Source organism: Streptomyces sp. NPDC059679, assembly GCF_042734105.1.
In the GTDB taxonomy this organism is placed as follows: domain Bacteria; phylum Actinomycetota; class Actinomycetes; order Streptomycetales; family Streptomycetaceae; genus Streptomyces.
Genome location: NZ_JBHWES010000004.1, coordinates 115344 through 230686 on the forward strand (window position 1 = coordinate 115344; position 115343 = coordinate 230686).

The window sequence follows — 115343 nt, forward strand, 5'->3', positions numbered from 1 at the left end:
GGCCTCCGGGGCGCGCCGCAGATCCCAGGTGATCCTGGGCAGCAGCTCCAGCACTCCCCGCTCGAACAGGTCCACGATCTCGGCCAGGATCTCCCCGATCCGCTGTGGCCCGGCGTCGACCACGTCGAACGCCCGGTAGCGGACCCCGAAGTGGCGGGTGGCGATCTGCTGGGCGTCGCGGATGTCGGTCTTGCCCATCTCCACGAACCGGCCGCCGCGCGGCAGCAGCCGCAGCGAGGCGTCGACGAACTCGCGCGCGAGCGAGTCCAGTACGACATCCACCCCGCGGCCCTCGGTGACGGCCCGGAACTCGGCCTCGAAGCCCAGGTCACGGGAGGAGGCGAGGTGGTCGTCGGGCACTCCCAGCGCCCGTACGGTGTCCCACTTGCCCTCGCTCGCGGTGGCGAACACCTCCGCGCCCACGTGCCGGGCCAGTTGTACGGCGGCCATGCCCACCCCGCCCGCGGCGGCGTGGACCAGCACCGACTCACCGGCGCTCAGTGCGCCCATGTCGAACAGGCCGTAGTACGCGGTGACGAAGGCGACCGGGACCGTCGCGGCCTCCTCGAAGGACCACCCGGCGGGCATCTGGGCCATCGTGTGGGCGTCGGCCACGCAGACCGGGCCCAGGCCGCTCGGGAACACCCCCATCACCCGGTCCCCGACCGCCAGTCCGGTCACCCCGGGGCCGACCTCGAGGACCAGGCCGGCGCCCTCCGCGCCGAGCGTCAGCTCCCCCGGGTACATGCCGAGCGCGCCCAGCACATCGCGGAAGTTCAGCCCGGCCGCGCGCACCTCGATCCGCACCTGCCCCGGGATCAGCGGCGCGTCGGCGGCGGGCCAGGGCAACAGCGCCAGGTTCTCCAGGGTGCCCGCGCCCGTGGTGTCCAGCCGCCACGCGCCGCCGCCCGGGGGCGGCACCAGCGTGCCGTCGGAGCCGACCGGGGCCAGCCGGGGCACCAGCGCCGCTCCCCCGCGCAGCGCGAGCTGCGACTCGCCGGCCGCCACCGCGGCCGCCACCGCCCCCGGCAGCGCGGCCACCGACGCCTCGTCACCGTCCAGGTCGACCAGCAGCAGCCGGTCCGGGTTCTCCGCCTGTGCCGTACGCAGCAGACCCCAGACCGGGGCGTGCACCAGGTCCGTGATGTCCTCGCCGACGCGGACGGCCACCGCTCCGCGGGTCACCACCACCAGCCGCGCCGCGGCCCGCTCCTCGTCCGCGAGCCGGCCCTGCACCAGGCCGAGGGCGCGCGCGGTGGCGGCCCGGATCCCGGCGGCGAGCTCCGCGGGCTGCTCCTCGGTGGCCCGTGACGCGGTGGCCAGCGACACCAGCGCCACCTCGCCCCCGTCGTCGGACACCGTGGCGCCCGCGCGGCGCAGGGCGGCGCCCAGCCCCAGGTCGTCCGGGCCCGGCAGGGACCAACGCGCCGTGTCCCGCCCGGCCCCGACGGTTTCCGCCAAAAGCGCCGTCCAGTCGAGGCGGAAGAGCGAGTCCGGCAGCGCGGCCGTCCCAGTGGTGGCGGCGGCGGTGGCGGCGGCAGCGGTGGCGGCGCCTGCGGTAGCCGCGCCCGGCCGTACGCCGGACACCGACTGCTCGCCCGACACCGGCCGTACGCCGGACACCGGCCGTTCGCCGGAGACCGGCCGCAGCACCAGCGAGTCCAGCGCGGCCACCGGCCGCCCCGTGGCGTCGGCGACCTCGGCCGACACCGCGTCGGTGCCGGCCCCCGTGAGCCGCACCCGCACCGCTGCGGCCCCCCGCCCGAACAGCCGCATCCCGGACCAGGAGAACGGCAGCAGCCCGCCGCCATCGCGTACGAAGCCGCCGAAGCCCATCGCGTGCAGGGCCGAGTCCAGCAGGGCGGGGTGCAGACCGTAGCGGGCGGCGTCCGGCGCGTCGTCGATCGTGGCCTCGGCGAACACCTCGTCGCCACGCTTCCAGACCGCGCGCAGCCCGCAGAACGCCGGGCCGTACGCGTATCCGGCGTCGGCCATCACCCGGTAGTAGTCGTCCACCGGCACCGCCTCCGCGCCGGCCGGCGGCCACGCGGTCAGTTCCGGCCCGTCCTCCAGCGCCCCGGAGCCGAGCAGCCCGGCGGCGTGCCGCGTCCACGGCTGCTCCGCCCCGGCCTGCGAATACACCTCCACCGGACGGCCGTTACCGCTGTCGGGCGCCCCGACGGCCACCTGCAGCCGTACGGCGCTCCGCTCCGACAGGATCAGCGGGGCCTGGAGGGTCAGCTCTTCCAGCCGGTCACAGCCCACGTCTCGCCCCGCGTGCAGCGCCATCTCGACAAAGGCCGTGCCCGGGAACAGCACCGTGCCGGACACCGCGTGGTCGGCGACCCAGGGGTGGGAGGCGAGGGACACCTCGCCGCTGAACACCACCCCACCATCGGCGAGCGGCACGGCCGACGTCAGCAGTGGATGGCCATCCGGCGCCTGCGCGGCCGGGTCGGCCGGGAGCGGGGTCGTGGTGGCCGGGGGCCCCGTCGCCGGGGCGGGCCCGGCCGGGGCGCCGACGGCCGTGGCGGCCGGAAGCGGAGCCCGGGCGGACTCGTCCACCCAGCAGACCTGGTGCTCGAACGGGTAGGTCGGCAGCCCCGGCACCCGGCGGGGTACGTCGTCGCCGTACAGCTCGCTCCAGTCGACCGTCGCCCCGCGCGCCCACAGCTCCGCCACCCGGCCCAGGTCGCGCTCGCGCAGCGCCCCGTCCATGTCCGCGCGCGCCACCCGGCCGGCGGTGGCCGTGACCAGCGCGCCGCCCGGGCGGCCACGGCGCCAGCGGGTGAGCTGCCCCAGCAGGTCCTCGGCGCCCTTGGCGACCACCGCCAGCCGGTGCGTCAGATCCGCCCGGCCGACCTGGAGGGTGTAGGCGATCCCCGCGAGATCGGTCCGGGGGCCGCCGCGCAGGAAGTCGATCCAATGGTCGACGTAGGCGCTCAGCCGCTCCTCGGTGTGCGCCGACAGCGTGAACACCACGGGACCGCGTACGGTCGGCAGCGGCTGCGCGGGCTCGGGCGCCTCCTCGAGGACGACATGGGCGTTCGTCCCGCCCCCGCCGATCGAGGTGATGCCCGCCCGGCGCGGCGCCGGGGTGCCGTCCACGACCACCGGCTCCCAGGGCACGGCGCTGCCGGAGAGCTCGAACGGGAGCCTGTCGAAGTCGATGGCGGGGTTGAACTCCTCCGGCAGCCGGGTCGGCGGCAGGGTGCGGTGCCGCAGGGCCAGGACGACCTTGAACAGCTGCGCCATGCCCGCGGATGCCTCGCCGTGGCCGATGTTGGGCTTGACCGACCCCACGCCGAACCGCCCGCTCGCGCCCGGCCGCTCGTCGAAGGCCTGGGTGAGGGCCGTCATCTCGACCGCGTCACCGATCTCCGAGCCGTTGGCATGGGCCTCCACATAGCCGACCGTCCGCGGGTCCACACCGCCGTCGCGCAGCGCCTCACGGATCACATCGGCCTGTCGCTGCGCGCTGGGGCTGGTGAACCCGATGGTCCGCCCGTTGTGGTTGACGGCCGTGCCGCGAATGACGGCCCGTATCGGGTCGCCGTCGCGCAGGGCCTGCCGCAGCGGCTTGAGCAACACCGCCGCGACGCCCTCGCCCGGGACGATCCCATTGGCCTCCGCGCCGAACGACCCGCACTCCGAACGGTCGGACAGCAGCCCCACGGTGCCCAGCTCGGCATACGTCGAGGGGTGCAGATAGAGGTTCACCGCTCCGGCGAGGGCCAGTTCGCACTGGCCGGCGCGCAGGCTCTGCACCGCCTCGTGCAGCGCCACCAGTGCGGAGGAGCAGGCGGTGTCCACGGCCTTGCTCGGTCCGCCGAGGTCGAACTGGAAGGAGACCCGGTTCACCATGTCGCCGAAGGAAGTGCGCGGCATCTCCAGCCGCCCCTCCGCACCGAGCCGGGTGAAACCGTGCTTCGCGCCGCCCGCGAAGACCCCGATGCGCCGGCGCACCGGGGCGGGCAGCTTCGACGGGGCGCAGCCCGCGTCCTCCAGCGCCTTCCAGCACTCCTGGAGGAACAGCCGCACCTGCGGGTCGGTGTTGCGTGCCTCATCATCGGTGAACTTGAACAGCGACGGATCGAACTCGTCGAACCCGTCGAGGAAGGCGCCCCACTTGGAGTGGCTCTTGCGCACCACGTCCGCGCCCTCGGGGCGGGGGTCGTAGTGCTCCCGCCAGTCCCAGCGGCGCGGCGGGATCTCGGTGACGACCGACCGGCCGTCCATGAGCAGCGACCAGTACCGGTCAAGGTCGGGGGCGCCCGGGAAGCGGCCGCTCATCCCGATGATCGCGACGGCGTCCGCCGCCGCGTCGTTCTCGTCGCCCTCGTCCTCCTCGCGGTCCTGGCCCTCCCGCGGGGTGAGCTCGGCGGCCGGGGCGGGTACGGGGGCGGGAGCGGCGGGTACGGGGGCGGGTACGGCGGCCGGGGCCGGTGCGGCGACCGGGGCGGGCTCGGCCGCGGGACTCCCCCCGATGTACGCCCGGCACTCGTCCGGGAACTGCTCGGCCAGGTGCTCGGCGACGCCCTCGACCTTCGCGAAGTCGAAGAACAGCGTCCGGGAGGCCGCCGGGAACGCCTCGCTCAGTGCGTGGTTCATCCTGGTCCGCGTGATGGAGTCGATTCCGTAGCGGTCCAGGTGGTCCTTGATGTCGAGGTCGGCCGCCGACGCGCCGATCATCTCCGCGGCCAGCAGCGCGAGCCGCTCCTCGACGGCAGCCTCCAGCCGCTCGGGGGCGTACGGCTCGGCCCCGGCCTCAGCCTCGGCGACGGCTCCGGCCAGCGGCTCGGCAACGGGCTCGGTCCGCGGCGCCGGGGCGGGCTCGGCGGCCGGTTGCGCGACGGGCCGCACCGCCGCCTGGGTGAACAGCTTGCCGTGCCGGTTCCTGGCGAACGGGTAGCCGGGCAGCGGCACCCGGCGCCCCGCCCCGTCCTGCCGCGCCCGGCGCCAGTCGATCGGCCCGCCGCGCACCCACAGCTCGGCGGCCTGGGCGAGCTTGCCCCGGTCCAGCCACCGGCCCACGGCCTCCCGCAGATCATCGTCGTCGTCGAAGAGCCGGACCACCTCGCCGCCGTCGTCCGCCCGCCCCAGCAGGCAGTTCTGGGGAAGCTCCTCCCCCGCCGCCACGGCCCGCAGCCCGGCAGCCAGTTCGGTCAGGTCGCGTACGACGAACGCGGCGCGCGCCGCCAGCTCCGTACGGCCGAGCTGGAAGGTGCGGGCCACATCGGCCAGCAGCGGTCGGCCGCCGGCGCCGGCGGCGCGGTCCTCGGTGCCGCTCCCTTGGAGCGCCCCGCCCGCCTCGGAGATCAGCCGGGCCAGTTCCCCGGCCGTCCGGCCCTCGTGCGGGACGTCGGCGTCCAGCCGCACCCCGAACCGGGCGTCCAGCGCCTCGCCGATCCGGGCGAACTGCCCCGGCTGCACCCCGTAGGAATCCAGCCGCTCGTCCGGGTCGATCTCGTCAGCCGCAACGCCCAGCACGTCCGCCACCACCGCACACACCTGCGCGGGCACCACCGCGGGCGCGGCGGTGGGCGAGGGTACGTCGGCCTCTTCCGCCGGGTCCAGGAACTCCGCCAGCTCCCCGGCGTACGCGCGCAGCCGCTCGGGGTCGCGCGCCGACAGCGGCACGATCCGCGGCCTGCCGTCGTCCATACGGGCCGCCCCGGGCGCCTCGGCGGCGGTCGGCGGATACTCCTCGACCACCGCGTGCACATTGGTTCCGCTGTGTCCGAAGGCGTTCACCGCGGCCATCAGCGGGGCGCCGGAAACGCTCTGCCAGGGCCGCGCCACGTCGTCCAGGACGAAGGCCGAGTCCTTCAGGTCGATCAGCGGGTTGAGCCGGCGCAGGGTCGGCATGCCGACCAGCCGCCCGTACCGCATGGACAGCAGCACCTTGATCAGCCCGACCAGCCCCGAGGTGGCGCCCGTGTGGCCGATGTGGGACTTCGCGCTGCCGACCGCGCAGAACGCCCGCTCGCCGGTCAGCCGCCGGAACGCCCGCACCAGCGCGTTGGCCTCCACGGGGTCGCCGAGCGGGGTCGCGGTGCCGTGGGCCTCGACGTATCCGACCCGCTCGGCCGGAATGCCGAAGCGCCGGTAGACGTCGAGGATCAGCTCTTCCTGGGCCGCCCCGTTCGGCGCGGTGATGCCGTTGCTGGCGCCGTCCTGGTTCATTCCGGTCGCCCGGACGACGCCGTAGACGTGGTCGCCGTCGGCCACCGCGTCGGCCAGCCGCTTGAGCACCACGACGGCCACGGCCTCGGAGTAGACGGTGCCGTCCGCGTCGGCGTCGAAGGTGCGGCACTGGCCGGTGGGCGACATCGCGCCGCTCTGCAGCAGCAGATCGAGACCGCGCCCGTCGAGACCGGCGTTCGCGCCGCCGACCAGCGCCAGGGACGACTCGCCCGACCGCAGGCTCTGGCAGGCCACGTGCAGGGCGGCAAGCGCCGACGAGCAGGCGGTGTTGACCACCAGCGCGGCCCCGCGCAGATCGAGGAAGTACGACAGCCGGGACGCCACCAGGGCGTCGGAGGCGCCGGTGAACGACTCGTGCGGATAGCTGGTGGGCTCGGCGCCGACGAACAGCCCGGTGCGCGAACCGGCCAGGGCCCTCGGGTCGAGCGCGGCGTCCTCCAGCGCGTGCCAGCTCTCCTGAAGCAGCAGCCGCTGGTGGTGGCTCATCAGATCCGCCTCGTACGGGCGGATGCCGAAGAACTCGGGGTCGAAGCTGTCGCGCTCGGCGAGCGCCCCGCCCCAGCTGTACGCGTTCCGCTCCTCCGGGGCGAGGTAGTGGTCGGGCAGCTCGCCGTACCCGACGCGGCCCTCGGCGAGGTTGCGCCAGAACTCGCGGACGTCCACCGCCCCCGGGAACTGCCCGGACATGCCGACCACCGCGATGTCCAGTGTCTCAGGGCGGCCGGCCGGCCCGGTGGTCGCGTCCTGCCCGGACGGCACCGGGGCCGTGGGTCGGCCCGGGGCCTGCGCCGGGCGCCGAGCTGCCAGCAGGTCGCGCGCCTGCTCCGCGCCGACAGTTCCCCTGGCGTACCGGTCGAGGATGTCCCGGAACTCTGCGGTGCTCATCGTCGCTCCCTCGTGGCCAACTCGGTGTCGAGCAGGTCCAGCACCTCCGCGGCGGAGAGCTCACCGGCCGCGAAACGTGCCTCCAACATCGCGATCAGTTCGTCCGGCGGCGCCGTATCGCCGGTGCCGTCGGCCGCCGGCCCCGCCGTCCCGTCGGCCGGCGGCTCGTCCGTACCGATCAGCTCGATCAGGTGGTCGGCCAGCCGCTCCACGGTCGAGTACTCGTACAGGGCCGCCGCGTTCAGCTCCACGTCCAGTTCCTCGGCGATCTGTGTGACGAACGTCGAGCCGGTGATCGAGTCGACACCCAGATCGGAGAAGGCCACCGAAGGCGACAGGTCTCCGGCCGGCACCCGCAGCGTCCTGGCGAGCCGTTCGATCAGCAGCCGCCGGATATCCCGGCGCCGCTCGCCACCGCCACCGCCGTCCGGATGGGCGGCGCCGGCGGCGCCGGCGTGCAGGGCGGCAGGGGTGGTCGGGGCCGCGCGGACCGCCGGGGCCCGCATGGCGACGACCTGGCGGTGCCGCCCCCCGCGCAGCAGGCGTACGGCGGTGTCGAAGCAGGCGGCGCCCTCGTCGTCGTCCAGGAAGCCCAGTGTCGGGTAGTCCCGCGCCGCCTCGCCGAACGAGGCGCGCCAGGCGCCCCAGTTGACGATGCCGACCGGGAACGCGGAGGTCCGGCCGACGGCTCGGGCGAACGCGTCGGCGAAGGTGATCCCGGCCGCGTACGCGGCGTGGGTGCCGGCCCCGCCGAAGGCGAAGGCCTGGGCGGAGGAGAAGTAGCACAGGAAGTCCAGCGGCTCCTCGGCCACGGCCTCGTACACATGGCGGCTGCCCCCGGCCTTGACGTCGAAGTGCTCGCGGAACTCCGCCTCGCCGAGCGCGGTCAGGTCGCCCGGGCCCTCGGTGATCCGGGTGGCGCCGGCGAACAGCACACCGTGGAGCCCGCCGAGCGTGGCCTTCGCCGCGGCGATCGCCCGCCGCGCCTGCCGCGGGTCGGTGACATCGGCCTGTACGTAGCCGATCCGCTCGTCCGCCAGTGCCTCGCGCACCGCCGGGTCGCTCTGTGGCCTGCGCCCGACGCAGACCACCTGGGCGCCGTGGCGTTCGATCAGATGGCGGCTGACGATCCGGCCGACGAAGCCGCTGCCGCCGACCACCACGTACTTGCCGCCCGGGCGTATCCCCGGCAGCCCGGCGTCCGCCGCCTCGGCCGGGTCGACCGGGCGGACCTCCTGCCGGTACCGGCGCCCGCCGCGCAGCGCGATCAGGTCGCCGCCGGGGGCCGGGGGTTCGGCGGCGACCGCCGCGGCCACCTCCGCCCGGGCGGCGGGAGTGGTCAGGTCGGCGCCCGCCACGTCCAGGTTGCGGACCGCGAACCGCCGGGAGTCGCGGGCCAGGAAGTAGACGAGACCGGCCAGGCCCGCGCCGCGCGCCCCGTTGGGCTCCCCGGCGACCGACTGGGTCTCCTGGGTGACGACGCTCAGGTCCATCGGCGTCGACCGGTCGGCCCCGAGTCTGCTCAGGGCCTTGACCAGCCGGAGCACGGCGAGTTCATGCTCGGCGGCGGCATCCCGGCCGACCGGGCCCGCGCCGACCACGATGTGCACACGGTCGGGCGCCGGGCCGTCCAGGGGCAGCGGCCCGCCGAGCGCGCACTCGGCCACCTCGGGGGCGACGTCGCCGCTCCGGTAGTGCTCGGCCAGGGCCAGCGCCAGCGGGGTGCCCGTCTCCTCCGCGACGATCAGCACCGCGCGCGGTGCACGCCCGGCGGCCGGTGCGGGGGCCGCCGACTCGACCCAACGCGGCGCGGTCAGCAGTCCCTGCGGCGGGACCACGGGGGCGGGGTCGGTGACGGCCACGGGGACGGGCACGGGGACGGGGACGGGGACGGGGACGGGCATCGGGACGGGCGTCGCGCTCGCGGCAGCCTGGGCCGTAACGCCCGGGGCGCCGGCGTGGGTGGCCGGGGCCGTGGCACCCGACGCGGCAGGTGTGGCGCCCGGCGCGGCCACAGGCGTGGCGCCCGGCGCGGCCACGGGCGTGGCGCCCGGCGCGGTCGGCCGGCGGCCCTCGGTGTCCTCGCCCTCGGCCGGGATCCAGTGCCGCTCGCCCGCGAACGGATACGTCGGCAGGCTCGTACGGCGCGGCCGGCCCGCCCCGTACAGCGCCGCCCAGTCCACCGCCCCGCCCTCGGCCCAGCGCCGGGCCGTCCCGCCGAGCTCCGTGCCCGGCAGCGCGGGACGGACGCCTGCGGCGGCGAACTCGCCCAGCTGCCCGGCAAGCTCAGTGAGGTCGCGCGCCACGAAGGCGGCCCGTACGGGCCATTCGACCCGGCCGACCTGGAGGGTGTAGGCGATATCGCGCAGCGACCGCCCGGGGGTACCTGCGGTCAGGGCGTCCCGCAGGCGCGCGGCCAGCTCCCGCAGCCGGTCCTCGGTGCGGGCCGACAGCGGCACCACCACCGGGCCTTCGGCGGCTTCTCCAGCCCCAGCGGGCTCGGCGGGCAGGTATTCCTCCAGCACGATGTGCGCGTTGGCCCCGGTGGCTCCGAAGGAGCTCAGGCCGGCGCGCCGCGGTCCCTCGGGCGGCGCGGGCCAGTCGCCGGTCTCGCGCTGCAGCCGGAACGGCGTGTCGGCCAGCTTCAGCAGCGGGTTCACGGGGTCCGCGTGCAGCGAGGGCACCAGCGTGCGGTGGTGCAGTTGCAGCACCGCCTTGGTCAGGCCCGCGATCCCGGCGGCGGACTCGGCGTGTCCGATGTTGGACTTCACCGAGCCCAGCGCGCAGAACCCGGTGTCCGAGGTGTCCCTGGCGAAGGCGGCGGTCAGCCCCCGCACCTCGATCGGGTCGCCGAGCGAGGTGCCGGTACCGTGCGCCTCGACATAGCCGATCGAGCGTGCGTCGATGTCCGCCGCCGCCAGCGCGGTGGAGATCACGGCGGCCTGGCCGACCGGGCTCGGCACGCTGAATCCGCTGGCGGCGCCGACGTGGCCCACGGCGGTGGCGGCGATGACGGCGTAGATGTGGTCGCCGTCGGCCTCGGCGGCGGCCAGTGGCTTGACCACCACCGCGCCGACGCCCTCCGCCGACACATAGCCGTCCCCGCCCTCCCCGAAGGAGCGGCAGCGGCCGTCCGAGGAGTGCATGCCGACCATGCCGTAGGTCCGGTACTTCCCGGGGTGCAGCGAGAGGTTGACCCCGCCCGCGACCGCGACCTCGCACTCTCCGCGGCGCAGGCTCTCCACCGCGAGGTGGAGCGCGGTCAGCGAGGAGGAGCAGAGCGTGTCCACGGTCATGCTCGGGCCGTGGAAGTCGCAGACGAAGGAGACCCGGTTGGCGATCTGCCCCTGGTTGAGGCTCAGCGGGACCGGGTGCGGCGCCTCCGCTGCCACCAGGGTGTAGTCCTTGTGCATCGCTCCGGCGAACACGCCGACCGCGCGGCGCCGGTCGGGCCCGGTGGCGGCGGCGAGGGTGGCCGGGGTGTATCCGGCGTCCTCGATGGCCTCCCAGCAGGTCCGCAGGAACCACCGCTCCTGCGGGTCGGTGATCTCCGCTTCGGGACGGGAGATCCGGAAGAAGTCGGCGTCGAACCGGTCGACGTCGTCGAGGAACCCACCCGAGCGGGACACGCGCTCGCCGTCCGGCGTACGCCAGCGTTCGGCGGGCACCTCACCGACGCTGTCCCGGCCCGCTTTGAGGTTGTCCCAGAAGGCCGCCAGGTCCGGCGCGCCGGGGTAGTGCCCGGCCATGCCGACGATCGCGAACCGCTCGGCGCGCGGCGCGGGCAGCCGACGCCGCGTGAGCCGGGGGCGCTCCAGCGGCCGCCGGGTGGCGCCGCTGCCACTCCAACCGGCCAGGATGGCATGGGCGTTGGTGCCGCCGTCCGCGAAGCTGGACACGGCGGCGACCGGCGGCGCGTCCGACGCGTCCGGCCACGGGATGAGCTCGCGCTCGAACCTGAGCGGTGTGGCGCCCATGTCGAAGTGGTCCAGCGGGTGCTGACCGCTCAGGAACGGCACGATCCGGCGGTTGCGCAGCATCAGCACGGTCTTGATGACCCCGGCGATGCCCTCCGCGCACTGTGGGTGGCCGATGTTCGGTTTGACCGACCCCAGGCTGCACGGTGTGCCGGAGCCGTTTCGGTAGACGGCCTGGATCGCCTTCAGCTCGATCAGGTCGGGGACGGCCGACCCGGCCGCGTTGGTCTCGATGTACGTCACGTCGTCGGCGTCGACCCCGGCGCGGGCCAGCGCGGTGGCCATGACCCGCTGCTGCGCTGCCGGGTTCGGGGTGGCCGGTCCGGCGGTGCGGCCGTCGTTGTTGACCGCCACCGCCTTGATCACGGCGTGCACCTGGTCGCCGTCCGCCTCGGCGGCGGCCAGTGGCTTCAGCAGCAGCACACCGACGCCCTCGGCGGGCGTGAAACCGCGGGCCCGCCGGTCGAAGACGTGGAACTCCGGCTCCTGGTTCAGCAGCCCGCGCTGGTCGAACAGCCGGTGTCCGCTCTCGTCCGGCAGCAGGCCGATCCCGGCCACCACGGCCGCCTCGGCGTCACCGGCCCGGATGGCCTGGACGGCTTGGTGCATCGCGACCAGCGCCGAGGAGCACGCGGTGTCCACGACGGTGCTCGGACCACGCAGGTCGAAGTAGTGGGACAGGTTGGCGGCCAGGTAGTTCTGGCCGATCGCGACCACCGGGTTGCGGCTGCGGGCCAGGGCGTGCTCGCCCGGGTCGTGCCGGGTGCGGCCGCCCACGTACACGCCGATGTCGCGCCCCTTGAGCTCCTCGGGGGCGTATCCGGCGTCGGCGAACGCGAACAGCGTCTCCTCCAGCAGCAGCAGCGCCTGTGGGTCCATGGCGGCGGCGTCGCTGTCGGAGAGGTGGAAGTAGCCGGGGTCGAACCCGTCGATGTCGATCAGGCCCGCGCGATACCCGGTCGCCCGTCCCCAGCGCCGGACAGGCACCGGGGCGATCGCGGAGCGGCCCTCGCTGAGCAGCCGCCAGTACGCGTCCAGGTCCCCGGCGCCGGGGAAGCGGCCGGACATCCCGACGATCGCGACGGCGGACTCACCTCCGGCCGTGCGCCCGGCCGTCGGCCGAGCCGCTGCCTGGGCCGCTGCCGGAGTCCCGGTGGGTACGGTCATGGTGGCGGCGGCGCGGGCGGGACGGACTGGGGCCGGTACGGCGGCTCGCCCGGATGCCGCCTCCCCTTCCGTTCCTTCCGTGCCGAAGGCCGCTGCCAGGGCCTGGCCGTGGCTTTCGGCCAGCCAGCCGACGAAGGACTCCACCGTGGGCTGTTCCGCCAGCACGGACGGATCGAGTTCGACGCCCAGTCGGTCGCCGACCTGCCGCAGGAGCTGCACCATCATGATCGAGTCGGTTCCGTAGTCGGCGATGGGCACATCGGCCGCGAGCCGCTCGCGGTCGAAGCCCAACTGCCCGGCCAGCAGGGCGAGCAGCCAGGACTCGGCCTCCCGCACGGCGGTCCCGGCCACCTCGCCGTGGGCGGACGGCCCGGTGAGGGGCGCGGGGGCGGCGGGCCGGGCCGGGGCCTTCGGCCTGCGGACCCGCAGGGCTTCCGGCGTCCAGTGCGAGGAGACGATCGCGGGCAGCACCACCGGGCCGGCCCCGGTGGACAGGATGTGGTCGAGCAGCCGCAGCCCCTCGGTCTCGGAGAGTTCGCCGAGACCGGTGGCCAGATAGCCGGGGCCGGGCCGCTCGGTGCCCATGCCGGTGTCCCGCCAGCTGGGCCAGGCCACGCTCACCAGGGGCAGCCCGTGCGGCTTTCGCCTGGCCACGGCGTCCAGGTGGGCGTTGGCCATCGCGTAGTCGCTCTGGCCGACCGCGGCGGCCGGGACCGACGAGGCGACCGACGAGAACAGCACGAAGAACCGCACCGGTTCAGCCGCCACCGCGTCCACCAGCGCGTCCAGACCGGCCGTCTTCGGCGCCAGCACCGCGCGCACCGCCTCGACCGGCTTGCCCACGAACGCCAGGTTCTCCCGGTCCACCAGACCGGCGGCGTGCAGCACCCCGCCGATCGGGCCCAGCTCACGCCGGACCCCGGCCACCGCCTCGCGCACGGCGGCCGGGTCCTCGCCCAGGGGCAGCGACAGCACCCGGAGCCGAACCCCGTCCCGCTCCAGCTCCCGCAGCCCGCGCAGCTTGCGGCCCAGCACCGTGTCCGGACCGTGGCGGTGCCACTCCTCACGCGGGGGCAGCTGCTCGCGGCCGGTGAGCACCAGGGTGCGGGCCCCCCACTGAGCCACGGCATGGCGGGCGAGCGCCTGGCCGATGCCCCGGGTGCCGCCGGTGATCAGCAGCGCCTCGTCGGCCGGGAAGCGGACCGGAGCGCCGGTGCCGGCCGGCAGCTCGGCGAGGCGGGCCCGGTGCCGCACCCCGTCGAGGTAGCTGACCTCGGCGTCCTCGCCCGCGTCGGCCAGCTCCCGGGCGACCAGGCCCGGCAGCTCGGGATCGGCGGGATCCGCCTCCAGATAGCGGGACCTGACGCGGCCGTACTCGCTCTGCAGCATCCGGTAGAGCCCGGACCGGGCGTCGCCCGAGCCCACGCCCAGCAGCAGGGCCTCGCGTCCGGCCATCCGCTGCACGGCCGGCAGCCATGCGTCCAGTGCCAGTCCGCCCAGGTCGACCAGTGCGTCGAAGCGGTCGTCCAGGTCCGCCGCCGAGGCGACCGGCGTCGCGTCAGGCAGGGCCTCGGCGAGCCGCCGGGCCGCGGGCCCTGCGCCGAGCACTGCCACCGCCGTGGGGCGCCGTCCGTCAGTGGCCCGTGCCGGCTCCCACTCCCGGGCCAGCAGCCGGGTACCGGCAGGCGCCGGGACCTCGACCGGCCGCTGCGCGGCGAACACCTCGCCGAACGCGTCCGGCGCCGCGACGGGCCGCCACACCGCCCCGAAGCCGCTGTCGCCCAGCACCTCCTCCCAGCGGGCGCCGGTGAGGATGGGCGCCCCGGGGGTGCGGACCTCCTCGTCGTCGTACAGCCACCAGCCGTCGAGCAGCCCGAACGTCAGCGTCAGAGCCGCGGACTTGCGGGTGATCTCGTTGATCACCAGGACCCCGCCCGGGCGCAGCGCGGCGGCCAGGTTGCGCAGGACCAGCCGGATGTCCCGGGTGGCGTGCAGCACGTTGGTCGCCACGATCACATCGCAGCCGCCGCCGGTCAGCCGCTCGCCCGCGTCCGGCTGCTCCACGTTCCACCGGCCGTAGCGCAGATACGGACGTCCGGCCCCGAAGCGGCGCTCGGCCTGGTCCAGGAAGGCCGGGGAGAGGTCGGTGTACCAGTACTCGAGCCGCTCGGCGTGTGCGTCGAGCCGGGGCAGCGCCACGGCGGTCGTGCCCCCGGTGCCCGCGCCCACCTCGGCCAACCGGACCGTCGCGGAGGGGTCTTCGGCCAAGCGGTCGCGCACCGCGGCCGCGGCCACCTCGGCCACCACCTCGTTGAGCCGGTCCGCGACCGGGTTGCCCTGGTACACCGCGGTCAGCTTGGCCATCGAGCCGCCGGGGAACAGCACGTCGGTGGCGGGCAGTCGGCCGGAAAGGATGTCGGGCAGCCGGTCCACGCACTCGCCCACCAGGGAGAGCTGCGCGTCCCAGTAGGGGTCGGCGGCGAAGCGCTCGCGCGCCTCCTCCCACGTGGGGTCGCCGGCCGCCGGCCCGGCGCTCGGCTCCAGGACGCCGTCGCGCAGCCGGGCCAGGCCCGCGGCGTCGAGCAGCCGGGCGGCCTCCTCCAGCCAGCGCCGGTACTTGTCCACGACGGACAGCCGGTCGGCCAGCCCGGTCAGCGACTCGCCGCGGCCCTCGGCGAACGCGCCGGACTCGCGCAGCCGCGCCAGTACCCGGGCGGCGATGAGGCGGTCGAGTCCGTCCGCGGTGAGGCCGGTCGGGGCGGGGGCGGGCGGGATGCGCGTGGCCGCCTCGATCCGGCTCAGCCCGCTCGGCAGACCGGGCCGGGCCGGTGCGGGGCCCTCGGCCGGTGCCGGTGCCGGTGCCGGTGCCGGTGCCGGTGCGTCGAGCGGTACGAACACGTCCGGATACCGCTCGGCGAGGTGGGCGGCCAACTCACGGATGGTGGTGTATTCGAAGAGGAGCGTCGGGTCCAGCTCCCGGTCCACCTCGCGGTGCAGCTCTTCGGCCAGTTCCAGCACCTGCACGGAGTCGATCCCGAGCTCGTAGTACCCGGCGTCGACCGGGATCGCCTCGGGCTCGCGGCCCAGGTGACGGGCCACCAGCCGGCGCAGCCGGTCCTGGACTCCGTCGGCCGCGCCGGGCCGGGGTCCCGGCGCGGCGGCAGGCCCGGTGGCGGGCTCGGCGGCCGGGGCGGTGGCGGGCTCGGGGGCCGGGGCGGTCCGTACGGCCTTGCTGGACAGCCCGGAAAGCTCGGCCACCTGCCGGCCGGTCTCGTCGAAGAAGTCCACGGAGAGCCGGACGAGTTCACCGCGCCGACCCACCGAGGAGCGGCGCACCCGGGCCGTCGAACTCCCGGTCAGCGGGCCCGTGGTACGGAACGAGGCCACGTGCAGCGGCAGGAACGCCTGGCCGCCGGTGTCCAGCAGGGAACCGGCCGCGACCGCGCCGCCGAGCAGCAGGGCCGGGTGCACCAGGTGGTCGCCGGGCGCCGCGGTGAGTTCGGCTACCAGCTGTTCCGGGTCGGTCCACAACAGGCCCTCGGCCCGTGCCGCGCCGCTGTACTGCTGGCCGTTGTCTCCGTCCCGCCGATAGATCTCGGCCAGCGTCCGCGGGGCGCCCTGCGGCCGGCTCAGGGACAGCCGGTCCGCGAAGGGGGCCGCGCCGGTCAGCTCGACCTCGGCCCTGGCGTACGGCTCGCCGTCGGCGACGGTGACCTGCCAGCGGCCGGGCCCCGAGACGGTGCCCCGGATCTCCACGGTCACCGGCCCGTCCGTCACATCCAGCGGTCGCAGCGCGGTCAGGTCACGGAACGTCAGCTCTCCGAGAGGGTGGCCGTGGTCGCGGAAGACGCCCGCGACGAGGTCGAAGTAGCCCAGCGCGGGCAGCAGGGACCGGCCCTGCACCCGGTGTCCGGCGATGACCGGCGTATCGGCCGAGAGCAGCACCTCGCCCCGCAGGTCGCGGTCCCGGGCGGGCGGGGGCGTGCGCACCGCGTCGGCGGCGGGCAGCCAGCAGCGCTCACGGGAGAACGGGTAGCCGGGCAGCGGGATCCGCGGGCCGCCGCCTGCCCACTCGACCTTCGCGCCGCGCACCCACGCCGCGGCCAGCTCATGCGCCGTACGATTCGCGGGCGGTGCGGCGGAGCGGGCGGCGGTGCCGGTCAGGACCCGGGGCGAGCCGCCGGACAGATGGCGTTCGAGTTCGCCAGCCAGGTCCTCGACGTCCTCGAAGACCACGGCCAGCCGGCGCGCCAGCGGCTCGCGGGTCTGCAGGGTCCGGGCGAGCGCCGCGGGGCGCGCGTGGCGCCCCTCGCCGCGCAGGTACTCGGCCGTCCGCGCGGTGTGCTCGGCCAGCCGCTCCTCGTCACGGGCGGAGAGCACGCACACATAGGGCAGCGGGGCTTCCTCGGGGCTCGGGCTGGACGACACGTACTCCTCCAGGATCACGTGGGCGTTGCTGCCGCCCGCCCCGAACGCGCTGATCCCGGCGGTGCGGGGCAGCGGCCGGCCGACCGGGTCGACCCGCGGGGTCCACTCGGTCAGCTCGCGCTGCACCCGGAACGGGGTGGCGTCCAGGTCGAGGTTGGGGTTGAGCCGTTCGGCGTGCAGCGAGGGCACCAGTTCCCCGTGGCGCAGTTGGAGCAGCACCTTGGTGAGCGCCGCGATGCCCGCCGCCGACTCGGCGTGGCCGATGTTCGACTTCACCGAGCCGAGCGGGATGCGCACCCCGTCCAGGTCGTGGCCCTGGAAGCCGCGCAGCAGCCCGGTGATCTCGACCGGGTCGCCGAGCGAGGTTCCGGTACCGTGCGCCTCCAGGTAGTCCAGGTCCGCGGGGGCGAGACCGGCCCGGTCCAGGGCCTGGCCGATCAGCACCCCTTGGGCCCTGGGGTTGGGCACGCTGAAGCCCTTGCCGGCCCCGCCGTGGTTGACCGCGGTGGACCTGATCACGGCCAGGATGCGGTCGCCGTCCGCCTCGGCCGCCGAGCGGCGCTTGAGCAGCACCGCGCCGACCCCCTCGGCGGGCACGTAGCCGTCGCCGCCCGCGCCGAAGCTGCGGCACCTGCCGTCGCTGGACAGGAAGCCGCCCTTGGCGAGCTGGAGGTACTTCACCGGGTGGCTGGAGACGTTGACGCCGCCGGCCACCGCCGCCTCGCAGTCCCCGTCCCGGATCGCCTGGCAGGCGAGGTGGAGGGCGGTGAGCGAGGACGAGCACATGGTGTCCAGGGCGATGCTCGGCCCGTCGAAGTCGAAGAAGTACGACACCCGGTTGGCCACCGAGGCGTACGAGGACGAGGTGGCCGTGCCGACCCCGCGCAGCGCCTCGTCGACCCCGTACAGCTGGTAGTGGCCGTACATCAGGCCGACGAAGACCCCGGTGCGGACCCGGGACAGCGCGGCCCGGGAGGTGCCGGCGTCCTCCAGCAGATGCCACACGGTCTGCAGGAAGAGCCGCTCCTGCGGGTCGATGTGCTCTGCCTCCACCTGGGACATGCGGAAGAACATCGGGTCGAAGGAGGTGACGTCGGACAGCCAGCCGCCCCACTTGGCGTAGGTCTTGCCCGGGGCGTCGCGGTCCGGGTCATGGAACCGGTCGTGGTCCCAGCGGTCCTCGGGGACCTCCTCGACGCAGTCCCGGCCCTCCCGCAGATTGCGCCAGAACTGCCCGAGGTCGTCGGCCTGCGGATAGCGTCCGGCCACCCCGACGATCACGATCTCGTCCTCGGCGGGGGTGGGCGCGGGCACGGGCGCGGGCACGGGCGCCGGGGCGGGCTCGACCCGGGCGGTCGCGGTGGCCACGGGCACGGCGTTTGCGGGCACGGCGCTCGCGGGCACGGCCGCGTTGGCGACGGCCGACGGCTGGTGTTCGTCCTGGCGCCTCGGGCCGACGAGTTCCCGCAGCGTCTCACCGTGCTGCTCGACCAGGAACCCGGCGAGCTCGGCGACGGTCAGGTACTCGAAGAACAGCGTCTTGGACAGCGGGCCGAAGTGCCGCTCCAGCTCGCGGGTGAGGCTGAGCACCAGCAGCGAGTCGATGCCGTAGTGCTCGAAGGACTCGTCCGCGGCGATGTCGTCGGCCGCCATCTTCAGCTCGGCGGCCAGCAGCCCGCGCAGGAACTCCTCGGCGGGGCCGCGCGGATCGCCGGCCGGGTCCCCGTCCGCCGGTGCGGTCTCGCCGGCCGGCCGCGGCGCCGGGTCCGGGGCGCCGGCGGGCACGGCGGGGCGCCGCAGCAGCGCCTCCTCGATGCGGCCGCGGTCGCCCGCGGTCAGCAGGACGTGGGAGGCCCCGCTCGCCAGCGCGCCTTCCAGCGCGTCGAGGGCGGCCTCGGTCGGCAGCGGTTCCATGCCGAACGCGCGCCGCATCGCCTGCCGCGCCTCGGCGTCGATGGTCATCCCGCCGTCGCGCCACAGCGACCAGTCGACCGCAAGGCCCCGGCCGGGCTGCCGCCGCTCCAGGTAGTGGGCGAGGAAGCTGTTGGCGAAGGCGTAGTCGGTCTGCCCGACGTTGCCGAACACCGCGGCGGTCGAGCCGAACGCGACGAAGTAGTCGAGCTGGTCCCGCCTGGTCGCCTCGTCCAGCAGGACCAAGCCGCGCACCTTGGGCGCGAGCACTGCGTCGGCGTCCGCCCCGCTCTTGTGCAGCGCCAGCGAGTCCCGCAGCGCCCCGGCCGCGTGCACGATGCCCGCGATGCGTCCGAACCTGTGCCGGGCCTCGCGCACCACCCGCTCGACGTCGTCCCGCACACCGACGTCGGCCTGGAGGTACAGCCAGCCCTCCGGCGTGTCCTCGGGCGGCTCCGAGCGGCCGACCAGCACGACACCCGCGCCGGGGTGCCGGGCGATCCGGTGGGCGACCAGACGGGCCAGCTTCCCCGAGCCCCCGGTGATGATGTGCGCCCCGTCCCGGGCCAGCGGTGACGCCCCGGCCGCGGGCAGCGTCAGCGCCCGCCAGCCGCGGACCGTACGCCCTGCCCCGTCGACCCGCAGCTCCGGCTCGCCGCCGCGGAGTTCGGCGAGCACCAGGCGGGCCAGGTCGGCGGCGGACGCGGACGCGGCGCCGGTGTGGGCGAGCACGGTCATCCGGATCCCGGGGTGCTCCTGCCCGATCGAGCGCGCGAAGCCGTCCAGCGCGGCGTGTGCCGCCCCGGCCGCCCCGGGCTCGTCGCCGTGGACGTACAGATAGCGCAGCGGCCCGCGGCGTCCGGCGATCCGGGCCCGGCACACCTCCAGCGCGGTGTGGAAGCCGCCGCGGAGGGCTTCGTCGAGCCCGCCCCGGGGGGCGAGGTGGACGAGGTGCGAGGCCGCGCCCGGGTCGCCGACGCGGACGTTCAGCCCGGGTACCAGCCGCAGGAGTTCACCGCGCAGCTCCGCCGCCCGCCCGTCGCCGGTGTCCACGACGGCCAGCAGCTCCACCTCGGCGCCGGTGTCATCCTTCTTGTCGTCAGGTTCTCGCCACACCGGCTCGAAGGCATGCACACCCGACTCGGGCCGGGACACCGCGCGCAGGGTGAACCGCTCGATCCGGGCGACCACGGTGCCGTCCTCGGCGGTCAGCGCGATGTCGAAGACCTGCCCGTCGGCGCGCCGCTGCACCACCGTGACATGCGCGTAGCAGACCTCCGGCAGCTCGGCGCGCAGCGTCACGGACCCGATCGAGTACGGCAGGTGCGACACCGAGCCGGACACCAGCCAGCCCGCGGTCTGCAACGCGCCGTCCAGCAGCGACGGGTGGAAACGGTGGTCGCCGACGTCGGGGCGGCGCAGCCGGGCCAGGGCCTCGGCGTCGTCGAGCGCCAGTTCCTCGATCACGCGGAAGCCCGGCCCGTACCGGAAGCCCAGGCTCTCGAAGTAGTCGTAGGCCTCCTGCCGGCTCCTGGTGCGCGAGCACCGGCTCCGTACGGCGGCCAGGTCGATCCGCTCCGCCACCGCGCCCGCCTCACCCGCCCGCTCGAACACGAGCGTTCCGCGGGCGTGCGGTTGTTCCCCGGTGATGTCGAACGCGCCGGAAGGGGCCACCGCGACGCGCAGGTCGTGGCACTGCCCGGGGGCGAGGGCGACGGGTGCGGCCCAGACGACGTCGTCGATGCGCCGGACCCGGGCGGCGCCGTGTGCCCGCTCGCCCGCCAGCCGGGCCATCTCCAGATACACCACGCCGGGCAGGACGCGCTCCTCGCCGACCACGTGATCGGCGAGGAAGAACTCGGCCCCGGTCAGCCGCTTGGCGAAGGCGGACTCGCCGAAGGTCGACACGTTCTCGTCCAGCAGCGCGGTCCGACCGCTCCCGGCCGTGGATTCGACCCAGTGCCGGGTCCGTTCGAACGGGTAGGCCGGCAGCCCGATCCGGCGGGCGGGCGGCAGCCCGGGCCAGCTCACGTCCGCGCCCTCGGCCCACAGCTGGGCCAACGCCTCCAGGTCGCGCTCGGCGCACAGCGCCCGCACGTACTCCCGCCAGGCGGCGCCGCGCGAGGTCGCGTCGCGCCGCGGCCCGGCGGGCACCCGGCCGGTCAGCGCCCCGGGCTCGGTCCGGCCCTCGGCGTGGGCGTCCAGGTGGTCCAGCAGTTCGGCGCGGCCACGGGCGACGAAGGCGAGCCGGTGTTCCATCGGCTCGCGGCCCATGCGCAGGGTGTGGGCGACGTCGGCCGGGGCGGGCCGCTCGGCGCGGACGAACGCGGCCAGCCGCCGCGCCTGCTCCCGCAGCGCGCGTCCGGTCCTGGCGGACAGCACGAACAGCTCCCCGTCAGGACCGGACGCACGATGCCCATGGTCCGTCCCGGTGAGGGCGGGCGCCGCCTCCTCGATCACCACGTGCGCGTTGGCGCCACCGAAGCCGAAGGAGCTCACCCCCGCCCGACGGGGCAGTGCGGTGCCGTCCGCGGCCACGGGGGCCGGCCAGGACCGGGTGGAGTCCACGATCTCGAACGGGCTGCCGGACAGCTCCAGATAGGGGTTGGGCTCGTGGAAGTGCAGGCTGGCCGGGAGGGTGCGGTGGCGCAGCGCGAGGACGACCTTCAGCAGCCCGGCGATGCCCGCGGCGGCCTCCAGGTGGCCGATGTTGGTCTTCACCGAGCCGATCCCGCAGCGCGGCCCGCCGGCCTCCGCGCCCGGCTCCGCGTCCCCGTACAACTCGGCGAACGCCTGCTTCAGGGCACCGAACTCGATCGGGTCACCCAGGGCCGTCCCGGTGCCGTGCGCCTCGATGTAGCCGACCGTCCGGGGGTCGATGCCCGCCGCCCGGTACGCCTCGACCAGCAGCTCGGTCTGCGCGTTCGGATTCGGGGAGGTGAGCGAGGTGGTGCGGCCCCCGTGGCCGACGGCGGTCGCCTTGATCACGGCGGCCACCGGGTCGCCGTCCCGGCGGGCCGCCGCGTGGTCGCGCAGCACCACGACGCCCACGCCCTCACCGCGCACATAGCCGTTGGCCGCGGCGTCGAACGCCTTGCAGCGCCCGTCCTCGCTGAGCATCTCGCCCTGGCTGAGCGCCGCGTAGAGACCGGGGTCCAGGATCAGGCTGACCCCACCCGCGATCGCCAGGTCGCAGCTGCCGTCGCGCAGCGCGGCGACCGCCTGGTGCACGGCGGTCAGCGAGCTCGAGCAGGCGGTGTCCACCGCCACGCTGGGGCCGCGCAGGTCGAGGAGATAGGAGATCCGGTTCGGGATGATCGACTGCGCGGCGCCGGTCAGGGTGTGCGCGTCGACCGCTCGCCCGGCGGCCCGCTGGACCTCGGGATAGTCGGAGTTGGTGGTGCCGATGTACACCCCGACCCGCTTGCCCGCGAGGTCCGAGGCCCGGTAGCCCGCGTCCTCGATCGCCGACCACACCACCTCCAGCAGCAGCCGCTGCTGAGGGTCCATCAGCTCGGCCTCACGGGGCGAGATGGAGAAGAAGGCCGCGTCGAAGCGGTCCACGTCGGTGAGGAATCCGCCCCAGCGCGAGCGGGACTCGCCCGCGTGCGCCCGCCAGTCCCACCGGTCGGCGGGGATCTCGCCGACCAGGTCCCGGCCCTGCTCCAGGTGGTCCCAGAACTCCGCCAGGTCGGCCGAGCCGGGCAGCCGGCCGGCCATGCCGACGATCGCGATGTCCCCGGCCCCGCTGGGACGCCCGGGAGCCGGCCGCTCGGGCGCCGGCCGTACGGTCGACTCGGCAGCCCCGGCCCGGCCCGCGTCCGCGCGGACGTCCGCGCCCGTGTCGTACGCGCCCGTGTCGTACGCGGCAGGGTCCGCGGCCCCGCCGCCGGCCAGGTGGGCGGCCACCGCGGCGAGCGTCGGGAAGCGGTAGAACAGCGTCGGCAGCACCTCGATCCCGTACCGCTCGCCGATCCGGGTGCTGAGCGCGGTGAAGCTGACGGAGTTCATCCCCAGCTCGCCGAGCGGGGCGTCGTGGCGCACCTGCGAGACGTCGATGCCGAGGATGTCGGCGATCATCCCGGCCAGCTCGCCGGTGCCGACCGCCACCGCCGGACGCTCCGGCGCGGACGCCCCGCGCAGCTCGTCCAGGGGCGCGTCGGTCAGCCGGGCCCGGTCCACCTTCCCGTTGAGGGTCTGCGGCAGCGCCGCCAGCGCCACGAGGGCGTCCGGCACCAGGTGCGCGGGCAGGTGTTCGGCGAGCGCGTCCCTGGTCGGCACGTTGGCGCCGTCCTCCAGCACCAGGAACGCGTACAGCACGTTCTCGCCGCCGACCCGGCGCGCCACCACGACGGCCTCGCGCACCCCCGGCCGGCCGCGCAGCACCGACTCGACCTCGCCCGGCTCCACCCGGAAGCCGCGCACCTTCACCTGGGCGTCGAGCCTGCCCAGATACTCGACGCGGCCGTCGGGGAGGGTCCGCACCAGGTCACCGGTGCGGTAGCGGCGGTCGCCCGCCATGGTGACGAACCGCTGCGCGGTCAGCTCCGGGCGGCCCGGATAGCCGGTGGCCAGGCCCGTGCCCCCGATGTACAGCTCGCCGGGGACACCGGCCGGCACCGGCCTGCCGTGGGTGTCGAGGACGTGCAGCTGGGTGTTGTCGATCGGGTGGCCGATGGTGACCCGGTCACCCGGTGCCAGCCGGCAGACGGTGGACCAGATGGTGGTCTCGGTCGGCCCGAACATGTTCCACACCTGGCCGGCGCGGGCGAGCAGCTCCTGGGCGGTGTCCTGGTCGAGCGCCTCGCCACCGCACAGGACCTTCAGCCGGCTGTTTCCCCGCCATCCGGCGGCGAGCAGCATCTTCCAGGTGGCGGGGGTGGCCTGGACGACGGTGGCCCGGCCGGCCTCCAGCAGACGGCGCAGCAGGACGCCGTCCCGGGCGATGTGGGTGGGCACGATCTCCACCCGGCCGCCGGTGATCAGCGGCAGGAACAGCTCCAGTCCGGCGATGTCGAAGCAGACCGTGGTGAGCGCGAGCAGATGGTCGTCGGCCGTGAGCCCCGGCTCCTCTGCCATCGACAGCAGGAGGTTGGTCAGGGCCCGGTGCGGGACCTGGACGCCCTTGGGGCGGCCGGTGGAGCCCGAGGTGTAGATGACGTACGCGGGGTCGTCGGGGGTCGCGGCGGACTGTGCCGGCCGACCGTCCACGGCCGGGGAGGGGTCGTCCCCCGGCGCGTCGAGCAGCAGGACTTCGGTGCCGAGGCCGGCCCGCGCCGAGGACTGGGTGACCAGCAGGCGCAGCCCGGCGTCCTCGGCCATGTAACGCAGCCGCTCGGCGGGGTAGTCCGGGTCGAGCGGTACGTACGCGCCGCCGGCCGCGAGCACGCCGAGCAGGGCCACCAGCATGTCGTGGGAGCGGTGGACCAGCACGCCGACGGTGCGGCCGGGGGCGACTCCGCGCCGCCTGAGCCGGCCGGCCAGCCGTTCGACGCGCTCCATGAGCTGCCGGTAGGTCAGCTCGGTGTCCGGGTCGGACACCGCGATGGCGTCGGGGGTCCGGCGGGCCTGCTCGGCGAGCAGCTGGGGCAGGGTGCGGCCGTCGTGCACGGCCCGGCGGCCGGCCAGGGGCGCCTGGTGGGCCGTGGCCTGCTCGCCGCCGGCCCGCCGGGTCAGCCGGTCGAGGGGGGCGTCCGGCTCGGCCAGCGCCGCGTCGAGCAGCCGGGCGAACCGCTCACCGAGCCGGCGCACGGTGTCCTCGTCGAACAGGTCCGGGTTGTACTTGAGGCAGTACCGGGCGCCCTCGGGCTCCTCGACCACCTCCAGGGTGATGTCGAACTCGCCTTCCTGGTGCACCCCGGGGAACACGCCGGCCACCGGGGCGGTGTCGCCGCCGTCCTTGACCCAGTTCTGGAAGTAGAACGCGGTGTCGAACAGGCGGCCCGGAGCGCGGAGCTCCTGCGCCAGCGTCAGCAGCGGGTAGTCGCTGTGCTCCAGGGCCTCGAGGACGGTGTCCCGCACGCCGCGCAGCAGGGTCCTGAAGTCCCGCTCGGGGTCGAGGTCGTGCTTGAGCACGACCATGTTCATGAAGTAGCCGAGGACATCGGCGTACTGGGGCGACGGGCGCCCGGCGACGGGCGTGCCGACCAGGACCCGGTCCCCGGGGGCGTAGCCGTGCAGCAGCGTGACGTAGGCGGCGAGCAGCACACAGAACAGCGAGGTGCCCTCGTCGTCGGCCAGCCGCCCGGCCGCCTCGATCGGGCCCGCCTCCAGGCGGCCTTCGAGGGAGGCCCCCCGGTAGCCGGGCACGACGGGGCGCGGGCGGTCCAGCGGGAGGCGCAGCGCGGGCAGCTCTCCGGCCAGTTGCCGCAGCCAGTACGCGCGCAGCCGCTCGCCGCGCTCCGAGGCCAGCAGGTCCTGTTGTTCGCGTACGAAGTCGGCGAAGGTGGCCTTGGGCGCGCCGGCCGGCGGGGACTGCCGGTAGAACGCGGACAGCTCGCGCAGGAAGACCGGGATGGACACGCCGTCGAAGACGATGTGGTGGAAGGTGAGCAGCAGGACGTGGCGGCCGTCGGCCAGGCCGAACAGCGTGGCCCGCAGCAGCGGCCCGGCGGCGAGGTCGAAGGGCTCGCGCAGGCAGGCCCGGGCCGCCTCGCGCACCGCGTCCAGGTCCCCGGTGGAGCTGGTGTCCAGCCGCCGCTCGGTGAACGCGAGCTCCCGGCCCGGGTCGACCACCTGCCGTTCGCCGACCACGCGGGCCCGCAGCTGGGGGTGGCGGTCGACCATGGACCGCAGCGCCGCGCGCAGGGCGGCCACGTCGACGTCCGGGTCCAGCCAGAAGGCGAGGGGCAGGTTGTAGGCGTAGTTGCCCGGTGCGGTCCGTTCGATGACGCTCAGCGCCCGCTGGCCCACCGAGAGCGGGAAGGACACCGGTTCCACCGGTTCCTGTCGGTGGGCCGACTCCTCGGGCGCGGGGGGCGCCGCGGCCGGACCGGCTCCGTTCACACCCTTCTCCGCGAGATGGCCGGCCAGGCCGCGCAGGGTGGGATGCTGGAGGAGGTCGCCCAGCCGTACTCGGACGCCCAGATCCTCCTCGATCACTCCGGCGATCCGCGTGCCGCTCAGGGAGTCGAAGCCGTACTCGGACAGCGGCCGGTCCGGGTCGAGCGGCTGATCCAGCTTCAGTGCCGCCTCGAAGATCGCGGCGAGCCGGGGCAGCAGCGGGGCGGCGGCGGTGTCGGGGTCCGCGCCGGTGGCGCCGGCGGACACCGGTCGTACGGCCGCGGCAGCCGCAGCGGACACGGCCGGGGCGGTGGCGGGCGCGGGGCGGGCGGCGTTCTCCCCGATGATCACGTGCTGGCCCAGCCGGGGGCCGCGGTCCAGCACCAGCGTGTCCGTGAAGCCCTCTTCGACCAGCAGCCGCTGCCAGGTGCCCGCGTGGGCCAGGGGCGCGTCCTTGATGCGCAGCTCGCCGTCGGCGAAGGCCCACCAGCCGTCCAGCACCCCGCCGGTGACGGTGATGCCGGCGCGGATCGCGGTCAGCTCGTTGAGCACCAGCCAGCCGCCCGGGCGCAGCAGCTCACGCGCCTTGCGGAGGGTCGCGCGGAGGTCGGAGGTGGCGTGCACCACGTTGGTGGCCAGCACGACATCCACACTGCCCGGCTCGAACCCCTGCCCGGCCAGGCTCGGTTCCAGGTTCAGGGTGCGGAAGCGGGTGAACGGATAGCGCGCGCCGAACCGGCGCTCCGCGCTGTCCAGGAACTCCGGAGAGATGTCGGTGAAGACGTACTCGACCCGGTCGGCGTGTGCGGACAGCACCGGCAGCACCCGATCGGTGGTCGCCCCGGTGCCGGCCCCGAACTCGACCAGGCGCAGCCGCTGCCCGGCGCCGAGCGCGGGCAGGGCCGCGCGCGCGTACTCGGCCACCGCCCGGGCGACCAGCTCGTTGAAGGAGTCGGTGAGCGGATTGCCCCGGTAGAAGTCCTGGACCAGCTCCATCGAGCCGCCTGGGAACATGATCTCGGTGGCGACGACCTCGCCGCGCAGCACCTCCGGGTAGCTGCGCAGGAACAGCCGGGTCAGCGTCACGGTGGCCGCGATGTCCGGGTGGTCGGCGGCGATCCGGTCGAATTCGCCGTCCCAGCGGTGCGGGTCGCTCTCGTCCGGGGTGGACGCCACCTCGACCTCGTCGCCCCGGACGGTGAGGTGTCCGGCGTCGGCGAGGATGTTCAGCAGGGCCGAGTGCAGCCGGTGGTACTTGGGCACGATGCCGAGCCGGTCGGCGAGGCCGGACACGGTGTGCCGCTCGCCCGGCCGGAGCAGGGCGCCCATCCGCTGGTAGACGCCGAGCAGCACGGACTCGCACAGCGCGGTCAGCCGCTCGTAGCCGGCCACCACCGCGTCGGCGCCCGCGCCGGCCGTGGCCGGCCGGCCGATCCGCTCGGCCAGCGCCGACCTGCGCAGCCCCATCGCCTCCAGGGCCCGCCGGTCCGCGCGGATGGGCATGACCTGTACGAGGGAGCCGGCCAGCACCCGCTCCAGGGCGTCGAGCCCTTCCGTTACGGAGAACTCGGCGACGCCGGTCTTCTGGAAGATCTGCCGCAGGCCGGGCTGGGCGCCGGATCCGGTCCGGCCCCAGTAGCCCCAGTTGATCACCCGTACGGGATAGGGGCGCTCGGTGGCGAGCAGCCGCCCGTAGGCGTCCTGGAAGGTGCTGGCAGCCACGTAGGCGGCGTTGCCCGCGGCGCTGACGTATGAGCCCACGGAGCTGAAGAACGCCAGGAAGTCCAGGGGTTCCCCGGCCACGGCGGCGGCCAGCGCGAGCGAGCCGTCGACCTTGGCGGCGATCGCGGCCCGCAGCTCGGGCTCGGTGAGTTCGGCGATGGTGCTGGTGTTGAACGTCATCGCGGCGTGGAACACGCCGTGCAGCGCGCCGAACCGCTGCTTGGTCTCCGCCACGGCCTCGCGCAGCGCGGCCGGGTCCGCGACGTCCGCCCGCAGGTGCAGCAGCCGGCCGCCGGCCTCCCGCACCCGCCGTGCGGTCTCCTGCTGTTCGGGGCCCGGCTCTCCGCGGCTGAGCCACACCAGGTTGGCGCCGTGCCGCGACGCGAGGTCCAAGGACAGGGCCTGGCCGATGCCCCCGGTCCCGCCGACCACCAGATAGGTCCCGCCGGTGCGGTAGGGGGAGCGCTCGGGCGCGGGCAGGGGGGTCGCGAGCAGCCGCCGTACGTGCCGGCGGCCGGCGCGTACCAGCACGGCCCGGCCGGCCGGGTGCGGGGGCTCGGCGAGCACCGCGGCGATCGCCTGCTCGGGGTCGGTGTCCGAGACGTCCACGCAGGTGATGTCGAGGCCGGGGCACTCGGCGGCCATCACCTGGGCGAAGCCCAGGATCCCGGCCGCGTGCGGGTTGTCCTCGTGCGCGCCCGCGGTGACGACGGTGAGCCGACCCTGGGTGACGCGCGTCCGGAACAGCGCGAGCACGCCGTCCCGCAGCCCGCCGTCGGAGGTGTCGGGGAGTCGCGTGCCGCCGAGGTGGTAGAGGTGACCGACCGGCTCGGCGAGCAGGGCGGCGGGGTCGTCCCGGTCCAGGCGGAACAGCCGGGCCCCGGGGTGGTGGCGCAGCAGCGCCCGCGCCAGGGCGTCGGGCTCGCCGGGGGTCAGCACCGCCACCCGGTGCGGCTCGGCGGCGGGGGGTGCGGGGGCCGCCTGGTCCTCGGGGCACCAGATCGGCTCGTAGTAGCCCAGTTCGGGGCCGTTCGGCGGTACGGGCGGCCGGTCGGTGGGCGCGGGCTCCGGGTGGCGTAATGCTTCGGTGGTGGTCCGGCTGGTGGCGTGCGCCAGGACCGGGGCGGGTGCGGGGGCCGGTCCGACGTGGCCGGCCGGGGACGGGATCCAGTAGCGCTTGCGGGCGAAGGGATAGGTGGGCAGGCCGATCCGGCGGGCGCCGGTGTCGGGCCAGTCGGCGGGAGCGCCCTCGGTCCACAGCCGGGCCGCGGCGCGCAGGTCGCCCTCGGCCAGGGCGCGCGCCAGCCGGTTCCCGGCGTCCCCGTCCTGCAATCGGCGGGTGCGGCTCGCGTCGTTCAGCTCGACGTCGGCCGCCTCGCCCGCCGCGACTGCCCGCAGCAGTTCGCGTAACCGGTCCAGATCGGTCGCGGGGAACGCCAGCCGGACGTCCAGCTCTTCCCGGCCGACCCGCAGCGTGTGGGCGACGTCGGCCAGTGCGGGGGCCGGCCCGTCGCCCGCCTCGCCCGCCAGGTCGCGCAGCGACATCTCCCCGGAGACGGTGTGGTCGAGCCCCAGTCGCTCGCTCAGCGCGACCAGTTCGGCCGCGCCGAACCCGTGGTCCACGAGGTCCAGGTCGGGGTCCAGGTCCTCCGGGCGCACCCGAAGCACCTCGGCGGCCGTCCGGGCGCACTCCGTGAGGGACGTGCCCGTGGTCGACCGCCGGCCGAGGAAGTCGGCCAGCTCGCCCGCGTAGGCCCGCAGCCGCTCCTCCGTGAGCGCGGAGAGCACGATCAGTTCGGCGTCCCCGCCGTCCCGGGTGCGGGGTCTGCTGTCCCGGTACTCCTCCACGACGAGATGCGCGTTCGCCCCGCCGCCGCCGAAGGAGCTGATTCCGGCGCGGCGCGGGAACTCCACCTCCCGACCGTCGCGGTCGCGCAGTACGGGACGGGCCCAGGGCCCGGCCTCCTGCTGCACCCTGAACGGCGTCTTTGACAGGTCGATGTCCGGATTCAGCTCGGCCGAGTGCAGTGAGGGCGGAAGGACGCCGTGCTTCAGCTGCATCAGCACCTTGGCCAGGGCGGCGATGCCCGCGGCGGATTCCAAATGGCCGATATTCGACTTGAGCGAACCAATGGCGCAGCCTCCACCGCCCGCACCGGATACGGCACCGCTTTCGTCGCGGAAGGCCTCGCGCAGCCCGGCGATCTCGATCGGATCGCCGAGCGGAGTTCCCGTACCGTGCGCCTCCACATAGGTGACGGTCCGGGGGTCGACCTGACCCCGCCGCATCGCCGCGCGGATCACCTCGGCCTGGGCCGTCGGGTTGGGCACGGTGTAACCGCTGGTTCTTCCGCCGGCGTTGATCGCCGAGCCCTTCAAAACCGCGTAGATTCGGTCACCGTCAGCCTCCGCCGCGCTCAGCGGCTTGAGCAGAACGGCACCCACACCCTCGCCGTCCACGAATCCGTCGGCGTCCGCGCCGAAGCTACGGCATTGGTCACCGTGCGAAATCATCTGGCGGTCGGCCAGCATCCGCAGATGCGCCGGGTGCAGGATCAGGTTCACCCCGCCGGCCACCGCCACCCGGCACTCTCCGTGTCGCAGGCTTTCGCACGCCAGATGCACGGCGGTGAGCGAGGCCGAGCAGGCGCTGTCCACCGTGAGGCTCGGCCCGCGCAGATCGAGCACATACGACACCCGGTTGGCGATCGACCAGTGGGCGGAGCGCGCGTTGGTGTGCACCCCGAAGGCGCTGCTCTCCCCGGCCAGCCATTCGTAGTCGTTGTTCATGACGCCGGCGAAGACGCCCACCGGATTGCCCGCGCCGAGCCCGCGGGGCCGATATCCCGCGTCCTCGATGGTCGCCCACACCGTCTCCAGGAACAGCCGCTCCTGGGGGTCCATCTCCTCGGCGTCCGACGGCGAGATCTGGAAGAGCAGCGGGTCGAACTTGTCGACGTCCTCCAGCCAGCCGCCCCACTTGCTGTAGCTGCGCCCGCCCTGGCCGTCGGGGTGGTAGTGCTCGTCGATCCGCCATCGGTCGGCGGGCACCTCACTGACGCAGTTGCGGCCTTCGACGACGTTGCTCCACAGCTCGTCCGGGGTCCTCGCCGAGGGATACCGCCCGGCCAGGCCGATGACCGCGATATCCTCGCGCTCCGCCGTGGCCCCGGGCGCCGCGCGTTCCTGTACGGATGCCAGCAGTTTCAGAAGAAGAGCACGCTTGTCGTCCATAGGCCTTTGTCTCGTGGTCACAGTGACTCATGGCTCGAACGTTTATGACGGCACACTCAAAGCGCCGCACCGCACGGCGGCACAGCAAAAGAAGAAGAATTGGTTAAACGCGCAATAAAAGTCGAATGACTTCAGCCTTGCCCCCGTCGGCATCACTGTCCGCGAACTACTCTCGGTAGTCGCTCCCCGTCAGCTTGAATCGCCGTTGCAACGTAACATCAGACATCAAGTCGCGGCAACCATCTTTGGATCAGCGGTTTCTGATGCTCATTCAGAGCGAAACACCCCATGTTCACCCCTACCTCCTATCCACCCCAATCGCTATCCGATTCGCCCTCGCCGTGAGGAGAAACAAACAGGTTGTCAGGGATCCCAGTAGCACAGCAGCCCACCGGCATTCGCCCCAAAATGCCGCCTGGCGCCCCCCAGAAGGCACGTGATAGGGTCCACGCCGACGCGCCGATATGAGAAAATGGCGCCGTATTTGTGAGTCATCTCGCACGGGGGCAGGTGGCGATTTCCGGAATGGCGTGCTTACGATCCGTCTGCCGCTGGGCATCGAGTCTTTCCGGCCCCTTCCCTCATGCCGACGACGAGACCCGCCCGGGTTGCTGTCCGTTCGATCCACTGTTGAACCGCACTGGCGGAGGTATGTGGTGAGCAAGGAAGAGCCGACCCCTCGGCTGGCCGTACTGGGGGCCGGTGTCATGGGCACCAGCATCACGACCCTGGCCCTGATCCACGGTGTCCCCGTCGTCCTGGTCGAGACCGACCCCGAGAAGCGCGCGGGGGCCCGTGCCAGGGTCGAGCGCGAGCTGCGGACGGCCCAGCTCCTCGGCGCCCGGCCCGGCATACCCCAGGGAGAGCTGTTGATCCGCGCCTCGGCAGCCGACTGCCGAGGCGCGGATGTGGTGATCGAGGCGATCACCGAGGAGCCCGGCCTGAAGGTCAAGGCGCTCACCGAGGTCGGCGCGGACGTCGGCGCGGACACCGCGTTGGTCACCAACACCTCATCCATCCCGGTGGACGAGCTCGCGCAGCAACTGCCGCGCCCCGAGAACCTGCTCGGGGTGCACTTCATGAACCCCTCGTACCTGATCCGCACGGTCGAGGTGATCCGCGGCTCCCGCACCGGCGAGCGGGCCCTGGCCTCGGTCGAGCGGCTGCTCGCCGCGCTCGACCGGCGCGGCGTCCGGGTCGGCGACGGCCCCGGATTCGTCACCAGCCGGGTCCTGCACCGCATGATCAACGACGCGGCGCGGGTGGTCCAGGAGGGACGGGCCACCGCCGAGGACGTCGACACGCTGATGCAGGACTGCCTCGGACACCGCACCGGCCCGCTGCGCACCGCCGACCTGATCGGCATCGACAACCTGGTGGACTCGCTGGAGGTGCTGTACGAGCGCACCGGCGACGACGGTTGCCGCCCCTGCGAGCTGCTGCGGCGGAAGGTGGCCGACGGCGAACTGGGCCGCAAGAGCGGGCGCGGCTTCTACACCTACGCGGTCGGCCTCTGATGGCGGGTCAGCTCGGCCTCACCGACGAACTCCAGGACTATGTCCGGCACATGTCGCTGCGCGACGACGACATCCTGCGCGACCTGCGCGAGGAGACGGCCGGAATGCCGATGCTCCAGGCGATGCTGGTCCTGCCGGAGGAGGCGCAGCTACTCGCTCTGCTGGTGCGGCTGACCGGTGCGTACCGGGTACTGGAGGTCGGCACCTTCACCGGCTACAGCAGTCTGTGCATGGCACGCGCCCTGCCCCCCGGCGGCACCGTGGTCACCTGCGACATCAGCGAGCGCTGGACCGCCATCGCGGCCCGCTACTGGGAGCGGGCCGGCGTCGCCGACCGGATCGACCAGCGACTCGGGGACGCGGCCGACACCCTCGACCAGCTGAAGTCCCAGTCGGGCGAGGACAGTTTCGACCTGGCCTTCGTCGACGCGGACAAGACCAACTACCTCCGGTACTACGAGCAGTCCCTGGAGCTGGTGCGCCCAGGCGGGCTGCTGGTGCTGGACAACACGCTGTTCTTCGGCAGGGTCGTCGATCCGAACCACCAGGATCCGGACACCGTGGCCATTCGCGAACTCAACACCCGGTTGCGCGACGACGAGCGCGTGGAGATCTCCATGCTGCCCGTCGCCGACGGCCTCACTCTCGTCCACAAGAAGCCTGAGAGGAAGCAGAGATGAGCAACCCCACCGCCGACCGTCAGCTCACGGCGGAAGGAGTCGCGGCCGCGTTGCAGCAGTTCCTGCGGGAGCGCACCAAGACCGACTGGGAGCCGGACACCGATCTGTTCGCCTCCGGGACCGTCTCCTCCATGTTCGCGATGGAACTGGTGGTCCACGTCGAGCAGACCTTCGGTGTCGCCATCGCCGGACCGGACCTGAAGATCGACAACTTTCGCACGGTGAACGCCATGACCGCGCTCGTCCTGCGTCTGGCCCAGACAGATGACGCCGCGTGAGGAACTGGCCGCGCTGCTGAGCGAGGAGGTCGGGGACCGGGCCGGCGACTGGGATCTGGCGGGTGCCATCCCGCTGGAGACCCTCCGCCGGCTCGGCGGCGAGGGCGTGCTGTGCGCGGAGGTCCCCACCGAGTTCGGCGGGCGGGGCCTGTCCGGCCTGGACAACGGGGAACTCACCGCCCACGCCGGGACGTTGTGCAGCTCGCTGCGGTCCGTGATGACCTCACAGGGCATGGCGGCCTGGACCATCCAGCGGTTCGGCACCCGGGAGCAGCGCTCGAAGGAGCTCGCCGCCCTCACCCGCGGCGACCTCGCCGCGGTGGCGTTCAGCGAACCGCAGGCCGGCAGTGACCTCTCGGCGATCGCCACCACGGTCGTGGACGACGGCGACTCGGTGGTCCTCAACGGGCACAAGGTGTGGTCGACCGCGTCCGCCTACGCCGATGTGCTGGTGGTGTTCGGCCGCTACCAGGACGGCGCGGCCGCGGTGCTGGTGCCCACTCGGGCGCCCGGAGTCACCGTACGGCCCATCCCGCAGCCGCTCGGCTGTCGCGCGGCCGGCCACGCCGACGTACTCCTGGAAGATGTGCGCCTGCCCGCGACGCGGGTGCTCTCGGGAGCGAGCGTGTCGCTCGGCCTGCTCACCACCATCGCGCTCACCTATGGCCGGCTGTCGGTGGCCTGGGGCTGCGTCGGCATCATCCGCGCCTGTCTTTCAGCCGCCGCCACCCACGCCCGCGCTCGCGAGCAGTTCGGCAAGCCCCTGGCCGAACACCAACTCGTCGCCCGCCACCTGGCCGAGATGTACGTGGCGGAGCAGACCGCGACCCGGCTGTGCGAGCACGCCTCCGGCTGCTGGGACAGCCGTTCCGCCGAGCTGAGCAGCGCATCGGTGCTCGCCAAGCACGCCGCCGCGGGCCACGCGGCGCACGCCGCCTCCGCCGCGGTGCAGATCCTGGCCTCGGCGGGGTCGGTGGACGGCGGGACGGTGGCCCGGGCGTACCGGGACGCCAAGCTGATGCAGATCATCGAGGGCAGCGAGGAGATCTGTCAGCTCATCCTCGCGGAGCGCGCTCTGGAGAGGGTGACATGACCATCGGAACCGAAACCGCGGGAACCGTCGGCCTGGGGGCGGTGTACTGCCTGCTGCCGGAAGAGCGGGTGGCCGTCGAGGACCTGCCGGAGCTGGACCTGCTCAGCGACGAGGAGCTGAAGTTCGCCGAGCAGGCGGGTATCCGGACGGTCGGGGTGTTCCCCGACACCGAACCCACCGAACTCGCCGCCCGTGCCTGCCGGGAGCTCATCGCCGCGCATCCGACCACCCCCGACCTCGTCCTGCACATCGGCTCGCGGGCGCCGGACGTCCTGATCGGCTCGGACGCCGGGAAGATCTCCCACCTGGCCGGGGTGACCGACACCTTTCCGTTCACCATCGACGGTCTGGGCTGCGCCGGCTCCTCGGCCGCCTGGGGACTGGGCCGCGATCTGATCCTCGGCGACCCCGCCCGGCAGAGCGTGCTGATCACCTACGGCAGCCGGCCCACCGCCGCCGCCCGGGTCCGCCGCCCGGTCACGGTGATCGGGGACGGGGCCTTCGCCATGACCCTGGTCCGGGGCGGCCGCCCGGTGCTCAAGGCCCACCGGATGGAGGCCGACAGCTCCTTCCACGACCTGTTCAGGGTCGAGTACAAGGACCAGCCCTGGTCCCAGTGGCGCGAGGAGTGCGCCGACAACGACCGCTACTCCTTCGAGCTCGCCATGCAGAGCCGTACCCGCCTCGGCCCGCTGGTCGACCGGGTCCTCGCCGACGCGGGCGTCGGCAAGGGCGATGTGGCCACCATGCTGATGCAGAACGTCACCGCCAGCGCGTTCGACTTCTGGCACGCCACGCTGGGCGTGCCGATCCACCCGGTCTGCGCGGCGCACCTGGCCGAACTGGGCCACCTCGGCCCGATGGATGTCGTGCTCAACCTCGACCGCCTGCTGGCCACCGGGGAGCTGACTCACGGCGACCACGTCCTGGTGATCAGCAACAGCCCGGTCGCCGCCTGGACCGTAACCCTGTGGGAAGTGTGAACCGGGAGGGATGGACCACGTGACCGAGCAGCACCCCACCGTCAAGTGCCTGATCTGGGACCTGGACAACACCCTGTGGCGCGGCACCCTGCTGGAGGGCGACGAGGTCGAGATCCCCTCCGCGATCAGGGACGTCGTGGTCGAACTCGACTCACGCGGCATCCTCCAGTCGGTCGCCAGCCGCAACGACCACACCCACGCCTGGGAGCGACTGGAGAAGCTCGGGCTCGCCGAGTACTTCGTCCTGCCGCGCATCGGCTGGGGCGCGAAGTCCGTCTCCGTCCGGGCCATCGCCGACGAGCTCAACTTCGCGCTGTCGGCCGTCGCCTTCATCGACGACCAGCCGACCGAGCGGGCGGAGGTCGAGTTCCACCTCCCCGACGTGCGCTGCTACCCGGCCGAGGACGCGCTGTCCCTCCCTGCCCGCCCGGAGTTCAGCCCGACCGTGGTCACCCACGACGCGCGCCGCCGCAGGGAGATGTACCAGGCGGGCTTCCGCCGGGAATCCGAGCGCTCCGAGCACAGCGGCACCGACGAGGAGTTCCTGCGCTCCCTGTCCCTGGAACTGCGCATCGAGCACGCGGGCGACGAGGAGATCTCCCGCGTCGAGGAACTCACCCTGCGCACCAGCCAGATGAACGCCACCGGCGTCCACTACTCCGACCAGGACCTGCGCTCCCTCATCGTGGACGAGCGGCACGAGGTGCTGGTCGCCTCCCTCACCGACCGCTTCGGTCCGCACGGCGCCATCGGCGTCATCCTCCTCGAACGGCGCCCCGACGCCCACCACATCAAGCTCCTCGCCACCTCCTGCCGCGTGGTGTCCTTCGGTGTGGGAGCGGCCCTGCTGCGCTGGCTCACCGACGAGGCCGCCCGCGCGGGCACCACCCTCACCGCGGCCTTCCGCCGCACCGAACGCAACCGGATGATGGAGGTCGCCTACCGCTTCGCAGGCTTCGAGGACGCCCCCGGCCAGCCGGACCCGGCGGAGGACGGCGTCCAGACCCTCCTCCTCAAACCCTCCCGCCAGTCCGCACCGCCTCACCTCAAGGTGCTCGCCCCGCGCCTGTTCGGCCCCGGGCGCGAGCTGATCGAGTGGGGCACGGCGGACGGCTGACCCGATCGCCGCGGCTGAAGGGTGCCGGCAGGACCCCGAGTACCTGGTCCGGCTGAAGGCTGCCGAGAGCCCGTACCGAACCAGAGCCACCACCTGCCCGTCCGGATCGGAACGGGCGTACGAAGAGGAGAGACAGGGCCAGTGAGCAGCCAAGAGGTCCAGGCAGCCGAGACGGATGTCGCGATCATCGGCATGGCCGGGCGTTTCCCCGGCGCCGATGACCTGGACTCCTTCTGGCGCCTGCTGAGCGAGGGCCGCGAGGGCATCACCCGCTTCAGCCGCGAGGAACTGGCGGCGGCGGGGGTGCCCGCCCGGCTGCTGGACGACCCGGAGTACGTCCCCGCCCACGGGATCATCCCGGACGTCGACCTGTTCGACACCGGGTACTTCGAGTTCACCCCGGCCGAGGCCGCGATCACCGACCCGCAGCACCGCATCCTGCTGACCGCCGGCCACGCCGCCCTGGAGCACGCCGGCTACGACCCCGCCCGCTACGACGGGCTGATCAGCGTCTATGCCGGCGCGGCCATCAACACCTACCTCCAGCAGCAGGTGCTGCCCCACGTCGACCAGACCACCACCTCCCAGCACTTCGCGGTGATGGTCGGCAACGACAAGGACTTCCTGGCCACCCGGCTGTCGTACAAACTCGACCTCAAAGGCCCCAGCTACGCCGTCCAGACCGCCTGCTCCACCTCCCTCGTCGCTCTCCACCTGGCCTGCCAGGGCCTGATCAACGGCGAGTGCGACATGGCGCTGGCCGGCGGTGTCACCGTGAAACTGCCGCAGGCCAAGGGGTATCTGTACGAGGAGGGCGCGATCCTGTCCCGGGACGGGCACGTGCGCACCTTCGACGCGGACGCCAGCGGCACCGTCGTCGGCAACGGCGTCGGTGTCCTGGTCCTCAAGCTCCTGCGGGACGCCATCGCGGACCGGGACACCATCCACGCCGTCATCAAGGGCACGGCCACCAACAACGACGGCTCCGGCAAGGTGAGCTTCGCCGCGCCCGGCGCCGCCGGCCAAACCGCCGTCGTCCGTGAGGCGCACACCGTCTCCGGCGTCGACCCCCGCTCCATCGGATACGTGGAGGCACACGGCACCGCCACCCGCCTCGGCGACCCGGTCGAGGTCTCGGCGCTCACCCGGGCGTTCAGGGAGTCCACCGCCGACACCGGGTTCTGCGCCATCGGCTCGGTGAAGTCCAACATCGGCCACCTGGACGCGGCGGCCGGTGTCGCGGGCGTGATCAAGACGGTGCTGATGATGAAGCACCGGACGCTGGTGCCGACCGTCAACCACACCACCCCCAACCCGGCCATCGACTTCGCGGCCGGCCCCTTCAAGGTGAGCACCGACACCGCCCCCTGGACCGGGGAGGGCCCCCTGCGCGCGGGCGTCAGCTCCTTCGGCATCGGCGGCACCAACGCGCACGCGATCCTCCAGGAGGCCCCGCCCGCCCCCGTCACCGGCGACGCACACCGCGCGCAGCAGCTGCTGGTGGTGTCAGCCCGTACCGCGACCGCGCTGGCCACGGCCGCCCAGAAGCTGGCCGCCCACCTCGACGGCGACGACCCGGCCGCGCTCGCCGACGTCGCCTACACGCTGGCCGTGGGCCGCCGCGCGCACGAGTACCGGCTCGCCGTCACCGGCTCCGACCGCGCCGACCTCGCCCGGGCGCTGCGACAGGCCCCGGTCCCCGAGCGGCCCGGGACCGGCGAGGTCTCCTTCGTCTTCGCCGAGGACGTCCCGGACGCGGCGGGCCTGGCCGGCCGGTGGGCCGCCGCCGAGCCCGCCTTCGCCGGGCACCACGAGGCCGCACTCGCCGCGGGCGCCGACCGGCTCGGCGAGCGGGGGCGGGCGTTCGCCGTGCAGTACGCGCTCGGCAAGCTGTGGCTCGGCTGGGGACTCACCCCGGTCGCGGTGCACGGCGACGGGCTCGCGGCCCGGGCCGCCGCCTGCGTGACCGGGGCGCTGCGGCTTCGGGACGCGCTGACCGGCGACGGCCCGGTACCGTCCGCCGCCCGCGCGCGCATCCCCGTGCGCGGGGCCCACGACGAGGTCCGCGGTGTCGCCCTCGGCGTGACCGACGGCCCCTGGGCCGGCGTGGCCCGCGCCTGGCAGGCCGGCGCCGCGGTCGACTGGGCGGCCTGGTTCGAGGGCGAGGAGCGCGGCCGCGTCCCGCTGCCGACGTACCCCTTCGAGGGCCGCCGCTGCTGGCTGACCGGCCCGGACGCCGGCGCACCCGCCGACCGGGTCACCGGCCCCGGCCCGCACCCCATGCTGGACGAGAACGTCTCCACCCTGGACACCCTCGCCTACCGCAGCTCCCGCACCGGCACCGAGTTCTACCTCGCCGACCACCGCGTCGACGCCGAGCCCGTCCTGCCCGCCGCCGGACAGCTGGAACTGGCCCGCGCGGCCGGCGAACTCTCCCTGGGCGGACCGGTCCGGCTGCGGGGAGTCTCCTTCGAGCAGTTGCTCTCCTACGCCACCGGGCCGCGCACCGCGCTGGTCCAGCTGTGGCGCGAGCGCGACACGGTGGGGTTTGAACTCACCGCCGACGACCGGGTGGTCACGGCCGGCGAGATCCACCCCGGAGCCGCCCCGCGCCCCGCACCGGCCGATCCGGCCGCCGTCGCCGCCCGCTGCGCCGAGTTGGTCACCCACACCGACTGCTACGACATCCTGCGCGCTCACGGCCTGGACTACGGCCCCCGTATGCGCGCCCTCACCGAGGTCCGGCTCGGCGACGGGGAGGCCCTCGGCACCCTCGAGCTGCCCGACGGCGCCTCGCTCGACGGCGTCGTGCTCAGCCCCGCCCTCCTGGACGGCGCCCTGCACGCCCTGGTCGTGCTGCTGGCCCGCGCCTACGGCGAGCGGGCCGACGGCTTCCTGCCGCTGGCCCTGGGCGAACTCACCGTGCACGCCCCCGTCACCGGGTCCTGCCACGTCCACGTCACGACCGGCCGGCTGGGAGAGCGGACCGCGCACGCCGACCTCACCGTCGTGGACACCCACGGCCAGGTCCTGGCCCGCCTGGACGACCTCGCCGTGCGCGTCCTCGGCGAGCCCCGCGAGTCGGCCCTGCTGGTCCGCCGCTGGACCGACGTGCCCGCCGAGGTCACCGGCGCACCCCTCGGCGACACGGCCGCCGTCGTCACCGCCGACCCGGCGCGCGGCGCACAGCTCTCCGCTCACCTCACCGCGCTGGGCATCGGCACGGTCATCCGCGACCTCGACCCGGCCACCGCGCCCGACGTCGTCCTCGTCGACGAACCGACCCCCGAACAGGCGCTGCACGTCGTCCGCACGCTCCTCGCCGCCCGCCCCACCGCGCCCGTGCGCGTCCTGCTGCTGCACCGCCATGACACCGACGGCCCACGCCCCGAACGCGCCGCACTCGCCGCCTTCGCCCGGACCGTCCGCGCGGAGAACCCTCTCCTCGAAGTGCAGGCCGTCGGCCTCGCCGAGGACGTGGCCGAGGCCGACGCGCTCGCCGGCGAACTGTCCGGCCACGGCCGCGACCCGGAGGTCGCCCACACCGCACAGGGCCGCCGGATCCCGCGGGCCGAGCCGGCCCCGGCCGCCGGCCCGGCAGCAGTCCGCGACGGCGGCGTGTACGTCGTGACGGGCGGCGCCGGCGGACTGGGCCGCGCCGTCGCCGACCGGCTGCTCTCCCGGGCCGACGCCCGCGTGGTCCTGCTGGGCCGCCGCGAACACCCCGCCGACCTGGACGAGCGCCTGGTCTACCGCAGCGTCGACGTGTCCGACCCGGACGCCCTGACCGCCCGACTCGCCTCCATCCGCGAGGAGTTCGGGCCGATCACCGGTGTTGTCCACGCCGCCGGTGTGCTGCGCGACGGCTTCGCCCTGACCAAGTCCGCCGAGGACTTCGCCGCCGTCCTCGCCCCCAAGGCCGCCGGACTGCGCGCCCTGGACGCGGCCACCGCCGACGACCCGCTGGACTTCTTCGTCGCCTTTTCCTCCATCGCCGCCCACATCGGCAACCCCGGCCAGACCGACTACGCGTACGCCAACGCCTACCTGGAGGCCTACGCCGAACGGCACGGCCGGATCACCGCGATCGCCTGGCCGATGTGGGCCGACGGCGGGATGCGCCAGAGCACCGAGGCCGCCGCGGACATCGCCGCCCGCACCGGCTTCGGCGTACTGCCCACACAGGCCGGCCTCGCCCTGTTCGAGCAGGCCCTCGGCACCCCCGGCGCGCTCGTCGCCGCCTACGGAGACCTCCGCACCATCACCACCGCGCTCACCGCGCCCGTCGCCCGGGCGGCCCGGACCGCCACGGCCACCGCGCCTGCCGAGGGCGGCGGCCCGCACGAGGCGGCCCTGCGGCTGCTGCGCGAGCTGATCGCCGCCGAGACCGGCCTGGATCCGGCCGAACTGGCCGAGGACGCCCCGTTCGAACGGCTCGGCATCGACTCGCTGATGATCGCCAAGCTCAACCGCGAGCTGGACCGGCACTTCGACGCCCTGTCCAAGACCCTGTTCTTCGAATACGCCACCCTGGGCGAACTCGTCGGCTACTTCGCCGAGCACCACGCGGCCGAGCTGACCGGCGGCACACCGGCGGCCGCACCGGTCACGTCCACGGCCGAAGGCACCGCCCCGCGCCCGCCGCGCGCCCCGCGCCGTACCGCACGAGCGGGCATCGCCGAACCAGCCGAACCAGCCACCGACGCCGCCGACGACACCGACGCCATCGCCGTCATCGGCCTGGCCGGCCGCTACCCGGCCGCCGACGACCTCGACGAGCTCTGGACCACTCTGGCCGAGGGCCGCGACGCCATCACCGAGATCCCCGCGGAGCGCTGGGACAGCCTCCGCTGGTACGACCCGGACCCGGCGGCGCCCGGCCTCGCCCACACCCGGTGGGGCGGATTCCTGCGCGACGTGGACCGCTTCGACCCGCTCTTCTTCGGCATCTCCCCGCGCCAGGCCGAACTGATGGACCCCCAGGAGCGCCTGTTCCTGCAGAACGCCTGGCACGTCCTGGAGGACGCCGGCTACCGCCGCTCCGACCTGGCCGACCGGCCCGTCGGCGTGTACGTCGGCGTGATGTACGGCGAGTACCAGTTCCACGGCGCCCTGGACGCCCTGCGCGGCGGGCGGCCGCTCACCGGCTCGTCCTTCGCCACCATCGCCAACCGGGTCAGCCACGCACTGGACCTGTCCGGTCCGAGCATGGCGCTGGACACCATGTGCTCCTCCTCGCTCACCGCGATCCACCTGGCCTGCGAGAGCCTGCGCCGGGGCGAGACCGAACTGGCCATCGCCGGGGGCGTCAACGTCTCCGTCCACCCGTACAAGTTCGCCTTCCTCAGCCAGGGCCGTTTCCTGTCCTCCGACGGCCGCTGCCGGGCCTTCGGCGTGGGCGGCGACGGCTATGTGCCCGGGGAGGGTGTCGGCGCCGTCCTGCTCAAGCCCTACCGCAAGGCACTGGCCGACGGGGACCGCATCCACGGCCTGATCCTTGGCGGCGCCGTCAACCACGGCGCCCGGACCAACGGATACAGCGTGCCCAACCCGCGCGCCCAGCAGCGCGCGATCACCACCGCGCTGGAACAGGCCGGCGTCGCCCCGCAGGACATCGGCTACGTCGAGGCGCACGGCACCGGCACCGCCCTGGGCGACCCGATCGAGCTGACCGGCCTCACCCACGCCTACCGGTCCGCCGAGGCCGCGCCCGGCACCTGGCCGATCGGCTCGGTCAAGTCCAACATCGGGCACCTGGAGTCCGCGGCCGGCATCGCCGGGCTCACCAAGGTGCTGCTGCAGTTCCGGCACCGCACCCTGGTGCCCTCGCTGCACTCGGCCGAGCTGAACCCCAACATCGACTTCGAGCGTTCTCCGTTCCGCGTCCAGCGCGAGCTGTCCGCCTGGCCCGACGGGGACCGGCCGCGCCGGGCCGGCCTCAGCTCCTTCGGCGCGGGCGGCGCCAACGCGCACCTCGTCCTGGAGGAGTCCCCGAACCCCGACCCGGTCACCGACGTACCGGCGGGCGAGCAGCGCACCGGCGAACCCGTGCTGTTCCTGCTCTCCGCCCGCGACGAGGAACGGCTGCGCGCCTACGCCGAGTCGGCCGCCCGCTTCCTTGGGACCGAGCGCGTGCCGCTCGCCGACCTGTGCTTCACCACCCAGGTGGGCCGCGAACCCCTCGACGCCCGGCTCGCGGTGGCGGTCACCGACGGCGGCGAACTCGTCGCGGCCCTGCGCCGGTTCGCCGACGGCGGCCCGGCCCCCGACCTCGCCGACGCGGGCCCGCTGGCCGAGCCGGCCCGCCGCTGGCTGGGCGGCGCCGACGTGGACTGGGCGGCCTGGCACGCCGGCCGGCCGGGGCCTGCCCCGCGCCGGGTGCGCGCCCCGCGGTACCCGTTCGCCGCGGAGCGCTACTGGATCCCGCTCGACCCCGGCCTGGGCACGGCCGCTCCGCATCCGCTGGTCGACGCCAACGAGTCCACCGTCGCCGAGGTCCGCTTCCGCAAGACGCTGCGCGCGCACGACCCGCTGCTGCGCGACCATGTGATCGAGGGCCGACCGCTGCTCGCGGGTGCGGCGACGCTGGAGTTCGTCCGCGCCGCCGCCGCGCTCGCCGAGCCCGGCACCCGGCACGCCCTGCGCGAGGTGGTGTGGGGCCGGGCCGTCGAACTCGACGACGGCGAACTGGAGCTGTACGTCTCCTTCCGCCCGGACGGCACCGGGCTGGCCTTCGAGGTGTACAGCGGGACCGGTGCCGGCCGCACCGCCCACGCCCGCGGCAGTGCCGTCCCGGCCCCCGCCGCCCCTGAGGCCGCCGAGGACCTCGCCGCGCTGCGCGCCCGGCTGTCCGTCGTACGCGACGGGCCCACCGTGTACACCGAGTACGCGGCCGCCGGGTTCGCGTACGGCCCCTCCTTCCACGTCATCGACGAGATCCGGGTCGGCCCCGACGAGGCGCTGGTCCGGCTGGCCCAGGCCGGTACCGCCCCGGGCACCCAACTGCCCCCGGCGCTCCTCGACGGCGCCCTGCGGGCCTGCCACTGGACCGGCCGGACCACCGCGCCGCGCGCCGGTGAACTCGCCGTCCCCTTCAGCCTCGGCGCCCTGGACTCCTTCGCCCCGCTGCCCGAGGTCTGCCACGCGCACGCCCGGCTGGCCGGAGAGTCGGCGGGCGTGCGCCGCTTCGACCTGACCGTGTACGACGACCAGGGCCGCGTGCTCGCCTCCGTACGGGACTTCGCGGGCCGACTGCCCGGCGTCCAGGCGGCGCTTGCCGACCGTATGCCTGTCGCGCCCACCGCGCAGGCCGAGCCCGAGCCCGCCTCCGGCGAACCCCGCCTCTACGAGCCGTACTGGCGCCCCGCCGCCGACCCGGAACCGGCGGGCGCCGCCGGGACCCTCGTCCTGCTCGGCCGCCGCCCGGAACTGGAGTCCGCGCTGGCCGCGACCGGCGTGTGGCGGCGCGTCGTCGCCGTCGGCGAGGACACCGGCCGACTGGCCCCTCTCGCCTCCTTCGCCGACGAGGACGGGCTCGACCTCGCCGTCGTCATCGACATCGCCCTCGTACCCGGCGACGCGGACGACGGCTCGCCCGCCGACCTGCTCGACCGCGCCTGCGCCCCCGTCCTGGACGTGCTCGACGCGGCCCGCACCGGCGTGCTGCCCGGCCGGGTGCGGTGCCTGGTGCTGCACCCGCAGAACGCCGGCGAGGACCGGCCCGAGTGGGCCGCCCTGGCCGGGTTCGCCCGCTCCACGGGGCCGGTCGCGCCGCGTCTGGAACTGCTCACCCTCGGCGTTGACACCGCGGCCCCGGCCGCCGAGGTCGCCCAGGCCGTGGCGGTGGAACTGCGCGCCGCGCCCCGCGCCGCGGGCCTGGAGGTCCGCCGTACGGCCTCCGGCGAGCGGCAGGTACGGGCCCTGCGCCCGCTCACCGCCCCGGCCGCCCCGGCCGAAGTGCCCCTGCGGGACGGGGGCGTGTACGTCGTGACCGGCGGCGCCGGTGCCCTCGGCCGTGTCCTCGCCGAGCAGCTGGCCCGCACCCATGCGGCCAAGCTGGTGCTGATCGGCCGCTCCGAGCCCGACGAGCGGACCCGCGCCTGGCACCGCACGCTGACCGGCCTCGGTGCCGAGGTACTCGCGCTGCGCGCCGACGTGGCCCGGGCCGATGAACTCGGCGCGGCGCTGGCCGCCGCCCGGGACCGGTTCGGCGCCCTGCACGGCGTGTTCCACCTGGCGGGCGTCGCCGACGAGGGCCGCGCCGACGGCGACCGGGAGCGCTTCGCCCGACTGCTCGGCGCCAAGACCCACGGCCTGGTCCACCTGGACCGGCTGACCCGCGAGGACCCGCTCGACCTCTTCGTGGTCTTCTCCTCCGTCTCCTCCCTCATCGGTGACTTCGGAGCGGCCGGCTACGCCACCGCCAACCGCTTCGCCGACCTCTACACGGTGGACCGCGACCGCCGGGTGCGCCGGGGCGAGGGGCACGGCCGCAGTCTGTCCCTGGCCTGGCCGCTCTGGGCGGTCGGCGGGGTCGACGGGCTGGTCCACGAGAAGGAGTTGGCCGCGTACACCCGCCGCAGCGGGATGCGGGCGCTGAGCGCGGAAGCGGGCCTCGACCTCCTCGTCCGCTCCTTCGCCCCCGGCGCCCCGTGGCTCGTGCCCGCCTGGGGCGACCCGGCGGCCGTCGACGCCGCCCTGACGGGTGCGCCCGCCCCGGCCCGGCCCGCCCCGGCCCCGCCCGTCGCGTCGGCACCCGTCGCCGCCGCCCGCGCCGGCCGGCTCCGGGACCGGTTGGTGGAGCATCTGCGCGAGGTCCTCGCGGGCGTGCTCAAGCTGCCCGCCGGGCGCCTCGACAGCCGCGTCCCGCTGGACGACTACGGCCTGGACTCGGTGCTGGTCATGGAGTCCAACTCGCTGCTGGGCAAGGACTTCCCGGGTCTGCGCGGCACCGTGTTCTTCGAGTTCCGGACGGTCGACGAGCTGGCCGGCCACATCCTCGCCGAGCAGGCCGACGCCGTCACCCGCCTGTTCCCCGAGGAGACCGAGCCGTCGCGGCAGGAGACACAGCCGTCGCGGCAGGACGCCGCGCCCGCGTCCGCGCCGGCCCCGGGCCCGCACACCCCGCCCGCCCGCCAGGACGCCGACGAGCCGATCGCCATCATCGGCATCAGCGGCCGCTACCCCCAGGCGGACACCCTGGAGGAGTTCTGGCGCAACCTCGCCGAGGGCCGCGACTGCGTCACCGAGGTCCCCGCGGACCGCTGGGACGCCGATGCCCTGTTCGACGCGGACCCCGCCGCACCCGGCCGCAGCTACAGCCGCTGGGGCGGCTTCCTGTCGGACGTGGACTCCTTCGACTCGCTGTTCTTCCAGATCGCGCCCAAGCAGGCCCGCACGATGGACCCGCAGGAGCGGCTCTTCCTGGAGACGGCCTGGTCGGCGCTGGAGAACGCCGGCTACCCGCCGTCCCGGATCCCGGCGCCCCGCCACGGCGGCCAGGGGCACGACGTCGGCGTGTTCGCCGGTGTCATGTGGGACGACTACGCGATCCTCGCCGCCGCCGAGTCAGCCCGCGGCAACCACCAGGTCGTGCTGGCCAACCGTTCCGCCATCGCCAACCAGGTCTCCTACTTCGGCGACTTCCGCGGCCCGAGCGTGGTGATCGACACCGCCTGCTCCGCGTCCCTCGTCGCCGTCCACCAGGCATGCGAGAGCATCCGCCGCGGCGAGTGCTCGTACGCCATCGCCGGCGGCGTCAACGTCGCCGTGCACCCCGACAAGTACGTGCACCTCAGCCGCAAGACCATGCTGTCCGACGACGGCCGCTGCCGGTCCTTCGGCGCGGGCGGCACCGGGTACGTGCCCGGCGAGGGCGTCGGCGCGGTGGTGCTCAAGCGGCTGTCGGACGCGGTCCGCGACGGCGACACCGTGCACGCCGTGATCCGTGCGAGCGCCGTCAACCACGGAGGCCGGACCAGCGGCTACACCGTGCCCAACCCGCAGGCTCAGCAGGCGCTGGTGGAACAGGCGCTGGCCGCCGCGGACATCGACGCCCGCACCATCGGCTGTGTCGAGGCGCACGGCACCGGCACCGCCCTGGGCGACCCGATCGAGCACACCGCGCTGGCCCAGGCCTTCGCCCGGCACACCGGCGACACGGGATTCTGCGCGCTCGGCTCGGTGAAGTCCGCGGTCGGCCATCTGGAGGGCGCGGCCGGGATCGCCGGGCTCACCAAGGCCGTCCTGCAGCTGCGCCACGGCACACTGCTGCCCACGCTGCACGCCGAGGAACTCAACCCGGTCATCGACTTCGAGCGCTCGCCGTTCACCGTGCAGCGACAGACGGCTCCGTGGCCGCGCGCGTACGACGGTGACGGCCGTCCGCTGCCGCGCCGCGCCGCCGTCAGCTCGTTCGGGGCGGGCGGCACCAACGCGCACATCGTCATGGAGGAGTACCTGACCCCCGAGCCGGCCCCGGCCGGGCCCGAACAGCCCGAGCTGATCGTCCTGTCCGCCCGCGACGAGGACCGGCTGCGCGCCAGCGCGGCCGACCTGGGCCGCGCCCTCGCCGAGCCGGGTGCCCCGAGGCTGGCCGACGTCGCCCACACCCTGCGCGTGGGCCGCGAACCCCTCGCCGTACGGCTGGCGTTCGTCGCCGCCGACCTCGCGGACGCGGCCGGCAAGCTGGCCGCCGTCGGACGGGGCGAGGGCGGCCAGTGGCTGCACCGGGGCCGGGTGGAGCAGCATCCGCCGCTGGCCGGCCTGCTGACCGACGGCATCGGTGGCGAGGACTTCCTCGCCACCCAGATCGCGGCCGGCGCCGACGACCTCCTCGGCCGGCTGTGGGTTTCGGGCGTCACCGTCGACTGGGACCTGCTGCACCGCCTGCGGCCCGCCGAGCGCCGCCGGGTGCCGCTGCCGACGTACCCCTTCGAGCGGGTACGGCACTGGCTCGACACCACGCCCGCTGCCGCCCCTGCGCAGAGCCCGCACCGGTGGCAGCGCCGGCTCGCCGCCGACGAGCCGGTGCTGCGCGACCACGTGGTCGACGGGCGGCCCATCCTGCCCGGTGTCGGCCACCTGGACCTGGTCGCCGAGGCGAGCGGGGGACTGGCCGGGCGGGCCTGCGTGGACGTCCGCTGGATCGTTCCGCTGGCCCTGAGCGGGGCCGACGAGACGGTGGCGGTGGCCTTCGACGGCGACCGGTACGAGATCCGCGGCGCAGACGACGCCGTACGCTCCTGCGGCCGCCTCGCCGCAGCCCCGCCCGCGCCCGCCCCCCTCGACGTCACCGCGCTCCGCGCCCGCCTGGACGAAGGCCCGGGCGAAGGCTCCTTCTACCGGGCGCTGGCCGGGCAGGGACTGCCGTACGGGCCGTTCTTCCGCCGCGTCCGGCAGGTGTGGACCGGCCGGGACGAGGTGCTCGGCCGGATCGGCGAGGCCGCCGGCAACGATCCGGCGCACGCCCTGCACCCGGGCGTCCTGGACGCCGCCCTGCACACCGTCGCCGCCCTGCTGGTCCGCCGCCGGGGCGAACACGCCCGGCCGATGCTGCCGTTCGCGGCCGACCGCGTCGAGGTGTTCGGCGCCGTCCCCACGACCGGCTGGTCGTACGTCCGGGAGACCGCGACCGACCGCTGCGAGGTGCTGCTCTGCGACGACACCGGCGCGGTACGGGTCCGGTTCGAGGGCCTGACGTACCGCGAGGCCAAGCCGTCCGCGGTGGTCGTGCACCGGCCGGTGTGGACCGCCCGGCCCGCCGAGGAGCGCGCCGCGGCCGCCCGCGGCGTGCTGCTGGTCGGGGAGCGGCTGGACGCCGAGCCCGCCGCCGGCATCGCCCGCGCCCACCACGGCGCCGACGTACGACGGCTCCCGGTCGGCCCCGGCGGCCTCGCGGACACCGAACTCGACCGCGCCCTGGCCGGATCCGGCGCACCGGACCTGGTCTACTTCCTTAGCCCGGCCCCCGGGCGCGAGCCCGCCGACCGCGCCGAGCTGCGCGCCCTGACCGACCGGGGCCCGGTCGCCCTGTACCGCCTGGTGCGGGGGCTGGCCCGGCACGGCCTGCTGGAGCGCGAGATGCGCCTGAAGGTCGTCACCACGGACGTCCACCCGCTGGAGGCGGTCGACGACTCCTCCCCGTGGGCCGCCGGGACCGCGGGCCTGGCCGCCGTCGCGGCCAAGGAGTTCCCCGCGCTGCGCGTGGCGCTCGTCGACGTACGCGCGGCGGAGGCCGCCCAGGCGGCCGACGCGATCGTGGCCGAGCCGTTCCCGGCCCGGCCGGTGCCGGTGTCGCTGCGCGCGGGCGTCCGCCGGGTGCGCACCCTGGAGCGGGTCGAACTGCCCGCCGCCGCACCCCGGTTCCGCCCGGGCGGCGTCTACCTGGTCGTCGGCGGGCTCGGCGCCGTCGGCCGGGACACCTGCCGGCACCTGGCCCGCGCCTACGGGGCGAAGCTGGTCGTGGTCGGCCGCTCCCCGCTCGACGAGACCCGGCGGCAGACCGTCGCGGAGCTGGAGAAGGCGGGCGCCGAGGTCCGCTACCTCGCCCTCGACGCCACCGACCCGGACGCGCTGAAGGAGGCCGTCGAGAGCGCCGTACAGGAGTTCGGCGCCCTGCACGGGGTCATCAACGCCGCGATGGTGCTGGTCGACCAGGTGCTGAGGGAGCTGCCCGAGGCCGGGCTGCGGACCGCCCTGGAGTCCAAGACCGACTCCACCTGGAGCCTGCTGCACGCGGTGCGCGAGGTGCCGCTGGACTTCGCGCTCTTCTACTCGTCCGGCGTGGCCTTCGAGGGCAACCACGGCCAGGCCGGCTACGCCGCCGGCTGCACCTTCGCCGACGCCTGTGCCCTGCACGCCGCCCGCACCCTGCCCTTCCCGGTGCGGGTCCTCAACCTCGGCTACTGGCACGCGGGCGGCGACCCGGAGCGGGAGCGGGTGCTGCGCCGCTTCGGCGCCGCCGGCATCCGGCCGCTGAGCGCCGAGCAGGGCATGGCCGTCGTCGAGCGGACCCTCACGGCCGGGCTGCCCCAGGTGTTCGCCCTGGACGCCGACCGGCCCATCCTGGCCAACCTCGGCATCGACCCCGACCGCACCCTGAGCGTGCTGCCGGGCGGTGCGCCGGACCCACTGCCCGAGGTCCGCTTCCCGGGAGCGCCCGGACCCGAACTGGTCACGCATCAGCACGCGGTCGCCGAGCTGGAGCGACTGGCGGCGTCCCTGCTGGCGTCGGTGCTGCACCGGGCGGGCCTGTCCGACGCGGGCGAGGCGTCCGGAGCGGAACTCGCCGGACGCCTGGGCGTGGTGCCCGAGCACGCCGCGCTGTTCCGGGCCCAGCTCGACATCCTCGCGGAGACGGGCTGGCTGACGGTCACCGGCACCGGTGGTTTCCGCCCGACGGGCCGGGCGGTGGAGCCCGAGGCCGTGTCGCTCGCCGCTCTGGACGGGCTGACGGTCCGCCACCCGGCCCTCGCACCGGTCGGCACGCTGCTGCGCGACTGCCTGACCGAGTTGCCCGACATCCTCACCGGCCGCCGCCCCGCCATGGAGATCCTCTTCCCCGACGGCTCCGCCGAGCGGGTGGCCGCCGTGTACCAGGGCGACCCGGTCACCGACCGCTGCAACGCGGAGGTGGCCCGGCTCGTGGTCGAACAGGTCGAGGCCCGCCGGGCCGCCGACCCCGCGACACCGGTTCGGATCCTGGAGGTCGGCGCCGGGACGGGCGGCACGACGGCGACCGTCCTCGACGCACTCGCCCCCTACCAGGACGCGGTGGAGTACGTGTTCACCGATGTCTCCTCGGCCTTCGTCCGCAAGGCCAGGAGCCGGTTCGGCGCGCGGTACCCCTTCGTCCGCTTCGAGACGCTGGACATCGAGGCCGACCCGGCAGGGTCGGGACCGACGCCCAGCGGCCACGACGTGGTGCTCGGCACCAACGTCCTGCACGCCACCCGGCGGCTGTCCGACACCCTGACGCGCGTCAAGGCGCTGCTGCGAGGGGGCGGGGTGCTCCTCCTCGTCGAGGGCACCAGGCCCCGGCACCAGCTGGCGCTGATCTTCGGCCTGACGGCGGGCTGGTGGCTGTTCGCCGACCCCGACCAGCGCCTGCCCCGTTCGCCACTGGCGAGCGAACGGCAGTGGCGGGACGTCCTGGCGGCGTGCGGATTCCCGCACATCAGCGCGGCGGCGCCCACGACGGAGGCCGGAGCGGCCTTCCAGAGCGTCATCGCCGCCGTCAGCGACGGCGTGGTGTCCGTCATTGGGCGACGGGACCCGGCCCCCGCCCCCGCCTCCCCGTCCCCCGCCCCCGCGTCCGCCCCGGCTTCGGCTTCGGCTTCCCGCGACGACGAGCTCCGGCGGGTGACGGAGGTCTTCGCCCGGGTCCTGGAGATGGCCCCCGACCGGCTCGACCCCGACCTCACCTTCGAGAACTATGGAGTGGACTCGCTGGTCGTCCTCGAACTGACCAGGGCCCTGGAAGCGGTGTACGGCCCCCAGCCGGCGACTCTCCTCTTCGAGCGGATCACCATCCGGCAGCTGGCCGACCACCTCCGCGTCGAGACACCCGCCCCCGCCTCCCCCGCCCCCGCGGAACCCCGACCCGCCCGACCCACCCGGGCCGACGAAGCGGAGCGGCTGGTCGCGTCGCTGTCCGACGCGGCGGTCGATGGGCTGCTGGCCGAACTGCTCCCCCAGCGCGGCGAGCCCGAAGCAGGCGGACGGTGATCGCCCTGCCGCGCCCGTCCGCCGCGAGCCCCGGCACGAACGAAGGGAACCGCACGTCATGACGGCGTACCAGGCGGCAGAGCCGTACCAGTCACCGCTCACCGCGCTTCAGCACGGGATGCTGTTACACAGCCTCAGCGCCCCGGACGACGGCGTGTACGTGCAACAGAAGATCGTCACCCTGCGCCATGCCGTCGACGCGACCGTGCTGCAGCGGGCGCTGGACGACCTCGTGGCCCGGCATCCGGTGCTGCGCACCACCTTCGTACTGGACGACCCGTCCGCTCCCCGCCAAGTGGTCCATCCGCACGGCCGGGCCCCTCTGATCCGCGACGACTGGCGCGGTGACGCGGACCCCGACGGCCGCCTGCGCCGTTTCCTGCGCGAGGACGCCCGGCGTCCCTTCGCCTTCACCGAGGAACCGCCGACGCGCTTTGCCCTGCTGCGCATCGGCCAGGCCGAGTACCGGCTGCTGTGGACGTCGCACCACGCGCTGATGGACGGCCGCTCCTACGCACTGCTGCTGACCGAGCTGTTCGAGTCGTACGACGCCGCGGTCGGGGGCCGCGAAGCCGTGCTGACACCGCGGCCCGGGTTCGTGGCGTATGTGCGTCACCTCGCCGAGCAGGACCCCGCGCCGGGTGAGGCGTTCTGGCGGGAGTACCTGGACGGGGTCCGCGGCCCCACGCCGCTGGTGGTGACCACCGAGCGCACACTCGGCCCCGGCGAGGACGCCTTCGGCACCGTCCGGGCGGAACTGGACGCGGACACGGTGGAAGCCGCCGCCGCGTTCGCCGAGCGGTGCGGCGGCACCCTCAACAACGTCGTCCAGGCCGCGTGGTCCCTGCTGCTGGGCAGCTACAGCGGCCGCGGCGACGTGGTGTTCGGCGTCACCAAGTCCCGCAGGTCGTTCGCGCCCGAAGGCCGCGACATGGTGGGCCTGCTGATCAACACCCTGCCGCTGCGCGTGGTTCTCGACGCCTCGGCCACCGGAGCCGACCTGGTGCGCGCCCTGCGCGAGGGGCATCTCGCCCTGCGTCGCGGCGAGCACATCGAGCTGCCCCGCATCCACCGGCTCAGCGCCGTCCCGGACGGCTCCGCCCTGTTCGACAGCGTCGTCGTCTTCGAAAGCCGTACCGTCCAGGCCGAGCTGCGGCAGCGGGGCGGAGCCTGGCGGGACCGCGACTTCCACCTGGAGGAACGCAGCAACTACCCGCTCACCCTCAGCGCCTATCAGGGCGAGCGGCTGCTCCTCAAGCTCGGCCACGACCGCCGGCAGCTGACGGACGCGGTCGCCCGGCAGGTACTGCACGACACGGTGACGCTGCTCAGGGCGCTGATCGAGGCACCCGACCTGCCGACCGGAGACCTGTGCGCCGGGACCGGCCCGGCCTCGGGCGCGCTGGCCCGGCGCCGGGCGGCGTGCCGCCCCGACGCGGAGCGGCACTGGGCCGAGCGGACGGCCCGGCTGAACAGCCCGCAGGCCGACCCCACAGGGGCTGCCCACGTGGTCCGGCTGGACACCCGGCACATGGCCAATCCGGAGCTGCTGCTCGCCGCGGTCCTGGCCTTCGTCTCCCGCGGCACGGAGGAGGCGGACACCGGGGTCGCCCTGCGCTGGCGGCACCTGGCCGCCTGCCCGCCCCACCCGGCGGTGCCGACCCACGTTCCGTTCCCCCTGCCGTTCATCGCCGACGGCAGGCCCTTCGCCCGGATCCACGACGAGGTGCGGTCCCTCCTGCACGACGACGAGACGATGGGCGTCCCCGCCCGGGATCCGCGGACGGCAGACTGGCCGGTCCGCATCGAACTGCACACAGGACCCGCCCCGGACGGCGCCGCGTTCCCCGACGAGGCGACCGGTCTCGCGACGACCCGGCTCGTGCGGATCGCCGAGGACGGCTCATGGGTGCGCTGGGCGGACCCCGACCCGGCGGCGGCCGCGCGGTTCGCGGCCTTCCTCGACGCCGTCGCGGCCGACCCCGGCCGACCGGTGACCGAGGTGGCGGAGCTGACACCCGACGAGCGCGGACGTGTGCTGGAGGAGTGGAACGACACCGCGGCCGACTACCCGTCCCACCTCTGCGTGCACCAACTCTTCACCGACCAGGCCCGGCGCCGCCCCGACGCGGTCGCCGTCGCCTGCGGGAACCGCGCGCTCACCTACCGGGAGCTGGACGAGCAGTCCGACCGGCTCGCGGCCGAACTCGCCGCACGTGGCGCCCTCCCCGGTGAGCTGGTCGGCGTGGCCCTGCGCCGCTCCCCGGAACTGCTGGTCGGTCTGCTTGCCGTGCTGAAGTCGGGTGCCGCCTACGTCCCTCTCGACCCCGTGTACCCGCCGGAGCGCATCGCCGCCATGGCCGACGACGCGCGACTGCGGCTGGTGGTCACCGAGTCCGCGCTGCGGCCCGCCCTGAGCGGCGTACGCGCCGACCTGCTGCTCCTCGACGAGGACCAGGAACGCCCGGCCGGCCGGTGCGTCCCGGCCGGTGCCGATGACCCGGCATACGTCATCTACACCTCGGGCTCCACCGGGAGACCCAAGGGCGTGCGGATCGGGCATCGCGCGCTGACGAACTTCCTGTGCGCCATGACCCGGCAACTCGGCTGCGCCGAGCACGACCGGCTGCTGGCCGTGACCACCGTGTGCTTCGACATCGCGGGACTGGAGCTGTACCTGCCGCTGATCACGGGTGCGCGGGTGGAGATCGCGCCGGCCGAGACAGCGGCGGACGGCTTCGCCCTGGGAGCCCTGCTGGAGCGGACCCGGCCCACCATGATGCAGGCCACGCCCGCCACCTGGCGCATGTTGCTCACCGCGGGCTGGACGGGACATCCGGGCCTGAAGGCGCTGTGCGGCGGTGAGGCGCTGCCGTCGGACCTGGCCGAGGAACTCCTCGCCAGGGCCGGGGAACTGTGGAACCTGTACGGGCCCACCGAGACCACCATCTGGTCGACGGTCTGCCGCGTCGAACGCGGTGACCGGGTGACGATCGGCCGTCCCCTGGCGAACACCCGCTGCTATGTGCTGGACCGCTTCGGCCAACCCGTCGCTCCGGGGACACCGGGGGAGCTGTACATCGGCGGGGACGGTGTGGCCGACGGATACCTCGGGCGGCCCGAGCTCACCGCCGAACGGTTCGTACAGGATCCCTTCGGGCCCGGCGGTGCGCGGATGTACCGGACCGGCGACCTCGTCCGGCAGTTGGCCGACGGCCGGCTGGAGTACCTCAATCGCATCGACAGCCAGGTCAAGCTGCACGGTTACCGCATCGAACTGGGCGAGATCGAGCACCATCTGCGCGCCCGGCAGGGCATCCGGGAGGCGGTCGCGGTGGTCCGCGAGGACAGCCCCGGCGACCGTCGGCTCGTCGCCTACGTGGTGGCCGACCCCGGTACGGAACCGGACACCGCGGCACTGCGCGACGCCTTGCGCGGTGTGCTGCCCGGCTACATGGTGCCCGCGGCCGTGGTCGTTCTGGACGAGGTGCCGCTCACCCACAACGGCAAGGTCGATCGCAAGGCCCTGCCCGGCCCGGCCCAGGCCGGGCAGGGCAGGGCCCAGGCCGGGCCGGTCGCGCTCACCACCGACACCGAGCGGGCGGTCGCCGCCGTCTGGCGCCGGGTGCTCGGCGTGCCCCTGGTCGGCCCGCGCGACAACTTCTTCGACCTCGGCGGCAATTCCCTTCTGCTGATGCACGTGGTCAAGGAGTTGCGGGACACGCTGGATCCGTCGGTCACCCGCGTCGACGTGTTCCGCTATCCCACCGTCGGCGAGATGGCCCGCCACCTCGCCGCACCGCCGGTCGGTCAACGGCCGACCGCCGCTGCCCGGCCGACCCGGGCCCGGCGCGAGTCGCTGGAACGGCTGCGCCGCAGACGCACCACGAGGGGAACGGGCCCCACCGCCACCTGACGACACACGTCATTCCGCCCGCGTCATTCCACGTACGACCATCCGTGAAGGGAAAGACCCATGGCCCACTGCGCCGTGTGCTCTCTGCGAGAGGGCCATCCCGGCATCACCCTGGACGAGAACGGGACCTGCAACCTGTGCAACCTCGAAGTGGCTGATGAACTGCTGGAGAACTTCACCTACACCAACCGGGTCTTCGAGGAGTTCACCGCCGCCGGCCCCAACCTCGACGGCGAGTTCGACTGCCTGTTCATGTACAGCGGCGGCAAGGACAGCACGTACATGCTGGACAAGTTCGTCAACGAATACGGCAAGCGTGTCCTTGCCTATACCTTCGACATCCCCTTCGAGAGCGAGCACGCCGCCGACAACATCAAACTGGCGAAAGAGAAGATCCCCGCGCACTTCGTGCTGGACTCGGACGAGGCCGGCATCACGACGATGATGCGCGACGTCTTCAACCGGCCCGCGCCGCAGAAGCCCGGAGAATATCTCGACGAGAAACTGCCGTGCGTCTCCTGTCGGACGTTCTTCGTCATCCGGGCCATCCTCTGCGCGATCCGCAACAAGATCCCGTACATCGCCCTGTGCGCGGACCCGCAGCAGATCCTCACCATGGAGTCCAACGTCCGGGAGATCGCACGCGGTTTCTACGAGACCTTCGGCCGCGAGCTGACCGGTCGGCTCTTCGGGGAGGAACTGGAGAACGTACTGTTCGCCACCGACGAGGAACTTCCGAAAATCGTCTTCCCGTTCATCGCGATGCGCTACGACTACGACCCCGACGCGATGGTACGGGAACTGAAGGAAAAGGGGCTCTACCAGTCCTCGCCGCTGGAGACCCACTGCACCCTTTATCCGCTGCTGAACTACTACTCGTTCAAGAACTGGGGCTGCATGTTCTACAAGCTGAATGCTTCCAGTTACCTGCGCGCCGTGAAAAAGAACAAGAACTACGACCGCTCCACCTACAGCATCAAGTTCCCGCGCGCGGCGAATCTGCCGGACATCGAGCAGCGTCTCCAGGACATCATCTTCGACATTGCCCGGAGTGACGCCGACCCGCGGGAACACGAGCCGGCGCTGGTCGAGATCTTCAGGGAGCTCCATGGAGACGAGAACGCGGCCCACTTCGTGGCCCGCAGTTTTCTCGACATGCGCACGACGGCCACCCGTATGGGAATAAAGCTCGCCTGAAGGAGGCAGAGATGGACCAGCACGACATCAGGGAATCCGATATCGCCATCATCGGCATGGCATGCCGCCTGCCGGGCGCTCCCTCCGTGGATGCCTTCTGGCGCAATCTGCGGGAGGGCGTGGAGTCGACGACCTACCTGTCCGACGAGGAACTGCTCGCCGCGGGCGTGGATCCGCAGCTCATCAATGACCCGAGCTATGTCAAGGCCGCCCAACTGCTGCCCGACATCGACCAGTTCGATGCCGGCCTCTTCCGTGTCACCGCGGACGAGGCGGAGATACTCGACCCGCAGCAACGGCAGTTCCTCGAATGCGCCCTGGAAGCGCTGGAGGATGCCGGATACGATCCCGGCGCCTACGACGGCACCATCGGCGTGTACGCGGGCGCCGGCCTGAACACGTACCTGCTGCACAACCTCCACGACCGCTACCGCAACGCCTCCACCCTCGACGACTACCGGCTGATGCTCGCCAACGACAAGGACTTCCTGGCCACGCGGGTGTCCTACAAGTTGGACCTGCGGGGCCCCAGTCTCAGCGTCAACACCGCGTGCTCCACCTCACTGGTCGCCGTGCACACCGCCTGCCTCAGCCTGATCAGCGGGGACTGCGACGCGGCACTGGCCGGAGCGGTGCACATCAAGGTGCCCCAGCGGAAGGGGTACCGCTACCAGGAAGGCATGATCCTTTCCCTGGACGGACACTGCCGCGCCTTCGATGCCAAGGCGCAGGGCACCATCGTCGGGGACGGCGTCGGTGTGGTGGTCCTCAAGCGGCTGCGCGACGCCCTCACTGACGGCGACTTCATCCACGCGGTCATCAAGGGCACCGCGGTCAACAACGACGGTGCGGCGAAGGCCGGATACACCGCTCCGACCGTCGAGGGCCAGGCGGCCGTCATCCGCGACGCTCAGCAGATCGCCGACTGCCCGCCGCACACCATCGGATACCTCGAGGCGCACGGCACGGGAACACCGCTCGGCGACCCCATCGAAGTGACCGCGCTCAACGCCGTGTTCACCGAGGACAGCGAGGAGATCGGCCGCTGCGCGATCGGCTCGGTGAAGACCAACATCGGCCATCTCGACGTCGCCGCGGGCATGGCGGGCCTGATCAAGACATCGCTGATGCTGCGCCATGGCGAGCTGGTCCCCAGCCTGAACTTCGAGTCGCCCAACCCGGAGATCGACTTCGACGCCGGGCCGTTCCACGTCGCCACCGAACTCACCGACTGGCCCGCCACCGACGGCGCGCCGCGCCGCGCCGGCGTCAGCGCGTTCGGGATCGGCGGCACCAACGCGCATGTCGTCCTGGAGGCGCCGCCGGCCCGCCCGGCGACGTCGAAGCCCCGCCCGGCCGAGCTCCTGGTGCTCTCGGCCCGCTCGCCGCAGGCCCTGCAGCGGGCCATGGCCGACCTGGCCCGGCACCTGCGGATCCATCCGGAACTCTCGCCCGCCGACGTGGCAAAGACGCTCGGCGTCGGCCGCCGCGCCCATCGTCACCGCTGCGCCGTGGTCTGCTCCGACCTGCGCGAGGCAGCCCTCGCCCTCGCCCTCGCGGATCGCGAGCAGCTGATCACCGGGGATGTCGCTGACGACCGCCCCGATGTGGTCTACGGCGTGGCCGACCGGCTCGGGGACGGCGGCACCCACGCCGTGGCGCTGCTGCGCGCACTGCCCGCCTACCGCGCGGAAATCCAGGCAGTGACCGGCACGGACGGCACGGACGCCGAAGCGCTGCTGGGCTCCGACGACACGGCAGCGGCCCTGGTCGCCCAGCTGGCCGCCGCCCGCCTGTTCACCGCGTGGGGTGTGCGGCCCGCCGCCGTGACCGGCGGCCCAGTAGCCCGGCTCGTCGCCGCCTGTCTGTCCGGCGAGCTCACCGTCCCGGAGGCACTGCGCCTGCTCGACACGGACCCGGACACCTGGACCGGCGCTCCGCGGACGCCCTCCGACACTCCCCCGGGCGCCCTGCTGCTGCGCCTCCAGCCCGACGGCACCACTCCGCCAGGCTTGCACCGCACCGCACACGACCTGGCGACGGTGTGGACCGCGGGAGCCGACGTCGACTGGGACGCGTTCTACGGCGGCGAGCAGCGCTGCCGTGTCCCGCTGCCGCACTACCCGTTCGAGCGCACGCGTCACTGGGTCGAACCCGAACACCGCACCGCGCGGCGCACATCGGAGCCCGACACCCTGCCCGAGCGGCTCGCCGCGGCCGTCGGGCACGAACGTGTCGACATCATCACCGAGTTCGTGCAGCAAAAGATCGCCACGGTCCTGGGCAGGGAGGCAGGCGGGCTCCCGGAGACCGACCGCAATCTGTTCGACATGGGTCTGGACTCGCTCATCCTGATCGACGTCACCGCTCACCTCGGCGACGCGCTGGGCGAGCAGGTGGAGGCGTCCGCGTTCGTCGAGTACCCCACGATCCGCTCCTTCTCCGAGCACCTGGCCATCGTCCTCGGCCTGGTCGAGGAGTCCCCGCCCCAGCAGGACGGCATCCGGACCTCCCGGCGGGCCCAGCGCGCGGCCGCCCGCCACACCGGCCAGTCCTGACCCTCCTCCCGTACAACTGCGGACGACAACGGGCTTTGCCCTGCCTTGACGCGGGCGCACCCCGGCAGCCAGGAACCCCGCGTACGAGCTGCCTGCGAAAACCGGCCGGGCGAGATCACCAGCGGTCCGCCCTCCCCCTTTCGCGCGGTGGGAGCACGACACCGTGCTCCCACCGCGAAATCGGCCCCACCGACCTCGTCGCTACCCACGTCCCGACAGCAATGTGACATCCATAAGACGTCTGAAGGCTGTGTGCACCTTTGCCGTGACGTCCATGACACTCCTCCACGTTCGTGACCATGGAGGCAATGCCACCGCCGGTTCTGCTCCATGGTGCGGGACGGTCTTACGGATGGCGGCGGCACACGGGTGCGCCTAGCCTGGAGGCTGCCGACCCCCCGAACTTCCGGAGGCGGACATGGATGACCTCCGCTACAAGATGATCATGGCGTTGGCCGCCGCGGACTTCGGCAACCCACTCTGCGAGCAGGCGGCCGACATCTGTGCCGAGATCGCCGACCAGCACTGCGCACAACTGCACGTCGCCGCTCGGGGAGCCGACGACGCTGTGCCGGCGGTGACAGTTCCGTCGGGCGCCCGGGGACGGCTGTGAGCGCGGCGGTACACCGGGGGTGGAAAGGACGCATGCGATGACCGCTGCTCTGCAACCGACGGTGGACATCCGCCGCGGCCGGGAACGGTACAAAACACAGCTGTCCTGGCTGGATTCCAAGCACTCCTTCTCCTTCTCGCGCCACTACGACCCTCAGAACACCCACCATGGACTGCTGCTGGTCAACAACGACGACATCGTCACCGCCGGCACCGGCTTCGAAACGCATCCACACCAGGACATGGAGATCGTCACGTGGGTGCTGCAGGGGTCACTGGTCCACCAGGACTCCACCGGCCACTCCGGGCTGATCTACCCCGGACTCGCCCAGCGCATGAGCGCCGGGACGGGCATCCTGCATTCGGAGAAGAACGACTCCTGGCGACTTGAGGGCGTCAGCCCCCACGCCGACCCCGTGCACTTCGTGCAGATGTGGGTCGTGCCCGACGAGGAGGGCATCACTCCCGGCTACGAACAGTTGGAGATCGACGATGCACTGTTGCACGGCGGCCTGGTCACCGTGGCCTCGGGAATGGACCGGCATGCCGACGCATCGGCGATCCGCATCAAGAACAAGTACGCCGGGCTGCACGCGGCACGACTGAACCCGGGCGACTCGGCGCTCCTTCCCGAGGCGCCGTTCCTTCACCTCTTCGTTCCCCGCGGCACCGTCACGCTGGAGGCATCCGGAAAGCTCGAAGCCGGGGATTCCGTGCGCTTCACCGCAACCGGAGGCCAGCGGATCACCGCCGACGAACCCGCCGAAATCCTCGTCTGGGAAATGCACGCCACCGTTCAAGGCTGGTAAAACTCAGCTCAGCATCTGCATCGGGTGTGCTCTGGACACTGCCCGCTCCCAGGGCCGTGGCCGGCTTCGCAGACGTGCCCCTCTTCATCCGGACCGTCACGGTGGTCGACGGCCTTCCTCGCTCTGGGTGTCATAGCCGTCGCCGACAGTGAGCAGGTCGACGTGTCGGCCCCGCTCGTCGCGGTCGCGGTGTTCGGCGTCGTCCTGCTCGTCCGCGGGCTCGGGGTACGCCGGGGCGTCGTCTACGCTCCGCTGGCCCTCGTGGGGTGGGTCGCGCTACTGGAGTCGGGCGTCGATCCCGTGGTCATCGGCCTCGCCATGGCGGCGCTGCTCGGCGACGCCGAGACGATCACCGACCTGGTGGTCCCGGTCGATCCCGACCGGGACCACGTCCGCGGGCCTCGGCACGCGCCGGTGACGATCGTGGAGTACGGCGGACTCCGAATGCCCGAACGTGCACGCTGAGCCGGCCGCCGAGGCGGCGGCAGCGCAGGGCCGCTACTGGGACATGCACGACAGCCTGTCGGCAGCCGTGCGCGCCGCCCGGGAGCGCGGCGGTCGGTGCTCGCTGAGACGGTCACCACCGGGAATGTGGTGCCGGGTGATGTGGTTGAACGGGACATCTGACGTGGCCGAGTCAATCGAGCCCTTCGGATGGTGGCGAAAGGAGTCCCCATGGCACGCAGCACCACGCGGCCTGTCGTCAAGCTGAAGTCGACGGCCGGTACCGGAGTCACCTACGTGACCCGTAAGAACCGTTTGAACGACCCCGACCGGCTGGTCCTGCGCAAGTACGACCCGGTGGTCGGCGAGCACGTCCTGTTCCGCGAAGAACGTTGACACCTGCCTCCGTCGTCCGGCGACGGAGGCCCCCTGAGGAGGCACAACCCATGAGGTCCGGCATCCACCCCAGCTCCCGCCCCGTTGTCTTCCGCGACCGCGCATCGGGATTCCAGCTGCTCACCCGCTCCACCATCGACGCCCAGCAGACGGTCGAGTGGGAGGACGGCGCCACGTATCCGGTCGTCGACGTCGAGATCTCGTCGGCGAGCCACCCGTTCTACACCGGCACCTCGCGGGTCCTGGACACCGCGGGCCGGGTGGAGCGCTTCGAGCGGCGCTACGGCCGCACCGCCCCCACGCGCCACTGATCGCTGGACCCGTTCGATCCTGGAAGGAGACCGCGATGAAGGTACGCAAGTCCCTGCGCTCCTTGAAGACCAAGCCCGGCGCCCAGGTGGTGCGCCGCCGTGGCGTGGCCTTCGTGATCAACAAGAAGGACCCACGCTTCAAGGCCCGCCAGGGCTGACCGCTCACCCGTCGGCACGCTCACGGCCCGGCACCGCGCACACGGTGCCGGGCCATGCTGCCGAGAGCAGTACACAGCCGAAGCTGGACGGTCGACACGAGCGGCAGGCCGTCGAACAGAACACTGCCGTCACCTTCGCCGACGGCATCAGCGGACCACCGAACCACGACACAACCGCGGTCCCGCCATCCCGGTCACGCGAGATCTGTCAGGTCCTCCGCGAACACCTGCGACAGAGGCTGCGGCCCCACGTACTGCTGGCAGTTGCACTGACCAGCCTCATAACGCAGCGGCTTCTTGTTCTCGTCCCAAGCCGTTGGCACCTCGACGCGTTCGTGGCAGTGGCCCTGCTTGTCGTGTTTGGCGAGATGGTGCGTGCATCCGCACACTGGCTCCGGAGGCTTGTGCGCTGCGTCGACGGCCAAACGTTCCTGTTTCGCCGCCTCCAGCAGCTGCAATTTGCGCTCATGCCGATTGCGCAGTGCAGTGCGGACGTTGTCAGCTGCCCACGCGAAGCCGCCCGTCCAAAAGACGATGAGAACCCACCAGAACCAGTCCATCCGCTGCCCCTTCCCCCTGTGCTGCTGCGGACCAGCATAGGATTCGAACTACTCCGCAAGCTGATTCTGCGGCCGGTGTCGGGCCCGCGGAAAGACCCATACACAAAGCCTCCTCCGTCTGGCCCGCCACCGCGTCAGGGTGCTGTCCGCGATGCTCCGCGACGGCACCTTCTACGAACTCCGAACCCCACGCCGGTTCACTACGCCGCCCGGAACTCGCCTACGAGTCCGTGCGTCGAAATCCGTCGAAATTTCCGCGATCTATGGACTGCCCTGCTTCCCCTACCTAATCTCGCCGATGCCGTGCGCAGTTGAAAGCGCATCGCCGATGCGTCGAACCCCTTCGACGGGCAGACGGACATGGGCTACGGAGACGGAAGACGGGCAGCACAGTATGGTCGGTATCACCGAGGTGGCACGGCACGCGGGTGTCGCGGTCAGCACCGTCTCCTACGTGCTCAGCGGGAAGCGCCCCATCTCCCCGCCGACCCGCCGCCGAGTCCTCGACTCCATCGCCAGCCTGGGCTACCGGCCACCGGCTTCCGCCCGCTCGCACACCATCGGGCTGGCCGTGCGCGTCGACGACGGAGCGCACCGTCCACTGCTCGCCGAGTTCATGCTGTCCGCGAGCGTCGCCGCCCGCCGCCACGACTGCAACGTCCTGCTGCTCACCGACCACGCCGAGCACAGCGTGCTGGACGCGGTGCTGTTCGATGGGCTGATCCTCATGGACATCGGGATTCATGACCCGCGGCTGGAAACGGTGCGCGGCCTGCCCGTCCCCACGGTGCTCATCGGCCTGCCCCACGATCCCGCCGGGCTGGCCTGTGTCGACCTGGACTTCCGCGCGGCCGGCCACCTGTGCGTCGACCATCTCGCCGACCTCGGCCATCGTGAGGTGATCCTTCTGGGCGCCCCCGAGGCCGCGTACCGGCGCCGGACCGGATTCGCCGTGCGGACCGTCGCGGGAGCGCTGGAGCGGGCCGCCGCCCGCGGTGTCCGGCTCATCCACAGGCCGGTTGAAGGAGACTGGGACAGCACGGCGGGCACCCTGACCCGGGTGCTCCAGGAGCGCCCGGACGCCACCGCGCTGATCGTGCAGAACGAAGCGGCCACCCCTCATCTGACGCCCTTGCTGCGCAGTTTCGGCCGTGCTGTGCCCGAGGACATGTCGCTGGTCGTGCTGGGCTCGGACGCGGTGGCGACGGCAGGCACGCCTCCGCTCAGCTCGATCGCCGTACCGGCCGCCGGACTCACCGAAAAAGCCATCGAGTTGCTCAGGCGGCGGATCGATCAGGGGACCAGGGGAGCGGGCGAGCCTCCGGTCCTGCTGGAACCGCGGCTCACCGTCCGGGCCAGCGCCGGCCCGCCCTCACCTCTCCGCCCCCTCCACCCTGCGCCGTAGCTTCCCACCCGGCCGGCACCCCCCTCGCCGTAGCGGCCGTCCCTCGCCATGCCGCCCGCAGTCATGCGCGCGGTCTCTCCTGCGACCCCGAAGGGCACCTCCTTTGTCCCCGTGCACCCGCGCAGCCACCGCCGTCTGCGCCGCGCTCGCCCTGACCGCGACGCTCAGCGGCTGCGGTCTCATCACGGCCGAGACACCGCCGAACACCCTGACCGTCACGGACTACTACACCGCTGAGCCGGGCAACACCGCACTCACCAAGATCCTCCGGTCCTGCGGACACCGGGTCGGCGTCACCGTCGAACGCGAGGTCATGCCCCGCGCCCAGTTGGTGCCCAAACTCCTGCGGGACGGAGCCGCGAAGAGCCTCCCGGATCTGGTCCTCAGCGACAATCCCGATCTGCCCAAACTCGCCTCGACCGGCGCTCTCCTGCCGCTTGAGGGGCGAGTGCGCACCGACGGCTTCTACGACAGCGTGCTCAAGGCCGGCACCTATCAGAACAAGCTGTACGGCGTCGCCCCGGGCGTGAACGGGCTCGCGCTCTTCTACGACAAGGCCGTCTTCGAGAAGGCCGGCCTCGAACCTCCCACTACCTGGAAAGAGCTTCGGGAGACCGCGGCGAAGCTGACCGTGGGCCATCGCTACGGACTCGCGCTGTCCGCCGTCGCCACCGAGGAGGGCACCTGGAGTTACGAACCCTTCTTCTGGGGTGCCGGCGCGGACCTCGGACAGCTGGACTCGGCCCGGTCCCGCTCCGCGCTCACGTACTGGACGTCGCTGTTCCGCGACGGATCGGTGTCCACGTCGGCACTGAACTGGCAGCAGTCGGATGTGGCGGAGCAGTTCATCGGCCGCCACGCCGCGATGATGATCAACGGGTCCTGGCAGCTGGCCTCACTCGGCGCGCAGAAGGGGCTCGACTACGGCGTCGTCCCGCTTCCCACGCGGCGCAGCGGCGGCGCACCGGTCACCCCGCTCGGCGGCGAGACCTGGGCGGTACCGAAGGGAGACAAGCAGGACCGGGCCCTCAAGGTCCTCAACTGCGTGCTCAGCCGCGACCATATGCTCCAGTGGGCCCAGCTGCGCGCCGACATCCCCGCTGACCCGGCCGTCGCGCAGCGGCTGGTGAAGAAGCAGCCGGAGCTCGCCCCGTTCGTGGCCAGCGCGCCCACGGCCCGGTCCCGCACAGCCGAACTCGGCACCGCCTACCCGACCGTCTCCGAGGCGCTGCGCACCGCACTCCAACAGGCCGTGACCGGACAGCTGAGCCCGGCGAAGGCCCTCGCGGACGCCCAGCGCCAGGCCCAGTCGGCAGACCACTGATCAGGCGAGGTACCCCACCATGACAACCCTTCTGGACAAGCCCGTCCGCGCGGCGGCGCACTCGGACGGCCGGGCGGCCGCCCTCGCCCGTCGAGCGCGGCTGGCGCGCATGAGCTTCTATGTGCCGGCCGTGCTCTACCTGGTGATCTTCTTCGGATACCCGATCGTCGCGAATCTGGTGATGTCCTTCCAGAACTACTCGGTGACGTCCTTCTACGACGGTGACGCACCGTTCACCGGACTCGCCAACTACGCCGAGATCCTGACCGACGACCTCTTCTCCAGCACGCTGTGGAACACGGCCGTCTTCACCCTCGCCTCGCTGATCCTGCAGTTCGCCATCGGCCTCGGCCTCGCGCTGTTCTTCCGCCGCCGCTTCCCGCTCAGCGGCACTCTGCGCGCCCTGCTCCTCCTGCCCTGGCTGCTCCCGCTGCTGGTCTCCGGCACCGTCTTCCGCTGGCTGCTCGACCAGGACTACGGCGTCATCAACCAGGTGCTGCTCAACCTGCATCTGATCAGCGACCCCGTCCCCTGGCTGGTCAGCCCCGACCACGCCATGACGGCCGTCGTCATCGCCAATGTATGGATCGGCATCCCCTTCAACATGGTGATTCTGTACGGCGGCCTGCAGTCCATCCCGCCGCAGCTGTACGAAGCGGCCTCGCTGGACGGCGCGGGCGCCTGGCAGAAGTTCCGCCACCTCACCTGGCCGCTGCTGCGCCCGGTCAGCTCGGTCGTCGTGATGCTCGGACTGATCTACACGATCAAGGCGTTCGACGTCGTCATGGTGCTCACCCAGGGCGGCCCCGCCGATTCCACACAGCTGCTGTCCACCTGGTCCTATCAGCTCTCCTTCACCAACCTGCGGTTCGGTCAGGGCGCCGCGGTCAGCAACGTCCTCATCGTCATCGCCATGCTCTGCGCGCTCGTGTATCTGCGGGCGGTCCGCGCCGAACAGTCCGAGAGGTAGTCCCGATGTCCCCTGCCGCCTTGACCACCGCCCGCCGCTGGTGCAGCACGGGCATCGCACTGCTGATCGTCGGCGTGCTGCTCTTCCCGCTGTACTGGATGTTCAACGCCTCGCTCCAGCCGGCTCAGGCGTTGCTGAGCATCCCGCCCAAGTGGTTCCCCACCGACCCGACCCTCGACGGATACCGCGCCGCCTTCGACACCCAGGGCCGGCATCTGGTCATCAGCCTCTTCGTGGCCTGCGGCAATGTGGTGCTCACCCTCGCCCTGTCGGCCCCGCTGGCATGGGCGCTGGCGAAGTTCCGGCTGCGCTGGGCCGCGGCGCTCACGTTCGTCCTGCTGATCGTGCAGATGGTGCCTGGCATCGTGAAGGCCAACTCGCTCTTCGCGCTCTACAGCGAGATCGGGCTGCTCAACAACACCATCGGGCTGATGCTGGCCCAGTCCACCCTCTCCGTGCCGTTCGCCGCGGTGCTGCTCCGCGCACAGCTGCGCGATATCCCCACCGAAGTCATCGAGGCCGCGGCGCTGGACGGCGCCGGCTCCTGGCGTACGTTCCTTCGTATCGTGGTCCCCATGAGCCGCAACGGCCTGATCACCGCCGGCCTGTTCGCGTTCCTCTTCTCCTGGGCCGACTTCCTCTTCGCGATCACACTGACCTCGCGCGACGCCGTGACCCCGGTGACCGTCGGCATCTATCGATTCATCGGCGCCAACGCCACCGATTGGAACGCCCTGATGGCCTCCGCCGTCATCGCCTCCGTACCCGCGGCGGTGCTGCTGGTCATCGCCCAGCGGTATATCGCGGTCGGCATCACCGGCGGCTCGGTCAAGGACTGACCCCGCCCCACGGTCAACCGCAACTCCCCTCATGCACTGGAGCAGTACGTTGAACACTTTCCGGGTACACGACGGCGCCCTGGAGTGGCGCGGCGGTCACGAGTCGCTGCGCATCGAGCCCTGGGGGCCGGACTCCGTCCGCGTACGGGCGGCCCTGGGCCCCGTGCGCGACGACATCCCCGGCGCTCTGCTGGAGCACCCCGGCAGCACGGCCGAGATCACCGTCCCGGATCTGACCGGTCTGACCGTCTTCAGGAACGGACTCGGTTCACCCGTCGACGCCGTTCCCTCCGCGCGCCTGGTCAACGGCCGTATCACCGCGGAGCTGACCGCCGAGGGCATGCTGCGCTTCGTACGTACCGCGGACGGTGCGGAACTGCTCGCGGAGCGCCCCGCACACTTCTGGTGGCCTGGAAGCCGCGTCCACATGCCGACCGGGCACGGCTACCACCGCCTCGAACAGAACTTCACGGCGTATGAAGGAGAGCGGCTGTACGGCCTCGGGCAGCGCCAGCACGGGCTGCTCGACCAGAAGGGCACCGTCATCGACCTGGTGCAGCGAAACACGGAGATCACGATCCCGTTCGTGCTCTCCAACCGTGGCTACGGCCTGCTGTGGAACAGCCCCGCCGTCGGCCGGGTCGAACTGGTGCGCACCGGCACCCGATGGGTGGCCGACAGCGCGCGCCAGATCGACTACTGGATCACCGCGGGCGACCAGCCCGCCGATATCCTCCGCTCCTATGCCGACGCCACCGGTCATGCCCCCGCGTTTCCCGACTGGGCCACCGGATTCTGGCAGTGCAAGCTGCGCTACCGCACACAGCGGGAACTCCTTGACGTCGTCCGCGAGCACAAGCGCCGGGGTTTGCCGATGTCCGTGGTAGTCGCCGACTTCTTCCACTGGACGCGGCTGGGCGACTGGAAGTTCGACCCGGCCCAGTGGCCCGATCCGGCCGCCATGGTCCGGGAACTGGACGAGCTCGGCGTCAAGCTGATGGTGTCCATCTGGCCCTCGGTCAACCGCTCGAGCGAGAACTACGACGAACTGGAGCGCCGCGGCCTGTTCGCGGCCAACGAGTACGGCACCGCGGCCCACGCCACCTGGGTCGACAAGGGCGCCGACCACCGCGTCATGGTCTCCTTCTACGATCCGACGAACCCCGATACCCGCGCATACGTGTGGTCCAAGGTCCAGGAGAACTATCAGCGGCTGGGCATCAACCTGTGGTGGCTCGACGCCTGCGAGCCCGAGATGAAGCCGGGCCACCCGGCCAATCTCCGCTACCACGCGGGCCACGGCCAGGAGGTGGCCAATCTCTACCCCCGGGAGAACGCCCGCCTCTTCCACGAGGGCATGGCCGCCTCCGGCAACACCGACGGCCTGTCGTTCTCCCGCTCGGCCTGGGCGGGCAGCCAGCGTTACGGCACCGCCGTGTGGTCCGGCGACATCGGCACCGACTTCGCCGCCCTGCGCGCCCAGATCGTGGCAGGCCTCAACATCGGTCTGTCCGGCATCCCCTGGTGGACCACCGACATCGGCGGCTTCCACGGCGGGGACCCCGACGACCCCGCGTACCGTGAAGTCCTCATCCGCTGGTTCCAGTTCGGTGCGCTGTGCCCGATATTCCGGCTGCACGGCTTCCGGCTGCCGTGGCTCCCGCTGGGTGGTGAGATGACCGGCGGCCCCAACGAGGTGTGGTCGTACGGCGAGGAGGCGTACGAGATCATGCGCGGCTACCTGGAACTGCGCGAACGACTCCGCCCCTACATCGCCCAGCAGATGGCCACCGCCGCCCGTGAGGGCCTGCCCCCGATGCGCCCGCTGTTCCTCGAGTTCCCCGAGGACGAGACAGCCTGGACCGTGGCCGACCAGTTCCTGCTCGGCCCCGACCTGATGGTCGCCCCCGTCACCGAGGCCGGTGCCGTCCGCCGTGAAGTACACCTGCCGGCCGGCGCCCGCTGGCAGTGTGCCTGGACGGGCACCACGTACGAGGGCGGCACGCGGCCCACACTCGACGCCCCGCTCGACCGCATTCCGCTGCTGTTGCGCGACGGCGCACAGCTGCCGGTGAACAGAAGTTCTTCATCCGCCCGTCCGCGGGGCGGGCGTGGCGGGTCGGAGTGCGTGGGCTTCGGCGAGGAGCAGGTAGCCGCTGGCGGTCCAGGTGTAGGCGCGGTCGCGCAGGCCGGTTCCGGTGAGGGCGTCGAAGTTCTCCGCGAAGCCGTGTGTCTCGCACAGGGTCCGGAAGCGGGCGCTGATCTCGTCCGCGAGGTTCTGGTGACCGCTGCGGCGCAGGCCGTCCTCGATGAGGACGACGGCCGGGGCCCAGACGGGGCCGCGCCAGTAGCCGTCGGAGAGGTAGTGGGGTGAGCCGGGCAGTTCGGTCGCGAGCCCGTACGGCGTCAGGTGCGCCTCGATGCGATCGGCCAGCACGGCGGCGACGTGCTGCGGCAGGTGCTCGCCCAACGCGATCGGCATCAGGTCCAGCAGGCTGGAGCTGCTCCAGGTGTCCCCGCTGTGCGCTCCGCGGGCGACGAAGTGGTCCCCCTTCCACAGGTCGTCGAGCATCGCGGCCTGAGTCGCGTCCGCGGTCCGCGTCCACCGGCGGGCGTCGTCCGGCCGCCCCAGCTCTTCGGCCAGGCCGGCGAGTTCGCGCAGTTGGAGGACCAGGAACCCGGCGAGGTCGGCGGTGGCGACCACCCGTTCCGGGTCGAAGGTCGTGGCGTTGTCCCAGCCGCTGTCATTGCCGTGCTGGTAGTGGGGAAGGGCGCTGCCGGGCGCTCTTCGCGCGGTGAGCCAGAACTCGGTCCAGCGTGCCAGCCGGTCGTACGTCCGGGCCAGCTCCGCCGGGTCGAGCGGTTCGGGCAGGCGTCGGCGCAGGTGACTCAGAGCCCAGCCGTGGATGGGGGGTTTGACGTAGTTGTAGAGGATCTCGGAGTGGCAGACGGAGTCGGGCAGGGCCCCGCTCTCGTCCTGGTGGTCGAAAGGGAGGCAGAACTGGTCCCAGGCGGACGCGGGCAGACCGGGAGCCATCGCCAGGGCGTTGAAGCAGTGGTCCCAGCTCCAGACCTTGTCCATCCAGTGCTTGGACATCAGCACGGCGGGCCGGGTGACGAAGCCCGCTGGGTTCACCGTCGCGGACCACAGGACGTAGGCGGCCAGTTCGGCGGCCGGGGTGTCGGCCGAGCGCCACGGGGCGACCGCGTCGGCGAATTGGGCGAAGGCGTTCTGTGCGGCGGTCACGACCTGATCGAAGGCCGTCTGCGCGGTGTAGGGACTGCGTGCGCTGTCCAGTTCCTCGACAGCGGCCTCCCAGACCCCGCCGTTCTCCGCCGCGATGGCCAGACCGCGCTCCGCGCTGCCCAGGTCCTGGGCGCCGAACGCACCGACCGCGCCGGCGGACAGCGCGGTGATCCGGTAGCGGCGACCGGTCTCGTACGAGGTGAAGACGTACGCCCCGTCCACCGGGTCACGGAAGAAGTAGGCGCCGGTGAAGGGGGTCAGGGTCTGCTCGGCGGCACGGATACGCAGGCCGAGCCCCTCGCCGCGCAGCCGTATGGTGTCCGGTGACTCGTAGGCGAGGTCGATACGGCCGCCTTCGCCGGTCCAGCTGAGCAGTCCGGGTGTCGCCTCGATACGGGTCGTGGCCCGGGCACCCGTCCCGGCATCGAGGGGGACGAACCGCAGCACTGCGTGCATACCGTTCTGGTGCGAAACCAGATGGAGGTCGTCGGCATAGGTCTTCTGGGCCACCACGGGCGAGATGCCGAACCAGGACCCGTGGGTGCTAAACGGAATGTCGTGGACGGAGAAGGCCGGGCCGGACGGGGCGGCGGTCATGAGCGTTACTCGTTTCTTCGGCGGTGGCGGGCCGGCGGCGGGAGCCGGCGGGCGAGGGAAGGATCGGATCGCCGGGGAAGGTCAGTCCTTGACGGCGCCGGCGGTCACGCCGGCGGCGACGTACCGCTGGGCGAGGACGAGGATGACCGCGGCCGGCAGCGAGGCCACGACGGCGGTGGCCATGATGGCGTTCCACTCCTGGTTGTTGTTGCCGATGTAGTGGTAGATGCCGAGGGTGATCGGCTTGTGTGCGCCGCCGCCCGCGAGGGTGCTGGCGAAGACGAAGTCGGACCAGGACCACAGGAAGGCGAACAGGGACACCGTGACGACGGCGTTGCGGCTCATCGGCAGGACGATCCACCAGAAGGTGCGCAGGGGGCCGGCGCCGTCGGTCTTCGCGGCCTGGAGCAGTTCGCCGGGGATGCCGGACATGAACGCGGTGAAGATGAGCACCGCGAAGGGGACGGCCAGGGTGGAGTCGGCGACGATCAGGCCGGGCACGGACTGGAGCAGGCCGAGCTGGAGGTAGATGGCGTAGAAGCCCATCGCCATGATGATGCCGGGGATCATCTGGGCGGCCAGGAGGAGGAAGCTCAGTACCCCGCCGCCGCGCGGGCGCAGCTTGGCCAGCGCGTAGCCGGCGGGCGCGGACAGGGCCACGGTCAGTACGACGGTGCCCAGGCCGATGACGAGGCTGGTACCGAGGTAGGGCAACTGCTCGTCGAGGACCCTGCGGTAGCCGGCCAGCGTGCCGTTGACGGGGAACAGGTCCGGTGGGCTCTTGCGCATGTCCTGGTCGCGGGTGAAGGACACGTTCACCATCCAGTAGACCGGGAAGAGCATGATCCCGGTCAGCAGGAGGCCGATCGTCGTCTTTCCCCAGGTGCGCTTGGAGCTTCGCGTCATGTCAGCGCCTGCTTTCTCTGCACCCGGACGTAGACCAGGCCGAAGGCCAGGGCAGCGATCACGAGCAGGTTGCCGACGGCCGCACCCGGGCCGAAAGCGGGCAGCAGGTTGCCGAAGCCGAGCTGGTAGGACCAGGTGGCGAACGTGGTGGACGAGTCCGCCGGGCCGCCCTTGGTCATGATCCAGATGATGTCGAAGACCTTGAGCGTGTAGACCAGCCCCAGCAGCAGGGTGATCGCGGACACGGGGCGCAGCAGCGGGAAGGTGATGCTCCAGAACCGGCGCCAGGGCCCCGCGCCGTCGAGAGCGGCGGCCTCGTACAGGCCGGCGGGGATGGACTGCAGGCCGCTGTAGAGCACGACCAGATTGAACGGGACACCGATCCAGATGTTGGCGATGATCACCGAGGTCAGCGACCACGACGGTGACGTCAGCCAGTTCACCGGGTCGATACCGACGGCGTGCAGGGCGGCGTTGACGACACCGGAGTCGCTGTTGAGCATCCATGACCAGGTGGAGGCGGACACGATCAGCGGCAGCAGCCAGGGCACCAGGAACAGGGCGCGCAGGGTGGCCGAGAGCCGGAAGTGCTGGTTGAAGAAGACCGCGAGGGCCAGGCCGATGGCGTACTGGAAGAACAGGCACACGGCGGTGAACACCACGGTGTGGAACAAGGCGGGGGCGAAGGTCGGGTCGTCGAAGACGGTGCGGTAGTTGGCCAGGCCGGTGAAGGGTGCGTCGCCCTGGACGAAGGAGCGGACGGTGTAGTTGCGCAGGCTCAGATCGAGGTTGCGGTACAGCGGATAGGCGTAGAAGAGGGCGAGGTAGAGGGTGACCGGGGTGAGGAAGGCCCAGGCGGCCCACTGCTGGGAGCTGGGGCGGCGCCGTGCCCGGGGCGGTGCGGTAGGGACCGCCCTGTGGTCGGGCACGGGTCGGCGATGCGGCACTTGTGTCGGGTGACTCATCAAAAGGCCCTGGAGTACGTCACTTGACGGCGGACTGAGCGGCGCTCAGTGCGTCCTTCGGAGACTTCGAGCCGCTCAGGGCGGACTGCACGGCCTTCCACAGCTGCTCGGAAATCTTCGGGTACTTGGTGCCCAGGTCGTTGCTGGTACGGCCCCGGGCGGCCTTGACCGCGTCAACCCACGGCTTGAGCTCGGGGTTGGCCGCCATCTGCTTGTCCTGGACCGCGGAGGTGGGGGCGACGTAGGAGAGGGTGGTGTCGGTGTCGTACAGGTTCTGGGTGCTGGTCAGGCAGGTCGCGAGTTTCTGCGTGGTGGCGTAGCGGTCGGTCGAGTCCTGGACCGGGACGGTGACGAACTCGCCGCCTGTCGGGGCCGACGCCTTGCCTCCCTCGATGCCGGGGATGGGCAGGACGCCGTAGTCGAGGCCCGCCTTCTTGGCGCCTGAGAGTTGCCAGGTGCCGTTCTCGCTGAACGCGTAGTCGCCGGTCGCGAACTCCTGCCAGCTGGTGGTCTGGGTGTTGTTGAGTACCGAGTTCGGGGCGTAGCCCTTGGCCAGCCAGTCCTTCCACAGGGACAGCGCGGAAGCGGCCTGGGCGGAGTCGAGCTCGGTCAGCTTCGCGCCCGAGCCCCAGAACCATGGCAGGAACTGGAAGCTGCCTTCCTCAGTGCCGATCGCCGAGAACGTGATGCCCTTCTTGCCCGCCTTCTTGACCTTCTCCAGCGCCGCGGTCAGCGACTTCCAGTCCTTGATGGAGGCGATGTCGACCCCGGCCTCCTTCAGGACCTTCTTGTTGTAGTAGAGGGCGAGGGTGTTGGCGCCGATGGGGGTGCCGTAGGTCTTGCCGCCCGACTGGCCGGCCGCGAGCAGGTTGGGATCCGCCTTCGAGGTGTCGAGCTTGTTGTCGTCGGTGGTGGTGAGCACGCCGGCCTCGGCCAGGGTCGACACCACCGGGTTGTCGACGATGAGGACGTCCGGGGAGTTGCCCTGTTGCGCGGCCAGCAGCGCCTTGTTCGCCAGGTCGCTGGTGTCGAAGCCGGTGCGCTTGACCTTCACGCCCGCCTTGGTGCCGCACGCGTCCAGCAGCTTCACCCATGCCGAGCCCTTGTCGAACTGGGGATACGGGTCCCAGATGGTGTACGTGCCGCTGTCAGCCGCTTTCGCCCCGGTGCCTCCCGAGCCGCAGGCGGTGGCACTGGCCGCGACGGCCAGGGCGGTCAGAGCCGCGGCGGTGAGACGGCGCCGTCTGGAGGAGCTTTTCATGGCCGGTTCCTTTGTTTTTGGCATGCGGGTGCCGAGGGCTGGGGGTGGTGGGGAGGGCGCGGGCACGACGAACGGCGCCGTTGAGCGGTTCGAGCGTCCGGTGGGCGTGAGGAGGTGAGCGTGGGGTGCGGTCAGGGGGTCGTATCGGGCCAGGTGTCCGCCGCGGGCGTGCCTCCCGAGGGCCCGGTGCTGGCCCGCAGGGAGATGGGCGGCGTGAGGAGATGGTGCCGGGGCGGCGCGTGGGGATGGTCGAGTCGCTCCACCAGCAGTTCGACGGCGCGCCGCCCCATTTCGGCCGCCGGTACGTCCGCCGCGGTGAGCTGCGGGGTCACCGTCTCCGCCCAGCGGCTGGCCACCACTCCGGTGACGGAGAAGTCGCGCGGTACGTGGCGGCCGGCCTGGGCGAGCCCCCGGTAGAGACCGCCCAGCGCGGCCTCGTTCAGCGTGACCAGGGCCGTGGTGGCGGGATCGTCGTGCAGGATGCGCTGTACGCAGCTCTGGCCCGAGGCGGCGTCGTCCCCGCAGCAGTACGTCCGGACCGTCAGTCCGCGCTCGGCCGCCGCCTTGGTGAAACCGTCCAGGCCGCGGTGCGCGGACTCGTACCCGGCCCGCAGCAGCTGCTCGGGACGGTTGACGAAGGCGACCCGGCGGTGGCCGAGATCCGCCAGGTGGTGGACGCACGCCTCCACCAGCGCGGTGTGGTCCAGGGCGACCCACCAGACGCCCTCGGGACGGGCGGTGCGGCCGATGGTGACGGAAGGGAAGTCCAGGGCGGCCAGATGGTCCACTCGGTCGTCCTCCAGTCTGATCTCCATCAGGATCGCCCCGTCGACCCGCCGCTCCCCCAGCAGCCGCTGGAACGACCGGTCACTGTCCACGCCGCTCGGGGACAGCAGCACGTCGTAGTCGTAGGCCGCGGCGGCCTCCACCACACTCCCGATGAAATCCAGCTGCATCCCCGTGTAGTGGTTCCCGGCCGGCGGGAAGACCAGGCCGAGGGTGCTGGTCCGCCCGTTGGCCAGGGCGCGGGCACTGGCGCTGGGCCGGTACCCCAGCTCGTCGACGACCTGCTGGATCTTCCGGCGCGTGTCCTCCGACACCGGGCGTTTGCCGCTCAGTGCGTAGGACACGGTGCTCCGCGAGACACCGGCCCGTCGCGCGATCTCACCGATGTTCACGGCAACTCCTTGCTCGAACCAGTTCGACGCTTCACAGGAGGAGCGCCCGCCGGTTGTGGGGATGCGGTACGGGAGGAGAGGGGCGCCCCGGCCGTCGAACCGGTTCGCGTGAAGCGACCGTAGAAACCGCCCGAACGCCTGTCAACACCCTGAACATCACTTTCTCGATCCGCCCAAAGGCTGGGAATCGCAGTTGCGTCGCAGGGATTGCTGGTCGGGTTTCCCGGTGCTAGCTTCGCGAACCGGTTCGACGAAGCGATCCTTCCGGCAACCCTGGGCGCGCTCCGTACACCCCCGAGGAGAGGAGCTGCCGCCCCGGCCGGCCGGAGAAGTTCCCGTGGCGCAGGAAAGCGAACCGATTCGCCTGCCACCAACACCACCCGCAAACTCTCCCGCCGGGCCGCGCCCCATGGACGAGCAGCCGACCGAGGCCGGCCGAGGCCGACCGGAACCGCCAACTCAAGGATGAGGACGCAATCCATGCCATCCGCTGACAGATCCGCCCGGCGCCGGGCACCGGCCGCCGTGGCGCTGGCCCTCGGCGCGGGCCTGCTGGCCGTGCCGGCCGTCCCCGCACAGGCGGCCGACACACCCCAGCCCACCGCCCGCTACACCTTCGACCAGGACGACCTGTCCTCCGGCAAGATCGCCGACAGCTCCGGCAACGGCCTGACGGCGAGTCTGGTCAACGGCTCCACCGCCCAGTCCGTCACCGGCACGGACGGGGGCAAGGCGCTCGCCCTGCCCGGCGGGGCGCCCACCTCCACCGGCGCGTACGTCCGCCTGCCCCGCGAAGTCGTCGGCGATGCCAGCAGCTTGACGGTCTCCGCCCGGGTGAAGTGGAGCAGCGACACATCGCCGTGGCAGCGGATCTTCGATTTGGGCACCAACACCACCAAGTACCTCTTCGCCACCCCGTCCAACGGCGGCGGACTGCTGCAGACCTCCGTGACCACCTCCGGAGGGGGCGGAGAGACGCAGGTCCGCGGCTACGCACCACTCCCCGCGGACGCGTGGCGGACCATCACCGTCACCCTCGACACCGCCGCCGGCCGGCTCACCACCTACCTCGACGGCGTGGCGGTCTCCTCGGCCGCGACCGGCATCAAGGCCAGTGAGCTGTTGGACACTTCGGCCACGACGGCCGGCTACATCGGCAAGTCCTTCTACCCGGATCCGCTGTTCAAGGGCGCGATCGACGACTTCGCCGTATGGCACTCGGCGCTCAGCCCCGAGCAGGTGGCCGGCATGGCCGGGGAGGTGCCTACCCTCCAGCAGCTCTCGAAGACCTCGTTCGAGGTCCGTACGACTGCCGGGACCGCCCCGTCCCTCCCCGCCGCCGTCCGCTCCTCCTTCTCCGACGGATACGACCGCGACACGCCGATCACCTGGGACGCCGTGGCTCCCGGCAAGTACGCCCAGCCGGGCACCTTCACCGTGGCGGGAACGGCCGCCGGGCGCGCGGTGGAGGCGACCGTCACCGTGGTCCGCGAGGGGCAGCTCACCGTCGACCTCGGCTCGGACACCGGCGCGTTCCACGGCGGCGCCTCCGGCACCCTCTACGGCGTGTACGGACCGGACGTCCCCACCAACAACCTCCTCGAGGGCATGGGCCTGCGCACGGTCTCCACGAAGGCGCAGGACGGCCCACAGCACCCCGGCGCCGACGCTCTGGAGGTGGTCAAGCCGCTGGCCGACTCCACCGACGGCGACGTGTACATCTACATGACCGACATCCACCGCGGTTTCCCGTACGAGTGGCCGGGCGACACCCCCGAGGAGAAGCTCAAGCTCTACAAGGAGAAGATCGCGACCCAGGTCGACCAGGTCCTGCGCCTGCCGAAGCAGTACCAGGACAACATCGTCTTCGTGCCGTTCAACGAGCCCGAGGGCAACATGTTCGGCACCGGCCAGTGGAGCTACAACAAGGTCAGTTGGCTGAGCGACCCGGACGACTACTTCGCCGCCTGGGACGACGCTTACAAGCTCATCAAAGGCAAGATGCCCAGCGCCCGCATCGCCGGACCCAACACCAGCGTCCTGTACGACCAGGTGAAGGGCTTCCTCACCCACACCCTCGCCGCCGGCACCCTCCCGGACGTCATCACCTGGCATGAGCTGAGCCACCCGGAGGCGGTCCGCGAGAGCGTCGCCAAGTACCGGGCCTGGGAGAAGCAACTGTTCAAGGGCACCGACAAAGAGGGCACCCAGCTCCCCGTCAACATCAACGAGTACGCCTTCAACTACCACACCTCCGTCCCCGGCCAGATGATCCAGTGGGTGTCCGCGATCGAGGAGTCCAAGGTGGACGCCGACATCGCGTACTGGAACATCGACGGCAACCTCTCCGACTCCGCCGTGCAGTCGAACCGCGCCAACGGACAGTGGTGGCTGCTGCACTCCTACGCCTCGATGAGCGGGCACACGGTGAATGTGACCCCGCCTTTCCCCGGCGAGAACTACACCATGCAGGGCGTCGCCACCCTGGACAAGAAGAAGCGGCAGGCCCGGCTGCTCTTCGGCGGGTCCGCCGGCAAGGGCCACATCACCTTCGCGGATGTCCCGAAGAAGCTCTTCGGGGAGCGTGTGCACGCCTGGGTGCGGGAGATCGAGTGGAGCGGGCAGGTGGGCGACTCGTCCGGCCCCAAGCTGCTCACGGAGACGAACCTGAAGGTCGGTGACGACGGCAAGGTCGTCGTCGACTTCGGCGACGGCGGGCTGCCGAAGCTGGACGAGTCCTCGGCGTACGAGATCGTCCTCAGTCCGGCCGGGAAGGCGAAGGACACGCAGTCCGCGTCCGTGCGCTGGCAGGCCTCGTACGAAGCGGAGGACGCCGCCCACACCGGGTCCGGCTACTCGAAGAACGGCCCGGAGGGTTCGCCGCGCGACGTGTCGAAGTTCTACACCTCCGGCGGCTACGACGTGGGCGGTCTGCGCACCGGCTCGGACGTCACGCTCGACTTCACCGTGGACGTGCCCGAGGACGGCACCTACGACCTGAGTGTCTTCGCCAACTCTCTCAACACCTTCGACAAGGTGAAGGACCAGGGCCCCACCAACGTCTTCCTGCGCGTGGACGGCAAGGCGGACGGCGAGCGGGAGCTGTACCTGCCGCTCGGCTACAAGTGGGTGGTGTGGGACCACACGGACACCAAGGTCCGCCTCACCAAGGGCAAGCACACCCTGACGCTCGCCGCGAAGAGCCTCGACGGCAAGCGCGCCACCAAGGGCGACGCCATCGTCGACCGCCTCACCCTCTCCCTCCCCGGGCCCTCCGCCACCACTCAGGTGTACGAAGGCGAACTGGCCTGGCCGGCCGGCGGCGCACGGCCCGTCTACGACCTGCCCGAGCAGGCCGGAACCCCCGCCACCGGCTCGGGCGCGATCCGGCTCCCGAAAAACGGGACCACCACCTTCTGGGTGTACTCCCCCGCCGACCGCGAGGCCACCCTCAAGGTCGACACCCTCGGCGGCGCGAACGCCCGGCTCTCCGTCAACGGACACGACGTCCTGCGCCTGTCCCGTGGCAAGGACAGCGTCGCGGTCTCCCTCTCCGGCGGCATCAACAAGGTGACACTGACCGGAGGCTCGTCCGCCACCCTCGTCGACCGCCTCTCGGTCACGCCCACCGAGGGCACGCTCACGGCGCGCACGTACGAGGCCCAGGACGCCAAGCTCGCGGGCTCGGCCACGCTCACCCCGCTTTCCCTGGCGACCGACAGCACGGCGATCACCGGCATCGGCGGCGACCCCGGCAATGGCAACACCGCGGCCTTCACCGTCGACGCCGACCGAGCCGGCCTGTACGCGCTGCGCATCCGCTACTCCAACCCCGAGCAGTCCGAAGCCACCCACTACAACCCGGACCCACTCGCCCGCCACGCCGACATCACCGTCGGCGGCGAGACGCGGCGCGTGACCTTCCCCCACAGCTTCCACAAGAACAACTTCTGGGAGCTGACCGTCCCGGTCCACCTCGAGAAGGGGCAGAACACCATCACCTTCCGCTCCGAGGAACTGCCGAACTTCGACGGCACCACCTACGCCTCGGACACCTTCCCCGGGGTGCTGCTCCGTTCCCGCTACGCACCGCTGATCGACCGGATCACCGTCGCGCCGTACGCACAGGAGGTGCGATGAGGTGATCACCACCGGCGGCGATGTGCCGCGCGCAAAGATCGGGTAGCGGCCGCACCGCGCTCCACGCCCCGCCCCGCAGGCGCGCGTCCACTCAAACCGTCGGTGCCGCGAAGGCACAGCGCCCGGGTCCGCCATGGTCGGCGGCCCCGGGCTACTGGCGGGTGATACGCGTCAGGCAGCCGCTTCAAGCCGCGGAAGTGTCGCGCAGGAAGCCAGCGAACGCCTCGGCGGCAGGGGTGAGGACGTGGTCACTCATGCGGACCAGGAGGATGCGGCGCACCGGAGCGGGGGGTTGGAGCGGCAGGACGCTGACGCCGGCTCGGATGCCCTCCAGGGCCAGGGTGGGGGCGAGGGCGATGCCGATGCCGGCGGCGACCATGGCCTGGGCCTCCTGGTAGTCGTGGGCCTCGTAGGCGATCTGCGGCTCGAAGCCGGCGGCGTGACAGCTGCGAGCGAGAGCCTCGGCCACGGGGTGGTTCTCGGCGCGGGTGATCCAAGGGTCGTCGGCGAAGTCGGCGAGGGCGGCCGAACCGCGGCCGGCGAGCGGGTGTGTCTCGCTGACGAGGAGGGCCGGAGGATCGTCGACGAGTGAGGTGACGACGATGTCCTCGCGGTCGATACGGTTCCAGTCGTAGTCCCACATCAGGGACATTTCGATTTCCCGGTTCTCCAGCATCGCCCACAGGCCCGCGATACGGGAACTGCGCACCGTCAGCCGTACGCCGGGATGCGCTTCCCGGAAGGCGATCACGGCTCGGGGGAGGAGGGAGGCACCGACAGTGGGGAAGGTGCCGACGCGAAGCGTGCCCGCGCGAAGTCCCGCGAAGTCGGCGAGTTCGTTTTCCGCGGCCTTCAGTTCGCGCTCGATCCGCTCCCCGCGCTCGGCGAGGGCGCGCCCCGCGTCGGTGGGCGTGACGCCCCGCGCATGGCGCTCAAGCAGAGGATGCCCAGCCTCTGCCTCCAGGCGGCTGACCTGCTGGGACACTGCTGACGTTGTGTAGTTGAGGGCCCGTGCGGCCGCGGTGACCGAGCCGCGGCGGGCGACCTCTGTGAAGAGCAGGATGCGCCGGACATCGAGCACCTCGCCACCTCCATCCTTCACTCCAGCTTAATACCCATGCAGATTTCCGAGATTGTACTTCACGCTCCTGGCGCCCACTGTGGATCGCGGCCCGCACGGATGTGCCGTCGGGGTTTCCACGAGGAGTCTGTTGTGTTGCGTCTGCAGGGCGAGATGATCCGCGGAGGAACCAGCAAGTGCTGGATCTTCGACCACCACGACGTGGTGGCGACCGGCGTGGACGCCGACACCCTGCTGCTCGCCGCCTACAACGCCGCCGACCCCCGCCAGATCGACGGCGTCGGCGGCGCCTCTTCCACCACTTCCAAGGCCGCGATCGTCCGGACGTCGGCCGAGCCGGACGTCGACGTCGAGTACGCCTTCGCTCAGGTCGGCATCGGTGACGAGCGCGTGGAGTGGACCAGCAACTGCGGCAACTGCGCCACCGCCGTCGCCCTGTACGCCGTCCACCACGGCCTGGTGCCGGTCGCGTCGGACTCCACCACGGTGCGCATGCTCAATGTCAACACAGGGGCCCGCCTCACCGGCACCATCCCGACCCCAGGGGGTGCGGCCCCCGACGCGGGCACGGCCTCCGTGCCGGGCACCGCCGCCCTCGGTGTGCCGGTCCTGCTCGGCTTCGAGGACCCGGCCGGTTCGACCACCGGACGCGCCCTGCCGACCGGTCACGCCCTGGACACCCTGACCGGGCCCACAGGTCCGGTCGAGGCGTCCCTCGTCGACGCCGGCGCCCCGGCCGCGCTGTTCGACGCCAAGGCCTTCGGCCTCGACGGCACCGAACCTCTCGCCGAGTTCGGCGCGATCGTGCCCGCGCTGACCGTGCTGCGCCGACAGGCGGCCTTGGCCATGGGACTGGTCCAGGAGAGCGATCCCATCAGCCACGCCGTACCGAAGGTCGGCGTCGTCGCCCGACCTGTCACCTACCGCACCACCGATGGCACCATGGTCGGGCCGGACGAGTACGACCTGGCCGTCCGAATGGTCTCCATGCACGCACCCCACCCGGCCATCGGCCTCACCTCCGCCGTCGCGCTGGCCATCGCCGCCGCCACCCCCGGCACCCTCGCCCACCGCGTCGCCCGGCAGACCGCCGACGGCACGCTGCGCCTGGGCACCCCCGCCGGCGTCATCGCCGCCCAAGCCGTCCCCGCGGCGGACGGCGCGTCGCCCACGGTGCTGCTGCACCGCGCCGCCCGCCGCATCGCCCGAGCCGAACTTCTCGTTCCCGTCCTGGAAGGACGCCCCGCATGAGCCGCAACGACGCCGCCCCGGGTACCGTCACCGCTCCACCCGGCCGCATCCGCCGACTGCTGTCCCTGCTCTACGTCCAGTGCCTGATCGGTGTCCTCGCCGGGGCCGCCGCGGGCTGGCTGTGGCCGTCCTTCGGAGCCGAGCTCAAACCCCTGGGCGACGGTTTCATCGCCCTGGTCCGCATGATGATCGCGCCGGTCATCTTCTGTACCGTCGTCCACGGCATCGCCTCCATGGGCAACGCGCGCGCCGTCGGCCGGGTCAGCCTCAAGGCGCTGATCTACTTCGAGGTGCTGACCACCGTCGCCATGGTGATCGGCCTGGTCGTCGTCAACGTCGTCCAGCCCGGCAGCGGACTGCACGTCGACCCCTCCACCCTCTCCACCAAGGGCCTGCCGCCCGAGGCGACCGAGAGTCACGAGAGCTTCGCCGCGTTCGTCCTCGCCATGATCCCGGACACCCTGATCAGCGCGCTGACCGGCCACGAGATCCTGCCGGTGCTGGTGGTCTCGGTGCTGTTCGGCTTCGGTCTGAACGCCGCCGGCCAGTCGGGGCAGGGGCTCACCCAGGGCATCGAGAAGCTGTCCAAGGTCCTGTTCACGCTCATCCGCTGGATCATGCGACTGGCCCCGATCGGCGCCTTCGGCTCCATGGCCTTCACCATCGGCAACTACGGCCTGGACACCCTGCGCCACCTCTTCCTGCTGGTCGGCTCCTTCTGGCTCACCGCCCTCTTCTTCGTCCTGGTCGTCCTGGGTACGGTCATGCGCGTCAACGGCCTGCGCCTGTTGCCCTTCCTCCGCTACATCAAGGAGGAGTTGCTGATCGTCCTGGGTACCTCGTCGAGCGAGCCGGTGCTGCCGCGCATGATGGCCAAGCTGGAGCACGCGGGCGCCTCCAAGCCCGTCGTCGGCATCACGCTGCCCGCCGGGTACTCCTTCAACCTCGACGGCACCGCCATCTACCTGACCATGGGCTCGGTCTTCCTCGCCCAAGCCCTCGGCATCGACCTCAGCCTCACCCAGCAACTGTCCATGCTCGCGGTCATGCTGCTCACGTCCAAGGGCGCCGCCGGCGTCACCGGCTCCGGCTTCATCGCCCTGGCCGCAACGCTCAGCGCCGTTCCGCACGTCCCTGTCGCCGCCCTGGCGCTCATCTTCGGCATCGACCGCTTCATGTCCGAGGCCCGCGCCCTGACCAGCGTGGTCGGCAACGGCGTCGCCACCCTGGCGGTGGCCAAGTGGGAGGGGCAACTCGACGAGGAGCGCGCCAGGGCCGTCCTGAAGGGCGAGATCCCGTACACCTCGGCCCCCGAAGCCGGCCACGCCCCTGAGCCGCGGACCGATCTGCGGCCGCGGACCGATCTGCGGCCTCAGATCCATCCCCAGCCGCAGGCCGAACCCGCATCCGGTGCGGAGCTGGAGAACGCGGAGGAGGCCGGCCCGAAGGCGGCGGCCGGATCGGGCCGCGACCCTGTGCCCACCGTCGGCTGACGCCCGCACACACACAGCCGGTCCGGAGCCTCTGCTCCGGACCGGCCCCTCCTCTCGATCAGGAGCACCCGCACTCATGGCAGCACCCTGGGACGTCATCGTCGTCGGTGGCGGAAACGCCGGACTCTGCGCCGCGCACTCCGCCCGGCAAGAGGGAGCCCGAGTCCTCGTACTGGAAAAGGCCCCGCGGCGCTGGGCCGGTGGCAACACCTACTTCACCGCCGGCGCCATGCGCACGAGCCACGGCGGACCGGCCGACCTCAAGGACCTCCTCACACCGCTCGAACCCTCCGCGCAGGACCGTTTGCCCCGCACCGACCTCGCCCCCTACACCGACGCCGACTTCCTCGACGACATGGTCCGGGTGACACGCGGGCGCACCGACACCGACCTCGCCCGGATCCTGGTCGGCGAGTCCCGCGCGACGATGGACTGGCTGCGCGACCTGGGTCTGCGGTTCGAGCTGATGTACCACCGGCAGGCGTACGAGGTGGACGGCCGCCATCGCTTCTGGGGCGGTCTGGCGGTCGGCGTGGCCGGCGGCGGCAAAGGGATGATCGAGCAGCATCTGGCGGCCGCCGAACGCACCGGAGTGCAGATACGCTTCGACGCCCCCGTCACCCGCCTGGCCACCGCGTCCGACGGCACCGTGAACGGCGTGGTGCTCGCCGACGGAGAGGTCCTGGAGTCCCGGGCCGTGGTCCTCGCCGCCGGCGGATTCGAGGCCGACCCGCAGATGCGCGCCGCCCACCTCGGTCCCGGTTGGGACCTGGCCCTGGTCCGCGGCACCCCTTACAACACGGGGGACGGCATCCGCATGGCCCTCGACGCCGGCGCCCAGGCGTACGGCCACTGGAGCGGCTGCCACGCCGTCGCCTGGGACGCGGGGGCACGGCCCACCGGCGACCGCGAGCTGACCAACCAACTCACCCGTGGCGGCTACCCGTTCGGCATCGTGGTCAACACCGACGGACGCCGCTTCGTCGACGAGGGCGCGGACTTCCGCAACTACACCTACGCCAAGTACGGCGCCGAGATCCTGCGGCAGCCCGGATCCACCGCTGTCCAGATCTTTGACGCCAAGGCCGCGGGACTGCTGCGCCCGGAGGAGTACGCCTCGGGGGACGTCACCGGCGTAACGTCCGGCAGCGTGCGGGGACTGGCCCGGGAACTCGGTATCGCAGAGGACCAACTCGCCTCTACCGTGAGGGAGTTCAACGCCGCGATCACGGGCGGCCCCTTCAACCCGACGGTCAGGGACGGCAGCCGTACCGAAGGCGTCACCCCACCCAAGTCCAACTGGGCCCAGCCCCTCGACACGCCTCCCTACACCGCCTATCCGGTCACCTGCGGCATCACCTTCACCTTCGGCGGCCTGCGCATCGACCCCGACGCACGCGTCCTCGACACCCGCGGACTGCCCGTACCGGGGCTGCACGCGGCAGGTGAACTCGTCGGCGGGCTCTTCTACTTCAACTATCCGGGCGGCTCCGGACTGACCGCCGGGTCGGTGTTCGGCCGCAGGGCCGGCCGCTCAGCGGCAGCCGCTGCGGTCGATCGGGTCGGGTGACTTCGACCAGGCCGGCGCCGCGCAGGACCGAGAAGTGGTGACCGAGCGCGCCCTTCCTTGCCGACCGGCACGTCGAAGCTGCCACAGCTGCGTGTCCAGACGGCGGAGCCCCCCACCGTACGCATCCTCGCCGGGACACCCCGTAAGAGACCGCGGCGGCCGGCGGGCCATCGCTCATCCACGTCGGCGGCGACCGGATCGCAGCCGATCCAGACGCCCAGGGGCGCGAGCAACACGGCGAACCTTCCCGGTCAGAGCACTAATGCGCCATGCGATAGCGGAGGTAGGCGACTCTCGAGCTGAAGGTGCGGGTCTCGACGAGTTCGAGATCCACCCGGCGCTCGCACTGGGGAAAGAACGGAATGCCACCGCCAACCAGCACCGGGTAGACCATGGCCCGGTACTCGTCGATCAGACCCGACGCGGCAGCCTCGGCGGCGAGAGTCGCGCCGCCGATCGCGATCTCACCCTCCCCCGGCTCGGCTCGCAACCGCTCGATCTCCTCCGCCAGGCCCCCAGAGGCCAGGCGGGCATTGCCCTGCACCGCTGACAGCGTGGTGGAAAACACCACCTTGGGGAGCGGCTTCCAGAGCGCGGTCCACTCGCGCTGTGCGTCGTCGAGCGATGGATCCTGGTCGGCGGTCTCCCAGTACAGCATCGTCTCGTAAAGCCGTCGTCCCAACAGATGGACGTCGACCTCTCGGATCTCGTCGATCCAGAAGCGAAAGACCTCCTCGTCGGGCGCCGTCCAGTCGAAGCCGCCGTCCGGCCCGACGATGTAGCCGTCCAGTGAGACGCTCATCGAATAGGTCACGCTACGCATCAGGAGTCCTCCTCGGCAACGGGTTCGACAGTACGACCGCCGGGCGCCGCAGAACTCATCGCGACTCGCGGGATCCCCTGGCCAAGTCACCTCACGAGATCATTTCGTTGAGAGGCACCCTTCACGGTTCACAGCTTTTCGAACGGATCGTGCTCGGCGAGCAACTTCTCCATCCGTGCCTGATCGACCCGGCTGACGATCTGCCCGGCCTCCTGCCGGTCCCGGATCACCTTGGCCAGGGTAAAAGCAGAGGTCACCAGATAGAGGACGGCGATGGCCAGGAAGCCGCGTACCCAGGCGTCGGCGTTCAGCCGGAAGATACCGATAGCGGTGGCCGCCATGGCGACAGCGAAGGAGGCGACCGCCTGACCGTAGAACGCGGCCGTGCTCTGCTGCCTGACTGATGTCTCACTCATGCGGACAAGAATCGGCAGAGGCCGCCCGCCCCGCATCCGATCCGATACTCAGCTATGTACTCAGAAATCAGGGCCTCCCCAGGACGGGCCGCCTTTCTTGCCCTGAGCCGGGCAAGAAGCGAGACCGGAAGACGGCCGAACCCCACCACCGACGTCAGATGGAGATGGCGGCCGACCGGCCGGCGTGACGACCTGTTCTTGCCCCTTGGGCGCCGTTTTGCCGGACCGGCAACAGTAGTGGCGTGCCCAAGACACGATGGGCGACGGTGGGTCCGTGACCGACAACATCGCAACAGGATCGCCCGCGTCCGGCACCCCCTCGCCTACCGACGGCTACGTCGGAGACCCCGCGGTGCGGGCGGAGTGGGACAATCGGTACGCCGACCGACAACAACTGTGGAGCGGCCAACCCAACGGTGCGCTCGTGGCCGAGGTCGCCGGGCTCACACCTGGGCGGGTGCTCGACGTCGGCTGTGGCGAGGGCGCGGACGCCGTCTGGCTCGCGCGCGGCGGCTGGGACGTGACCGCGCTCGAGGTCTCGGGCGTGGCGCTGGAGCGGGCGGCCGGGCACGCACGGGACGCAGGCGTCACCGTTCGCTGGGTACACGCCGCCCTGACGGAGGCGGCGCTCCCGCCGGCCTCCTTTGACCTGGTCTCCGCGCAGTACCCAGCCCTGCTGCGCACCCCCCACGCCGCAGCCGAGCGAGCGCTGCTCGCGGCAGTCGCGCCCGGCGGCGTGCTGCTGCTCGTGCACCACGCGGGGATGGACAACCAGCAGGCGCACGACAGCGGCTTCGACCCGGCTGACTACGTCTGGCCCTCGATGGTCGCCGCTCTGCTCAGCGACGACTGGGAGGTGGAGGTGGACGAGCAGCGGCCACGCGTGGCACCCGACGGCGGCGCCGGCGCGCACCATACCGACGACCTGGTGCTGCGCGCACGCCGGCTGCGCTGAGCTTGTCCTCCTTCCAAGCGTGGGTCTGAGCTGGTCGTTCGTGCGCAGACGTACTGGAGCTCTCCGAAGACGCCCTGTGGGCGGCGGACGTCAACCGCTGCGGTCACGCCGACTGCCTCCCGATCGTCCGTGCGTGCGTTCGGGTCCGCGCCGGCTTCCAGGAGTAGCCGCACGGTATCCACATCCCCCACTCTCGCCGCGGCCCACAGGGGGAACCTCTGCCATCCCGGCGCCGGCCGAGCCCCGGCGGCCAGGAGCGTACGCACGAACGCCGCACTCCCCCGACGCTCGGTCGCCGTCGACAACGCGGCATCGAGATCGAATTGCAGCGGCTCGTGCCGCAGGACGAACTCGAGCGCATCGCAGATCTATTCCACGATTGGCCCAGTTGGTCACTCTTCAAATCGAGCATATGCCCGGGTCACCAGCTGCATAGGCCCGACACCAATGCGGCTGAGACCACGAGCGACCTCTGTAGGGGATCCCGTGGTCGACACTGGTGCTTGCTTCGGGTTTCCGGCGCCTACCTCCCGGTCGGCCGGACTGAGTGAGAGGACAAAGATCTGCTGTGAAGGCGTGCGGAGTGTCCGGGGACGAGAAGGAAGTCGCCCTACTGGAGTTGCCCGAACCGTCATCTCCCGGGCCCGGTCAGATCCTGGTGGCGGTTGAGGCGGCCGGGGTCGGCCCGTGGGACGAACTGCTGAACGGCGCTGGCTGGGACGTGGGGCTGCGCCCCCCGGCGGCGCTGGGAGTGGAGGGCGCGGGCAAGGTGCTGGCCGTCGGCGCGGGTGTCACCGGGGTTGCCGTAGGCGACCGGGTGCTCGCACACGAGGCCCCGTTGCCCGGGGGAAGCGGCTTCTGGGCCGAACGCGTTCTGATCAACGCGGATCACGCGGCAGCCTGCCCACCCGGGCTGGACGCCGTGCACGCGGCGGCGCTGCCGGTCAACGGACTCACCGCGTTGCAGGCCCTGGAGAAGCTGGACCTCAGCCGAGGACAGCGGATCCTGATCACCAACGGAGGCGGGGCCACCGGAGCCCTGGCCATCCAGCTCGCCGCGGCCAAGGGCATCGAGGTGACCGCGACCGCGTCTGCTGCCGCCGCAGAGCGCCTGCTGGGTCTGGGAGCCATGGAGGTCGTCGACTACCACGACCCGAGCTGGCCGGCCAAGGTACGCGGCGGGTTCGACGCCGCCCTCACCATCGCCACCGGCACGGCGGACGCCGCTCTGCCCTTGGTACGGGACGGCGGCCGACTGTGCTCCCTGACCTCGGACGCGCCTCCGGAGGAACGAGGCATCACGAGTTGGGACCTCTACGTCGAGCCCAACGCCGCGCAGCTTCTCCAACTGGCGGAGCAGGCCGCCGAGGGAACCTTGAAACTCGCACCGGAACCCCTGCCGCTGAGCGAGGGACCGGCTGCGTTCGCCCGGGTGGTCACCGGACGGGCCGGCGGTAAGAAGATCGTGCTCACCCGAGCATGACCCGACCGGGCACCGCCCGGTACTCGTTGAGCAGTCCGCCGAGTGCCTGCTTGCGCCTGACCGTGGCGGCGGGCAGGGGGATGCTGTTCGGGTCACCGTCTGGAGTACGTAGGTCGAGGCTTCGGTGAGCTCGTCCGGCGTCGTAGTGCTCGGCGTACCGGGTCAGGACCGTACACAGGTGTCGTTCGCCAGTGATGAGGAGTCGGTCGGTGCATTCGGCACGGGCTGTGCGTATCCATCGTTCGGCGAACGCGTTGGACCGTGGGCTTTGCGGCGGAGTCAAGATGACGGCTGTGCCGTTGCCTGCGAAGACGGCGTCGAACGCGGCGGTGAACTTGCTGTCCCGGTCTCGGATGAGGAACCCGAAGCACCCAGCGGCGCTCTCCTCGAGGTCCAGCCAGGCTCTGGACGAGCGCGACTGCCTCTCCCGGCAATCGTGGACGACCGGATCCGACCGCCGTCTGGTGCCACTTCCTGCCTCAATCTCTCAGGAGAGGACCCAGAGCACTCGATAACGTGCTTCCCGGACTCGCGCGGTGGGCGCCGGGACGCCCCGGCCCGTTGGGTCAACAGGCGGGACGCCCCGGCGTCGGGCTCGGGTTCTACTGCGGGCCGTAGACCTCGAATTCGACGAGACGCGAGTAGTTGCTGCCGCCGAAGTGGATCAAGACGCGTACCGCGTCGGTCTGCTCGGCGCGGAACGTGGTGACGATGTGCTCCTCGGTGTTGCCCACGACCTGCGCGACGGTGCGCCAGGTGTCGCCGTCACGGACCTGGATGTCGAAGTCCCGGATACCGCTCGTGGTAGCGGGCGTCTTGGTCCACAGCTCGGCCCGGTCGACTGTCTGGACCGTCGGCCACTCCACGCCGTACCAGTCGGGGAAGACGTCCCGGGTGGCGTCGTTCCAGCCGGTCAGGGTGTCCCAGTGGCTCTGGTCCTTGTCACCGTCGACGGCGCCGCAGAGCGTGAAGTTGCCGTGCGTGGAGGAGGCGATGGCCTGCTCGCCGTAGGCGAGGTTGGCCCCGGGCCCGCGCTCGGGGACCGGCTGGACCGTGACCGGGACGACCTCCTTCTGCTTGCCGCTGGTCACGGTGACGTCGTACGTCCCCGGTTTCGTCCCGCGCGGGACGAGCACGCCGAACGACTTGGTCACCGGTTGGGCCGGGTTGTTGGGCGGCAGGTATGTCTGGAAGAGCGTGTCGGAGAGGACGAGCGGTGCCTCGGCCTTCAGTGTGGCGTCCGCGAAGACCGGTTCGGTGCCGGTGTTGGTCAAGGTCACCGCGATCGAGGTGGGCAGGCACGGCAGTTCGCTGGCGGACACCGCGGCGGGCGAGGCCCACATCACGACGCTCGGGCGGGCCTTGCCTCCCGGAGCGGCGACGGCGTTCTGGGCGGGAGCGGCGAGGGTGACGCCGGCCGTCAGCACGCCCGCGACCGCGGCGGCGGTCAGGGTCTTCTTCATGGTCGTTCCTCTTCTCATGCCTGCTGAATGGCGGCGACGCCGCTCTCGACGGCGAGCTTGGTGCGGGTGCTCACGGTGCCTTCGGGCACCGTGACCCGGTCGCACACGCGGAACTCGGACATCCAGCGGTCCGGCGTGATCTCGCAACTGATGTAGCCCCGCTGGAAGTTGCCGAACTTCATATGCGGGTTCTCCTCGAGCAGCACCCGCCCGCCGGCGTCCAGGTCCTCGCCGTCCCGCGCCGAGGAGATGGAGGTGCCGACGAACTCGGTGGCTACGACCTTCGAGTCCGGGTCGGTGAAGTCGAGCGCGAGGTCGCTGACCACCGTACGGTGCAGGTCGCCGGCGAGGCTCACCACGTTCTGGATGCCGCGCTCGTCGATGCCGCCGAGGAGACGGTCGCGCGATGCGCTGTACCCGTCCCAGGCATCCATCGGGACGGCCACGCCGGGGCCGGAGACCGTGTCGAGGAGAGTGATGGCGGTCTGGTGGCCGAGGACGTTCCAGGTGGACTGCGACGCGGTGAGGCCGTCGAGCAGCCATCTCTCCTGGGGGAAGCCGAGGATGGAGCGGCTGGGGTCGGCCGTGGCCGCGTTGGGCGCCTTGACGCCGTCGCCGTTCGCCTGGTCGTTGCGGTACTGGCGGGTGTCGAGCATGGAGAACTCAGCCAGCCGCCCGTACCGCAGGCGGCGGTAGAGCTGCATCTCGGGACCGGCAGGGAACTGCGGTGCACGCAGCGGCAGGTTCTCCCAGTAGGCGCGGAACGCGTTGGCCCGCCGGACCAGGAACTCGTCGGTGGGCGTGCTCCCGGCGTACCGGTCGGCCCAGTTGTCGACGACCTCGTGGTCGTCGAAGACCACGACCCACGGGGCGGTATGGTGCGCCGCCTGCAGGTCCGGGTCGGTCTTGTAGTACGCGTAACGCTGGCGGTACTCGTCCAGGGTGACGGTCTGACGGGTCCGCAGCGGGTCGTCGTCGCCGGGACGGACGCCGCGGTCGTTGCCGAACTCGTAGATGTAGTCGCCGAGGAACAGCACCACGTCGTGGTGGCGGGCGGCCAGGTCGCGGTGGGCGGTGAACCAGCCCTCCCAGATGGCCTGGCAGGAGGCGACGGCGAGGGTCATGCTCGGCAGCAGCTGGTCCGGCGCCGGAGCCGTCTTCGTGCGGGCGGCCGGGCTGACGAACCCGCCGGTGCGGAAGCGGTAGTAGTACTCGCGGGCCGGTTCGAGGCCGCGGACGTCCACATGCACGGAGTGGCCGTACTCGGGTGCGGCCTTCGCCGTCCCGCGCTGGACCACCCGGCTGAAGCGCTCGTCGGCGGCGATCTCCCACTGGACCGAGTAGGTCCGCTGGTCCATGCCGCCGAAGGGCGCCAGCGGGTCAGGGGCGAGACGGGTCCACAGCACGACACCGTCCGGCAGCGGGTCGCCGGAGGCGACCCCGAGCGTGAACGGGTCCTGCTTGGTGGCGGAGGTGGTCGCGGCGGTGGCGGGGCTGATCCCGGGCAGCATGCCGGAAAGTGCGAGCCCGGCGGCGGCACCCGTGACTGTGAGGAAACGTCGACGCGTCGCCGCGCTCAGCGCTGGAGGAAGAAATGGAGAGTGTTTCACGTGCGTGGACGTTGGCGGCGCCAGGTGAAGAACTGGGCAACATTTGGTAACGGTATCGCCAGGACTTCAACACGAACTGACGCCGGAGAGGACGTTCTCTTCCAGAGGAACCTCTCCGCCAGGAGCGGGCGGTGACCGGCAGTACCGTCGGCGCGACACGCGGCCGACGGCCCTGGGGGCTGCCCGGCCTTCCCGAGCGCCAGAGACGAACTGACCCAGCACGCCCGGACCGCGGACACTGGGACGACTCCTACAACCCGGACAACGCATGTCGCGAGTGGAACTCCCCGCAGGCGCCGCTTCGTTACCGTCACCGCAGCCAGCGTGCGCGGCAACACGCCGGAATCCCATCTCAGGGCCGCCGCGAATGCCGCCGGTGATGATGCCCGGGATCGGCTGTACGCCCTGTGCCGCACCTATCTCGGCTACGCGGAGGAACACCCCGGGCGCTACCGCGCCATGTTCGGAGGCCAGTGGATGCCGACCCTCGGGGAGAACTCGCTGACAGCCGAGGACCTGACGACCCTCGGTGCGGACGCCATGCAGTTGCTTGCCGATACCCTCGCCGACTGTGCTGCGGCAGGGCAATCGGCAACCACCGACCCGCAGACGGACGCGGTCACCCTCTGGGTCTGCCTGCACGGACTGGCGCACCAGCGCGCCGTCTCCCGGATGCCCTGGATCGAACCGAGCGCCGCCGACGCCATCATCGACAGAGTCGCCAGACTCGACAGTGCGTGATCGTGATGATGCAGCCGGGGGAAGACCTGCCGGAGCGTACGGGCGGGGAGTCATCGCTGGAGGAGAAGGACAGGATCAGGGGGCGTTCGGTGGACGAGAGCGGCACAGGACGCGCCGACGGTAGCGGCGGCAACCCGATGACCGAGCTGCCAGGCGGGTGGCAGCCGGCAGGCGAGGGCGGAGAGCACGGCACGATCGGCCCGTGATCAGCTGCGCTGGCTTGATCGCATTGCTCGCCCGCTATCGGCGTCCCCGCACAGACAACCCACAGACACCTCGCCCCCGTCCTAGGTGACGCGAGAGGCGCCCGGGACCGACGGGACGTCTGCGCAAGGGGTTTTGAGGAGAAGGCCATTGATCCGTGCCCGGCGAATATGTGTGACCGCCGTGGCGGTGCTGGCGGCCCTAGCGGGCTCGCCCGGAGTGGCACAGGCTGAACCGCCTTACGGGCCGGGGCCGTTGAGCGCGACGGACGACAACCCACTTCCGCCGGGGTGGCGGATCGACGGGGCGGGCGGGGCACCTGAGCTGGTCTGGCGTGCGCCGAAGGCCGTGCCCATGGGGGATGCGCGGGTCGAGTTCCGTACCGGGGACCGGCTGCTCGGGGTGCCGAAGCCGGCGAGGGACGGGCGGACCTTCCGGCTCGCCCTCGACGAGACGCGGCCCAAGCAGCTGACGGATCTTCAAGTGACGGCCGCTGGGCGTCGGCTGGACGCGGCGGCCGACAAGACGCACAAGCCCGGCTCGCGCGGGGCACGGATGCCCGCGCAGGCGCCGGCGAACGGCGTTGATCCGGGCGAGCCCGGCTCGTACCGCACGGTCACCGGGAAGTACGACCTCGACCCGGTGCGCCTGCCCGGGGTCGACACCCCGGTGGAGATGACCGCCGAGGTGGTGGCGCCGAAGGGTGCCACCGGCAGCCGGCCGCTCGCGGTGTTCCTGCACGGCCGCCATGACACCTGCTACAAGCCGGGCTCCGAGGACGATGTGACCGGCGACTGGCCCTGTGCGGACGGCTACCAGCCGATCCCGAGCTACCTGGGCTACCTGCGCGACCAGCAACTGCTCGCCTCCCAGGGCTATGTGACGGTGTCGATCTCGGCGAACGGCATCAACGCCCAGGACTGGGAGGCCGAGGACGCCGGCGCGCAGGCGCGTTCCTCGCTGGTACGGCAGCACCTCGCCCGCTGGGCCGCCTGGACCGCCCATCGCTCCTCCGCCCCGGCCGTCGTACGCGAGGCGGCGAAGGCGGACCTCTCCCATGTCCTGCTCGTCGGCCACTCGCGCGGTGGCGAGGGCGTCAACCGGGCCGCCATGGACAGCCTCTACCCGCCACCGGCCGCCGAGGACGGCTACCGGGGCCCGGTGCGCTGGAAGGTGCGCGGGACTGTGCTCATCGGACCGACGATCTTCGGCCAGAATCCGGTCGCCGACGTGCCGTCCGTGACGCTGCTGCCGGGCTGTGACGGCGATGTGTCGGACCTGCAGGGCGAGGACTTCGTCGACGGGACGCGCGGGATCAGCCGGGGCACGGCACTGCACAGCGCGGTCTACATGGTCGGCGCCAACCACAACTACTTCAACAGCGAGTGGACCCCGGGCGAGGCCGTCGCACCGGCCAGGGACGACTTCGGGACCGACCCGGAGCAGCCGGACCCGGTGTGCGCGCCGGGTGCCGCGGCCCGGCTGACCGCCGCCCAGCAGCACGGGGCGGGCGCCACGTACATCGCCGCCGCGGCCCGGCTCTTCCTCGCCGGGGACGATCGGGTGCGTCCGCTGCTCGACGGTTCGGGCAAGCGGGCCGCGTCCGCGGACCCGGCCCGGGTGCTGACCCACGCGGTCGGCGGCCGCCGCAGCGGCGGTTTCCTGCCGGACGGCGGAGCGAAGGTGACCGGCGCCCGGCTGTGTTCGGCGATCGACCCGGACCCGGCCGTGGCCTGTCTGGACCCGGAGACCCTCGGATCGTCACCGCACTTCGCGGGGTGGGAGACGGAACAGGAGACCGGCCGCAGCGCGGTGGACCTGAAGTGGTCCGCGCCGGGCACGGCCGCGCGTATCACTCCGGCCAAGCCGCTCTCCCTCCGCGGCTCCCAGAAGCTCGCGCTCCGGGTCTTCGTACCGCCGAACACGACCGGCACGAAGTTCGACGTGTCCGTCACCGACTCCTCCAACCGTCGGGTGACGCTGGGCTCGGTCCAGGCGGACGGGCTCCCGGGCTCCGTGAACACCGCCTCCTACTGGGCTCAGGAGCTGCGCGTCCCGCTGTCGGCCGCGACCCGGGCCGGGCTCGATCTCAGGCATGTCAAGTCCCTTGAGCTGACGTCCCGTTCGCGGTCCGGACGGGCCTGGCTGATGGACGCCTGGGGCTGGGCGCCCGGCACTTTGGCGGTGAAGGCGGCCACACTGCCGCGTGTCGACGTGGGCCGCACGATCGTCAAGGAGGGCGACTCGGGCACCCGCACCTACCGGATCCCGGTCGAGATCTCCGGGCACGGCAGCGGGCAGGTCCGCGTGTACGTCCTCGGCCCGGACAGCGGCCGGGCCGAGAACCGCCTCGTGACCGTACGGCCCGGCAGCGACGCGATCGACGTTCCGGTCGAGGTGAAGGGCGACACGGTCTACGGCGACGACGTAGAGCACGACATCGCGGTCAAGGCCGACCACAACGCCGTAGTCGGCAAGCACCGGGGCGGGCTCACCGTCGAGAATGACGACCCCGAGCCGATGATCACCCTGTCGCCGGTCGCGGACCGGGCGACCGAGGGAGAGACGCTGACCTGGCGGATGTCCGTGGACGCACCCACGGCGGTGGACATCTGGCAGCCGGTGCGGGTGCTTCCGGTCACCGAGGGCGCCGAGCTGTCCACCAAGGACGTGGACCCGCAGTGGCTCCAGGAGTCGTCCGGTGACGTGCCCGACCCCGAGCGGCCGCTGTCCGACGCGAACCTGTGGGTGTGGCTGAACATCCCGCCCGGGAGCACCAGCGTGGACTTCGTCGTGCCGACCCTGCGGGACCAGGTGGCCGAGCCGACCGAGTCGATGCGCCTCGCGCTGACCGACCGCAACGCCGAGCCGCTGCCCGACAGGCCGGTGCTGACGGGGACGGTGCTCGACAAGCCGTAAGCACGATGTACGAGGCATCGTGAGCACCCTCTTGTGCGGGGTCCGGTCCGTCCGGGCCCGCACTTCACAACGTCACGCGGATCCCGACCGTCCCGTCCAGCCCCCGGTCCACCCAGCAAGCCCGACAGCTGCTCTGGCAGCTCGGCGACCGCACCACGAACTTCTTTGGCCGAAGCCACACGGTGCAACTCCCCCACGACTACGCCCGTCACCCCCAGCTCACGGCCAGTGAAGCCGTTTTGAAGCGCTACGGGGGCAGAGCACGCTCATGCCGGGGAGCGCCGGCATGAGGGTCACGCGTCGGTGGCCTGGTGGATCGCCTTGCGTGCGGCCGGCTCGACGGCCCGCCGCCGGGCGAGCTCGTCGGGGTCGTGCGCCGTGCCCCCTGGGGGGCGGTGGTCGGGTGAAGTGCGGTCGGTGTATGTGCCGACCGGCGCGAGCGCGCTGGGCGGATGCATGCGATACCTCCTCGTGGCAGCGCCGGGCGAGGCAACCGTAGGCAACTTATTGACTACACGTCAAGATTGTTGTCAACAAACTCAGTCAAGGGTCGGTCATTAACCCTCGGTGAAGGCATTCTGCGCATTGACACGGTGAAATCGTTTCACATTTACTGAGGTGCGAACCCGTACGTGCGGCGATTCTTCGCGCCGTCACCGGCGGGGACCCGAGTATGAAGGAGTCCCAGGTGAAACCCCTTGCCCATGCCATCGTGGGGTGCGGACGCGTCGCCCCCAACCACGTCGACGGACTTTCCGCCCTGCCGGACGCCGAGATCCGCTGGGCGTGCGACCGGAACCTCACGCGCGCGCAGAGTCTGGCGCGCGAGCACGGCGTCCCCCGCACGACCTCCGACCCGCGGATCGTGCTGGAGGACCCGGCGGTCGACAGCGTCTCCATCGCCGTCGACCACGCTCAGCACGCCGCGCTGGCCACCGCCGCTCTCGAGGCCGGGAAGCACGTCCTGGTCGAGAAGCCACTGGCGCTCGACCCGAGGGACGGCACCGCCCTGCACGCGCTCGCGAAGCGCACCGGGCGCGTGCTGTCGGTCGTGTCACAGCACCGGTACGACCCGGTCGTGACCGCCGTACGGGACTGGATCGCCGCGGGGCTGCTGGGGCACCTCGTCTCCGGCACGGTCAGCCTGCAGTGCGGGCGCGACGCGGACTACTACGCCCAGAGCTATTGGCGCGGCACATGGGCGGGCGAGGGCGGGTCCGCCCTGGTCAACCAGGGCTATCACGCCCTCGACGTGACCCGCTGGCTGTGCGGCGGTCTCACCGTCGCCGGCGCGGCCGCCGGCCGTACGGCACCGCGCGGGGGCATGGAGACCGAGGACACCCTCGCCGCCGTGCTCCGCGCGCCGGGAGGCGCGCTGCTGACGTACCACGTCACCGTGGCGAGCGGCATCACCTGGCGGACGCGGATCGAACTGATCGGCACCGAGGGCTCGGTGCTGTTCGACCTCGACCACCCCGGAACGCTGCACCTGGCCGAGGGCGGTGACGCCCTGCGGGCCGCCGCCCGGGCCGTCATCGACCGGGAGGCGGAGCCGGCACCCGTCGGCATCGGCTACTACGGCATCTCGCACCGGCGGCAGATCGCCGACTTCGCCGCCGCCATACGCGACGGCCACGTGATGGCCGCGAGCGGGGAGGAGGGCCTGTACACACTGCGGCTGCTGGACGAGCTGTACCGCTCGGCCCGCCGGGTGGACACGGCGCCCGCGCCGGGCCCCGCCGAAGCGGCCGCCGGCGCCGACCTGGTGGCGTCCGTCGCCGTGCGCGGGTGACCACCGGTGGCGGAGATCGTCGCCGTCGCCGGGGTTCCGCAGACGCCGGTGTCCCCCGTCCGGCCTGGGCCCGGACGGTCTCCGACCGGCTGCGCCTCGGCGACCTGCACACCCTGGTCGCCGAGGCCACGGAGCGACGGCCAGGCGTCTGTCCCAGCAGGCTCTAAAGCGATCCTTCAGCTAGAGGACAACCTCTCCTGAGTAGCGCTGCACGAAGGAACGAGGGCATGAATACGTTCAGCGAAGAAAACAATGAGCGCGCAATCCATCAGAGTAATAGCGATGTTGGCGCCAAATCCCTGGAGCACGCCGACAAGTTACCTGTAACTCCTGCAGGATTGAAGTTCCCGGATTTACTGTCCTTCGAGGAGTGGGAACGCGCCGGCCATCGGCCGGCCGGGATGGTCAACACCATGTGTTGGTGCCTCGGGGACTGGCTCATCTTCGGTGAGAACACCTATGCCGATCGGTACCGCCTTGCGGGGAGTCGACGGGATCGGGATCCCGCGCCACCGCAACGACACGGCGAGGGCCCGAGGAGACTTCATGCCGGAACGGCCCCCCGGTCCTGCGTCGATCCCGGAGGAGCGTGAACCATGACCCACGACTTGCGCTTCGAGATCCTCGGTCCACCCCGCCTCGTCGTCGACGGTCGCCCCCACGCGATCCGGTCGCGAAACCTGTCAGTGATCCTGACCACCCTGTTGGTCCGGAGTGGCCGCGTGGTCAGCGTCGAGGAGTTGATCGGCGAGGTGTGGCACCAGCCGCCACGGCGGGCCCGGGATGCCATCTACGTCTACATCTCCAAGCTGAGGGACCAGATTGGGAATGGGGTCGTCGACAGCCAGTTCCCCGGCTACACCATGCTTGTCCGCGGTCAGCAGCTGGACGTGCAGCTGTTCGGCCGGTATCGGGCCGACGGCCATCTCAGCATGGCCAACGGTGATCACGAAAAGGCGGCGCGGGCGTGGCGCAACGCGCTCGCCCTGCACCGGGGCAGCCTGGTGGAGGGCGTGTATTCGGGACCGATCCTCAGCTCGTTCGATTCATGGCTGCGGCATTCGCGCACCGAATGCGTGGAACTCACCGCATGGGCACAGCTCAGCGCCGGCCTGTACCACGAGGCAATCGGCTTCCTCACTCAGCAACTGCCACGGAATCCGCTCAACGAGATCCTGCACCAGCAGCTGATGCTGGCGTTTCTCCTGGCCCGTCATCGTGCACAGGCGCTACGGGTGTTCGGCAACGCCTGTCGGACGTTCTCGGACAGGCTCGGTCTGGAGCCCGGCGGCGACCTGGTGAAGGTGCGGGACATCGTGCGGTCCGACGACGTCGGCCGGGCCAAGCGGGCCATCTCGAGCGCCGTAACCTCGCGACTGAGCTCGCACCGGTCGCCGGTGGAGTCCTGACATCGGACGTGCGGGGAGCGCAGATGGGCTCCCCGCACCGCCTGGCTAGTCCGGTCGGACGGTGCGGCGGCCGACGCTCATATACGTAAACCCGCGCCGTACCTGTTCTGCCGGATCGAGCAGGTTGCGCCCGTCGAACAGAAGCGGATCGCCCATCACCTCGGCGGCCTTGCCCCAGTCCACGTCCTTGAGCTCAGGCCACTCCGTGACGAGCACAGCGGCGTCGCAGTCGGCGACCGCCGCCAGCACGCTGTCCTTGCGTTCCACGAGGTCCCAGGGGCTGTCGGTCAGCTGGGGAGCCATCGGATCCCATCCGGTGACCGTGGCTCCCTCGGACAACAGCCGGGCCGCGATGACCGCGCTGGGCGCCTGCCGCATGTCATCGGTGCCCGGCTTGAACGTCAGCCCGAGCAGCGCGACCCGACGTCCGCGCAGACCGCCGAGCTGGGACTTCAGCCGCGCGACGGCCCGCCGGGCCTGGAGGTCGTTGATCTCGATGACGGCGCCGAGCAGCGGTAGCGGCAGCCCGCAGTTGGAGGCGGTCGCTCGCAGCGCTCGAGCGTCCTTGGGGAAACAGGATCCGCCGTAGCCCACGCCGGCCCGCAGGAAGTGCGGGCCCAGCCGGTGGTCCAGGCCGACGACCACCGCCACTTCCTCGATGTCGGCACCTGTCGCCTCGCACACAGCGGCGATCTCGTTGATGAACGTGATCTTGGTGGCGAGCAGGGCGTTCGACGCCATCTTGGCCATTTCCGCGGAAGCCACCGACACTGTCTGCACCGGACCGTCGATGCCCCGGTGCAGTTCGGCGACCAGATCGGACACCGCCGGGTCGGCCGCACCGACGACAATGCGGTCCGGTTTCAGGAAGTCCCGGACAGCCGTGCCCTCGGCTGTGAACTCGGGATTGGACGCGTATCCGACGTGTGCCATGCCTGCGGCGTCCAGAGCGCTTCGCACCTGGTCGCCGGTCCCCACCGGCACGGTCGACTTCATGACCAAGGTGGTGAGGCGAGGTGCTCCTCGCAAGTCCTCGACGACGGACCAGATCCGGGACAGGTCGGCGTCGCCGGACGACGTGGGCGGCGTGTCCACGCAGATGAAGGCCACCTCGGCCGCCCGTAGCGCCTCATGGGCGTCGAGGGTGAACCAGAGCCGCTCCCGGTTCTCGGCGATCAACTCCCCCAGGCCCGGCTCATGGATCGGCACCTCGCCGCGGCGCAGGGCGTCGACGCGCCGCGGCTGGATGTCCCGCACGGTGACCCGGTGTCCCAGCTGCGCCAGGCAGGCCCCGGTGACCAGGCCGATGTAGCCGGCCCCGAATACCGCGATGTTGTGCATGCGTCCCTCTCCTTCCTTCCAGTGCGTCCCCGGGCGCGGGCGCCCACCAGCCGTGGCGAGGAGCACCGCGGGCTCAGACGTACGGTCCCTCGACGGTGAGCCGGCGGCCCGCCTCGGCCAGCCGCTCGCGGGCTTCGTCGGCGTGCTCTCCGACAACGATCACCCAGCCGGCCCGGCCCCAGAAGTCGATCGGCGGGGGCGCGATCACCGTGCCCTTGGGCCGTAGCTCCCCGACCTGGTGGACCCACGGCTGGGCACGGAGCTCAGGAGCCTCGGCCAGCCCCTCGAACAATTGAGGGCGCTCGGGGTAGATGAACTTCAAACCGGCGGCCCGATTGGGCACGATCTCCGCCTTCAGCGGCTCGCCGAGGGCAGCGGACACCAGCAGCGAACCCATGCTCAGGCCGAAGGCCAGGTGGACCATCTTGGACAGCATGTCTCCACCAGGGCGGCCGTTGAGCTCGATGATGCGAGGTCCCTTGGGCGTCATCTTGACCTCGACGTGGGCCAGCGTCCGATCGATCCCGGCGGCCAGCACGGCGGCGCAGGCCAGCGCGAAGCCCTCGGCGAGCGGCTCGATGTCGAGCGCGCCCTCGCCGCACACGTAGCCCACCTCGATCGGGTGCGGGTCGTAATCGAACGTCTTGGGGCACCAGTAGAGGACCTCGGCCCGCCCGCCGCTGCTCCATACGTCGACGTCGAACTCCAAGCCGCTCAGGTATTCCTCGACGAGCAGTCCATCGCTGGCCATGCCCTTCTTGTCGATGTCGGCTGCAACCTGGAAGTACTGGGCGAAGTCGTCGGCGTTGTCGATCCGGCAGACGCCCGCGCTGCCGGACAGCCCGCGTGGCTTGACGATCAACGGGTAGCCGATCTGCGCGGCGACCCGCAGCCCGTCCTCGACCTCGTGCACGAGCACGGACGTGGTCGGCGAGAGGTCGGCGAGCAGCTCGCGCTGGCGCTTCTTGTCCCGGCTGATCTCCGCCGCCTCGACCGGGAGACCTGGAAGCCCCAGGGCCTCGGCGAGTTGGGCAGCCAGCAGGACGTCCGGTTCGTTGTAGGTGATGACGGCCCGCACGTCGTGGCGCTCGACCAGGCGGCGCGCCTGCTCCAGCGGGAACGGGTTCTCGTCGCGGTCGTAGGTCTCGAAGTCCTTCAGCCACGGCTTCTGCCAGGTCGGCTCGGCGGCGTCCAGCAGGACCACATCGGCCGCGGTGCCCAGATGGGACAGCAGGTGTTCGTGGCCGATCTGGTAGCCGGAGCCGACCAGCAGCAGGGTGGAAGGTGAGGCCGGGCGCGCCGGCAGCGGCAGATCCATGTGCATACTCCTCAGAGGGAAGCAGGGGTGGTTTCCCGGCGGCGCGCCGTGCGGCGCCGGAAGGAGAGCAGGGCGTACAGGGCCAGGCCGAAACCGCCGAGCTGGAGCACGAAGTACGCCCCGGTGCCGGCTGTCTCGACGACCGGCAGGAGGACCAGCGGGGCCAGGAACGCGCCAAGGCCGTGCGCCAGGGACGTGGCCGCGGCGTAGGACTCCAGCGAGTCCGGCGGCGCCGTTGTGGTGACGAGCGGCTGGACGCTGGGGGCGATCAGGCACTCGCCCACGGCGAACAGGACGCCAAACACGGCTCCCAGCACCACTTTCGGCAGCGTGCCGGACGTCAGCAGGGCGCAGCCGAGCACGGCCAGCGCGGCCGTCCACGACGCGATCGCGGCGACCAGCGCTCCGACGTAGCCGATCCGCTCGACCACGCGCAGGGCCAGTCCCTGCAGAACGATGACGCCGCCGGTGTTGCAGGCCATGACGACGCTGATCGCCGTCACCGACAGCTGGGCGTTGCCGAGGATCGCCGGCACGACCGAGTCGAACTGGCCGAGGCCGAAGATCACGAGGGAGAACTGGAACACGAGCAGGCACAGGAACACCGGATCGCGCAGGGCCCAGCCGCGCGCCCGCCGTGGCGCGCCGGCGTCTTGCGGCCGGATCGCGGGCGCCCCTTCGTACGTGCGCACCAGGCTGACCAGGATCGCGCCGTGGACCAGATAGCTCAGGGCGTTGGCGGTCAGGCAGGCGGTGTAGCCGTCGGCGCCGAAGCGGTGGACGGCCTGGCCGCCCACCAGGGTGCCCACGGTCATCGTCAGCGCCGTGGTCCGGTTCTGTCCGGAAAGGACTCTGCTGAGCGCGCCGTCGCCGAAGACGCGGGTGAGCAACGGGGTCTGCACCGCGTAGTACATGCCCGTTCCCGCGCCGGACAGCGCGGCGGCCACCACGACGAGCGGCATCGAGTCCGCCATGGTGAACAGGCCCCAGCCCGAGGCCTGGAGGACCGCGGCCGCCGCCACCGAGGTACCCGGTCCGTGCGCCCGGCCGATCCGGATGGCCAGCGGGTTCACGACCAGGCCCGACAACGCGTACAGGGCGAAGTAGAGCGAGACGCCCGACAGCGGCAATCGCAGGACCTCCCGCAGGTAGGTCACCGTGATCGGGAGCATCAGGCCGCTGCCGAACGTGGTGGCTCCCCAGCCGGTCAGGAAGGCCCCGTAACCCGGCAGGGGCGCTCGGGGCGCCGCAGAGGTCACGGAGCCGCCTGCCCGCCCAGCGGAGCTCCCGCCCCCGCGAGGGCACCGGCCGGCGCGACCATGTCGAGGGCCTGCTCCGGGGTCGCGGCCACGCGCAGGATGCCCGCGTCGCGCACGAAACCCCGTCGCTCCAGCCCGTCCACGTAATCGAGCAGGGACCGCCAGTCGTCGTCCACGTCGAGGAGCACGATGGGACCGACGTCCTGCCCGAGCGCGGCCATGGACACCACCTCGAGCACCTCGTCGAGCGTGCCGTAGCCGCCGGGCAGCGCGATGAAGGCGTCCGAGCGGTCGATCATGACGCGCTTGCGTTCCAGGAGGTCGCCCGTGAGCACGATCTCCTGGGGCGGCAGGTCGTCGCCCATCTCCTTGGCGCGCAGGAACTCCGGGATGACGCCGAGGATCGGCGCACCTCCTCCGGAGGCGCCGCGTGCCACCGCGCCCATCAGCCCGACGCCGCCCGCACCGTAGACCAGCCGGTGACCGCGGGCGGCCAGGCCGGCGCCGAGCGCGGTGGCGACCTCGGCGTAGCGGGCCGACGGTCCCGGTGAGAAGCCGCAGAAGACCCCGAGCGACAGGGAGCTTTCAGAGGTATCCATAGCTGAGCCAGCCTCCGTCGACGACCAGGGTCTGGCCGTTGATGTAGTCGGCCTCCGGGGAGGCCAGGAACAGGACAGGTCCGACGATGTCGGCCGGTCGGCCGCGCCGGCCGGAGGGGATGCGCCCGACGATGGCGTCCTCGTCGAGCGCGGCCGGGTGCGGGGTCTCGATGCGGATCATGCCGGGGGCGACCGCGTTGACGTTGACGTTGTGCGGCGCCCACTCCACCCCGAGGCTGCGGGTCAGCTGGAGCACGCCACCCTTGCTCGCCGCGTACAGCGCCCGTTCCGGAAAAGCGGTGTAGGACAACAGCGAGCAGAAGTTGACGACCTTGCCGTGACCCTGCTCGAGCAGGTGCCGGCCGAAGATCTTGCAGGCCAGGAAGGTGCCCACAACGTTGGTGTCCAACAGGGTCCGGGCGGAGTCGACCGGGAAACCGGTCGTGGGGCCGAGGTCGAAGACGCCGGCGGCGTTGACGAGGACGTCCAGGCCGCCGAACCGGTCGACCACTTGCTCGGCCGCCTCGCCCATCGCCGCCTCGTCCGCCACGTCGACGGCCACGGCCACGCTCTCGGTCCCGAGCTCCTCGATCTCGCCGGCCACCGACTTCACCTGGGACTCGGTGCGGGCCAGCACCGCGACCCGCGCGCCGCGGGCGGCGAAGCCGAGGGCGACGGCTCGCCCGATCCCCCGGCCTCCCCCGGTGACGACGACCCGCATCAGCGGGCCCGGAACTCGCCGAACCAGTGCAGCTGGTCCGGCTTGGCGCGGGTGGGAACGTTGCGGTAGACGTACAGCGCCACGCACTCGAAGCGGTCGGCGGTGAACGTGGTGAGGATGTCGTCGCTCGTGATGCGGCGCGGGCCGGTGCCGGGAACCATCTTGTCCGAGAACGAGTTCAGCAGGAACAGGCCGCCGGGCTTGAGCAGGCGGTGCACCTCGTCGGCGTAGCGCGCCCTGGCCTCGTCGCGCATGTTGTGGAACACGAAGGAATCGGTGACGACGTCGGCCGACGAGTCCGGCAGCGGGACGTCGAGCACATCGCCCTGGATGAACTCGGCGTCGGCACCGGCCAGCTCGGCCCAGCGGCTCGCCCTCGCGACGGCGTCCGGCGACAGGTCGACGCCGGTGACGTCCAGGCCCTGCACGGAGAGGAACACGGCGTCGACGCCGGGGCCGCTGCCGAGATCGATCAGCCGCTGGCCCGGCTTGAGCGTGCCGTCGATCACTCGCTTGATCAGTTCGAGGCCGGGGGACGCGTTGAACCAGGAGAGCTTGGCCAGCGCCTCCTTCGCGTAGACGGTGGAGAAGGTGTCGGTCCAGCTCTGCGTGAACGCTGTCATCGGGTGATCTCCTGAGTCGTGCCGCTGACCGCGGCGGTGGTGTCATCGGTGAGAAGGCGGACATAGCCGGGAACAGCCGGGATCCGGTCGTCCGGCAGCGTGAGGACGACGTGGTCCTCGGAGCGGGATTCGACGACGAACCCCGCGAAGCGGTAGGTGACGAGCATCTGCCGGTTCCGGTCCGTGGGCCGGAAGTGGGCGACGGTGCGGGCACCGTGCGCGGCGGCCGTGCGGGCCAGCGCCGCGATGAGCACGGTGCCGACGTTGCGGCCCATCACCCTGCAGGACATGAGCAGCAGCCGGATCGTCCACTGAGGACCGGTGGACAGCACGGCCAGCCCGATGGTGCCGTAGGTGCCGAAGCAGTCGTCGAGCTCGGCGACGAGCACCCGGTGGCCGGGATCCCGCACGAGGGCGGCGAGCTCCTCCTGGTCGAAGGTGATGCCGGTGGTGTTGAGCTGGTGGGTGCGCTGGGTCAGCTCCGCCGCGCGGTCGAGGTCGGCCGTGGTCGCGTGGCGCACCCGCAGCGTCATGTCCAGCGAGGACAGGAACTCCTCGTTCGGCCCCTGGAACGTCTCCTGGTGCGAGCGACGGCGGTCCTCGGCCTGGTACATCTCCCGGCGCCTGGCGGCATCGGCGGTCACGTGCCGCGGCAGGACCCGGCCGTCCGCGACCAGCTCGTGCAGCTCCTGCCGGGTCATGCACCTGACCTCGGGCAGTTCCCTGGCCACCTCGGCGCGTTCGAAGTCCGAGTCGTCGACGAACAGCACGCTGTCGGCACCGATGTTGAGCACCTGGATCAGGGTCCGCAGCGACGCGGACTTGGCCGACCAGCCGACCTGCGGGTGCAGGAAGTACTCGTCGAGCCCGAAGGCGCGGAGCCGGTCGTCGACGGGGCCGGGCTCGTTGCGGCTGGCGACGGACTGGAGGATGCCGTGCTCGTCGAGGACGCGCACGAGCTCGCGGTTGGCGTCGGGGACGTGGAGTTCGTCGCCCTCCAGGAGCGTGCCGTCCCAGAGGGTGTCGTCCAGGTCCCAGACCACGCACTTGACTGTCTTCTCGGCGGTGGCCGGGGTCATCGCTGCCGTCCTTTCCACGCGGCGCCCGGATCGCGCAGCAGCGCGGTGGCCACGACGTCCTGGAGCACCTCGGTGGGGCCCTCGATCACCTCGTGCACACGGGCCGCGGCGACCAGCCGGGCAAGGGCGTGGTCCTCGGTCTGTCCCTCGGCGCCCAGCAGGCGCGAGGCGGTGGCGGTCACGCCGCTGGCCGCGCGGGAGGCCAGCAACTTGGCGCGAGCGGCGGTCACCGCCGCCGTCGGCGCGCGGTCCTCGACCTCCCGCGCCGCCGCCCGCACGTAATGGGTCGCGGACTCGGTGGCGAGAGCGGCATCGGCGAGCAGTCCGCGCACGAGCTGGTGGTCCCCGAGCGGCCGGTCACCCGTGGAGCGGGTGGCGGCGTGGCCGACGGCCAGGTCCAGCGCGGCCTGTGCGATACCCGCCGCCCCCGCGGCGACGAGGAGTCGGCCCAGGGTGAGGCAGGACGTCGCGACGAACGGGATGCCGGTTCCCGGTCGCCCCACCGCTCGGACGGCGGGGGCGGTCGCCCCGTCGAAGGTGACGCGGGCCAGCCGCGCGGCGCGCAGCCCCGCGGTGCGGGGTTCGGGCTCGACCCGCACACTGCTGCCCGCGTCCACGAGCGCGCAGCTGTCCAGGCCGTCCGTGAGACCGAAGACGAGGTAGGCGTCGGCGATCTGGCCGAACGACAGCCAGCGCTTCACACCGGTGACGCGCAGGGTGTCGCCGGCGCGGTCGATCCTGGTGGCCAGTGCCCCGGCATCGGCGCCGCCCTCGGTCTCGGTGAGGGCGAAGGCGGCGATGACCCGGCCGGTGGCCAGCTCGGGCAGGACGGCGTCGCGGACCTCCGGGGCGGCCCAGCGGCGCAGGGCGTGGCAGACCATGGCATGGACCACGAGCAGGCTGTGCAGGCTGGGCGAGGCGGCGGCCACGAGCCTGTGCACGTCGACGACGTCCACCAGCGGGAGATCGCTGCCGTTGTGCGCCGTGTCGACGGTGATGCCGAGCAGTCCGAGGCCGGCCAGGTGGTCGACGTCCTCCCGGGGGACGGCGCCCGCGCGCTCCCACGCCGTGGCGCGGTCGGCGAACTGCCCGCCCCGCAGCGCGTCGAGGACCAGTTCCGGCGCTGTGGTGCTCACGCCGCCGCCACCCTGCGGGCGACCAGGGCGGCCAGTCCCCGCACGGAGTCGAAGTTGACCAGTTCCAGGTCCTCGTCGGTCACCTCGACGTGGAAGGTGCGCTCGACGAAGTCGACCATCTGGACAGCGGCGATCGAGTCCAGCACGCCGCCGGAGATGAGCGGCCGGTCGTCCTCGATGCCGGGACGGCCGCTGAGCCGGGTGATGAACTCCCGCACCACGGCGGTGACCTCGTCGGTCGTGGTCGTGCTCTGAGCAGTCATCGTTCAGTTCCCGTCGTAGGAGTAGAAGCCGCGGCCGCTCTTGGCCCCGGTCCGGCCCTCGTCGACCATCCGGCGCAGGTGCGGGTGGGTGACGAACTCATCGGTCCCGTAGTGCTCGTGCAGGACCTCGAGAGTGCGCACGACCGTGTCGATGCCGATCAGGTCGGCGGTGCGCAGCGGCCCGGAGGTGTGGCCGAGGCAGCCCCTGAACAGCTCGTCGACCTGGCTGGGTGTGGCGACACCGTCCGCGACGACGGCGGCGGCGAGGTTGACCACCGGCATCAGGACGCGGTTGATCACGAAGCCGGGGGCGTCGTTGACGACGACGGACCTCTTGCCCATGCGGCCCAGCAGTTCGTCCACTGCGGCCAGTGCGGTGTCCGAAGTGGACGGAGCCCGCACCACCTCCACCATGTCGATGCGGTCGACCGGGTTCATGAAGTGCACGCCGACGACGCGTCCTGGGTCGGTCAGGCACTCCGCCAGCCGCGCGATGGGGACGGCGGAGGTGTTGGCGGCGATGGTGACGCCGGGCGCCAACACCTTGTCCAGCAACGGGTACAGCTCGCGCTTGCCCTGCTCCGACTCGGTGGTGTTCTCCACCACGAACCCGGCGTCGGCCACGTCGGCGAGGTCGGTGGTGGGACGGATGTCCAGGTGCCGCGGTCCTCGGCCGCCGAGCAGCGCGGCCAGCCTCTCGTGCCGCCGGACGGCCGCGCGGGCCGTGTCCAGGGCTGCGGGGTCGGTGTCGACGAGGGTGACGGCGTAGCCCGCCGCGGCGGCGGCGTGCGCGACGCTGGAGCCGATGACGCCGGCTCCGATCACTCCGAGCGTGGGTGTGCTCATGACGCTGGGCTCCCGTGGTCGATGGGCTCCGGTTCGTGCTCGATGGGCTCCGGTTGGTGGTCGATGGGCTCCGGTTCGTGCTCGGTGGCGGTGAGCCAGGCCTCCACCTCGCGCCTCATGCCGCCGAGGGTCGCGGAGGCGAAGACGACGGAGGAGGGCACTGCCCGTCCGGTGAGCTCCTTGAGGCCCGCGATCAGGTGCACACCCATCAGGGAGTCACCACCGAGGTGGAAGAAGTGGTCGTCGGGGTGCACTTCGCGCAGGCCGAGCAGGATGCGGAAGCGGTGGGCCAGGAACTGCCCGACCGCGGAGCCGGGTGCCTCGCCCGGCTGCGGCGGTGCGGGCGTCTCGGGCACCGTCTCGGTGTGCCGCGCCGCGACCGGCGCCGACCAGGGGTCGGCGGGCGGCTCGGTGTCGGGCAGGTACCGGCGGCGCAGCAGGGCGCGCGGGGGCAGGGTGGTCCGGCGCCGCGGGCCGTGATGCAGGCGCGGCCAGTCGGCCTCGACGCCGTGGGTCCACAGTTCGCCCAACGCCTCCAACAGGATCTGCCGGTCGCCGGCGTTCTCGTAGGACTGCCGCACGGTGCGCACGCACACGGCGTCCGGGTCGGCCTGGGCGATCCAGGGACGGGCGGTGCCCGGACCCACCTCGACCAGGACGCGGTGCCGGGACAGGACCAGTCCGGCCGCCGTGCGGAACCGCACCCGGCTGACCATGTGGTCACGCCAGTAGCCGGGTTCGGGCACCTCCCCGTCCAGCCACGCGCCGAGCACGCTCGAGGCGATGGGGATCCGGGCAGGCTTCAGGTCCACGTGGCGCAGGTCCTCGCCGAGCTTCGCGGCGGCACCGGCGAGTTGCGGGGTGTGGAACGGGTGCGCGGCGTCCACGGGCAGCGTGCTGAACCCCTCGTCGCGCAGCCGGTCCGCCAGCGCCGACACCGCCTCCGGGCGGCCGGAGAACACGCAGTGGCCGGGCCCGTTCTCGGCCGCGATCCAGGTGTCGTCGACGGCGTGCTTCTCCACCTCCTCGGCGGCGGCGAGCACGCTGAGCATGGCTCCGGGCCCGGCCGTCTTGACCAGGTCGGCCCGGCGGGCGATGGCGGCCATGGCGTCTTCGGGTCCGATGACGCCGGCCAGCACGGCCGCCACCCACTCCCCCAGGCTGTGGCCCAGCAACGCGGCCGGGCGCACACCGAGGTCCATCAGCGTGCGGGCCATGGCGTGTTCCATGCAGAACAGCGATAGATGCACCTCACGCAGTTCACGAGGGACCGGGGGTGCGTCTCCGCGGCGCAGCAGGGCGCGCAGGTCCACGCGGTCGCCCCCACGCTCCGGGCGGGTGGGCTCGGTGGCGAACGACCGGCCGACGGCACCGTCGGTCAGCGTGTCCGCCACAGCCACGACGGCTCGGAGGTTGCGGGCGAACAGAGGGTCCGTGCGGGCCAGTTCGGCGCCCATTCCCGGGTAGTGGCTGCCGATGCCCGGCAGCACGAACACGACCTCGGGGGCGTCGGTCGTGGTGTGGCCGCGCTGGATCCGCAGCCGGTCGGCGGCGAAGGCGTCGGCCACCTCTGCCTGCGAACGGACCACCGCGTAGGCGCGGTGCGGGTGCCGGTGGCGGGCGGTCTGGGTCGTCCAGGCCGCGTCCGTGACACGCGAAGGGCTCTCGGCCAGGTGGTCGCGCAGGGCGGCCAGGTCGGCGTTCAGGGCGTCCGGGTGGTGGCTCGACAGCAACAGCAACTCGGCGTCGTCGGACGACGGCGTCGCCGATACGACGGGCGCCTCCTCCAGGACGACATGACAGTTCGTGCCGCCAAGCCCGAAGGCGCTCACCCCTGCCCGCCGGGGCCGGCCGGGCACGGCGGGCCAGTCCAGGGCCTCGCCCAGCGGCCGCAGCGGGCCGGACCGGGCGGCCAGGTCGGACGGCAGCCGCTCGAAGTGCGGCGTGGCGACGAGACGCCGGTGGCGCAGGGACAGCACCGCCTTGGCGAAGCCGGCCAGGCCGGCCGCTTCCCTCAGGTGCCCGAGGCCGCCCTTGGCCGCCCCGACGTGGACGGGGTGGCCGACGGCGGCGAACACCTCGGCCAGCGCCGACCACTCGGTGGAGTCGCCGATGCGGGTTCCGCTGCCGTGCGCCTCCACGTAGTCGATGTCCTCCGGGTCGAGCCCGGCCACGTCCAGCGCGGCCCGGACCACCTCGACCTGGGCGGCGGCGTCGACGCCCGCGAAACCCGACTTGCCGGAGCCGTCGTTGTTCATGGCGGTGCCGCGCACCACCGCCCAGATCTCGTCGCCGTCGCGCAGCGCGTCGGCCAGCCTCTTGAGGACGACCGCTCCGGCACCGTCACCGGGGACGGACCCGCCGGCCGCCGCGTCGAACGGGCGGCACGCCCCGTCCGGGGAGCCGATGCCGCCGAGCGGGGCGTCGTAGCCGCCGGGGGCGGGGACGCGGACCGACGACACGGCGGCCACGGCCAGGTCGCTGCCGTGACCGAGCAGGTCCTGCACGGCCAGGTGGACGGCGGTCAGCGCGGTGGAGCAGGCCGACTGCACGGTGACGGCGGCGCCCTGGAGGCCGAGCCGGTAGGCGATCCGGGTGGCGGCGTAGTCGCCGCGGTTGGTCACCTCCAGGGACTGGGCATCGACGCCGGGGCGGCCGGCCAGCGCGCTGCCGACCCACCGCTCGTAGTCGCTGTGACCGACTCCGGCGTAGACGCTGACGGCCATCGTGCGGGCCCGGTCGACGTTGGCCGTGGTCAGCGCCTCGTCCGCCGCCTCCAGCAGGAGTCGTTGCTGCGGGTCGGTCAGCAGGGCCTCGGACGGGGCGATCCCGAAGCGGCCGGGGTCGAAGTGACCGGGGCTCGGCACGGATCCGTAGGCCGGCACGAACGTGGCACCCGCGGCGGCCTCCCGCCGGGTGATGCTGTCCTCACCGGCGTCGAGGATCGACCAGTACCGTTCCACGCTGTCGCAGCCGGGCAGCCGCACGGACAGGCCGACGACCGCGACGGCGTCGTCGTCGTGGTTGAGCTCGTTCACCTCGGGTCACCTCCTTCGACGTGGGTGGCGGTCCGCGAGCGGACGCGTCGGCGGCGGTCGGACGGCCGCCGGGCGGGCGTGCGGGTGGGCTCCTCGATGTCCAGCAGGCGGGCGCAGCCCCGCGGGGTGCCGGCGGCGAACACCTCGGACAGCGCCAACTGCCTGCCGGCCGCGGCTTCCAGCGCGCCCCGCAGCAACATCAGGCGCAGTGAGTCGCCGCCGAGAGCGAAGAAGTCGTCGTCGACGCCGACCTCGTCCAGTCCCAGGACGCGGGCCACGAGTTCGGCGGCCCTGCGCTGCCCGGGAGTGGCCGGTTCGACGTACGGAACGTCGATCTCAGGGCGGCCGCGGGACACGACCCGCAGCGCCTTGCGGTCGACCTTGCCGCTGCCCAGCAGCGGCAGAGCGGGCACCGAGGCGAGCCGCGCCGGCACCATGAAGTCGGGCAACCGCTCGGCCAGGTACGCGCGCAGCCGCTGGACGGGCACCTCCTCGCCCTCGGGCACGACGTAGGCGACGAGAACCGCGCCCTGGTCGGGATCCGGTGCGCTGACGACGGCGGCGTTGGCCACACCCGGATGGCCCCGCAGCACGGTCTCGACCTCCGCCGGCTCGACGCGCTGCCCACGCACCTTGGCCTGGTCGTCGGCCCGGCCGAGGTACTCCATCTCGCCACCGGGCAGGTACCGGGCGATGTCCCCGGTCCGGAACAGGACCGGCGGGTGGCCGGGGTCGTGCCGGTTGGGCAGGAACCGCTGGGCGGTCAGGTCGGGCCGCCCGAGGTAGCCGTCGGACAGCCCTGGCCCGCCGGTGTGGATCTCGCCGGGGATGCCGGGCGGCACCAGGCGGCCCGCCGGGTCGCACAGGTACACGCGCATGTCGAGCGGGACGCCGACGTTGGTGCCCGGGCCGCCGGTCCTGGGCGAGGCCGGGGCCGCGGTGCGGTGGCAGACGTAGTCCGCCTCGCTCAGGGTGTAGGTGTTGTGGACCTCGAAGCCCAGCGAGCGCAGTTCGTCCTCCAGGTCCTGGCTCAGCGCCTCGCCCCCGACGAACACGTGCCGTAACGCGGGCGCCGTGCGGAACGCGGGCTGGGTCAGCAGCAACCGCAGCATCGACGGCACGAAGCTGACGGTGGTGACGCGCTCGTCGTGGATGAGCTGGGCGAGGTAGCGGTCATCCCGGTCGCGGCCGGGCTCGGCCAGCACCGCGGTGCCGCCACCGGCCAGCGGCCAGACGAACTCCCGGAAGCTGATGGGCGACTTGAGCAGGTGCCGGTCCGCCGGCCCGAGGGCGTAGATGCCCTGTTCCAGCCGGATGCGGGAGGTGTGCATGCGGTGCGGGCGCACCACTCCCTTGGGCGTGCCGCTGCTGCCAGAGGTGAACAGGACGTAGGCCGTGGTGTCGGGCCTTGCCACATCCGGCGGCGGTCCGGCCGGCTGGTCGAGGGCGAGCAGGGCGTCGACCTTCAGCGCCCGGTCGCCGACGGCGGTGTGCCCGCTCGACGTGGTGAGCACGGCCACCGGGTCGGCGAGACCGAGGACGTCCGCGGCCCGCGGCCCTGGCAGGGCCGGGTCGAGGTAGACGAAGCCACCGCCCGCCTTCCAGATGCCCAGGATCGCGGTGAACAGGTCGATGTCCCGCTCGCCGGTCAGCACCACGAGGTCACCGGGGACACCGATGTGCGGGAGCAGGGCGTGGGCGAACCGGTCGGAGGCGGCGTCCAGCTGTCCGTACGTGATGTCGGTGTCGCCGTGCCGCAGGGCCACCGCCTCGGGAGTGCGGGCGCTCTGCTCGCGGAAGAGCTGGTGCAGGGTGACGTCGGCGTGCGGTGTGTGCGGGGCGTTCCATGCCGTCAGCAGGAGCGTGCGCTCCTTGGGCAGCAGCAGTTCGACGTCACCGGCGGCCTTGTCCGGGTGCTCGGCGATCTCGTGGGCGAGCAGCGCCAGGTGTTCCGCGACCCGGTCCGCGCTGCCGGCGTCGAGCACGGTGGTGTCGTGCAGCAGGTCCAGTGCGTCGCCGTCGGCGGAGAGCGTCCACGCGGGCCGGCCGAGCACGGCCGGCGGCTCCTCGACGCGGGCGGGGAGCACAGCGGCGTAGGGCTCTCCGTCGGCCGGCAGCGCGGCGGACCGCGGCCGGACGGCATCGGCGAGCGCGCCCAGCGGGGTGGTCTCCTGGTCGGCATCGCTGTCGTGGTGCACGAGGGCGTGGCCGTCGTCAAAGACTCCGACGACGGTCCAGCCCGCGCCGTAGCGGTGCAGCAGCAGCCGGCTCAGGGCGGCCAGTCGCACCGAGGCGTCGGGCCCTTTCAGCCGGGCGGCCGCCGGCGCGGTCAACGGTGCGGTGGCGTGCCGGAGCCTCGGCTCGCCGCGATCGGGGATGCGCTGCGGGAGGTTGATCATCACCGGTCCCCGCCCGCCACGGTCGCCAGGCCGGCCCGGCGGCGCAGCACGGACCGGGCCGCCGCCATGCCGGTCGCGGCGCCGTAGGTGATGCCGATGATCTTCGAGGAGCTGTCGCCGACGAAGTACAGGCCCGGGATCGACGACTCCAGGTCGTCGGAGAGGTCGAGGTCGGGGAAGAGCCGCTCGACGACGGGGGCGGCGACGGTGGCCGTGCCGGGTACGAGTCCGGGGTGCAGGGCGTTGAGCCGGTCGACCATCGCCAGCACGTCGCGGACCAGCGACGCGGGAAGGCACTCGCGCAGATCGCCGTGGTGGTAGCTGATCAGGCTGGTGGTCAGCGGGCCCTCCGGGGCGGGCCGCCCCGCCAGTTCGTCCACCGTGGACACGACCGGGAGCCCTCCGCCGTAGGCCGCGACCCTGGCCGCGAACGCGGCGGCGTGCTCGGTGCCGTCGATTCCCTCCGGCAGGTCGACCGTGGTGAGCACACCCAGGTTGGACTTGCTGGTGGGCTGGTTGAGGCAGTGCTGCCCGTCCAGGGCGACGGCGTCCAGGAAGCCGTACTGCATGACCCGGCCACCCCCGCAGACGCAGAACGTGCGCACGGAGTGGCCCTCCTCGTTGAGGAAGGACAGCTTCGGGTTGTGGCAGCCGTCCAGCAGCCGGTCGAGGTCCTCCCGCCGCGCCTCCAGGCGCACGCCGAGATCGACACGCCTGCTGGGCCGGTGGCGCACGCCGATCCTGCCGATGAGCTCGCGCACCCACGGCAGGCCGAGCTTGCCCACGCCCACCACGACGTCGTCGGCGTGGAAGGCGGCCGGCCCGTCGGGAGTCGCCGCGCGCACCTCGAACCCGCCGCCGGTGAGCGGCTCGACGTCCTCGGCCCGGTGGTACAGCAGCACACGGCCGCCGTTCTCCTCCAGCTCGGCCTTGAGACGGGCGATGACGACCAGGGAGTCGTCCACGGTGACGCTCTGCGAGAACGCGGTGTCGACGTGCTGGAACATCGAGCCGAAGGAGTCGTCGTGATCGGCTTCGGCGGGCTCGGCGGGCGGCAGCCCCAGTTCGTAGAAGATCCGGTACGCCTCGGAGATCAGCTCCTGGGCGCGGTCGAACGAATCGAGGGCGCGCTCCAGCCCGCTGTAGGAGCGGACGGTGCCGTCCGGCGCCGACTCGATCTTGGAGCGGGTGAGCGACGAGATGTAGCCGAGGTTGGTGTCGAAGTGGAAGGCGGCACCGCCGAGCCCCGTCAGGCAGGTGCAGCGGGGGCACTGCAGCCGGAACTTCTCTGCGTCCCGCACGGAACGCCCGTCCATCCGGGCCACCAGGCGGGAGCACAGGCTCTCCCGCATGTCGCCGCCGGCCTCCAGCAGGGCGACGCGGCGGCCGGCCCGCACCAGGGTCAGGGCCGCGAACAGTCCGGCGGGCCCACCGCCGATGACCACGGCGTCGGTCCGGACTGGCGTGGCGTTGGTGTCAGACATGGTTGCTCCCGTGGGCCGTTGGGCGCCGTTCGAGGTAGCGCTCGAGGAAGGGGCGGTAGAAGAGGCGGCTGGTGTCGCGGCCCTCGGCCTCGATGCGCTCGATGAGCCACTGGCAGGTGAACGGCAGCAGGTCGAGCACGCGGTCCGGCCGCTGACCGGTGTGGGTGCCGTAGTGGTCGAGGCCGCGGGCCAGGACGGAACCGAACCAGTGCTCGCCGGCGAAGACCTGGTCGTAGAGCCAGTCGAAGCCGCGCTCCTGGTAGTCGGGGAAGACCGCGAGCGCCGTCGTGACGAGCAGGTTGACGACGTCCATGGCGGCGATGCCGGTGGCGCGGTAGTCCTCAAAGTCCAGCACCCTGGCGGTGCCGTCACGCGGGTCGCAGCGGACGTTCCACGGACCGAGGTCGCCGTGGGTCGGCGCCAGCAGCGCCGTGCGCAGGGCCTCGTCGGCGTGCCGGACGCCGAACTCGGGCGTGCGGACGTAGTGGGCGGCCGTCTCCAGCGCGAGTTCGGGCGTACTGGTGACGACGGGGCCCGAGCGGTGCAGTTCGACGACGCGGTCCACGGCCGGGCGCAGCACCTGCCACAGGCCGTCGGGTGTGTCCGCGCCCGTGACGGCGGCGGGCAGGTCGACGCCGGGCAGGTAGCTCATGGTGAACCCGCCGCCCAGCGAGTCGAGCGGAGCAGGGCAGCCCAGCGGCGACGGAGGGCGGAACGAGCGGAGGACCTCGAACTCCTTCGCGAGCTTCGGATCGCTCTGGGACAGCGGGATCTTGGCCACCGCCACGGGCTCGCCATCGACGTCGAGGCGGACGAAGGTGCGACGGCGGACCTTGCGGGCACTGGCCGGCGTCCAGGTCCTGGTGCTCACGCGCTCCTGCGACACCTCGCCCTGCCCGGTGCGTTCCCGGTGGGCGGCCAGCATGAGTTGGGTGATCTCGTCGGTGTCGACGGTGCGCTCCGCGAGGTCGGCGGCGGTCACGAGGTCCTCCCGGCGAGGGTGAGGCGGTCACCGATGTCGGCCAGCAGGTCGGCCAGGGCGGGGCCGCCGAGCAGGCCGGTGAGCTCGTCGACGGCGGCGTCGCGTTCCTGGTTCGTCAGCTGCCGGTAGTCGGCCAGCCGTTTGTTCAGGTAGTCGGCGAAGGAGCGGTACTCGGCCTCGTCCGAGAGGAGTTCGCGGGTGAGTTGGTCCAGCGCCCGCGTGCCCTCCAGGTCGTCCTCCGGTACCTCGAACCGGGTGCCGAGGTCGATCAGGCTGGCCGCGTTGTCACCGATCGCGGTACCGCGCAGGGCGCGCAGGTTGGTG

Annotated in this window: 62 protein-coding genes and 4 pseudogenes (2 of these 66 cut by a window edge); 34 read left to right on the forward strand and 32 right to left on the reverse strand. The window is 72.3% G+C overall.

Annotated elements, in window-relative coordinates:
• Positions 1-7092, reverse strand: partial view of an SDR family NAD(P)-dependent oxidoreductase gene (locus ACFV2X_RS07290; protein WP_385612567.1) — the 5' portion only. It extends 1896 nt beyond the left edge of the window; only the first 7092 of its 8988 coding nucleotides appear in the window; the start codon lies at positions 7090-7092; its stop codon lies off the left edge, out of view.
• A complete protein-coding gene (locus ACFV2X_RS07295) occupies positions 7089-30533 on the reverse strand; it encodes an amino acid adenylation domain-containing protein (RefSeq protein ID WP_385612568.1) in 23445 nt (7814 codons plus the stop codon). Before ACFV2X_RS07295 ends, ACFV2X_RS07290 begins: the two co-directional genes overlap by 4 nt.
• A gap of 707 nt (positions 30534-31240) precedes the next feature.
• On the opposite strand from ACFV2X_RS07295, the gene ACFV2X_RS07300 reads away from it, so the two are divergent.
• From ACFV2X_RS07300 to ykgO, 16 genes are all read left to right on the forward strand, one after another.
• Positions 31241-32050, forward strand: coding sequence for a 3-hydroxyacyl-CoA dehydrogenase family protein (locus ACFV2X_RS07300; protein WP_385612921.1), 810 nt, complete (start codon positions 31241-31243; stop codon positions 32048-32050).
• Entirely contained in the window at positions 32050-32730 is a 681-nt protein-coding gene (locus ACFV2X_RS07305; protein ID WP_385612570.1) for an O-methyltransferase, read from the forward strand. Before ACFV2X_RS07300 ends, ACFV2X_RS07305 begins: the two co-directional genes overlap by 1 nt.
• Entirely contained in the window at positions 32727-33008 is a 282-nt protein-coding gene (locus ACFV2X_RS07310) for an acyl carrier protein (RefSeq protein WP_385612572.1), read from the forward strand. The genes ACFV2X_RS07305 and ACFV2X_RS07310 overlap by 4 nt, the downstream gene beginning before the upstream one ends.
• Complete coding sequence (locus ACFV2X_RS07315; RefSeq protein ID WP_385612573.1) at positions 32995-34101, forward strand: acyl-CoA dehydrogenase family protein; 1107 nt, start codon at positions 32995-32997, stop codon at positions 34099-34101. Before ACFV2X_RS07310 ends, ACFV2X_RS07315 begins: the two co-directional genes overlap by 14 nt.
• On the forward strand, positions 34098-35084 hold the full coding sequence (locus tag ACFV2X_RS07320) for a 3-oxoacyl-[acyl-carrier-protein] synthase III C-terminal domain-containing protein (RefSeq protein ID WP_385612576.1): 987 nt from the start codon (positions 34098-34100) through the stop codon (positions 35082-35084). The genes ACFV2X_RS07315 and ACFV2X_RS07320 overlap by 4 nt, the downstream gene beginning before the upstream one ends.
• Positions 35085-35094: 10 nt before the next feature.
• Positions 35095-36201 carry an HAD-IIIC family phosphatase gene (locus ACFV2X_RS07325; RefSeq protein WP_385612579.1) on the forward strand — a complete coding sequence of 369 codons (1107 nt, stop codon included), beginning with the start codon at positions 35095-35097 and terminating at the stop codon, positions 36199-36201.
• Between the two features lie 141 nt (positions 36202-36342).
• Positions 36343-50928 (forward strand): SDR family NAD(P)-dependent oxidoreductase, encoded by a 14586-nt coding sequence (locus tag ACFV2X_RS07330; RefSeq protein WP_385612582.1) that lies wholly within the window; start codon positions 36343-36345, stop codon positions 50926-50928.
• A gap of 58 nt (positions 50929-50986) precedes the next feature.
• Positions 50987-54844 (forward strand): amino acid adenylation domain-containing protein, encoded by a 3858-nt coding sequence (locus ACFV2X_RS07335; protein WP_385612584.1) that lies wholly within the window; start codon positions 50987-50989, stop codon positions 54842-54844.
• Positions 54845-54904: 60 nt separating this feature from the next.
• Positions 54905-56041, forward strand: a complete 1137-nt coding sequence (locus ACFV2X_RS07340; RefSeq protein ID WP_385612587.1) for an OzmP — start codon at positions 54905-54907, stop codon at positions 56039-56041.
• 11 nt (positions 56042-56052) lie between these two features.
• Positions 56053-58599, forward strand: a complete 2547-nt coding sequence (locus ACFV2X_RS07345; protein ID WP_385612590.1) for a type I polyketide synthase — start codon at positions 56053-56055, stop codon at positions 58597-58599.
• A gap of 418 nt (positions 58600-59017) precedes the next feature.
• Positions 59018-59212, forward strand: a complete 195-nt coding sequence (locus ACFV2X_RS07350; RefSeq protein ID WP_179284898.1) for a hypothetical protein — start codon at positions 59018-59020, stop codon at positions 59210-59212.
• 37 nt (positions 59213-59249) lie between these two features.
• Entirely contained in the window at positions 59250-60020 is a 771-nt protein-coding gene (locus ACFV2X_RS07355) for a pirin family protein (protein WP_385612594.1), read from the forward strand.
• A 162-nt stretch (positions 60021-60182) separates the two neighbouring features.
• Positions 60183-60485, forward strand: a complete 303-nt coding sequence (locus tag ACFV2X_RS07360) for a Na+/H+ antiporter NhaA (RefSeq protein WP_385612597.1) — start codon at positions 60183-60185, stop codon at positions 60483-60485.
• Positions 60486-60695: 210 nt separating this feature from the next.
• Positions 60696-60860: a 50S ribosomal protein L33 gene (gene rpmG, locus ACFV2X_RS07365; RefSeq protein WP_352129999.1), complete on the forward strand. Its 165-nt coding sequence runs from the start codon at positions 60696-60698 to the stop codon at positions 60858-60860.
• Between the two features lie 50 nt (positions 60861-60910).
• Complete coding sequence (locus tag ACFV2X_RS07370; RefSeq protein WP_385612600.1) at positions 60911-61171, forward strand: type B 50S ribosomal protein L31; 261 nt, start codon at positions 60911-60913, stop codon at positions 61169-61171.
• A gap of 35 nt (positions 61172-61206) precedes the next feature.
• Entirely contained in the window at positions 61207-61329 is a 123-nt protein-coding gene (gene ykgO, locus ACFV2X_RS07375; RefSeq protein WP_385612603.1) for a type B 50S ribosomal protein L36, read from the forward strand.
• Positions 61330-61523: 194 nt separating this feature from the next.
• Here ykgO and ACFV2X_RS07380 read toward each other — a convergent pair whose 3' ends face one another.
• Positions 61524-61889: a hypothetical protein gene (locus ACFV2X_RS07380; protein WP_385612606.1), complete on the reverse strand. Its 366-nt coding sequence runs from the start codon at positions 61887-61889 to the stop codon at positions 61524-61526.
• A 73-nt stretch (positions 61890-61962) separates the two neighbouring features.
• On the opposite strand from ACFV2X_RS07380, the pseudogene ACFV2X_RS07385 reads away from it, so the two are divergent.
• The 6 genes and pseudogenes from ACFV2X_RS07385 to ACFV2X_RS07410 form a co-directional block, all read left to right on the forward strand.
• A pseudogene (locus ACFV2X_RS07385) lies at positions 61963-62082 on the forward strand (IS110 family transposase); the annotation flags it as partial.
• A gap of 201 nt (positions 62083-62283) precedes the next feature.
• A complete protein-coding gene (locus ACFV2X_RS07390) occupies positions 62284-63294 on the forward strand; it encodes a LacI family DNA-binding transcriptional regulator (protein ID WP_385612609.1) in 1011 nt (336 codons plus the stop codon).
• Between the two features lie 103 nt (positions 63295-63397).
• Entirely contained in the window at positions 63398-64618 is a 1221-nt protein-coding gene (locus ACFV2X_RS07395; protein WP_385612612.1) for an extracellular solute-binding protein, read from the forward strand.
• Positions 64619-64637: 19 nt separating this feature from the next.
• Positions 64638-65588: a carbohydrate ABC transporter permease gene (locus ACFV2X_RS07400; protein ID WP_385612615.1), complete on the forward strand. Its 951-nt coding sequence runs from the start codon at positions 64638-64640 to the stop codon at positions 65586-65588.
• A gap of 5 nt (positions 65589-65593) precedes the next feature.
• Positions 65594-66427, forward strand: coding sequence for a carbohydrate ABC transporter permease (locus tag ACFV2X_RS07405; protein ID WP_385612618.1), 834 nt, complete (start codon positions 65594-65596; stop codon positions 66425-66427).
• A gap of 31 nt (positions 66428-66458) precedes the next feature.
• Positions 66459-68501 (forward strand): annotated as a pseudogene (locus tag ACFV2X_RS07410) (TIM-barrel domain-containing protein); the annotation flags it as partial.
• 12 nt (positions 68502-68513) lie between these two features.
• On the opposite strand, the gene ACFV2X_RS07415 reads toward ACFV2X_RS07410, so the two are convergent.
• From ACFV2X_RS07415 to ACFV2X_RS07435, 5 genes are all read right to left on the reverse strand, one after another.
• Positions 68514-70271, reverse strand: coding sequence for an amylo-alpha-1,6-glucosidase (locus tag ACFV2X_RS07415; RefSeq protein ID WP_385612621.1), 1758 nt, complete (start codon positions 70269-70271; stop codon positions 68514-68516).
• Between the two features lie 81 nt (positions 70272-70352).
• Positions 70353-71177, reverse strand: coding sequence for a carbohydrate ABC transporter permease (locus ACFV2X_RS07420; protein WP_385612624.1), 825 nt, complete (start codon positions 71175-71177; stop codon positions 70353-70355).
• A complete protein-coding gene (locus tag ACFV2X_RS07425) occupies positions 71174-72142 on the reverse strand; it encodes a carbohydrate ABC transporter permease (RefSeq protein WP_385612627.1) in 969 nt (322 codons plus the stop codon). The genes ACFV2X_RS07420 and ACFV2X_RS07425 overlap by 4 nt, the downstream gene beginning before the upstream one ends.
• A 19-nt stretch (positions 72143-72161) precedes the next feature.
• Positions 72162-73403: an extracellular solute-binding protein gene (locus ACFV2X_RS07430; protein WP_385612630.1), complete on the reverse strand. Its 1242-nt coding sequence runs from the start codon at positions 73401-73403 to the stop codon at positions 72162-72164.
• A gap of 131 nt (positions 73404-73534) precedes the next feature.
• Positions 73535-74581, reverse strand: coding sequence for a LacI family DNA-binding transcriptional regulator (locus tag ACFV2X_RS07435; RefSeq protein WP_385612632.1), 1047 nt, complete (start codon positions 74579-74581; stop codon positions 73535-73537).
• 480 nt (positions 74582-75061) lie between these two features.
• Between ACFV2X_RS07435 and ACFV2X_RS07440 the strand changes: the two genes are divergently transcribed.
• Positions 75062-78721, forward strand: coding sequence for a LamG-like jellyroll fold domain-containing protein (locus tag ACFV2X_RS07440; protein WP_385612635.1), 3660 nt, complete (start codon positions 75062-75064; stop codon positions 78719-78721).
• Between the two features lie 184 nt (positions 78722-78905).
• Here ACFV2X_RS07440 and ACFV2X_RS07445 read toward each other — a convergent pair whose 3' ends face one another.
• On the reverse strand, positions 78906-79802 hold the full coding sequence (locus tag ACFV2X_RS07445; RefSeq protein WP_385612924.1) for a LysR family transcriptional regulator: 897 nt from the start codon (positions 79800-79802) through the stop codon (positions 78906-78908).
• Positions 79803-79934: 132 nt separating this feature from the next.
• On the opposite strand from ACFV2X_RS07445, the gene ACFV2X_RS07450 reads away from it, so the two are divergent.
• From ACFV2X_RS07450 to tcuA, 3 genes are all read left to right on the forward strand, one after another.
• Positions 79935-81053, forward strand: coding sequence for a PrpF domain-containing protein (locus ACFV2X_RS07450; protein WP_385612638.1), 1119 nt, complete (start codon positions 79935-79937; stop codon positions 81051-81053).
• Positions 81050-82546 carry a C4-dicarboxylate transporter DctA gene (dctA, locus tag ACFV2X_RS07455; RefSeq protein WP_385612640.1) on the forward strand — a complete coding sequence of 499 codons (1497 nt, stop codon included), beginning with the start codon at positions 81050-81052 and terminating at the stop codon, positions 82544-82546. Before ACFV2X_RS07450 ends, dctA begins: the two co-directional genes overlap by 4 nt.
• Before the next feature lie 76 nt (positions 82547-82622).
• Positions 82623-84116, forward strand: a complete 1494-nt coding sequence (tcuA, locus tag ACFV2X_RS07460; protein WP_385612642.1) for an FAD-dependent tricarballylate dehydrogenase TcuA — start codon at positions 82623-82625, stop codon at positions 84114-84116.
• On the opposite strand, the pseudogene ACFV2X_RS07465 reads toward tcuA, so the two are convergent.
• The 3 genes and pseudogenes from ACFV2X_RS07465 to ACFV2X_RS07475 form a co-directional block, all read right to left on the reverse strand.
• Positions 84088-84241, reverse strand: a pseudogene (locus ACFV2X_RS07465) (transcriptional regulator); the annotation flags it as partial. The gene tcuA and the pseudogene ACFV2X_RS07465 overlap by 29 nt on opposite strands.
• 134 nt (positions 84242-84375) lie before the next feature.
• Positions 84376-84939, reverse strand: a complete 564-nt coding sequence (locus ACFV2X_RS07470) for a dihydrofolate reductase family protein (RefSeq protein ID WP_385612645.1) — start codon at positions 84937-84939, stop codon at positions 84376-84378.
• 128 nt (positions 84940-85067) lie between these two features.
• A complete protein-coding gene (locus ACFV2X_RS07475) occupies positions 85068-85355 on the reverse strand; it encodes a YiaA/YiaB family inner membrane protein (RefSeq protein WP_353596635.1) in 288 nt (95 codons plus the stop codon).
• 274 nt (positions 85356-85629) lie between these two features.
• On the opposite strand from ACFV2X_RS07475, the gene ACFV2X_RS07480 reads away from it, so the two are divergent.
• Complete coding sequence (locus ACFV2X_RS07480; protein WP_385612648.1) at positions 85630-86310, forward strand: class I SAM-dependent methyltransferase; 681 nt, start codon at positions 85630-85632, stop codon at positions 86308-86310.
• Positions 86311-86450: 140 nt separating this feature from the next.
• On the opposite strand, the pseudogene ACFV2X_RS07485 reads toward ACFV2X_RS07480, so the two are convergent.
• Positions 86451-86576: pseudogene (locus tag ACFV2X_RS07485) on the reverse strand (ankyrin repeat domain-containing protein); the annotation flags it as partial.
• A gap of 317 nt (positions 86577-86893) precedes the next feature.
• Here ACFV2X_RS07485 and ACFV2X_RS07490 point away from each other — a divergent pair.
• Positions 86894-87793 carry an NADP-dependent oxidoreductase gene (locus ACFV2X_RS07490; RefSeq protein WP_385612651.1) on the forward strand — a complete coding sequence of 300 codons (900 nt, stop codon included), beginning with the start codon at positions 86894-86896 and terminating at the stop codon, positions 87791-87793.
• On the opposite strand, the gene ACFV2X_RS07495 is transcribed toward ACFV2X_RS07490, so the two are convergent.
• The 3 genes from ACFV2X_RS07495 to ACFV2X_RS07505 form a co-directional block, all read right to left on the reverse strand.
• Complete coding sequence (locus ACFV2X_RS07495) at positions 87780-88076, reverse strand: integrase core domain-containing protein (RefSeq protein ID WP_385612653.1); 297 nt, start codon at positions 88074-88076, stop codon at positions 87780-87782. The two genes, ACFV2X_RS07490 and ACFV2X_RS07495, sit on opposite strands and share 14 nt — an antisense overlap.
• A gap of 319 nt (positions 88077-88395) precedes the next feature.
• Positions 88396-89256, reverse strand: coding sequence for a hypothetical protein (locus ACFV2X_RS07500; RefSeq protein ID WP_385612655.1), 861 nt, complete (start codon positions 89254-89256; stop codon positions 88396-88398).
• A gap of 14 nt (positions 89257-89270) precedes the next feature.
• Entirely contained in the window at positions 89271-90767 is a 1497-nt protein-coding gene (locus ACFV2X_RS07505) for an alkaline phosphatase D family protein (RefSeq protein ID WP_385612657.1), read from the reverse strand.
• Positions 90768-91190: 423 nt separating this feature from the next.
• Here ACFV2X_RS07505 and ACFV2X_RS07510 point away from each other — a divergent pair, with 423 nt between their 5' ends.
• From ACFV2X_RS07510 to ACFV2X_RS07520, 3 genes are all read left to right on the forward strand, one after another.
• Positions 91191-91607 carry a TetR-like C-terminal domain-containing protein gene (locus tag ACFV2X_RS07510; RefSeq protein ID WP_385612659.1) on the forward strand — a complete coding sequence of 139 codons (417 nt, stop codon included), beginning with the start codon at positions 91191-91193 and terminating at the stop codon, positions 91605-91607.
• A gap of 2 nt (positions 91608-91609) precedes the next feature.
• Complete coding sequence (locus ACFV2X_RS07515) at positions 91610-91813, forward strand: hypothetical protein (RefSeq protein ID WP_385612661.1); 204 nt, start codon at positions 91610-91612, stop codon at positions 91811-91813.
• A 172-nt stretch (positions 91814-91985) separates the two neighbouring features.
• Positions 91986-94730 (forward strand): hypothetical protein, encoded by a 2745-nt coding sequence (locus ACFV2X_RS07520; protein WP_385612927.1) that lies wholly within the window; start codon positions 91986-91988, stop codon positions 94728-94730.
• A 293-nt stretch (positions 94731-95023) separates the two neighbouring features.
• Here ACFV2X_RS07520 and ACFV2X_RS07525 read toward each other — a convergent pair whose 3' ends face one another.
• Entirely contained in the window at positions 95024-95188 is a 165-nt protein-coding gene (locus ACFV2X_RS07525; RefSeq protein WP_385612664.1) for a hypothetical protein, read from the reverse strand.
• A gap of 230 nt (positions 95189-95418) precedes the next feature.
• On the opposite strand from ACFV2X_RS07525, the gene ACFV2X_RS07530 reads away from it, so the two are divergent.
• From ACFV2X_RS07530 to ACFV2X_RS07540, 3 genes are all read left to right on the forward strand, one after another.
• Positions 95419-96522, forward strand: a complete 1104-nt coding sequence (locus ACFV2X_RS07530) for a Gfo/Idh/MocA family protein (protein ID WP_385612666.1) — start codon at positions 95419-95421, stop codon at positions 96520-96522.
• A 227-nt stretch (positions 96523-96749) separates the two neighbouring features.
• The gene (locus ACFV2X_RS07535) at positions 96750-97115 is read left to right on the forward strand and encodes a hypothetical protein (RefSeq protein ID WP_385612669.1); all 366 of its coding nucleotides are present in this window, start codon (positions 96750-96752) and stop codon (positions 97113-97115) included.
• A 15-nt stretch (positions 97116-97130) separates the two neighbouring features.
• Positions 97131-97931 (forward strand): BTAD domain-containing putative transcriptional regulator, encoded by an 801-nt coding sequence (locus ACFV2X_RS07540; protein WP_385612670.1) that lies wholly within the window; start codon positions 97131-97133, stop codon positions 97929-97931.
• A gap of 45 nt (positions 97932-97976) precedes the next feature.
• Here the strand turns inward: ACFV2X_RS07540 and ACFV2X_RS07545 are convergent, their stop codons facing one another.
• The 15 genes from ACFV2X_RS07545 to ACFV2X_RS07615 form a co-directional block, all read right to left on the reverse strand.
• Entirely contained in the window at positions 97977-99272 is a 1296-nt protein-coding gene (locus ACFV2X_RS07545; RefSeq protein ID WP_385612672.1) for a UDP-glucose dehydrogenase family protein, read from the reverse strand.
• A 73-nt stretch (positions 99273-99345) separates the two neighbouring features.
• A complete protein-coding gene (locus ACFV2X_RS07550) occupies positions 99346-100590 on the reverse strand; it encodes an ATP-grasp domain-containing protein (protein ID WP_385612675.1) in 1245 nt (414 codons plus the stop codon).
• A gap of 11 nt (positions 100591-100601) precedes the next feature.
• A complete protein-coding gene (locus tag ACFV2X_RS07555) occupies positions 100602-101849 on the reverse strand; it encodes an MFS transporter (protein ID WP_385612678.1) in 1248 nt (415 codons plus the stop codon).
• Positions 101846-102448 carry a TIGR00730 family Rossman fold protein gene (locus ACFV2X_RS07560; protein WP_385612681.1) on the reverse strand — a complete coding sequence of 201 codons (603 nt, stop codon included), beginning with the start codon at positions 102446-102448 and terminating at the stop codon, positions 101846-101848. Before ACFV2X_RS07560 ends, ACFV2X_RS07555 begins: the two co-directional genes overlap by 4 nt.
• Positions 102435-103169, reverse strand: a complete 735-nt coding sequence (locus ACFV2X_RS07565) for an SDR family NAD(P)-dependent oxidoreductase (RefSeq protein ID WP_385612683.1) — start codon at positions 103167-103169, stop codon at positions 102435-102437. The genes ACFV2X_RS07560 and ACFV2X_RS07565 overlap by 14 nt, the downstream gene beginning before the upstream one ends.
• On the reverse strand, positions 103169-103792 hold the full coding sequence (locus ACFV2X_RS07570; protein ID WP_385612686.1) for a class I SAM-dependent methyltransferase: 624 nt from the start codon (positions 103790-103792) through the stop codon (positions 103169-103171). Before ACFV2X_RS07570 ends, ACFV2X_RS07565 begins: the two co-directional genes overlap by 1 nt.
• Complete coding sequence (locus ACFV2X_RS07575; RefSeq protein ID WP_385612689.1) at positions 103789-104871, reverse strand: HAD-IIIC family phosphatase; 1083 nt, start codon at positions 104869-104871, stop codon at positions 103789-103791. Before ACFV2X_RS07575 ends, ACFV2X_RS07570 begins: the two co-directional genes overlap by 4 nt.
• Positions 104868-106007: an acyl-CoA dehydrogenase family protein gene (locus tag ACFV2X_RS07580; protein WP_385612692.1), complete on the reverse strand. Its 1140-nt coding sequence runs from the start codon at positions 106005-106007 to the stop codon at positions 104868-104870. Before ACFV2X_RS07580 ends, ACFV2X_RS07575 begins: the two co-directional genes overlap by 4 nt.
• Positions 106004-106270, reverse strand: a complete 267-nt coding sequence (locus ACFV2X_RS07585) for an acyl carrier protein (protein ID WP_385612695.1) — start codon at positions 106268-106270, stop codon at positions 106004-106006. Before ACFV2X_RS07585 ends, ACFV2X_RS07580 begins: the two co-directional genes overlap by 4 nt.
• Before the next feature lie 3 nt (positions 106271-106273).
• Positions 106274-107116 (reverse strand): 3-hydroxyacyl-CoA dehydrogenase family protein, encoded by an 843-nt coding sequence (locus tag ACFV2X_RS07590; RefSeq protein ID WP_385612698.1) that lies wholly within the window; start codon positions 107114-107116, stop codon positions 106274-106276.
• Positions 107113-110154, reverse strand: coding sequence for a type I polyketide synthase (locus ACFV2X_RS07595; protein ID WP_385612701.1), 3042 nt, complete (start codon positions 110152-110154; stop codon positions 107113-107115). Before ACFV2X_RS07595 ends, ACFV2X_RS07590 begins: the two co-directional genes overlap by 4 nt.
• The gene (locus ACFV2X_RS07600) at positions 110151-112553 is read right to left on the reverse strand and encodes an amino acid adenylation domain-containing protein (protein WP_385612704.1); all 2403 of its coding nucleotides are present in this window, start codon (positions 112551-112553) and stop codon (positions 110151-110153) included. Before ACFV2X_RS07600 ends, ACFV2X_RS07595 begins: the two co-directional genes overlap by 4 nt.
• Positions 112553-114037, reverse strand: coding sequence for an FAD-binding protein (locus ACFV2X_RS07605; RefSeq protein WP_385612707.1), 1485 nt, complete (start codon positions 114035-114037; stop codon positions 112553-112555). Before ACFV2X_RS07605 ends, ACFV2X_RS07600 begins: the two co-directional genes overlap by 1 nt.
• Positions 114030-115019 (reverse strand): phosphotransferase, encoded by a 990-nt coding sequence (locus tag ACFV2X_RS07610; protein WP_385612711.1) that lies wholly within the window; start codon positions 115017-115019, stop codon positions 114030-114032. The genes ACFV2X_RS07605 and ACFV2X_RS07610 overlap by 8 nt, the downstream gene beginning before the upstream one ends.
• Positions 115016-115343, reverse strand: partial view of a hypothetical protein gene (locus tag ACFV2X_RS07615; protein WP_385612714.1) — the final stretch only. Its footprint extends 929 nt past the window's final position; 328 of the gene's 1257 nt are visible here — the last part of the coding sequence; the start codon falls outside the window, past its right edge — the gene reads right to left on this strand; the stop codon is at positions 115016-115018. The genes ACFV2X_RS07610 and ACFV2X_RS07615 overlap by 4 nt, the downstream gene beginning before the upstream one ends.

What these genes read in the sequence shown, in the direction of transcription:
- ACFV2X_RS07295 (WP_385612568.1), bottom strand. Translation starts at nt 30,533, where the DNA reads ATGGACGACAAGCGTGCTCTTCTTCTGAAACTGCTGGCATCCGTACAG.
- ACFV2X_RS07300 (WP_385612921.1), top strand. Translation starts at nt 31,241, where the DNA reads ATGGGCACCAGCATCACGACCCTGGCCCTGATCCACGGTGTCCCCGTC.
- ACFV2X_RS07305 (WP_385612570.1), top strand. Translation starts at nt 32,050, where the DNA reads ATGGCGGGTCAGCTCGGCCTCACCGACGAACTCCAGGACTATGTCCGG.
- ACFV2X_RS07310 (WP_385612572.1), top strand. Translation starts at nt 32,727, where the DNA reads ATGAGCAACCCCACCGCCGACCGTCAGCTCACGGCGGAAGGAGTCGCG.
- ACFV2X_RS07315 (WP_385612573.1), top strand. Translation starts at nt 32,995, where the DNA reads ATGACGCCGCGTGAGGAACTGGCCGCGCTGCTGAGCGAGGAGGTCGGG.
- ACFV2X_RS07320 (WP_385612576.1), top strand. Translation starts at nt 34,098, where the DNA reads ATGACCATCGGAACCGAAACCGCGGGAACCGTCGGCCTGGGGGCGGTG.
- ACFV2X_RS07325 (WP_385612579.1), top strand. Translation starts at nt 35,095, where the DNA reads ATGGACCACGTGACCGAGCAGCACCCCACCGTCAAGTGCCTGATCTGG.
- ACFV2X_RS07335 (WP_385612584.1), top strand. Translation starts at nt 50,987, where the DNA reads ATGACGGCGTACCAGGCGGCAGAGCCGTACCAGTCACCGCTCACCGCG.
- ACFV2X_RS07340 (WP_385612587.1), top strand. Translation starts at nt 54,905, where the DNA reads ATGGCCCACTGCGCCGTGTGCTCTCTGCGAGAGGGCCATCCCGGCATC.
- ACFV2X_RS07345 (WP_385612590.1), top strand. Translation starts at nt 56,053, where the DNA reads ATGGACCAGCACGACATCAGGGAATCCGATATCGCCATCATCGGCATG.
- ACFV2X_RS07350 (WP_179284898.1), top strand. Translation starts at nt 59,018, where the DNA reads ATGGATGACCTCCGCTACAAGATGATCATGGCGTTGGCCGCCGCGGAC.
- ACFV2X_RS07355 (WP_385612594.1), top strand. Translation starts at nt 59,250, where the DNA reads ATGACCGCTGCTCTGCAACCGACGGTGGACATCCGCCGCGGCCGGGAA.
- rpmG (WP_352129999.1), top strand. Translation starts at nt 60,696, where the DNA reads ATGGCACGCAGCACCACGCGGCCTGTCGTCAAGCTGAAGTCGACGGCC.
- ACFV2X_RS07370 (WP_385612600.1), top strand. Translation starts at nt 60,911, where the DNA reads ATGAGGTCCGGCATCCACCCCAGCTCCCGCCCCGTTGTCTTCCGCGAC.
- ykgO (WP_385612603.1), top strand. Translation starts at nt 61,207, where the DNA reads ATGAAGGTACGCAAGTCCCTGCGCTCCTTGAAGACCAAGCCCGGCGCC.
- ACFV2X_RS07380 (WP_385612606.1), bottom strand. Translation starts at nt 61,889, where the DNA reads ATGGACTGGTTCTGGTGGGTTCTCATCGTCTTTTGGACGGGCGGCTTC.
- ACFV2X_RS07390 (WP_385612609.1), top strand. Translation starts at nt 62,284, where the DNA reads ATGGTCGGTATCACCGAGGTGGCACGGCACGCGGGTGTCGCGGTCAGC.
- ACFV2X_RS07400 (WP_385612615.1), top strand. Translation starts at nt 64,638, where the DNA reads ATGACAACCCTTCTGGACAAGCCCGTCCGCGCGGCGGCGCACTCGGAC.
- ACFV2X_RS07405 (WP_385612618.1), top strand. Translation starts at nt 65,594, where the DNA reads ATGTCCCCTGCCGCCTTGACCACCGCCCGCCGCTGGTGCAGCACGGGC.
- ACFV2X_RS07415 (WP_385612621.1), bottom strand. Translation starts at nt 70,271, where the DNA reads ATGACCGCCGCCCCGTCCGGCCCGGCCTTCTCCGTCCACGACATTCCG.
- ACFV2X_RS07420 (WP_385612624.1), bottom strand. Translation starts at nt 71,177, where the DNA reads ATGACGCGAAGCTCCAAGCGCACCTGGGGAAAGACGACGATCGGCCTC.
- ACFV2X_RS07425 (WP_385612627.1), bottom strand. Translation starts at nt 72,142, where the DNA reads ATGAGTCACCCGACACAAGTGCCGCATCGCCGACCCGTGCCCGACCAC.
- ACFV2X_RS07430 (WP_385612630.1), bottom strand. Translation starts at nt 73,403, where the DNA reads ATGAAAAGCTCCTCCAGACGGCGCCGTCTCACCGCCGCGGCTCTGACC.
- ACFV2X_RS07440 (WP_385612635.1), top strand. Translation starts at nt 75,062, where the DNA reads ATGCCATCCGCTGACAGATCCGCCCGGCGCCGGGCACCGGCCGCCGTG.
- dctA (WP_385612640.1), top strand. Translation starts at nt 81,050, where the DNA reads ATGAGCCGCAACGACGCCGCCCCGGGTACCGTCACCGCTCCACCCGGC.
- tcuA (WP_385612642.1), top strand. Translation starts at nt 82,623, where the DNA reads ATGGCAGCACCCTGGGACGTCATCGTCGTCGGTGGCGGAAACGCCGGA.
- ACFV2X_RS07470 (WP_385612645.1), bottom strand. Translation starts at nt 84,939, where the DNA reads ATGCGTAGCGTGACCTATTCGATGAGCGTCTCACTGGACGGCTACATC.
- ACFV2X_RS07475 (WP_353596635.1), bottom strand. Translation starts at nt 85,355, where the DNA reads ATGAGTGAGACATCAGTCAGGCAGCAGAGCACGGCCGCGTTCTACGGT.
- ACFV2X_RS07500 (WP_385612655.1), bottom strand. Translation starts at nt 89,256, where the DNA reads ATGAAGAAGACCCTGACCGCCGCCGCGGTCGCGGGCGTGCTGACGGCC.
- ACFV2X_RS07505 (WP_385612657.1), bottom strand. Translation starts at nt 90,767, where the DNA reads ATGCTGCCCGGGATCAGCCCCGCCACCGCCGCGACCACCTCCGCCACC.
- ACFV2X_RS07525 (WP_385612664.1), bottom strand. Translation starts at nt 95,188, where the DNA reads ATGCATCCGCCCAGCGCGCTCGCGCCGGTCGGCACATACACCGACCGC.
- ACFV2X_RS07535 (WP_385612669.1), top strand. Translation starts at nt 96,750, where the DNA reads ATGAATACGTTCAGCGAAGAAAACAATGAGCGCGCAATCCATCAGAGT.
- ACFV2X_RS07545 (WP_385612672.1), bottom strand. Translation starts at nt 99,272, where the DNA reads ATGCACAACATCGCGGTATTCGGGGCCGGCTACATCGGCCTGGTCACC.
- ACFV2X_RS07550 (WP_385612675.1), bottom strand. Translation starts at nt 100,590, where the DNA reads ATGGATCTGCCGCTGCCGGCGCGCCCGGCCTCACCTTCCACCCTGCTG.
- ACFV2X_RS07560 (WP_385612681.1), bottom strand. Translation starts at nt 102,448, where the DNA reads ATGGATACCTCTGAAAGCTCCCTGTCGCTCGGGGTCTTCTGCGGCTTC.
- ACFV2X_RS07565 (WP_385612683.1), bottom strand. Translation starts at nt 103,169, where the DNA reads ATGCGGGTCGTCGTCACCGGGGGAGGCCGGGGGATCGGGCGAGCCGTC.
- ACFV2X_RS07570 (WP_385612686.1), bottom strand. Translation starts at nt 103,792, where the DNA reads ATGACAGCGTTCACGCAGAGCTGGACCGACACCTTCTCCACCGTCTAC.
- ACFV2X_RS07575 (WP_385612689.1), bottom strand. Translation starts at nt 104,871, where the DNA reads ATGACCCCGGCCACCGCCGAGAAGACAGTCAAGTGCGTGGTCTGGGAC.
- ACFV2X_RS07585 (WP_385612695.1), bottom strand. Translation starts at nt 106,270, where the DNA reads ATGACTGCTCAGAGCACGACCACGACCGACGAGGTCACCGCCGTGGTG.
- ACFV2X_RS07590 (WP_385612698.1), bottom strand. Translation starts at nt 107,116, where the DNA reads ATGAGCACACCCACGCTCGGAGTGATCGGAGCCGGCGTCATCGGCTCC.
- ACFV2X_RS07600 (WP_385612704.1), bottom strand. Translation starts at nt 112,553, where the DNA reads ATGATCAACCTCCCGCAGCGCATCCCCGATCGCGGCGAGCCGAGGCTC.
- ACFV2X_RS07605 (WP_385612707.1), bottom strand. Translation starts at nt 114,037, where the DNA reads ATGTCTGACACCAACGCCACGCCAGTCCGGACCGACGCCGTGGTCATC.